Consider the following 112,899-nt stretch of genomic DNA (forward strand, 5'->3'; position numbering starts at 1 on the left):
CCTGGGGCTACGACGGCGCGTACGCGCTCGCCGGAGGCATCTCCATGCTGGCGGCCGCGGTGGCCCTGCTGCTGCGGCAGCCGGGCCGGCCGCGGGTCCGGGGCATCGCCCCGAACCCACAGCCGATCAGCCGCGAGGCGGTCTGACGCACGCGGGGCCGTCCGGCCCGGTCGCGAAGGCCCCTCGCTCAGCCCCGTCCGCCGCACCGCAACGACCGCAGATAGCGGGCGGAGCGGCGGGCGGTGGTGAGCGAATCGGCGGGCTGGTCGTGCTCCACCATCCAGTGGTGGTCACGCCGCCCGCCATGGGTCTTGCCCACCGCGCTCAGGAAGCGGCGGTAGTCGATGTCACCGTCCCCGACGTCCACCATCCGGTAGCCGTCGGGGACGGTCTCGTCGTGCTCCCCGTCCTTGACGTGGAAGAGCGGATAGCGGTGCGGGGCCCGCAGGACGTAGTTCAGCGGCTCGAACGGCGCCGGGGAGCCGTCGGCCTTCTTTCCGAAGCGGTACTGGGCCACATACGCCCAGTAGATGTCCATCTCCAGATGGACCAGCTCGGGGTCGGTCTCGGCGAGCAGCACATCGTAGAGGCGGACGTCCGGCCGGTCGGTCGCGAAGGAGAACTCCTCGGCGTGGTTGTGCTGGTAGAACTTCAACCCGCGCGCCTTGGCGGCCGCGCCGTAGGTGTTGAACTCCTCCGCACAGCGCTTCCAGCCGTCCACCGTGGAGCCGTAGCGCCAGGGCCCGGAGGCGGTGCCCACATGCGGCAGACCGAGGGCCTCGGCGTCGTCGAGCACCTGGGTGAGATTGGTGGCGAAGGTGTACGCCTTCGGGTCGTCGGAGTAGTAGCCGACGTGGCTGCCGATACCGCGCAGCCCGTTGTCCCGCATCAGCCGCCCCAGCTGCTTGAGCGTGATGTCGCCGGTGCCCTGGGTGTAGCCGGCGAACTCCACCTGGTCGTAGCCGTACCGGGCCAGTTCCTCGAAGACACCGGCGAAGCCGATGGACTGCACCTGGTCGCGGAGGGTGTAGAGCTGGATGCCGAGGTGGCCGCGGGGCACCAGCGGGCCGCCCCGGCCGTTCTGGGCCGACGCGGCGGTGGTGGTGGCGGTAGTGGTGCCCGTCTGGGCGGCCGCGGCGGTACCGGTGCCGAGCAGACCGGCGGCCGTGGCGCCTGCGGCGACGCCGAGGAATCTGCGGCGGCGGAGGGTCTCGGCGAGTTCGGGGTTGTCCTGGGCCCTCTTCACGGGGTGTCTCCTTCGGTTGCGTTCGTCAGGCCGGCGAGGCGGAGGAGCAGGTTCTTGACGTCGGTGGCGGCCACTTCGCCGCGCACCGCGCCGGGCTGGGAGCAGAGGAGGACGGGTCCGTCCTCCTCGCGGTCCGGGAGGCGGCCGTGGCTGCCGCGCACCGGGGCCGGATCGAGCGGGACGACGGCCATGCGGTAGCGCATCCCCGTCTTCTTGCGGGCCAGCGCGGTGGCGGCCCGCACCCGCACATAGGGGTCCTTGGGGTCCATGAACAGCTCGGCCGGGTCATAGCCGGGCTTGCGGTGGATCTCCACCAGCTGGGCGAAGTCGGGGGCGCGGGCGTCGTCGAGCCAGTAGTAGTACGTGAACCACGCGTCCGGCGCGGCCACCGCGACCAGCTCGCCGGAGCGGGGGTGGTCCAGGCCGTGGGCCTTCTTGCCCTCGTCGTCGAGGAGTTCGGCGATGCCGGGCAGTCCGGCCAGGGCGGCGCGGGTGGCGTCCAGGTCTTCCGCGCGGCGCACATACACATGGGCGAGCTGGTGGTCGGCGACCGCGAAGGCGCGGGAGGCGCCGGGGTCCAGGTACTCCATGCCGTCCTGGGTGTGCACCTCCAGCAGCCCGGCGCGGCGCAGCGCCCGGTTGATGTCCACCGGCCGGGAGACCCGGGTGATGCCGTACTCGGAGAGCGCCACGACGGTGCGGCCGCGGGCGGTGGCGTCGTCGAGCAGCGGGCCGAGGGCGGTGTCGAGTTCGGCGGCGGCGGAGTGGGCGCGGGGGTCGTCGGGGCCGTACCGCTGGAGGTCGTAGTCCAGATGCGGAAGGTAGGTCAGCACCAGATCGGTGGGGCTGGTGCGCAGGATGTGGCGGGTGGCGTCGATGATCCACTGCGAGGAGACCAGGTCCGCGCCCGGCCCCCAGAAGTGGAAGAGGGGGAAGGTGCCGAGCTTCGCGGTGAGTTCGTCGTGCAGCGCGGGCGGCCGGGTGTAGCAGTCCGGCTCCTTGCGGCCGTCGGCGTAGTAGACGGGGCGCGGGGTGACGGTGATGTCGGTGTCCGAGCCCATCGCGTACCACCAGCAGACGTTGGCCACGGTGTAGCCCGGGTGGGCGCGGCGGGCGGCGTCCCACAGCTTGTCGCCGCCTACCAGGCCGTTGTGCTGCCGCCACAGCAGCACCTCGCCCATCTCGCGGAAGTACCAGCCGTTGCCGACGATGCCGTGCTCGGCGGGCGTGGTGCCGGTGAGGAACGTCGACTGGGCGGCGCAGGTGACGGCGGGCAGTACGGTGCCCAGCGCGGCGCGCGAGCCGGAGCGGCCGAGCGCCTTGAGGCGTGGCATGTGGTCCAGCAGCCGTGGGGTGAGCCCGACGACGTCGAGGACGAGGAGAGGGGTGGGGCCGGGCCCGTGGCTCCTGTCGCTCCCGTGGCTCAGGTCACTCCCGTGGCTCAGGTCGCTCATGGCAGCTCCTTGAGGCCGAGGTCGGTCAGCAGGTCGCGGGCGAGGGCGAGTTCGGCGGCGATGCCGTCGGCGAGCCGGTCACGGGTGCGCGGGCGCAGCTCGGGCGGGAGCGCCTGCCAGGTGTAGGTCTCCACTTCGAGGTGGTGGGTCAGCGGGGCGGGCCCGCCGACGAGACGGGCCAGGGCGTCGGTGAGCACCGGGAGGGTGGAGGTGAGCGGGGGCTCGGGCGGTGCGTGCAGGGGCACGTGGAAGTGGGACCGCCAGGGCGCGGTGTCCGCGAGCCCGCCCGCGAGCGCCTGGTCGAGGTCGTCGGTGCCGGTGACGCCGCCCTCGGGGGCCCGGGTGCGGGTCTGGTGGAGGAAGCGGGGCTCGGCGAAGGCCGCGAGGGCCTCCCGTACGGCGGGCCGCCCCGGGTCCTCGGCGTGCAGCGCGGCGGACAGCTGCGCCTTGACGACCGGGACCCCGGCGGCGGTGAGCGCGTCTGTGGCCGTGTGCGGATCCTCGAACTGCGTCGCCAGGTGGCAGGTGTCCAGGCAGACGCCGACGCGGTCCGGGGGCGGGCCGCCGGGCGCGGTCAGCGCCTCGATGGCCTGCGCGGTGGTCTCCACCGTGCAGCCGGGCTCGGGCTCCAGGCCGATGCGGACGGACCGGCCGGTGAGCTCCTGGATGGCGTCGAGCCGCTGGGCGAGGGCGGTCAGGTGGCGCCGGGCGGCGCGGGCGGCGTCGGCGTCGAAGGGGGTGCGCCAGGCGAGCGGCAGGGTGGAGACGGAGCCGTCGGTGATGTCGTCGGGGAGCAGCGCGGCCAGCAGCCGGGCCAGATGGGTGGTGTGCTCCAGCCGCTCCGGATCGGTCCAGTCGGGCTTGTAGACGCGGTACTTGACCTCCTGGGCGCCGAACCCCTCGTACGGGAAGCCGTTGAGGGTGACCACCTCCAGGCCGCGGGTGTCCAGCGCGGTGCGCAGCCTGCGCAGTTCGGCGGGGTCGGAGCTCAGCGTGCGGGCGGCGTCGCGGGCCAGCCACAGGCCGATGCCGAGCCGGTCGCGGCCGAGGCGGCGGCGCACCGGTTCGCAGTGCAGCCGGAGCTGCTCCACGACGCCGTCGAGGTCTTCGGCGGGGTGGACATTGGTGCAGTAGGCGAGGTGGACGGTGGAGCCGTCGGGGTGGCGGAAGCGCATGGGGTCCTCCTCACCGTTCCGTCGGCGCGGCGGCCGGGGCGCCGCCGCCGCGCAGGATGGAGTTGCCCTCGTGGGTGGCGGTGGCCGCGGTCTCCTCGGCGTCGAGGTCCAGGTCCAGACGGCCACTGAGCCCGTAGAACGCGACCGGGTTGCGCCACAGCACCAGGTCGACGTCGTCCTCGGTGAAGCCCTCGGCACGCATCAGGTCGCCGACCTTGCGGGTCTTGAGCGGGTCGCTCCTCCCCCAGTCGGCGGCGGAGTTGACCAGGACCTTCTCGGGCCCGTACGCGCGCAGGATCGCGACCATCCGCTCCTCGTCCATCTTGGTGTCGGGGTAGACGGAGAAGCCCAGCCAGCAGCCGCTGTCCTTGGCCTCCTTGACGGTGGTCTCGTTGAGGTGGTCCACGAGGACGCGGTCCGGGGGCAGCGCGGACTCGCCGACGACGTCGAGGGTGCGGCGCAGCCCGGCCAGCTTGTCGCGGTGCGGGGTGTGGACGAGGGCGGGCAGCCCGTGGTCGGCGGCGAGCTGCAACTGGGTGGCCAGCGCGGTGTCCTCGGCGGGGGTCATCGAGTCGTAGCCGATCTCGCCCACGGCCACGACGCCGTCCTTGACGAGATAGCGCGGCAGCTCGTCCAGGACGGGGGCGCAGCGCGGGTCGTTGGCCTCCTTGGGGTTGAGCGCGAGGGTGCAGTGGTGGGCGATGCCGTGCTGGGCGGCCCGGAAGGGCTCCCAGCCGAGGAGGGAGTCGAAGTAGTCGTAGAAGCTGGCGGGCGAGGTGCGGGGCTGCCCGAGCCAGAAGGACGGCTCGACGAGGGCGCGCACCCCCGCGGCGTACATGGCCTCGTAGTCGTCGGTGGTGCGGGAGGTCATATGGATGTGGGGATCGAAGATGCGCATCAGGACTCCTCGCGGGTCAGGGCGCGGGGCGCGCCGGGCAGGGCGCGGGTCATGGCCAGGACGCGGTCGAGATCGCCGGGCACGGGGCGCCCGGCGGCGGTGCGCTCACGGGCGTAGTCGCCGAGCATGCGGCCCAGCTCGCCGTCCCCGCGCGCCCGCCGCTCCCAGTCGGCCACGGCGGTGAGCGGCACGCCCGTGAACAGGCACTTGAGCACGGCCTGCCGCCAGCTGTGCGGCGAGAGGTGCCGAGCGGCGTACGGCCCGACGGCGGCGGCCACGAGCCGGGTGTCGTTGGTCCGCAGGGCGTCCTCGACGAGCGGTACGGCATCGGGCCCGGCGAAGAGCCCGAGATGCGGAAGCGCCCGCAGCACGGCCCGGCGCTCAGCGCCCGTGCCGTGCGCGTACAGCCGCGCGACGGTGGGCGCGTCCGCGCGCGCGGCGTGGAGGATGAGGACGCGGGCGGCGTCGGGGAGGTCGTGGGGGGCGAGGTCGTCGGCGGTGGCGGGTTGGGGGGTGCGGTCGTCGGCGGCGGCGGGCCGGGAGGTGAGGCCGTCCGCGGCGCGTTGGGAGGTGCGGTCGTCCGCGGCACGTTGGGGGGCGAGGCCGTCGGCGGTGGGTTGGGGGGCGAGGCCGTCCGCGGCGGGTTGGGGGGCGAGGCCGTCCGCGGTGGGTTGGGGGGTGAGGCCGTCCGCGGCGGGCCGGGGGGTACGGCCGTCCGCGGCGGGTTGCGGGGTGCGGACGTCCGCGGTGGGTTGCGGGGTGAGGCCGTCCGCGGCGCGTTGGGGGGTACGGCCGTCCGCGGCGGGCCGGGGGGTGCGGTCGTCCGCGGTGGATTGCGGGGTGCGGCCGTCCGCGGTGGCGGGTTGGGAGGTGCGGACTTCCGCGGCGGGCCGCGGGGGGCGGACGTGGCGGGCCGCGGAGGCGAAGTCCAGCTCCCAGCGGGCGGGGCCGGGTGCGTCCGGGCGCGGTCCGGATGTCGCCGCGTCCGTCAGGGCGCCGTCCAGCCAGGCGCGGCCCGCCTCGTCCAGCCGCCGCTCCACCGCCGCGCGGAGCTCGGTCACGGTCAGCATCGGACGCCTCCCTCGCTCGCGGCCCGTTCGGCGTCCTTGAGGAACCGCAAGGACGCGCGGGCCAGTTCGGGACCGGCGTGGGAGTGGCGGGGCAGCTCGACGCCGACGAGACCCCGGTACCCCGCCGCGCGCAGCGCCTCCAGGACCGGCGGGAAGTCGATCTCCCCCTCGCCGAACGGCAGATGCTCATGCACCCCGCGCCGCATGTCCTCGATCTGCACATGCCGCACCCAGGGCGCCGCCCCGCGGACGCACTCGGCGGGCGGGTCGGGTTCCAGGCACTGGCAGTGGCCGATGTCGAGGGTGAGCCCGAGGGCGGCCGGATCGCCGAGCGCCGTGCGCAGCCGGTGGAACCCGGCGAGGTCGGCGAGGAGATGCCCCGGCTCCGGCTCGATCGCGAGGGAGACGCCCACCGCCGCGGCGGCCACGACCACCGGCCCGAGGGCGTCCGCCAGCCGCCGCCACGCCGTCTCCGCGGACTCACCGGGCGGCAGCGCCCCGCTGAAGCAGTGCACGGCCAGGGCCCCGAGGTCGGCAGCCACCCGCACGGCCCGCAGCAGCAGATCGACCCGGGCGCCACGGGCCTCGGGGTCCGGGTCGAGCAGGGTGGGGTGGTGCTTGCGCCGGGCGTCGAGCACATACCGGGCACCGGTCTCGATCGCGACGCCGAGGCCGAGCCGCTCGAGGTCACGGGCGACGCGGCGGGTGCGGGCGGCGAGGTCCGGGGCGAGCGGGTCGAGGTGCATATGGTCGAGGGTCAGCGAGACGCCGTCGTAGCCGAGGTCGGCGAGGAGGGCGAGGGCGTCGCTCAGCCGGAGGTCGGTCAGACCGTTGGTGCCGTAGGCGAAGCGCAGGGATTCCGGGGTGGGGCGGCCGGGGTCGCCGGTGCGGCTCATGTCGCGCTGACCTTTCTCGACAGCCGTCGGGCGACGGGCATGAGCGCGAGCAGCCCCGCGGCCGTACGGTGCGCCCCGGCGCGGGAGGCGAGCACGGCCTGAAGCGGGATCATCGCGCGGATGCCGCTGCCGACGGCACGCTGGAGGAGGTACGGGGACGGATTGAGCGCGGCATGCGCCAACGGCCGGGCGACCGTGGCCACGTACCCGCCCGCGAGGGCGACCCCGGCCACGGCCGCGACGAGCCGCCTCGCCGGACCGCCACGGCGTAGCCCCGTGCGCGAGAGCCCCCTGGCGAGTGCGGCGATGGCACCACCGGCGGCCGCGCCACCCGCCAGAGCACCACCGGCAGCCGCGCCACCCACCGGAGCGCCGCTGGTGGCTCCGTTCACCACCGCGACCGGCGCGCCGTGGCCCATCCCAGGGCCGCGCCCCGCGGCGGGGGTCGGGTGTCTGGTCGTGGCCCAGGCGATCGCCGCTCCCGTCGCGAGGGCGCCGAGGGGGGCCGTCGAGGAGCCGCCGGTCGCCTCGCGGCGGGAGACCGTGGTCACCGCGAGGGTGTGGGCGCCCAGGAGGGCGGCCGGGCGGAGGGCCGGGCGGAGGTGCCCGGCGGAGGCCGTGGCGCCGAGGAGGAGGTCAAGCGCGCGGGCGGCGGCCATGGTCGGCGGGCCCGCGGGCGTGTTCTTCAGCCCCAGGTCGTACGCCCACACCGTGCCGGCCAGGGCCGTCGCCGTGGCCAGGGCCGGGCGGCCCGCGGCGGCGGCGCAGAGCAGCCCGGCGGCGGTCAGCCCGGTCGCGGCGGTCAGCGCCGCTCCCGGGGCGATACGGCCCGACGGCAGCGGGCGGCCGGGGCGTTCCACGGCGTCGATGTCCCGGTCCGCCCAGTCGTTGAGCGCCATGCCCGCCTCGTACAGGCACAGCGACGCGCAGACCGCGAGCGCCGTGCCCCGGTTGGGGCCGCGCCGGGCCGCGGCCGCGCCCGCCAGGGCGTCACCTGGCACGGTGAACAGGGCGGAGATTCTTAGGAGTTCGGCCCAGTCGCCCCACGTCCCCCACGTGCTCGTGGCCCCCGTCACGACCGGCCCCGCAGCCGCCCGGCGAAGCCGATGAGCGCCGCGTACTGGTCGGCGAGGGCGGCCGGGCCGCCGTCCGGGTCCTTGAAGTAGAAGCCGAGTTCGGGGAGCGGTCCGGTGAGGCCGGCCTCATGGGCGCGGGCGGTCAGCCGGGCCAGATCGAGGACGAGCGGCGCGGCAAGGGCCGAGTCGCAGCCCTGCCAGATGGTCTGGAGGATCATCCGCGAGCCGAGGAAGCCCTCGAAGGAGACGTGGTCCCAGGCGGTCTTCCAGTCGCCGAGCGCGGGCACGTTGTCGATGTGCAGCTCGCCGTCGGGGAGTTCGCCGAGGGTGTCGGAGAGTACCCGTGCCTTGCCCGCGTTCTTGGCCGCCGCGGCGCCCGGGTCGGCGAGCGCGGCGCCGTCGCCGCCGCCGAGGAGGTTCGTACCGGACCAGCTCCGCACGGCCAGCGCCCGCTGGGCGAACATCGGCGCGAGGACCGACCGCAGCAGCGTCTGCCCGGTCTTGCCGTCGCGCCCCGCGTACGGCAGCCCGGAGCGCTCGGCCCGCTCGCGCAGACGGGGGTGGTGGAGCCCGGTGGAGGGCGTGAAGTTGACGTACGGGCATCCGGCGCGCAGCGCGGCGGCCGCGTAGAGCGAGCTGGGCGGCAGCGTCCCGGCGTCCTCCGGGGCCGCCTCGGTGGAGGCGACGTTGACGACGACGGCGCGGGCGAGGTCGTGCGTGCGGATGAACTCGGTGAGGTCGGCCGCGAACGCCGCGATCAGCTCCTCCTCGCCACGGCCGTCGCCGGGCTGTGGCCCGCCCGGGCGTACGGCCCCGTCGGCGGCGGCGAGTTCGCCGCGTACGGCAGCGGGCAGCCCGTGCGGCAGCACCCCGTCGGCGGCCAGCGCCTCGGCCCGCTTGGGCAGCGGGGTGGCGGCGGTGTCATGGCCGCCGAAGACGAGGTCGGCGAGCGCGGGCAGGCCGCTGTCCGCGAACGCCTCGGTCTCGGTGACCATTCCGGTCGGCGGCTGAAGCCCCCCGGCGACGGCGGCGCAGCCCGCCACGGCGGTGGTGGCGACGGAACCGCGAGCGCCGATGAGCCAGACCCCCGTACGGGGTGCGCCGCGGAGTGGGGTGATGTCGTCGGGACGGGTGGTCACTGGCTGCCTCCCGGGGGATGGGCGTGGGTTGCGCAGGTGGTTCGGGGTGGCGCGGATCCGCGTCGGTGGCACCGGTTCGGTCGTGGCGCGGGGGTGGTGGCGCCGGTTCGGTCGTGGCGCGGGGGGTGGAGTTGGCCGGGCGGACGTGGCGCGGGGGTGGTGCGGTCGGGCTGTCGCGACGCGGGGGTGGTGGCGCCGGTTCGGGCGTGGCGCGGGGTGGAGTTGGCCGGGCGGGCATGGCGCAAGGGTGATGTGGTCGGGCGGACGTGGCCGAGGCCGCCCCGCGCCCGGGAGTCGGGGCCGGGGCGGGGCGGCCGGAGCCGCCGGGCGGGTGGCCCGGGGCCGTCAGGGTTACGGCGCTGGACAGGTGGTGGGGGTGGCGGCGGGAGGAGGCGGCGTACTCCTGCCCGCCGCCACGCCGTCCCCACGGCTCCCCTCGGGCCGTCGGGACGGCGGACCGGGGGTCCTAGCCGCCGTGGTGGTGCTGGTGGTGGCCGCTGCCCTTCGCCGGCAGGTCCTTGACGCGGATGTTGCGGAAGGAGACCTCGTCCCCCTCCCCGTGGTTCTGGATGCCGACGTAGCCCTGGAGCAGGCTGCGCGCCGGGTCCCGGTTGGTGAAGTCGTTGATCTTCACGCCGTTGAGCCAGATCCGCAGCCGCTCGCCCTGCACCCGGATCTCGTACGTGTTCCACTCTCCCGGCGGGTTCAGCGCCGCGTCCCGCTTGGCGAGGTCCGCGGACTGGAAGCCGTAGACCGAACCGGTGGTGTGATCGGGGGTGTCGGTGGCGTCGATCTGCACCTCATAGCCGTTGTTGACCGCCGACCAGGGGTCGTCGGAGGCCGGGAAGCCGACGAAGACACCGGAGTTGTCGTCGCCCGCCATCTTCCAGTCCAGCTTGAGCGAGTACGAGCGCAGTTCGCGCGCCTCGTACCAGAGCATCCCCATGCCGCCCGTCGAGCTGAGGGTCCCGGACGCGGTGTCGAGGGTGAAGCTCCCCGGGCCCGCCTGCTTCCAGCCGTCCGTCGAGGTGCCGTCGAAGAGCGGGCGGTAGCCCTGCTCGGGGCGGCAGTCGGCGTGTGCGGCGCCGGTGGCGTAGCGGATGCCGCCGAGCAGGTGCTGCCGGAAGGCGGGGTCGGCGTAGGACTCCTTGGTGTGGCCGAAGCCGGTGTAGAAGGCGCGGCCGCCCCGGTACTCCTGGCACCACGAGATGGGGTGGTCCTCGCCCATCGCGCCGCCCTGGTACGAGGATTCGTCGAGCGTGGCGAGGACCCGCACCCGCTCCCTGGGGTTGGTGCGGTAGTTGTACCACTCATCCGTCCGCTCCCACGTCGGCGCCAGATGCGCGGTCGCGGGGTTGGCCCGGTCCTCGACGTTCACGGTGGCCCGCTGGATCGCGGGGTGGGACTGGAAGTACGCCCCGGCCAGGCCCCCGTAGAAGGGCCAGTCGTACTCGGTGTCGGCGGCCGCGTGGACGCCGACGTAGCCGCCGCCCGCCCGCACATAGCCCTCGAACGCGGACTGCTGGGCGGTGTCGAGGACGTCGCCGGTCGTGGAGAGGAAGACGACGGCGTCGTAGCGGGCGAGGTTGTCGGGGGTGAAGGCCGCGCCGTCCTCGGTGGCGTCCACGGCGAAGCCGCTCTGGGCGCCGAGTTCCTTGATGGCGGCGATGCCGTCGGGGATCGAGTCGTGGCGGAAGCCGGCCGTCTTGGAGAAGACCAGGACTCGGTCGTCGTCGGCGGCGCCGGAGGCGGCGGCCCCGGACGCGGCGGCGGGCAGGGCCGTCAGGGCGAGCAGCAGCGTGGCCCCGACGGCGGCGAGCCGCGCCCCACGCCGGGAGCGGTTTCCGGAGCGGTTTCCGGAGCGGCTTCCGGAGCGGGTTCCGGAACCGAGTCCGGAGCCGGATCCGAAGCCGGGCCCGGAGCCGGGTCTGGGGGGCGGAGAGGTGTGCGGAGAGGTGTGCGGGTGCATATCCGTCGTGCTCCTTCCTCCCGGGCCGGGGGCGGCGGCCGCGTACGGCCGCCGCCCCGGGCCCCGGGCGTCAGCCGGTGCCGATCGTGAAGTCGTCCACGTCGAAGAGCGCTCCCGCACCGCCCTTGAAGACGAGCGACAGCGTGGTGGTACCGGTCGGGGGCTTCGTCAGCGTCGTCTTGACGTCCTGGAAGGTCTCCCAGTCGCCGGTCACCGGCACGGTGACGGTGCCGAGCAGCCGTCCGGTCGAGGAGCCGCTGCGGATCTCCAGCGTGCCGCCGGCGCCCGCCGATGAGACCCGTGCGGTGAAGTCCTTGGCGTTGCCCAGCGCATACGGGGTGAAGGAGATCCAGTCCCCGTTCTCGATGTTGCCGACCGTCTTGCCGCCGTTGGCCGGGGTGTGGTTGATCACCGAGACGCCCTGGCTCTTCCCGTAGTGCTCGGCCTGGCGGTGCTTGGGCTGGACGATGGACTGGTCGTGGGTGGTCAGCGGCGGCTGGCCGCCCCCGCCGCCGTCGGTGTACTCGGCGTCGAAGACCCCGAAGATGTTGGCGTTGGGGTCGTGCTCACCGTCGGCGTTGGTCTTGATGGTGCCGGAGCAGCCGTTCGCCGTGGTCACGGGGTGGCCGTGGCTGTCGTGGCCGAGGATGTAGGTGACCTTGACCTTGGCGCAGTCGACGGTGCCGTCCTCGGGGTCGGTCACCTTCACCTTGAACGGGACCTCGTCACCGAAGGCGAACAGCTGGCCGTCGGCGGGCAGTTGCAGCGTCACCTTGGGCGCGGTGTTGCCCACCGTGAGGTGCACATTGGCGCTGGCGGTGCGGCCGGTGGGGTCCTTGACGGTGAGGGTCGCGGTGAAGGTGCCGTTCTTCCGGTACGTGTGGGTGGGGTTGGCGGCGGCGGAGGTCGTGCCGTCGCCGAAGTCCCAGTTGTAGGCGAGGGTGTCGCCGTCGGCGTCCGAGGTGCCCGCCGAGGAGAAGGCGACCTTCATGGGCGCCTTGCCGGAGGTGCGGTCGGCGCTCGCCTCGGCGATGGGCGAGTGGCCGTCGGTGGCGTTCTCGATCCGGTAGAGCGCGGAGTGCTCGTCGCCGTTGAAGTAGCCGAGGCCGTAGTCGAGGACGTACAGCGCGCCGTCCGGGCCGAAGGCCGTGTCCATGACCTGGGTGCCGGACCACGGGAAGTCGTTGATCTTCTGCACGGCCCCGTCGGCGCCCTGCTCGATCCGCTTGATCCACTGGCGGCCGAACTCCCCCGCGAAGAAGTTCCCGTTGTAGGACTCGGGGAACTTCACCGGGGAGTCGAGCGAGGCGTCATAGCGGTAGACGGGCCCGGCCATCGGGGACTCGGAGCCGGAGCCGAACTCGGGCACGGAGTCGTTGTCGTACGGGATCCAGGCGGGCTGCGCGGGCGGCAGATCGGTGAGCCCGGTGTTGTACCGCGAGGTGTTCTTGGGCGCGGCGCAGTCGAACGCCGGGCCGGAGGTGCCGGTGGCGAAGTCGTAGTCGCGGTACGGCTTGTTGTCGGCGATGCAGTACGGCCAGCCGTAGTTGCCGGGCTTGGTCACCCGGGCGAACTCGACGGCGCCGCCCGGTCCGCGCTCGGGGTTGGCGGCTCCGGCGTCCGGTCCGTAGTCGCCGACGTAGACCGTGCCGGTCGGCTTGTCCACGCTGATCCGGAAGGGGTTGCGGAAGCCCATCGCGTAGATCTCGGGCCGGGTCTTCTCGGTGCCGGGCGCGAAGAGGTTGCCGTCCGGGATGGTGTACGAGCCGTCGTCGGCCACCTTGATGCGGAGGACCTTGCCGCGCAGGTCGTTGCTGTTGCCCGCGGAGCGCCGGGCGTCATAGGCGGGGTTGCGGTTCTCCCGCTCGTCGATGGGGGTGAAGCCGTCGGAGGCGAACGGGTTGCTGTCGTCGCCGGTGGACAGATACAGGTTGCCGTCCGCGTCGAAGTCGATGTCCCCGCCGACGTGGCAGCAGATGCCGCGGGACGCCGGGACGTCCAGGACCTTCTTCTCGCTGCCGGTGTTCAGGGTGCCGTCGGCGTTGAGGGTGAACCGGGAGAGGCGGTTGACGCCGTCGAACTTGGCGAAGTCGGCGGCCGTGCCCTCGTTGGGAGCGTCACCGGCGGGGGTGTCGAGCGGGGGTGCGTAGTAGAGGTAGATGGCGCGGTTGTCGGCGAAGCCGGGGTCGATGCCGACGCCCTGGAGCCCTTCTTCGTCGTGCGAGTAGACGGGCAGCCTGCCGGACACCTTGGTCTCGCCCGTGGCGTCGGTCAGCCACAGGGTGCCGTCGCGCGAGGTGTGCAGCACGGAGCGGTCGGGGAGCACGGCGAGCGTCATGGGCTCACCGGTCTCCTCCACGCCCTTGGCGAGGGTGACCTGCTGGAACTGCTCGGCTGCCGGGGCCGGTTGGTCCGCTTGTTCCGCGCCCGCCTGGGGTGCGGTGAACGCGAGCCCCGCGCCGACGAGCAGTGCGCTCGTGACGAGCGCGAGGGGTCCGCGCAGTCGAAGCCTTTTCCTGTGCACGCTGATCCTCCGTGGAAAGAGGGGGGGTACGGGCGGGCCGTCAGGCCGCCGTGACTGGCACAGGCGCGCGCCGTCGCGCCGGGATGACCGGTCCGGGGCGAGGGGCCCCTGGGTGACCGGTACATCTCAAGGACCGTAGCGGGGTTTGTCCGGTCCGGAAACCCCTTTGACACAAAACAGGTACCGCTTCATCCACGGGCAGGACAAAGCTGGGTGGGGGCGCGGTGCGCGGTCCCCCACCCAGGGGCCCTTGGGCGGGTCCTCGATGCCCGGACGGGCCGGGCTACTTGTCCCCGCCGCCGAAGGCCGCGTCGAACGACGCCGTCGGCGGGTCGAAGTCGAAGTGCTTCAGGCGGGCCAGCGCCTCCGGGGCGCCGGTGAGCCGGTCCATCCCGGCGTCCTCCCACTCGACCGACACCGGACCGTCGTAGCCGATCGAGCGCAGCATCCGGAACACGTCCTCCCACGGCACATCGCCATGGCCCGCGGAGACGAAGTCCCAGCCGCGGCGGGGATCGCCCCAGGGCAGATGGGAGCCGAGGCGGCCGTTGCGGCCGTCCAGCCGCTTCCGGGCCTCCTTGCAGTCCACGTGGTAGATCCGGTCCCGGAAGTCCCACAGGAAGCCGACCGGGTCCAGGTCCTGCCAGACGAAGTGGCTGGGGTCGAAGTTGAGCCCGAAGGCGGGGCGGTGGCCGACGGCCTCCAGCGCCTGGTGGGTGGTCCAGTAGTCGTAGGCGATCTCGCTGGGGTGCACCTCGTGGGCGAAGCGCACGCCCTCGGCGTCGAAGACGTCCAGGACCGGGTTCCAGCGCTCGGCGAAGTCCTCGTAGCCCCGCTCGATCATCCCCGGCACCACCGGCGGGAACATCGCCACCAGATGCCAGATGGAGGAGCCGGTGAAGCCGATGACGGTGCGCACCCCGAAGGCGGCAGCGGCGCGCGCGGTGTCGGCCATCTCGGCGGCGGCCCGCCGCCTTACGCCCTCCGCCTCGCCGTCGCCCCAGATCCGGGCGGGCAGGATGGCCTTGTGGCGCTCGTCGATGGGCGAGTCGCACACGGCCTGGCCGACCAGGTGGTTGGAGATGGCCCAGCACTTGAGGCCGTACTTCTCCAGCAGCTCGCGCCGCCCGTCCAGATAGCCGGACTCGCCGAGCGCCCGGTCCACCTCGAAGTGATCGCCCCAGCAGGCGAGTTCCAGTCCGTCGTAGCCGAAGTCACGGGCCAGCCGGCAGACCTCCTCCAGGGGAAGGTCGGCCCACTGGCCGGTGAAGAGCGTGAAGGGTCTGGGCATTCCGGGCCTCCTCCTCAGACGGGTACGGGGGTGTAGACGCAGTTCTTCTCCGCGCTCTCCTCCACGGCTGCCAGCACCCGCTGCACCTGGAGCCCGTCCTCGAAGGACGGCTCGGGGCCGGTGCCGTCGGCGATCGCGAGCACCATGTCCCGCGCCTGGTGGACGAAGGTGTGCTCATAGCCGAGGGCGTGGCCCGGCGGCCACCACCCCTCGAGGTAGGGGTGCTCGGGTTCGGTCACCAGGATCCGGCGGAAGCCGGAGTCGACCGCGGGCTCGGTGTGGTCGTGGAAGGACAGCTCATTGAGGCGTTCCAGATCGAAGGCGAGCGAACCGCGATCGCCGTTGAGCTCGATCCTGAGCGAGTTCTTACGGCCCGCGGCGAACCGGCTGGCCTCGAACGACGCCACCGCACCGGAGCCGAACCGCCCGGTGAACAGCGCCGCGTCATCGACCGTCACCGGCCCGCGCGCCGCCCCGCCCGCCCCGGAGCCGCCGAGCCCGGCCACCGCGCCGGCCGGCAGCGGCCGCTCCCGGATGAACGTCTCGGTGAGCGCCGAGACGCCGACCAGCCGCTCCCCGGCCAGATGCTGCGCCAGGTCGACGATGTGCGAGCCCAGGTCGCCCAGGGCGCCGGAGCCCGCGTACTCCCGCCGCAGCCGCCACACCAGGGGGAACTCCGGATCCACGATCCAGTCCTGGAGATAGGTGACCCGCACATGCCGCAGCATGCCGATCCGCCCGTCCGCCACCATCCGGCGGGCGTACGCGATCGCGGGCGCGCGGCGGTAGTTGAAGCCCACCATCGCCACCTGGCCGCGCTCCCGCGCCCGCCGCGCCGCCTCCACCATGGCCTCCGCCTCGGCCACGGAGTTGGCGAGCGGCTTCTCGCACAGCACGTGCTTGCCCGCCTCCAGGGCCGCGATGGCGATCTCGGCATGGCTGTCGCCGGGGGTGCAGACGTCGACCACCTGCACATCGTCCCGGGCGATCAGCGCCCGCCAGTCGGTTTCGGCGGCGGCCCAGCCGTGCCGGTCCGCGGCGGCCCGTACGGCGTCCGCGTCGCGCCCGCAGACGGCGGACATCGCGGGGCGGGCGGGGAGGTCGAAGACACGGCCGACGGTGCGCCAGCCCTGGGAGTGGGCGGCGCCCATGAAGGCGTAGCCGACCATGCCGACGCCGAGTGTCTTCGCTTCAGGATTTTCCATGGGACTCCTTCTGACGATCGCAAACCGACGCGAGGTGGGGGGTCTGGCCCTCAACAGGGCTCAGCTGAATCCCGTGGGGAGGTATTCGTCCACGTTGTCCTTGGTGACGACGGCGGAGTAGAGGGTGAGAGAAGCCGGGATCTCCAGCTCCGCGAGGCCGCCGACGCCCTTGCCCTGGCCCAGCGCGCGGGCCAGGTCGATGGCGGAGGCGGCCATGGTGGGCGGGTAGAGCACGGTGGCCTTCAGCACGCTGTTGTCGGCCTTGATGGCGTCCATGGCGTGCTTGGCGCCCGCGCCGCCGACCATGAGGAAGTCATCGCGCCCGGCCTGCTTGATGGCGCGCTCGGCGCCCACGCCCTGGTCGTCGTCGTGGTTCCACAGGGCGTCGAAGTCGGAGTGGGCCTGGAGCAGCTGGGCCATCTTCGCCTGGCCCGACTCGACCGTGAACTCCGCGGCCTGGCGGCCGACCTTCTTGATGTTGGGGTAGTTCTTCAGGGCGTCGTTGAAGCCCTCGGTGCGCTGCCGGGTCAGCTCCAGGTTGTCGATCCCCGCCAACTCGATCACCTTGGCGTTCTTCTTGCCCTTGAGCTGCTCGCCGATATAGCGCCCGGCGTTGAGACCCATGCCGTAGTTGTCGCCGCCGATCCAGCAGCGGTACGCCTGCGGCGAGGCGAAGATCCGGTCGAGGTTGACCACCGGGATGCCCGCCCGCATGGCCTTGAGCCCGACCTGGGTGAGCGCCTTGCCGTCGGCGGGCAGGATGACCAGGACGTCGACCTTCTTGTTGATGAGGGTCTCGATCTGGCCGATCTGCTGGGCGGTGTCGTTGGAGCCCTCGGTGGCCTCCAGGGTGACGTCCTTGTACTCCTTGGCGCGCCGCTTGGCCTGCTCGTTGATGGCGTTGAGCCAGCCGTGGTCGGCCTGCGGCCCGGCGAAGCCGATGGTGACCGCCTTACCGGGCTTGTCATTGGCCGTGTTCGCGGCCTGCTTGGCGTTGTCGCCGTCGTCGTTGTTCTCGTTGCTGGTGCACCCGGCGGCGAACAGCGCGCCCGCCGCGGCGGTGCCCAGGAGGAGGTTTCTGCGACTGGTGGCGGAGGAGGAGCTCTTGGCATACCTCATGGCGTCGAACGACCCTTCTGTACCAGGACGGCGGCGACGATGATCGCGCCCTTGGCGATCTGCTGGACATCGCTCTGAAGGTTGTTCAGGGCGAACAGATTGGTGATGGTGGTGAAGACGAGGACGCCGAGGACGGAGCCGGTGATGGTGCCGCGGCCGCCGCTGAGCAGCGTGCCGCCGATGATCGCGGCGGCGATGGCGTCGAGTTCGTAGAGGTTGCCGTTGGTGTTCTGGCCCGAGCCGGTGAGGACGACCAGCATGAAGGCGGCGACACCACAGCACAGCCCGGAGAGCAGATACAGCAGCAGCCGCTGCCGTTTGACGTCGATGCCCGCGAGCCGGGCCGCCTCCGCGTTGCCGCCGATGGCGACCGTGCGCCGACCGAAGGTGGTGCGGTTGAGCACCAGCCAGCCCACCACGGTGACGGCGGCGAAGATCATCACCAGCGGTGGTGTGCCGAGGACGTAGGCGTCCGGGAGCCCGAGGTCCAGGACCTGGTCGACGGTGACGACCTGGGTCTTGCCGTCGCTGATGTGGAGGGCGAGGCCGCGGGCGGAGGCGAGCATCGCGAGGGTGGCGATGAACGGGACCATCCCGCCGTACGCGATGAGCACCCCGTTGACCAGTCCGCAGCCGAGCCCCACCAGGACCGCGCACAGCAGGATGCCGCCGAGCCCGTAGTCCTGGGTGGCGAGCGTGGTGGCCCACACCGAGGCGAGCGCGACGATCGCGCCGACCGACAGATCGATGCCGCCGCTGGTGATGACGAAGGTCACGCCGACGGTGACGACACCGATGACGGACGCCTGGGTGAGCACGAGCTGGAGGTTGTCGGTGCTGAGGAACTCATCGGGCTTGGTGATGCCGCCGACGGCGACCAGCACCGCCAGCACCCCGAGGAGCGAGAGGTTGCGCAGGTCGGCCAGGCGCCGCAGCCTGCTCAGCGGATCGGTGTCGGTACGGCCGGCCGGCGGTTTGCCGACCGGACCGGCCGTCAGCGTGGCGCCCGCGCCCGGTACCGGGGCGGGGTCGGCCGGAGGCGGCGACGCCGGCCTGCTCCCGGGTGAATTCACGACGGGCTCCCTTCCATGACGAGATCGAGGACGCGGTGCTCGTCCAGCTCCCGCGCGGGCGCCGTATGGACGACGCGGCCCTCGCGGAGCACCAGCACCCGGTCGGCGAGGCCCAGGACTTCGGGCAGTTCGCTGGAGACGAGAAGGACGGCCATGCCGTCGTCGGCGAGTCGGCGGATCACCGCGTACAGCTCGGCGCGGGCGCCGACGTCCACCCCGCGCGTCGGCTCGTCCAGCAGCAGCACCCGGCAGCCGCGCAGCAGCCAGCGGGCCAGTACGGCCTTCTGCTGATTGCCGCCGGATAGGGTGCGCACCGGCCGCTCCGGGTCGTCGGGGTGCAGCGACAGATCGCGGACGCAGCGGCGGGCCGCCGCCCGCTCCGCGCCGCGGTCCACCCATCCGGCGCGGGAGAAGCGGGTCAGCGAGGAGACCGAGACATTGCGGGTGACGGACTCCAGCATCAGCAGCGCCTGCGCCTTGCGCTCCTCGGGGGCGAGACCGAGCCCGGCGCGCACGGCGGCGGTCACGCTGCCGGGGCGCAGCGGGCGGCCGTCCACCACGACCCGGCCCGAGGTGGGGCGGCGGGCGCCGTAGACGGTCTCCAGGATCTCGGACCGCCCGGAGCCCACGAGTCCGGCCAGCCCGACGATCTCGCCGGGCGCCACCTCGAGGTCGATCGGCTCGAACTCCCCCGCCCGGCCCAGGTTCTCCAGCCGCAGCACGGGCGTGGCGGTGGCGACCGGAGGCGCCGTGGTGCGGCGCGGGAACGCGTACTCCACGTCCCGGCCCGTCATCAGCGCCACGACCTCGCGGGTCGGGGTGGTGCGCGCGGGCAGCCCGCGGGCCGCGGCGCGGCCGTCCTTGAGCACGGTGACGCGGTCGCCGATCCGGCGGATCTCCTCCAGCCGGTGCGAGATGTAGACGACGGCGACCCCGGCGGCGGTGAGATCGCCGACGATGCGGAAGAGGTTGTCGACCTCGTCGGGGTCGAGGGCCGCGGACGGCTCGTCCATCACGATCAACTGAACGTCGTGGGAGAGCGCGCGGGCCATCGAAACGATCTGCTGCCCGGCCGCGGACAGGTCCCCCACCAGCCGCCCCGGGTCGATCTCGGGGTGCCCGAGCCGGGTGAGGAGGGCGGCGGTGGCGGTGCGGGCCGCGCGGGAGCGGACGAAACCGCCGGTGGCCATCTCATGGCCGAGGAAGACGTTCTCGGCCACGGACAGCCCCTCCACCAGGTCGAGTTCCTGGTAGATGGTGGCGATGCCGAGGCGCATGGCGGCGATGGGCGATTTGAGGGTGACCGGTTCGCCACGCCAGAGGATCTCGCCGCTGTCGGGCTGATGCGCCCCGGCGACCACCTTGATGAGGGTGGACTTGCCCGCGCCGTTCTGGCCGAGCAGACAGTGCACCTCGCCCGCTTCGACATCGAGGTCGACGCCGTCCAGGGCCCGTACGCCGGGGAAGGACTTGGTGATCGCGGACATGGTGAGGAGTGGGCGCGGGTCGGGTGGTGCCGGTGCCATGGCGGGCCTCCTCGGCGGGGTCGCTCGATGCGGTGCTGTCGCTCGTATGCGGTGCTGTCGCTCGTATGCGGTGCGGGTCGCTTGGGCGTGCGGGTGCGCGGGGGCGTGGCGGTGCCGTGATGGGGTGGCGGGGCGCGACGGGGTAGCGGCGCGGCCCGGTGGGGTCTGGTGCCGGGTGGTGTACGGCTCGGTGGTGCGGCTCGTGCCTCGACGTGGCGTACGCCGAGGGGCGGTGCGAAGCGTTGCGGTGCGGTGCGGTGCGGTGCGGTGCGGATGCCGTGCTGCTGCTGCGCTGTGCCGAGGTGCGGCCCGGCCGGGACCGGACGGGGTCAGGCGGTCAGGCGGTCATGCGGTGGTGGCCATCAGGCGGTCAGGCCGGTGAGAAGAGGTGGTCGCTGATCAGGCGGGCGGCGCCGGTGACCCCGGCGGCCGGGCCGAGTTCGCCCAGCACGATGGGGAGGTTGCCGGTGGCCAGGGGCAGGGACTGGCGGTAGACCTGGGTCCGTATGGCGGCGAGCAGCGTATGACCGAGCCCGGTGACACCGCCGCCGATGACCACCAGACCGGGGTTGAAGAAGCTGACGAGCCCGGCGATGACCTGGCCCGTACGGGTGCCGCCGTCCCTGATGAGGTCGAGCGCGGTCGCGTCGCCCGCCGAGGCCGCCGCGGCGACGTCGGTGGCGGCGAGGCTGCCCACTTCCTCCAGCCGGGCGGCGAGTTCGGCGGACCGGCCGTCGCGGGCGGCCTCCTCGGCGTCGCGGGCCAGCGCCGCGCCGCCGAAGTACGCCTCCAGACAGCCGTGGTTGCCGCAGGCGCAGGGGCGGCCGTCGGGTTCGGCCTGGATGTGGCCGATGTCGCCCGCGCTGCCCGTCGTACCGCGGTAGACCTCACCGCCGACGACGATCCCGCAGCCGATACCCGTGCCGATCTTCACGCAGAGGAAGTCCTTGACGGAACGGGCGACTCCCGCGTGCTGCTCCCCCATCGCCATGAGGTTCACATCGTTGTCGACCATGACCGGGCAGCCGAGTTCCTGGCTGAGCGCCTCCCGTACGGGGAAGCCGTCCCACCCCGGCATGATCGGCGGCGCCACGGGCACGCCCTCGGGGAACCGCACGGGGCCTGGCACTCCGATGCCCGCCCCGTCGAACCCCTCGGCCACCCCGGACGCCCGGAGCTTCGCGGCCATGTCCAGCACCTGCTCGAAGACCGCGACGGGCCCCTCGCGCACATCCATGGGCTGGTTGAGGTGGCCGAGAATCTCCAGTTCGGCATTGGTCACGGCGACGTCCACCGAGGTGGCGCCAATGTCCACGCCGAGCAGCCGCAGCCCGGGCGCGAGCCGGATGTTGTGCGAGCGCCGGCCGCCCCGCGAGGCCGCCAGCCCGTCCGCGACCACCAGCCCGGTCTCCAGCAGCCGGTCGATCTCCACGGCCAGCTTCGAACGCGACAGGTCGATCTCATCGCCCAGCTGAGCTCGGGAGTTGGGGCCGCCGTCGCGCAGCAGGCGAAGCAATCGCGCCTGATGCGCGTTGGCCGGTCGTGCCGTCATGCGCCTCACGCTGCCCCTCCCGCCGTCATCGGCATCCACGTGGCCGGGCTTTCACGGGGAACGTAGCAGCGGTTGTCGGGAGTGGGAAGAACTTGCGCCGCAATTGGCTCCGACTTTCTCCTGTCTCAGGACAAAGCCACGTCGCTTTCGCGACAGCGCGCCAGGGCGCCCGCCCAGGAGTCCATGCTCGGCGAAAGACTTCGGCCACTACGATCATCGCTCATGGAGATAGCGGCGTACATCGTGATCATGGCCCTCATCCTGCTGTATTCGCTGCTGGAGTCGAGGATTCAGAAGATCCAGCGCAGGGCGGACCGCATCGAGCGCAAGCTGGATCTGGTCCTCGACCATCTGGGCATCCAGGTGGCGGAGCCCGGCATGGAGCGGGTGATGGCCCTGGTGCGGCAGGGCAAGAAGATCGAGGCCATCAAGGTCTACCGGGAGCTCACCGACGCCGGTCTGAAGGAGGCCAAGGACGCGGTCGAGCGCATGGAGGTGGCTTGAAGGCCGCGGTGCCGGGCGGACCGGCGGACCGGCGAACCGGCGAACCGGGTCAGGGGCGCTCGCGGTCGTGGTAGGTGCGGCGGGTGTGTTCGGTGTGGGCGCGCATGACGGCCGTGGCGCCGTGTTCGTCGCCGGCGGCGATGGCCGCGATCAGCTCGCGGTGCTCGATCCAGGACTGCTTGCCGCGCTGGCGGGCGACCGGGGTGTAGTACCAGCGGACCCGGCGGTCCACCTGGGCGGCCAGTTCGGACAGGACCACGTTTCCGGCGAGCTCCATCACCTTGGCGTGGAATTCGGCGTTGGCCGCGACCGCGCCGTCCACATCGTCGTCCAGGACCGCGCGCTCGCCCTTCGCGCACAGGTCCTCCAGGGCGGCCACGCCGGTCTCGTCGGCCCCGGCTGCGGCCAACCGGGCGGCCTCGGCCTCGAGGAGCGTGCGCACCGTAAGGAGCTGATCGGCCTCCTCCTCGGTGGGCTCGTGGACGAACGCGCCCTGGGCGGGCCGCAGATCGACCCAGCCCTCGGTGTTGAGCCGCTGGAGGGCCTCGCGCACGGGCTGGCGGGAGACGCCGAGATGACCGGCGAGCTCGCTCTCCACGAGGTGCTGGCCGGGGCGGAGGGCGCGGGTGGTGATGAGTTCGAGCAGCGCCTCGTAGACGCGCTCGCGGAGTGGCCCGGGCCGCTCCAGCTTCGGCACCGCGCCCTGCGGTAGTCCCCTGGACAGCATCGCGCCCCCTCTGGTTCATTGTTCACCGGATGTCCGGATTCACCGGATGCGTGAATTGGTTATTGTCTACAGTTTACCCAGCCTGTCCACGCCGCCGACACATCCCAGGTGCCTTGACGTCTAGTCATCGACTCGTTGAATCCTTAAAGTCCGGGCACATGCTCACCAATGATCGTCTCGGCCCGCTCAGCCGCTCGCGCACCCTGGCCCCACCGGGCTGGAGCCGCTGGCTGGTGCCGCCCGCCGCCCTGTCCGTCCATCTCTCGATCGGCCAGGCCTACGCGTGGAGCGTGTTCAAGCCGCCCCTGGAGTCCTCGATGGACCTCTCGGGCACGGCCAGCGCGCTCCCCTTCCAGCTGGGCATCGTGATGCTCGGCCTGTCCGCCGCCTTCGGCGGCACGCTCGTGGAGCGCAACGGCCCGCGCTGGGCGATGTTCGTCTCCCTCGTCTGCTTCTCCTCCGGCTTCCTCGTCGCCGCCCTCGGCGCCGCCACCAGCCAGTACTGGCTGGTGGTCCTCGGCTACGGCTTCATCGGCGGGATCGGTCTCGGCATCGGCTACATCTCCCCCGTCTCCACGCTGATGAAGTGGTTCCCCGACCGGCCAGGCATGGCCACCGGCATCGCCATCATGGGCTTCGGCGGCGGAGCGTTGATCGCGTCTCCCTGGTCCAGCAAGCTGCTGGAGCACTTCGGCACCGACAACGGCGGCATCGCCGCCACCTTCCTGGTCCACGGCGTGACCTACGCGGTCTTCATGGCCCTCGGCGTACTGCTGGTGCGGGTACCGCCCGAGGGCTGGCGGCCGGCCGGCTGGGAACCGCCGCAGGAACAGGGGCACATGATCAGCACGGCCGACGTCTCCGCGCGCAACGCCATCCGCACCCCGCAGTTCTGGTTCCTGTGGGTGGTGCTGTGCATGAACGTGACGGCGGGCATCGGCATCCTGGAGAAGGCCGCGCCCATGATCGGCGACTATTTCAAGGACACCGACACCCCCGTGTCCGCCACCGCGGCGGCCGGTTTCGTCGCCCTGCTGTCGGCGGCCAACATGGCCGGGCGGCTGCTGTGGTCGTCCACCTCCGACCTCATCGGGCGCAAGAACATGTACCGGGTCTATCTGGGCGTGGGCGCGCTGATGTATCTGGCCATCTCGCAGCTCGGAGACTCCTCCAAGCCGCTGTTCGTGGTGTGCGCCCTGGTGATCCTCTCCTTCTACGGCGGCGGCTTCTCGACCGTTCCGGCGTATCTGAAGGACCTGTTCGGCACCTATCAGGTGGGCGCGATCCACGGCCGGCTGCTCACCGCGTGGTCGGTGGCCGGGGTGCTCGGCCCGTACATCGTCAACAAGGTGGCCGACCACCAGGAGGAGGCGGGGAAGACCGGCCCCGGGCTGTACTCGCTCTCGCTCACCATCATGATCGTGCTGCTGGTCGTCGGCTTCGTCGCCAACGAGCTGATACGGCCGGTCCATCCGCGCTTCCATGAACCGGCCCCCGCGGCGGCCGAGTCCGAGGCGGCCGAGTCCGAGGCGGCCCCCGCCGAGAAGGGAGGGGACCGATGACCGAGCCCACCAAAGACCGCACGGCGCTGACCGTGGCCGTCTGGGCCTGGGTGGTGCTGCCCTTCGGGTACGGGGTCTACGAGCTCGTCCAGAAGGCCACCCAGCTCTTCACCGGCTGAGCCCGCTCCACCAAACGAGCTCTCCTACACGGTCCGGAGTCCCATCACCGGGAGACCGAAGGGGGGTTGAGGTGTCGTCCGACTCCTTGACCCCCTTCTCGGGCATACTGTATTCAATATTCAGTCGACGATTCCCGGACGCTCGGTCCCCTCACGTCGCACCGCGCGGCGTGACCGCCGTAAGGAGCCCGTCGTGGCCCGTAACCGCCAGCGCAACCGACAGCAGAAGCAGTACCCGCGGCTCACCCATCCCCTGGTGCGGGACTCGGTGAGCGGAGAGCTCCGCCGCGCCTCCTGGGACGAGGCGCTGAGCCGGGCCGCCGCCGGGTTCCGGGCCGTGACGGCGGCCCACGGGCCCGACGCGTTCGGCATGTTCTCCTGCGCCCGCGCCACCAACGAGATGAACTACGTGGCCCAGAAGTTCACCCGGGTGGTGATCGGCACCAACAACGTCGACTCCTGCAACCGCACCTGCCACGCGCCCAGCGTCGCGGGGCTGTCCGCCGTCTTCGGCTCCGGCGGCGGCACGTCGTCGTACGCGGAGGTCGAGGACACGGACCTCATCGTGATGTGGGGCTCCAACGCCCGCTTCGCGCACCCGATCTTCTTCCATCACGTCCTCAAGGGCATCCGCAACGGCGCCCGGATGTACGCCGTCGATCCGCGCCGCACCTCGACCGCCGAATGGGCGGAGAGCTGGCTGGGGCTCAATGTGGGCACCGACATCCCGCTCGCCCACGCCGTGGGCCGCGAGATCATCCACGCGGGGCTCGCCAACCGGGCCTTCATCGAGCGCGCGACCACCGGCTTCGAGGAGTACGCGGCCCATGTGGAGCCCTGGACCCTGAGCGTCGCGGAGAAGGTCACCGGCGTCCCTGCGGACGCCATCCGCGACCTCGCGCACGCCTATGCCACCGCCGAGCGCGCCCAGCTGTGCTGGACGCTCGGCATCACCGAGCACCACAACGGCACCGACAACGTCCGGGCGCTGATCAATCTCTCCCTGCTGACCGGCCATGTCGGCCGGTACGGCTGCGGGCTCCAGCCGCTGCGCGGCCAGAACAACGTGCAGGGCGGTGGCGACATGGGCGCCATCCCCAACCGGCTGCCCGGCTTCCAGGACATCCTGGACCCGCCCGTCCGGTCCAAGTTCGAGCGCGCCTGGGACGTGGTCATCCAGCCGCGCTACGGACTGAACCTCACCGAGATGTTCGAGGCCATGGAGGCGGGCGAACTGCGCGCCGTCTATTGCATCGGCGAGAACCCGGCCCAGTCCGAGGCCGACACCGAGCAGGCCGTCCGGCGGATGGAGTCGCTGGAGCACCTGGTGGTGCAGGACATCTTCCTCACCAGGACCGCCGAACTGGCCGATGTGGTGCTCCCGGCGACCGCCGGCTGGTGCGAGACGGAGGGCACCACCACCAACAGCGAGCGGCGCGTCCAGCGGGTGCGCAAGGCCGTGGAGCCGCCGGGCGAGGCGCGCGAGGACATCGACATCATCTGCGAGCTGGCGCGGCGGCTCGGCCACGACTGGAAGTTCGAGGGCGCGGAGGAGGTCTGGAACGAGCTGCGCGCCGTCTCCCCGGACCACTTCGGCATGACCTACGAGCGGCTGGAGGAGCACCAGGGCATCCAGTGGCCCTGCCCCAGCACCGACCGTCTCGAGCCCACCTATCTGCACGGCCGCCTGTGGGAGAACGATCCGGCGCTGCGCGGCCCGCTCGCCCCCTTCGGCCCGGTGAAGCACGATCCGCCGGTCGATCTGACCGATGACACCTTCCCGATCCGGCTCACCACGGGACGGCGCCTGGACTCGTACAACACCGGGGTGCAGAGCGGGGGGTTCGCCTCTCCGCTGCGGCGCGGCGAGTACATCGAGCTGTGCCCGGAGGACGCGGCCCGCTACCGGGTGGAGGCCGAGGAGCGGGTGCGGGTCACCTCGCGGCGCGGTTCGGTGGTGGCTCCGGTGTGGATCGATCCCGGGCTGCGGCCGGGGCTCGCCTTCATGACCATGCACTTCCCCGACGAGGTGGACACCAACTCCCTGACGATCGAGGCGAACTGCCCCATCGCGGGGACGGCGGAGTTCAAGGCGTCGGCCATAAGGATCGAGAAGATTCCCGTGACCGCCGTAAGGAGCTGATCGTGGATCTGCGGTTCGGTGACAGCAAGCCCACGGACGAGGAGCGGGCGGCGGTCGACGCGCTGCTCGGCCCGCCCGAGTCCACCTGGGAGGGCGCGGACGACCGTACGGACACGGATCTGCGCTGGGCGCGCGGCGGCCGCGAGGCACGGGAGCGGCGCGATCTGCTGCTGCCCGGACTGCACGCCCTCAACGACCGGGTGGGCTGGATCAGCGAGGGCGGCCTGGACTATCTGTGCCGCCGGCTGACGGTCCCTCCGGCCGAGGGCTACGGGGTGGCGACCTTCTACGCGATGTTCGCGGTGAAACCCCGTCCGGCGACCGTCGTCCACGTCTGTACGGATCTGGCGTGCGCGGCCCGGGGCTCCGCCCGGGTGTGCGCGGAGCTCGAACGGGACGTGGGCCCGGCGGGCTCGGCGGGGTCCGGGGCGGTCTGGCAGCCCAGTCCGTGTCTGGGCCTGTGCGAGCGCGCCCCGGCGGCCCTGGCCATCCGCGCGGGCGAGACCCCGCGGACCGCGGTCGTCGCCCCCGCCACCGCCGAGGCGGTCGCGGACGCGGCGTCCGCGCCGCACGAGGCGGCGGCAGAGCCGCCCGCGGTGGCGGCGGTCCCCCAGGCCGACGCGACCCCTCAGGCCGTCCCCCAGGCCGATGACGACGCGGCCGCTCCCGACCCGGGCCCCGGCGCCGTGCAGCGGTCGGAGAACTCCGCATCCACGGAGCCGCACGCAAACCCTGATGCGCGGCCGGAGAATTCCGCGCGGCGGGCCACATCCGTACCCCAGGCCGGAGGCGACGGCCTGGTGCTGCTGCGCCGGATCGGAGTCGTGGACCCGGGGTCGCTGGACGACTACCGCGCCCACGGCGGCTACGCCGCCTTGCGGCGCGCGTTCGCGCTCGGGCCCGCCGGGGTGATCCGGGAGGTCACCGAGGCGGGTCTGGTCGGGCGGGGCGGGGCCGCGTTCCCGACCGGGCGGAAGTGGTCGGCCACCGCCCAGCAGCCCGACCATCCGCACTATCTGGTCTGCAACGCCGACGAGAGCGAACCGGGCACCTTCAAGGACCGGGTCCTGATGGAGGGCGATCCCTACGCCCTCGTCGAGGCCATGACCGTCGCGGGCTACGCCACCGGGGCCCACCGCGGCTATCTGTATCTGCGCGGCGAGTACCCCCGCGCGCTGCGCCGGCTGCGCACCGCCATCGACCGGGCCCGGGCCCGTGGCTTCCTCGGTAAGGACGTCATGGGCCAGGGGTTCGCGTTCGACATCGAGATCCGGCGCGGCGCGGGCGCGTACATCTGCGGCGAGGAGACCGCGATCTTCAACTCGATCGAGGGGCGGCGCGGTGAACCGCGCAGCAAACCGCCGTTCCCGGTCGAGAAGGGGCTGTTCGGCAAGCCGACCGCGGTCAACAACGTGGAGACCCTGGTCAATGTGTTGCCGATTCTGATCGAGGGCGCACAGGCGTATGCGCGTACAGGCACCGAGACCTCGACCGGCACCAAGCTGTTCTGCGTCTCCGGCACGGTCGCCAGGCCCGGCGTCTACGAGCTGCCGTTCGGGGCGACGCTGCGGGAGCTGCTGGAGCTCGCGGGGCCGCCCGAGACCCTGCGCGCGGTGCTGCTCGGCGGCGCCGCGGGCGGCTTCGTACGCCCCGACGAGCTGGACGTGCCGCTGACCTTCGAGGGCACGCGCGCGGCGGGCACCACGCTCGGCTCGGGGGTGGTGCTGGTGCTGGACGAGGGCGTCGAGCTGCCCCGCATCCTGCTGCGCATCGCGGAGTTCTTCCGCGACGAGTCCTGCGGGCAGTGCGTCCCCTGCCGGGTGGGCACCGTACGGCAGGAGGAGGCGCTGCACCGGCTCAAGGACCGTACGGGCGTCGCCGCGGCCGGGGACATCGCGCTGCTGCGCGAGGTCGGCCAGGCCATGCGGGACGCCTCGATCTGCGGTCTGGGCCAGACCGCCTGGAACGCCGTGGAGTCCGCCATCGACCGCCTGGGAGCCTTCAAGTGACCGCGATACCGCTGCGACCCCCGCGCCGACTGGTCGACCTCACCCTGGACGGCGAGCCGGTGCGCGCCCCGGAGGGCAGCACCCTGCTGGACGCGTGCCGCGCCGCGGGCAAGGACATCCCGACCCTGTGCCAGGGCGACACGCTCACCCCGAAGAACGCCTGCCGGGTGTGCGTGGTGGAGGTGGAGGGCGCCCGCACCCTCGCCCCCGCCTGCTCCCGCCGGGTGGAGCAGGGCATGGAGGTGCGCACGGACACCGAGCGGGCCCGGCACAGCCGTAAGGTCGTCATGGAACTGCTGGCCTCCTCAACCGATCTGTCCACGACCCCGCGCGCCGCCGAGTGGATCGAGGAGTACGGGGCGGAGCCGGACCGCTTCGGCGCGGACGCGGCCCGGGTGGACGAGGAGCCGAAGGTCGACAACGACCTGTACGTCCGCGACTACGACAAATGCATCCTCTGCTACAAGTGCGTGGACGCCTGCGGTGAGCAGTGGCAGAACACCTTCGCGATCGCGGTCGCGGGCCGCGGCTTCGACGCCCGGATCTCCACCGAGCACGACGCGCCCCTCACCGACTCCGCGTGTGTCTACTGCGGCAACTGCATCGAGGTGTGCCCGACCGGCGCGCTGAGCTTCAAGTCCGAGTTCGACATGCGGGCGGCCGGGACGTGGGACGAGGCGGCCCAGACGGAGACGACCACGGTGTGCGCCTACTGTGGTGTGGGCTGCAATCTCACCCTCCATGTGCAGGACAATGAGATCGTGAAGGTCACCTCGCCGCACGACAACCCCGTCACGCACGGGAACCTGTGCATCAAGGGCCGATTCGGGTACCAGCACGTACAGAACCACGCACAGAACCGGGACTGATCGACATGGGACGGGTCACCGAGCGACGCCGCGTCATCCGCATCCGGGACGGGGCGGTCAGCACCCGGCCGGACACCCTCGTGGCGGAGGAGCCGCTGGAGATCCGGCTGAACGGCAAACCGCTGGCCATCACGATGCGCACGCCGGGCGACGACTTCGCCCTCGCCGCCGGGTTCCTCGTGAGCGAGGGCGTCCTCGGGCGCGCGGACGAGCTGGCGAACATCGTCTACTGCGCGGGCGCGACCCAGGACGGTTCCAACACCTACAACGTGGTGGATGTGACGCTGGCGCCGGGCGTGCCGGTCCCGGACATCACGCTCGAGCGCAATGTCTACACGACGTCGTCCTGCGGTCTGTGCGGCAAGGCCAGCCTGGACGCGGTGCGGACGACCGCGCGCTGGCCGCTGGCGGACGGCCTCGAGGACGCCGGGGGCTCCGCCGTCCGGATCGAGCCGGAGACGCTCTCGGTGCTCCCTGACCGGCTCCGCGCGGCGCAGCGCGTCTTCGACCGGACCGGCGGTCTGCACGCGGCGGCGCTGTTCAGCCCGGACGGTGAGCTGCTGGACCTGCGGGAGGACGTGGGGCGGCACAACGCGGTGGACAAACTGGTGGGGCGGGCGCTCCAGCAGGGCCTGCTGCCGCTGTCGGGGTCGGTGCTGATGGTCTCGGGGCGCGCCTCCTTCGAGCTGGCGCAGAAGGCCGTGATGGCGGGGATCCCGGTGCTGGCGGCGGTGTCGGCGCCCTCCTCGCTGGCGGTGGATCTGGCGGCGGAGACGGGGCTGACCCTGGTCGGCTTCCTCCGCGGCACCTCGATGAACGTGTACGCGGGCGAGCAGCGGCTCGCCCTGCGGACAGCGGTTGGCGGGGCCTGAGAAGCGGTCCGCCCGCTGCACGGGTTGGCGGGCCGGCCGACGGGGAGCGCCCCCTGCGTCGGCCGGCCCCTACCGGGCCAGGTGGCCCCGCCGCCCGACAGTCCCGTAGCTACGTTCCGCGTCCGGGGCTACGTTCCGCGTCCGGCCCACGTTCCGTGCCCGGGGTTTCACTCGAAAGTGTTCTTGACCGCTCGTTCTGGTTAGGTGCTACGGTTGGGTCATGGCCAGAACGAAGGAATTCGATCCAGAGGCCGCCCTCCAGTCGGCTCTCGAGCTGTTCTGGCAGCGCGGCTATGAAGCGACCTCGATGGCGGACCTCGTCGACTACCTCGGCATCGGCCGCGCCAGTATCTACGCGACCTTCGGCAGCAAGCACGAGTTGTATCTGAAGGCCATGGACCGCTATGCGGAGACGCGCGACCCGTCCCTGCTGGCCGAGCTGTCCCAGCCCGGCCCCGCGCTGCCCGCGGTGCGGGCGGTGGTGCGCCGTTTCGCCGAGGAGGCCGCCTCCCCGGAGCTGCGGCGGGCCGGCTGCCTGGTGACCAACACGGCGGCCGAGTTGGCGCCGCACGACCCGGCGGCGGCCCGCCGGGTGGAGCTCAGCTGGGACCGCGTGGAGACCCCGCTGTGTTCCGCGCTGATACGGGCGCAGGCCCAGGGGGAGCTCCCCGAGGACCGCGACCCCCGCGCGCTGGCGCGGATGCTGTTCGTGCTGTTGCAGGGTTTGCGGGTGGTCGGCAAGGCGTCGGACGACCCGGCCCGGGTGCGGGACGCGGCGGAGCAGGCGCTGGCACTGCTGGACTGATTTCTCACGATCACGGGAGTCACACAGAGCCCATTCGCATGCCCTTATATTAAAACGATCGGTCAAATATTGGGGGAAAGATGACCGTCACCGACACCCCGTGCGACCCCGACACCGATACCAACGCGGACAGAGACCGCGACCCCACCACCCTCACGACCCACCGTCGCCGGGCCTTCGCCCTGCTCGGCTCCGTCCAGATCACCCTGATCTTCACGCTCGCGGCGATCGCCGTGCCGCTGCCCGAGATCGGCCGGGCCTTCGGCCTGGAGCGGGCCGATCTGATCCTGCTCAGCGCCGCCTATGGGCTGACCTTCGCCGGGCTGCTGCTCTTCGGCGGGCGCCTCTCCGACCGCTACGGCGGGCGGAGGGCCCTCACCGCTGGGCTCATCCTCTTCGCCGCAGCCTCGGCCGCCGCCCCGTTCGCCCCCGGAATCGGGACCCTGCTCGCGGCCCGGTTCGCCCAGGGCGCGGGTGCGGCTCTGATAGCGCCCGCCGCCATGACGGTACTGCGCGCCGTCTTCCCCGCGCCCACCGCCTACGGCAAGGCGATGGCGACCTGGGGCGGGCTCTCCGTGCTCGGCGCGACCGCGGGCAATCTGCTCTCCGGTGTGATAGCCGAGCTGCTGTCCTGGCGGTGGAGCTTCGCCGTACCGCTGGCGGTGGCCGTGGCCGCCCTCGTCCTCGCGCCCCGGCTGCTGCCGGACACCCCGCCGAGCCGGGGCCGGGCGCTCGATCTGCCGGGCGCGCTGCTGGCCACGGCCGGGATCACGCTCGCAAGTTATGGGCTCGTGGTCACCGACGCCCTGCCCTGGTCGTCGGCCGGGGTGCTGGTGCCCCTGCTCATCGGGGCCGCGCTGCTCATCGTGTTCTGGTACGCGGAGCGCCGGGCGGGCGACCCGCTGCTGCCGCCCCGCTTCCTGCTGGACCGGCGGCGGGCGCTCGCGCTCGCGGCCATCGCCTTCAGCGCCTGCGCGACCGCGATGACCTTTGTGACCCTCTCGCTCCATCTCCAACAGGACCGTGACTGGTCGCCGCTGCGGACGTCGGCCGCCTTTGTGCCGTTCGCCATCGCCCTGCTCACCTCGGGCCGGGCGGCCGGGCCACTGATAGCCCGCTTCGGCCCCCGCGTCGTCACCGCCGCCGGGCTGGCCACGGCCGGGGCCGGGCTGGTGCTGCTCGCCCTCACCGGGCTCGACCCGCACGCCGCGTATGCCTCGGCGCTGCTGCCGGGGCTGGTGCTGCTGCCGGCCGGTGCCGCCGCCTCCTTCGCCGGGGCCGCCGTGCTCACCACCCATGGGGTGCCGCATGAGCGGACCGGACTCGCGGGCGGGGTGCTGAACACCGCGATGGAGCTCGGCCCGACCGTGGTCTTCGCCATCGTGCTCACCTTCGGCAGCGATGCCGTCTCCCTCGCCGCGACGGGGGCCGCGCTCGCTCTCGTCGCCGCCCTGAACCTCCGCGTCCAGCGGAGCCGTCCGTCCCGTCCGTCCCGTCCATCTCGCCCCTCCTCTCTCCCTCAAGGAGCCACGCAGTGAACCGCTTCACCGGAAAGACCGCCCTCGTCACCGGAGCGGGCACCGGTCTCGGCCGCGCCATCGCGCTAGCCTTCGCCGCCGAAGGCGCCTCCGTGGTGGCCGCGGGCCGCACCGAATCCACCCTGGCCGAGACGGTCCGCCTCATCGAGGCCGCCGATGGCCGGGCCGCCGCCGTGACCGCCGATGTCACCGACTCCGGCCAGCTGCGGGAACTGGTGCAGGCCGCCGTCGCCCGCTTCGGCGGACTGGACATCGCCGTCAACAACGCCGGGATACTGCGCGGCAAGGGGCCCGTCGGCGAGGTCAGCGAGGAGGACTGGGAGGCGGTGCTGCGCACCAATGTCACCGGTGTCTGGCTGGCCATGAAGCACCAGATCGCGCATATGAAGGAGCACGGCGGCGGGGCGATCGTCAATGTCTCCTCCAACCTGGGCGCCCATCTGCGGGTATCGGGCCTCGGCGCCTACAGCACCTCCAAGGCGGCGGTCGCCACGCTGACCCGGATCGCCGCGCTCGACCACATCCACCAGGGCGTCCGGATCAACGCGGTCAGCCCCGGCGCCTCCGACGGCCCCATGTCGCTGTTGCCGGGTGAGACCGAGGCCGACCGCGCCGAGCGGGCGAAGAGCGAGACTCCGCTGGGCCGGGTGGCGGAGGCGGACGAAATCGCGGCCGCCGTGCTCTACCTCGCCTCACCGGCGGCGGGCGCCGTGGTCGGCACGGATCTCGTGGTGGACAGCGGCTCGTCGGCCTGACCGGCCCCGAGCGACCGGCCGGAGCCCAGTCGAAGTCCAGTCGGAGCCCGACCGAAAGCCGACCCGAAGCCCGGCCGGAACCCGGCCATGGGGCTGTCCCTACCCGAACCCCGGGGGCCTGCCGCATGGCCGGGGCACCGCCACCCCCGGAAGCTGGTGAGACATGAACGCACCCACGAAGCGCCCTCGCTTACGCCTCGTCACCGCCGCCGCCGTCACCGCCGCCCTCCTCGGCGGTGCGGCCGCGGTCCCGGCCGCCGCCACAGCACCGAAATCCGGCCCCGCGCCGTCCGCCACCTCGTCCACCGACTCCGCCGGCTCCTCCGCCCCCACCAGCGGGCGGCTCACCGAGGCCGAGTTGCGGCGTGCGGTGGCCCGGACGCTGGAGGACGCCGGATTCATCGGCATCACCGTGGAGGTGCGCGACGGTAACCGCCGGATCCACGCCCGTGCGGGCGAGGCGGAGCGCAACACCGGCCGCCCCATGCCGTACGGGGCGCACTACCGGGCCGCGAGCGTCACCAAGTCCTTCGTGGCCACGGTCGTGCTCCAACTGGTCGCCGAGGGGCGGCTCTCGCTGAGCGACCCGGTGGACAAGTGGCTGCCGGGCGTGGTGAGCGGCAATGGCAACGACGGCCGCCGGATCACCGTCAGGAATCTGCTCCAGCACACCAGCGGCATCCACAACTACGCCTACAGCGACGACACCGGCGACTCGGCGGCGGACTTCGAGCGGACCCGGTTCGACCATGTCTCCCCCGAGCGGGTGGTCGCCGGGGCGATCAAGCACCGGCCCGACTTCCCGCCCGCCCCGGCCGATGACCCGAAGCCCGACTGGAACTACTCCAACCCCGGCTATGTCCTGGCCGGAATGATCATCCAGAAGGTCACCGGACGCGCGTGGCCGGAGGAGGTCCGCGACCGCGTCATCCGCCCGCTGGGCCTGACCGGCACCTCCGAGCCCGGGGACGATCCGCGGATCAAGGCCCCGTACGCCCATACGTATCAGCGCTTCCCCGGCTCCGACAGCTGGACGGACACCACGCTGCGGAACGTCTCCTGGGGCGGTGCGGCCGGTTCCCTCATCACCACCGACCGCGATCTGGACCGGTTCTACACCGCCCTGTTGAGCGGCCGTCTGCTGCCCCCGGCGCAGCTGGCCGAGATGCGCCGGACGGTCCCCGTCGGACCGGACTTCGAGGTGGCCTTCCCGCACGCCCAGTACGGGCTCGGGATGATCCGCCAGCCGCTCAGCTGCGGCGGCTACCGCTGGGGCCACGGCGGCGACCTCGAAGGGGCCACGGTGCGTACCGGCTTCACCGAGGGCGGGCGGCGCTCGGTGACCATCAGCTCCAGCGGGAAGACCGCCGATGACGAGCAGCTGCTCCGGGCCGAGAAGGTCATGCAGGGCCTTATCGACCGAGTTCTGTGCGAGGGGATCGGAGGCCGTAAACTCTGACACGCATTGGAGGGTTCGGAGGCTTACGGCCGCGAGGAGGAGGCCCATGCGGATCGGCGAGCTGTCCCGCCGTACCGGGGTGAACGAACGGCTGCTGCGCTACTACGAAGAACAGGGCCTCCTCCGGCCCGAGCGGCTGCCCAGCGGCTATCGCGCGTATCGCGCGTCCGATGTGGCGGTGGTGCGGCGCATCCGCGCGCTGCTGGCGGCCGGGCTGTCGACGGCGACCATCTCCCAGGTCCTGCCGTGTCTCCGCGACGACGGTGAGCACCTCGTGCCCACCTGCCCGGATCTGCTGGGCGAACTGCGCGCCGAGCGGGACCGGATGACCTCGGCCATCGAGGAGCTCGAGCTGTCCCGGTCGCTGCTGGACCGGGTCATCACGGCGGGTCAGACGGCCATGGGCTGACCGAGACGGGGCGCCGTCCGGGGGCGGGCACCGTCCGGGGGCGGGCACCGTCCCCCTCGCGCCCCGTCCTCACCTCAACTGGCGTAGCGTCACGAGGATATGACGCACGGTCCTTGTCCCGGGCGACCGCAGGACGAGACACTTTCAGCCGCAGTCATGTGTGAGACATGGGATGTCTTGATGTCCTGACGGCATGATGCCTCATGGCGTGATGCCCGATGGCCTCGACGTCCAGATGCCGATGCCTCAACGAGGCAGTCTGAAGGGCAGGCCGTGACCATGGCGTCAGTTCTCCGCACACGTCCCCGCAGCAGACCTCCCCGCTCCCGTACCAGACCGTGGCGGCGCCGCGCCTCCGTGCTCCTCACCGCCGCGGCGCTGGCCCTGATCCCGCTTCCGGTACGGGCCGCGGACACGGATTCCTCCGCGTCCGCGGCCCGCGCCGACTCCGGCTTCGAGCAACAGGTGCTCTTCAAGTCTGCCCAGGAACAGGGATACTCCTGCTTCCGGATCCCGGCGGTCGTCAAGGCCAAGGACGGCACCCTGCTGGCCTTCGCCGAGGGCCGGGTCGACAACTGCGGTGACGCCGGGGACATCGATCTGGTCCTCAAGCGCTCCACCGACGGCGGCCGCACCTGGGGCCCGCTCCAGGTGGTCAACGACGGCAACGGTGACACCCACGGCAACCCCGCGCCCATCGTGGACCAGCGCACCGGCCGCGTCGTGCTCGCCAGCACCTACAACACCGGCCGCGACGACTCCCAGAGCTGCGACGTCCCCTGTGACCGCTCCCCGCACCTCCAGTACAGCGACGACAACGGCGCCACATGGTCGGCCCCGCGCGATCTGAGCTCCTCGCTGATGCCGGCCCAGTGGAACTCCTGGTACGCCACCGGCCCCGTCCACGGCATCCAGCTCCAGCGCGGACGCCACAAGGGCCGAATGGTCTTCACCCTCAACACCGAGAGCTTCAGCGATGGCCGCATCACCGACAACCACGCCGCGCTCGCCTACAGCGACGACGGCGGCGACCGCTGGCGCATCGGCGCGGTGGACAGCTATCCGCTCGCGGAGGACGGCACCTTCCGTCAGAAGCCGTCCGAGATGACGCTGGTGGAGCGGGCCGACGGCTCCATCTACGTCAACGGCCGGGAGCAGGACGGCACCGATCTCGGCCACCGCGACTACGCCATCAGCCGGGACGGCGGCCAGAGCTTCACCGCGCCCTTCCGCACCATCCCCGATCTGCCCACCCCTCAGGTGCAGGGCTCGATCCTGCGGCTGCGCGACCCGGCCCGCGACGGCTACAGCCGGCTGCTCTTCTCCGCCCCCGCCGACCCCGACCGCCGCCGCACCATGATGGTCCGCTCCTCCTGGGACGAGGCCCGCACCTGGGACACTGTCGACCGGGGCAAGGTCGTCACCACCGACTGGTCCGGCTACTCGGACATGGTCGCGATCTCCCGCGACACGGTGGGGCTGCTGTACGAGGGCGGTGCGGTGGACGCCCGTGACGAGATCCGCTTCGCCCGCTTCACCGAGGACTGGCTGGGCTCCCGCCGGCCGCCCTCCCCCACCACCGACGACCGCGCGCCCGGCGCCCGGTCCGCGACCGTGCTCGGCGGCGCGGCGGGGCGTGACGACGGCCGCTTCGGCGACGCGCTGTCGTTCGACGGCACGGACGACGCCGTACGGGTCCCGTACCGGAACGCCCTGCCGCTCGGCACCCGCGACTTCACCGTGAGCCTGTGGTTCCGCTACTCGGCCGCCTCCGGGCAGCATCCGTTCCTGTGGATGGGCGGCATCGGCAACAAACAGCCGCAGGTCTGGCTGCGGGGTGAGCCCGGGAGCAACCGGATCCGGGCGCTGATGACCACGGTCAACGGCTTCGCCACCTTCACCAGTGCCTCCGTGTCCACCGACGCCGCGTACAACGACGGGCAGTGGCACCACATCGCCCTCGTCCGCAGCGGCGGACGGCTCTCCCTCACCGTGGACGGCGGCACCGCGGTCACCGCCCCCGACGCCCCGGGCACCGTGAGCCGCACCGCGCCCTTCGGTCTCCATCTCGGCCAGGCCGTGGACAGCCGGTCCGCTATGACGGGCGATCTCGATGAGTTCCGCCTGTACGCCCGCGCCCTGTCCGACACCGAACTGCGCCGCGTCCGCGAGTTCAACGCCCCGCTCGACGACCCTCACTCCGGCGTCCTCGTCCACCTCCCGCTCGACCGCGTGCGGTCATCCCACGACTAGACGACGCAGAACTCATTGCCCTCCGGGTCCTGGAGCACCACCGCGTAGTACTCCATCTCGGGCTCGTCCATGATCCGCTGGACCGTGGCTCCGGCCTTCTTGAGCCGGTCCACGGTCGCGGTGACGCGCTCGGTGCGGACCGCGAGGGGCGTATCCCGCCCACCGCCCACCTTCAGATCGAGATGCAGCCGGTTCTTGGTGACCTTGGACTCCGGAACCTGCTGGAACCACACCCGCGGGCCCTGCCCCTCCGGATCCACGATGGACTCCGGGGTCTCCCCGGCCCCCGGGGGCAGCTCCTCCTCGGGCACCCCCATGTCCGCCCAGTACTCCCGCCAGGTGGCGTGGCCGCCCGGCGGGGGCTCGGGCACATAGCCCAGGGCCTCGGACCAGAAGGCCACCATCCGGTGTGGCTCGGCACAGTCGATGGTCAGTTGCAGCGTGAGCGTCGTCATGTCCGAAGCGTCCCAGAGGGGTCTGACAACGGGGCCCGGCGTGGTGCTTTCCCCTCCCCGCCCCTCCCCGAAACTGGGGCTCCGCCCCAGCCCCCGGAGTCCAGGGCCCCCTCCCACACGGCCGAGCCGCAGATCGACGCCGCCGGAAGGAGCCACCCACACCCAGCGACACCCGACGGACCCCAACGCCCGGCAGCGGACTGCTCCGGCCCCAACCCCAGACCCCGGAACCCAGGCGCAAACCCCCTCCCACACGGCCGAGCCGCACATCGACGCCGCCGGACGGAGCCACCCGCACCCAGCGGCATCCGACGGACCCCAACGCCCGGCAGTGGGCTGCTCCGCTCCACCCCGGGGTCCAGGGGCGGAGCCCTTGGTAGTGGGAAGGGGCGGGGAGGGGAAAGCATCGATATGCGGCTCCGCCGCGTGGTCCGCCGGGGCCCCCGCTAGGGTGTTCGGCCGTGACCGAAGCCGACTTTCTCCACTCCACCCGGGCGTCCTACGACGCCATGGCCCTCGACTACGACGAGCGTTTCCGCGATGAACTGGCGGCCCAGACACTGGAACGGGCGGTGTTCGCCGGTTTCGCCGAGTTGGTGCGGAACGCCGGCGGCGGACCGGTGGCCGATGTGGGTTGCGGGCCGGGCCGGGTGACCGCGCATCTCCACGGTCTGGGGCTGTCCGTGTACGGGATCGACCTGTCGCCGCGGATGGTGGAGCTGGCCCGGCGGGAGCACCCCGGGCTGCGGTTCGAGGAGGGGTCGATGCTGGCCCTGGACATCCCGGACGGCACCCTCGCCGCCGTAGTGGCGTGGTACTCCACGATCCACATTCCGCAGGAGCGGCTGCCGGATGTGTTCGCCGAGTTCCACCGGGTGCTGGCGCCCGGTGGATACGTGCTCGTGGGCTTCCAGGTGGGGGACGAACAGCGGGACTATACGGAGGCGTTCGGCCATGAGGTGTCGCTGACCTTCCGCCGGTGGCAGCCGGACCGGATCGCCGAGTTGCTGGCCGGGGCCGGACTGCCGGTCCACGCCCGGACCTTCCGGGAACCGGAGCGCTGGGAACCCACCCCGCAGGCGTCCCTCATCGCCCGCAAGCCGCTGCCCCCTGCCGAAGACCAAGACCCGGGCGCCACAGGCTGACGTCAGACGCGGGTCAGCGCGGCGTCGTCCGCGCTGTCCGCGCTGTCCGCATCAGCCCGAGCCACCGACGACCGGTTCCCGGCTCCCGTCCCCGCCGTCCCCGCCGCCCCCGCCCCCTCCGGCGCCCGCGCCGCGAAGCGGCGGGCCAGCACCGCGCAGACCATCAGCTGCATCTGGTGGAAGAGCATCAGCGGCAGCACCGCCAGGCTCGCCTGGGCGCCGAAGAGCACGCTCGCCATCGGCAGCCCGGCGGCCAGGCTCTTCTTCGACCCCGCGAACACGATCGTGATCCGGTCCTCGCGGACGAAGCCCAGCTTCCGCGAGCCGTACGAGGTGAGCGTGAGCATCACCGTGAGCAGGACCGCCTCGACGCCGAGCAGGATCGCCAGCCGCGCCGGGGTCACCTGGTGCCAGATGCCCCGGACCATGCCCTCGCTGAACGCCGCGTAGACCACGAGCAGCACCGAGCCCCGGTCCACCAGACGCAGCACCGCCCGGTGCCGCGAGATGAAGCCGCCGATCCAGCGGCGCAGCAGCTGACCGGCGAGGAAGGGGGCCAGCAGCTGAAGCCCGATCTTGATCATTGAGTCGGCCGAGAAACCGCCTCCGCTGCCGCCCAGCAACAGCGCGACCAGCACCGGGGTGACCACCACGCCGAGCAGGCTGGAGAAGGAGCCCGCGCAGATCGCGGCGGCCACATTGCCCCGGGCGATCGAGGTGAAGGCGATGGAGGACTGGACCGTGGAGGGCACCAGGCACAGGAAGAGCAGCCCGGTGTAGAGGGGGTGGGTCAGCACGTACGGCACCAGGCCGCGCGCGGCCAGGCCGAGGGCCGGGAAGATGACGAAGGTGCACACCAGCACGGTCAGATGGAGCCGCCAGTGGCGCACCCCGTCCAGCGCCTCCCGGGTGGAGAGCCGGGCGCCGTAGAGGAAGAAGAGGAAGGCGACCGCGACCGTGGTGGCCCCGTCGGTGATGGTGGCGGCCCGGCCGCTGACCGGGAGCAGCACGGCGAGCGCCACGGTGCCGATGAGGCCGAGGATGAAACCGTCCAGGGGGAGCCAGGAGGGAAGGGCGGGGCGGGCGGGAAGGGCGATCTTGCGCAGACGCGGGCGGCGCGGGCGGCGCGGGGGATGCGGAGGGTGCGGGCGGTGCGGGCTGGGCATTCGTTCTCTTTCTCGCTCTTCTCGGCCGGCATTCCCGGACACGGACGGGGCCCCGTTCATCATGCTCCCGATCAAGGCCATCGGGAATCCCGTATACCGCTCTGACTGTCATCGCGTCCCGTGATGGCCCGGCGTACAGTGGCCGCCATGTACGACCCCGCCCAGCTCCGTACGTTTCTCGCGGTGTCCCAGACCCTCAGCTTCACCCAGGCCGCCGACCGCCTCGGGGTGCGCCAGTCCACCGTGAGCCAGCAGGTGCGCAAGCTGGAGGCGGCCGTGGGGCGGCAGCTCTTCGCCCGCGACACCCATGGGGTGGAGCTGACCGAGGACGGCGAGGCGATGCTGGGGTTCGCCCGCTCCATCCTGGAGGCGAACGAGCGGGCGGCGAGCTGGTTCCGGGGCACCCGTCTGCGCGGCCGACTGCGCTTCGGCGCCTCGGAGGACTTCGTGGTCACCCGGCTGCCGGAGATCCTGGAGGGGTTCCGCCGTGACCATCCCGAGGTGGACCTGGAGCTCACCGTCGAGCTGTCTGGCACCCTGCACGAGCGGCTCGAGGCGGGCAAGCTGGATCTGGTGCTGGCCAAGCGGTCCGAGGACCGGCCGGGCGGGCAGTTGGTGTGGCGGGACCGGCTGGTGTGGATCGGCGCCGAGCGGCTGCGGCTGGATCCGGACCGTCCGCTCCCCCTGATCGTCTTCCCGCCGCCCGGGCTGACCCGGGCCCGCGCGCTGGATGTGCTGGAGCGACACGGCAGGTCATGGCGGATCGTATGCACCAGCGGCAGTCTCAACGGACTGGTCGCGGCGGCCCGCGCCGGGCTCGGGGTGATGGCCCACACCCATGGCCTGATCCCGCCCGGCCTGGCGCCGGTCCCCGAACGGGCCGGGCTGCCCGACCTCGGCCCGGTGGATTTCGTACTGTTGTACGGAAAGCGTCGGCGGGAGGGCGCCTCGCACGCCGCCGCGGAGCGACTCGCCGCCACGATCCTGGCCGGGCCTGTGCCACGATCGGAGAGATTTCGTGCAGAAGACCGTTACATATGAGCCACACACGCGGCGCATAGGACCAGACTCCACGCAATACGCCCTCGCCAACGCCTGATTGTTACCCTTTCACCTCACTGTCCGCCCGGCATTCCGTACGTTCCGGGCACAAAACACCTCTCCCGCATCGGGGGCCGGATCGGGTACGGTCGCGGCGCTGTGCCCAGCGGCTTCAAGGAGCAGGTATTGCGCGAGTTCACCGTCCCCCCGTTGGCGACGCCGCCTCAGGCCGGAGGACTGGCGGACGCCGTCTTCGACCATGCGGACTCCGACCCCCACCGGGTTGCACTGGCGCGCAAAACGGCGGACGGCGGCTGGCAGAACGTGACCGCGGGCCAGTTCCGGGACGAGGTGACGGCGCTCGCCAAGGGCCTGCTGGCCCGTGGCGTCCGGTTCGGCGACCGCGTCGCCATCATGTCTCCCACCCGCTATGAGTGGACGCTCTTCGACTTCGCCCTGTGGGCCATCGGCGCCCAGAGCGTCCCGCTGTACCCCACCTCCTCCGCCGAGCAGGTCTGCTGGATGCTGCATGACGCGGGGGTCTCCGCCTGTGTCGTGGAGCACGAGGACCACGCGATGACGGTCGGCTCGGTGGTCGGCCGGCTGCCGCATCTGCGGCAGCTGTGGCAGCTGGACGCGGGAGCGCTGGAGGAGCTGCTGGCGGCCGGGGAATCCGTCGAGGACGACCTGGTGGAACGGCACCGGCTGGCCGTGACCCCCGACCAGCCCGCGACCATCATCTACACCTCCGGCACCACCGGCCGCCCCAAGGGCTGTGTGATCACCCACGCCAATCTGATGGCGGAATGCGACAACATCGTCGAGCGGTACGAGGAGGCCTTCCACTCCAAGCGGGGCGACGAGGCCGCCACCCTCCTCTTCCTCCCGCTCGCCCATGTCTTCGGCCGGATGGTCGAGGTCGCCGCCATCCGCGGCAAGGTCAAGCTCGGGCACCAGCCCAGGCTCTCGGCCGCCGCGCTGCTGCCCGATCTGAAGACGTTCCGGCCGACCTTCATCCTCGCGGTGCCGTACATCTTCGAGAAGGTGTTCGCGGCGGCGCGCCGCAAGGCCGAGGCGGAGGGCAAGCTGGGGGTGTTCGAGAAGGCCGTGGACGTGGCGGTGCGGTACGCGGAGGCGCAGGAGGCCAAGGCGTTCGGCACCGGGCCGGGTCCGGGCGCCGGGCTGCGGATGCAGCACCAGTTCTTCGAGAAGGCCGTCTACGGCAAGGTGCGCGCCGCGATGGGCGGCCGGGTGCGGCACGCGATGTCGGGCGGTTCGGGCATGGAGCGGCGGCTCGGCCTGTTCTTCGCGGGCGCGGGCGTGATCATCTACGAGGGCTACGGCCTCACCGAGTCCACCGCCGCCGCCACCGCCAACCCGCCCGAGCAGACCCGCTTCGGCACGGTCGGCGTGCCGATCCCCGGCACCACGGTCCACCTCGCCGACGACGGCGAGGTGTGGGTGCGCGGCGGCCAGGTCTTCGAGGGCTACCTGGGCGACCCCAAGGCGACCGACGCGGTGCTGCGCGACGGCTGGCTCGCCACCGGCGACCTGGGCACGCTGGACGACGACGGCTATCTCACCATCACCGGGCGGAAGAAGGAGATCCTGGTGACCTCCAGCGGCAAGTCGGTCTCCCCGGCGGGCCTGGAGGAGCGGGTGCGGGCGCATCCGCTGGTGGCCCAGTGCATCGTGGTGGGCAATGACCGCCCGTATGTCGCGGCGCTGGTCACCCTGGACTCGGAGGCGGTCGCGCACTGGCTGACGATGCGCGGCAAGCCGGAGCTGCCGCCGGGCGAGCTGGTCCGGGACCCCGATCTGGAGACCGAGATCCGGCGGGCGGTGGTCGCGGCGAACACCACCGTTTCCCAGGCGGAGTCGATTCGTACCTTCCGGATACTTGCCGCGCAGTTCTCCGAGGAGCATGGTCTGCTGACGCCGTCGCTGAAATTGAAGCGAAAGGCCATCGAACAGGCGTACGCCGTCGAGGTCGAGGCGCTGTACAACACCTGAGCCGCGAAGGGGGCACGAAATGATCGATGTCATTCTCCCCGAACTTCCCGAACGCGAACTGGCACTGCTGTCCGAGGAGACACCCCAGCCCAGCGGCCCGAGGCTGGCCGGACGGGTGGTCCTGGGCGGGCCGGTGGCCTTACCGGTCACGGCCGACCTCGTCGGGACGGATCCGGAGCTGCTGGACTTCCTGCGCACCGAGGCGGACAACGCCGTCTATCACCTGGTGCATATGTCGGTGACCTGCGCCCGGGACGCGCCGGACCCCGCCCTGCACTCGGTCAATCTCGACCTCAGCCTCACGGCGGAACCGGTGCGACGCGGCACCGCGGTCTTCCAGCCGGTGGCCTGGTCCATGACCCCGCGCCAGCTCACCGCGGAGGTGACGGCGTCGGCGCCCGCGGCCCACCTCGGCCCGCGGCTCGGATTCCAGGACGGTGGCGACACCGTCTTCGGCGAGCGGGTCTGTCTGGAGGCGCGGCGGGAGCTGCGCTCCGACCCGGGCTGGGAGATCCGGCACACCTCCGCGGTGCGCATCGGGGGCACATACCGGCTGGCCATGGTGGTACGGGCGCCGCGCGGGGCGGTGACCCGGGCGGCGGTCGCGGTGGGCGCCACGGTGCGCGAGGGGCACACCCTGCACCGCTTCCGGGAGGAGCTCGAGGAACCGCTGCGCCTGGCCGCGCTTCAGTAGGGACGGAGAGCGGGGGCCACGGAACGGCACGAGCACAGGCGAGGAGCGGCGGAACACGGTGGACGGCCAGGACGGGGACGGGCATCCGGCGCTGACGACCGAGGAGATCGAGGAGTTGGCGCGGGTCTTCCCGCCCGGCCCGTCCGCCGTGGCGCTGCTGCGCAGGGCGGGCTTCGCCGCCGAGCACATACCGGCGGCCGCCACGGCCGCCGGGGAGTTCTGGTCCGCGGTGGCCGGGGCGGTCGCCGCGGACCGGGTCGCGGACGGCAGACTGCGCGTCCTGGCCGCCGCGTGCGTCTCCTATCCGCACAACGAGGTGTTCCGCGCCGCCTTACGGGAGCGGCCGGGCGGGGGCGGGATCCGGCGGGTGCTGGTGACCGGCGCCGCCCCGGGCGGCCAGGAGTTAGCCGCGGTCCAGCGGGCGGCCCGTGGCGTCCTGACGGTGGACCGGTGCCCCGCCGCGGCCGCCACCGATCTGCGGCGGATCCTCACCGTACGCCCGGATGTGCTGCATCTGGTCTGCCGCCGGGAGGGGCGCACGCTGGTCTTCGAGGACGGCGACGGGCGGGCGCATCACACACCGGCCGCGCGCCTGGCCGAACTACTGGCCGTCTACCGCCGGCTGACCGGCGCCCCGCTGCCCGGTGTGGTACTCGGCTGCCCCGAGGGCGCGCCGCTGGCCGCGCTCTTCGCCGGGGCGGCCGAGGTGGTGGTCGCCCACCGGGGACCGCTGGACGGCGCGGCGTCGGCGGCCTTCGCGGGCGGGCTCTACGGTCTGCTGGGCGAGGCGTCCACGCTGGAGCGGGCGGCGCGGCGGGCGGCGGAGCGCGTCGGGCGGGACGGGGACGGCGTGCTGATCCTGCGCGGAAGTCCCTGGTAACGGAAGTCCCTCGTAACGGAATCCCCGGTAGCGGAAGTCCCTGGTGAACGGGAATCACGGCAGGCAGTTGATCGTTGTAACAGTTGGAAGGACGCAATCCACATCCGACGTAAGGATCGACTGCTCGTGAGCAAGGTCCCCTTCATCACGCTCAACAACGGCGTACGGATGCCGCAGCTCGGCTTCGGTGTCTGGCAGATCCCGGACGACGAGGCGCAGATCGCGGTGCGCAACGCACTGGACGCCGGGTACCGCAGCATCGACACCGCCGCGATATACGGGAACGAGGAGGGCACGGGGAAGGGGCTCGCCGCGTCGGGCATCGCGCGCGACGAGCTGTTCGTCACCACCAAGCTCCAGAACTCCGACCAGGGGTACGACTCGACCCTGCGCGCCTTCGACGCCTCGCTGACCAGGCTGGGCCTGGAGTATGTGGACCTCTACCTGATCCACTGGCCGCTGCCCGGGGTCGACAAGTACGTGGACACCTGGAAGGCGTTCGAGAAGATCTACGCCGAGGGCCGCGCCAAGGCCATCGGCCTGTCCAACTTCCACCCCGCCCACACCCAGCGGCTGCTCTCCGAGACCTCGGTCGTCCCGGTGATCGACCAGATCGAGCTGCACCCGCAGCTGCCGCAGGCGGAGCTGCGCGCCTTCAACGCCCGCCATGACATCGCCACCGAGGCGTGGTCCCCGCTCGGCCAGGGCAAGGGCCTGCTGGAGGACCCGAAGCTGGCGGCGATCGCCGAGAAGCACGGGAAGTCCCCGGCCCAGGTGGTGCTGCGCTGGCACCTGGACCTCGGCAATGTGGTGATTCCCAAGTCCGTGACCCCGTCGCGGATCAAGGAGAACATCGACGTCTTCGACTTCCAGCTGGACTCCGAGGACCTGGCGGCGATCGACTCCCTCGAGACCGGCGTCCGCCTGGGCTTCGACCCCGAGACCTTCAACGGCTGAGTCCGAGACCGTCAAGGGCCGAGCCCTTCCGCCCCGTCGCGTCCCCGCGGCGGGGCGGACCCGTAACCACCGCCACCGCCACCGCCACCGACCCCGCCACCGCCACCGCCACTCACCGTCCTGGCATATCCCGGGCGCATGACCCCCGTACGGGGCCGACGCGGTGGCCGACGCGGCCCACCGAGCGAGGCACGTCTTCGGCAATTACGCTTGGCGCCCAGATGGGCACACAGCGTGACCACTTTCCTAATCGAGGAGACCGAAGATGTCCCGCAGACGCCGTCACGGCCTTGAGCTGGCCGCCGGTTGCACCGTCGCGATAGCCGCCCTCTTCCTGGGGAGCGGCATACCCGCGGTGGCCGACCCCGGTGAACCCTCCCCCCGCCCCCGGAGGGAGGTGCCCCCCGAGATGCTGGCCTCGATGCAGCGCGATCTGGGCCTGACGGCCGATGAGGCGCGGATGCGGATATCCAACGAGTACCGGGCCGGAGAGGCCGAACCGGGGCTGCGCAAGAGCCTGGGCAGCTCCTACGGCGGCGCGTGGGTGTCCGGCAACACCGCCGAACTCACCGTGGCCACCACCGACGAGGAGCAGAGCGCCACCATCACGGCCGGCGGCGCCAAGCCCGCCGTCGTCAAGCACAGCCTCAAGGACCTCGTCGACGCCAAGCAGGCCCTGGACCGCACCGCCTCCGAGCGTCCCCCGGCCACCGATGTCGCCTCCGCCTGGTACGTGGACGTCAAGACCAACAGCGTCGTGGTGCAGTCGGCCGAGCCCACCGAGGCGGCCGCCTTCGTCGCCGCGAGCGGCGCGGACCGCGAGGTGGTACGGGTCGTGGAGTCGGCCGAGCGGCCGAGCCCGCTGTACGACCTGCGCGGCGGCGAGGCGTTCTACATCAACGACGCCGCCCGCTGCTCGATCGGCTTCTCGGTGACCAAGGCCGAGCAGAACGGCTTCGTGACCGCCGGCCACTGCGGCAGCCAGGGCGACACCACCGCCGGCTTCAACCGGGTGGCGCAGGGCACCTTCCAGGGCTCCAGCTTCCCCGGCAACGACTACGCGTGGGTGGCCACCAACGCCGACTGGACCCCGCAGCCGTGGGTGATCGGCCCCGAGGGCACCAACGTCACCGTCACCGGCTCCCAGGAAGCGCCGGTGGGCTCGTCCGTCTGCCGCTCCGGCTCGACGACCGGCTGGCACTGCGGCACCATCCAGCAGCACGACACCAGCGTGCAGTACCCCCAGGGCACGATCCGGGGGGTCACCCGCACCAATGTCTGCGCCGAGCCGGGCGACTCCGGCGGCCCGTTCATCTCGGGCAGCGAGGCGCAGGGCGTCACCTCCGGCGGCTCCGGCGACTGCACCGTCGGCGGCACGACGTACTACCAGCCGGTGAACCCGATCCTGACGACCTACGGGCTCACCCTCACCACCGGCTGACGCCGGGCGCCGGGGCCGCCGCGGTCGAGCGGACCGCGGCGGCCTCACGCGTGCGAACGGCACGCCTTGACGTGGCCGGCGCTGCTCGACGCTCACCAGCACACCTCGACGTTCACCGGCACACCTTGACGTGTTCGGAGCACCTTGACCAATCCGCACCCGTCCGGGCGACGAATGAGGTACGACACCTCCGTGTGCGCCGCATCGTTCCCGGAAGGACGGCCCGTGAGAGAACCCGTGTACATCGGCGGACCCGCCGCGCGCGGACCGGACCTCGAAGAGTTGCTCCAGATGGTGGCCCGGGGGGACCAGAACGCGTTCGCGGCCCTCTACGACGCCGTCAGCGGGCCGGTCCTGGGGCTGACGCGCAGTCTGCTGCGCGACCCGGCCCAGGCCGAGGAGGTCACCCAGGAGGTCCTGGTCGAGGTGTGGCGGTCCGCGGCGCGGTTCGAACCGGGCCGGGGCAGCGCCATGTCCTGGATCATGACGGTGGCGCACCGGCGCGCCGTGGACCGGGTGCGCTCGGCGCAGGCCGCCTCCGACCGCGAGGAGCGCGCCGCGCTGCTGTCCCGTACCCCGGCGTTCGACGAGGTGACCGAGCAGGTGGAGGCCAGGCTGGAGCGCGAGCAGGTGCGCCGGTGCATGCGGACGCTGACCGAGCTCCAGCGGCAGTCGGTGACGCTCGCCTACTACCGGGGCCGCTCCTACCGTGAGGTGGCGGAGCTGCTGTCGCTGCCGCTCGGGACCGTGAAGACCAGACTCCGGGACGGGCTCATCCGGCTCCGGGACTGCATGGGGGTCGGCGCATGACCAGAGCGGATCTGCACACCTTGACCGGGGCGTACGCGGTGAACGCCCTGTCGGGGCGGGAGTTGAGCGAGTTCGAGCGGCATCTGGCGGTCTGTGACGCCTGCCGTCAGGAGGTACGGGAGCTGCGGGAGACCGCCACCAAGCTGGCGGTGGCCACGGCCCTGACCCCGCCGCCGACGATGAAGGACGATGTGCTGCGGCGGATCGCCACGGTCCGCCAGGAGCCGCCCCGGGTCGCGGCGCGGGAGGCCCGGGAGTCCCACGCGGGCCCCCGGCGGCGCACCGGGCGGCGGGCGATGAACTTCGCGCTGGCCGCCTGTGTGGCCGCTGCCGCCGTGTGCGGCGGGGCCGCGGTGTGGCAGTACCGGCAGGCGTCCGACGCCCGGGACACCGCCCGCCGCTCCGAGCAGCGAGTGGCCCAGGCCGAGGAGCTGACCCAGGTGCTGGCCGCGCCCGACGCGCACAGCCGCAGCGGCCGGATGACGGACGGCTCGACCGGCACGGTGGTGGTCTCGCGCGGGCTGAACAAGGCGGTGTTCCTCGCCTCCGGGCTGCCCGAGCCGCCCGCCGGGCGGATCTACCAGCTGTGGTTCAGCGACGGCGGCACGATGCGCCCGGCCGGTCTGATGGACTCCTCGGGCCGGAGCGCGGCGGCGGTCATGAGCGGCGCGGTCGGAAAGGCGTCGGCCATGGGGGTGACGGTCGAGCCCGCCGGAGGGTCGAAGGCCCCGACGAGCGATCCGCTGGTCCTGTTGACGTTCCCCTCGGCGTGAGCGGGCCGTATCAGCCGATATCAGGTGACACGGGGCACGAAGCCGCCGCTTCCGGGGGCCGGGTGGGGTAAGGGAGAGGGATGAGCACGTCCCTCTCCGTCTTCACCTCCGATCTGCGGCTGTCCGACAACCCCGTGCTGTGCGGCGCGCTGCGCTCCGCCGAGCGGGTCGTGCCGCTGTTCGTCGTGGACCGCGGCCTGGCCGGGACGGGGTTCGCGGTCCCCAACCGGGTGGCGTTCCTCGCGGACGCCCTGGCCGACCTCGACGCGGGGCTGCGCAAGCGCGACGGCCGGCTGGTGGTCCGCCGGGGGGACGCGGTGGCGGAGATCCTGCGGGCGGCGCGGCAGGCGGACGCGGCCGAGGTGCATATCGCGGGCGGGGTGAGCGGCTACGCCGCCCGCCGCGAGCGGCGGCTGCGCGAGGCGCTGGTGGCGGACGGACGGCGGCTGCGGGTGCACGGCGCGGTGGTGACGGCGGTGGAGCCGGGCGAGGTGACCCCGGCGGGCAAGGACCACTTCGCGGTCTTCACCCCGTACTTCCGCGCCTGGCGGCGGGCGGGGCTGCGGAAGCCGCTGAGCGCGCCGCGCACGCTGACGGTGCCGTCCGGGCTGCGCTCGGAGCCGGTCGCGGCGGTCACCTCGCTCGCATCCGGCAGCCCCTCCCCCGGGCTGCCCGCGGGCGGCGAGACGGCGGGCCGCCGCCGCATGCGCTCCTGGTGGCGGTCGGGCTTGCGGAGTTACGCCGACCGGCAGGACGATCTGGCGGGCGACGCCACCTCCCGGCTCTCCCCGTATCTGCACCTCGGCTGTCTCTCCCCGGTGGAGCTGGTGCACCGGGCGCGGGCGGCGGGCGGCGCGGGCGCCGACGCCTTCGTACGGCAGCTGGCCTGGCGGGACTTCCACCACCAGGTGCTGGCCGCCCGGCCGGACGCCTCGTACGCCGACTACCGCTCGCGGGGCGACCGGTGGCGCGAGGACGCGGCGGAGGTCGCGGCCTGGACGGCGGGCCGCACCGGCTATCCGCTGGTGGACGCGGGGATGCGGCAGCTGCGCCACGAGGGCTGGATGCACAACCGGGCGCGGCTGCTGGTGGCGAGCTTCCTCACCAAGACGCTCTACCAGGACTGGCGGATCGGCGCCCGGCACTTCCTGGAGCTGCTGGTGGACGGTGATGTGGCCAACAACCAGCTGAACTGGCAGTGGGCGGCGGGCACCGGGACCGACACCCGCCCGAACCGGGTCCTCAACCCGCTGGCGCAGGCCCGGCGGTTCGACCCGGACGGCGCGTATGTGCGGCGCTGGGTGCCGGAGCTGGCCGGGGTGACCGGTCCCGGCGTCCATACGCCCTGGCGGCTGCCGGAGGCCGAGCGGGACCGGCTCGACTACCCGGACCCGATCGTGGACCTCCAGCAGGGGCTGGCCCGCTTCCGGCACGCCCGGGGGTGACCTCGGGACCGTCGGCCGGTCTACGGGGTGTCCGACGGACCACGCGGCGGAGCCGCATATCGAAATGGTGCGGGAAGGGGCGGGGAGGGGGCAGCATCGATATGCGGCTCCGCCGCGCGGCCCGCCGCAGGCGCCAAGATCCGCCGGACACCCCCTAGTCGGCGCGGGCGCCGTGCTGCGGGGCGATCTCCTCGATCCGGCCGGCCAGCTCGAAGTCGAGCGCGGTCACCTTGCCGCCGGCGCTGTGGGTGTTCACCGTGACGCCCACCTTGTTGTAGCCGAGGGTGAGGTCCGAGTGGTGGCCGAGCTCCTCCTGGATGGTGGCGATCTCCGCCACCATCCCGGCCGCCTGTGGATGGCCCTTGAAGACATACGTCCGGGAGAGCCGGTCGTCCGCGAACGACCAGCCGGGAAGCTGCTCCAGACGTCGCTGGATCTCCTGGTCGGTGAGCGGCTCGACTGCCATGACACATCCCTTCGTCGCGGGTGACCGGTGGCCCCTCCACCCTGCCATGGCCCCCGCCCGGCGTCGGCTACCTTCGGGTCATGACGACTGCCGCGCCGCCCCGGGTGGGCACACTGCTGCGCGAGTGGCGGGACCGCCGCCGGATCAGCCAGCTGGAGCTCGCGCTGCGCGCCGACTCCTCGGCCCGCCACATCAGCTTCATCGAGACCGGCCGGTCGCGGCCCAGCCAGGAGATGGTGCTCCGGCTCGCCGACCACCTCGACGTCCCCGTACGCGAGCGCAACGCCCTGCTGATCGCCGCCGGTTACGCCCCGCACTATCCGGAGCGGTCGGTGGACGACCCGTCGATGAGCGCCCTGCGCGACTCCCTGGAGCGGCTGCTGACCGGCTATGAGCCGTATCCGGCGCTCGTGGTGGACGGCACCTATGAGGTGCTGGCGGCCAACCGTGGCATCGCCGCGCTCCTGGAGGGGGTGGCGGAGCAGCTGCTGCGGCCCCCGCTGAACGCGATGCGCCTCACCCTCCACCCCGAGGGGCTCGCCCCGCGCATCCGCAACCTCCGCGAGTGGCGTGGCCATCTGCTGGACCAGATGGACCGGCAGCTGGCGCTGCTGCGCTCCTCGCCGCTGCGCGCGCTGTACGACGAGGTGGCGGCCTATCCGCTGCCCGAGACCGGCGGCCGGGAGACGGCGACCGCCGGGGACACCCCGCCCTTCGCGCTGCCGATGATGATCGAGCACGGCGGGCGGGTGCTGTCGTTCATCTCGACGATCGCGACCTTCAACACCCCCATGGACGTCACGGTCTCCGAGCTGGCCATCGAGACCTTCCTCCCGGCCGACCCGGAGACCGCCGCCGCCCTGGCCCGCTTCAGCCGGTCGTAGGGACGCGGTTTGAGCCACTCTCGCGGACGCGGATTCAGCCGCTCGCGGGGACGCGGTCTCAGCCGGCCGTGGGGACCCGGTCCAGGAAGCCGAGGACGGAGCGGATCCGGCCGTCCTCGGCCAGGGTGATCACATCGGTCGCGGCGACCGGGGCGGAGCCGTCGGCCGTGGAGACCAGCTCCCAGGTGAAGCGGGCCATGTCGTGGTGGCCGTCCACGGCGCCGGTGAGCCGGAACTCATGGCCGGGGAACTGCTCCTGCGCCCCGGCGATGACGGCGGCCAGCTGCTCATGGCCGCGCGCCTGCGCCAGCGGGTCGGTGTAGCCGCCGTCCTCGGTCCAGGCGGCGGCCACGGCCTTGGCGAGGGCCTCGGGGCCGGTGGCGTTCCATGCCTCGAAGTAGCGGGCGACGGCGGTGTCGTACTGCGTCATCTGGTCACTCCTCCATGAAATCCCCTGGTGGGAACGGATCCCGGACCGGAGGGCGCCGGCCCGGAACCCGATGCCTCAACCCTGCCGCCGCCGTGCGCGGGGGTCGATTACCGCCGAGGTAATGGAGGCCGGGGGTGACTCAGGACCGCTGGGACTCCACGAGCGCGATGGCCTCCTCCTTGGTGGCCACGGCGGGCGGCGAGCCCTCCAGCGGCTTGCGGGCCGTCTCCTTCATCACGGCGGCGGCGATGATGCCGACGACCGCCGCGAGCATCGTGTAGTAGGCGGGCATCAGATCGTCCCCGGTGCTGCTGATCAACCCCTCGGTCACCAGCGGCGTGGTGCCGCCGAAGAGCGAGACGGAGATGTTGAAGGCGATGGAGAGCGAGCCGTAGCGCACATTCGTCGGGAAGAGCGCGGGCAGCGACGCGGACATCACGCTCACATACGGCAGCAGACACAGCCCCAGGAGCAGCAGCCCGGCGAAGACCGGGACGATCCCGCCCTGCTTGATGAGCAGGAAGGAGGGCACGGCGACCACCAGGAAGCCGACCGAGCCGGCCATCAGCACGGGCTTGCGGCCGATGCGGTCGGAGAACCGGCCGACGAAGGTGATGGCCGCCATCAGCACCAGCATCACGATGATGATCGAGACCAGGGCGCTGGTGCTGCTGTAGTGGAGGGTGTCCGACAGATACGTCGGCATGTAGGACAGCAGCATGTAGTCGGTGATGTTGTACGCGGCGACCAGCGCGATGCACAGCACCATGGCACGCCACTGGGTGCGGAACACCTGCCAGAACGGCAGGCTTTCGCGCTCGGCCGCGTTGGTGGAGCCCTCGTCCTCCAGCTTCTGGAACGCGGGGGTGTCGTCCAGCTTCAGCCGCAGATACAGGCCGACCAGCCCGATCGGCGCGGCGACCAGGAACGGAATGCGCCAGCCCCAGGAGTCCATCGAGGAGTCGGCGAGCGTCACGGTCAGGATGGTCACCAGTCCGGCCGCCGAGGTGTAGCCGATCAGCGTGCCGAACTCCAGAAAGCTGCCGAAGTAGCCACGGCGCTTGTCGGGCGCGTATTCGGCGATGAAGGTCGAGGCGCCGCCGTATTCCCCGCCGGTGGAGAAACCCTGGAGCATACGGAACAGGATGAGCAGCGCGGGCGACCAGAAGCCGATGGTGGCATAGCCGGGGATGAGTCCGATGGCGAGGGTGCTGGACGCCATCATGATCATGGTGAAGGACAGGACCTTCTTACGGCCGATCCGGTCGCCCAGCGGCCCGAAGAACAAACCTCCCAGCGGACGGACCAGAAAGGCCACCGCGAAAGTCGCGAGCGAGGAGAGAACCTGGGCCGTGCCATTGCCGGACGGGAAGAACACTTTGCCGATGGTGACCGCGAGATAGCTGTAGATCCCGAAGTCGAACCATTCCATGGCGTTTCCCAGCGCGGCGGCCTTCACCGCTTTCCGGACGGTGCTCTCCTCGGTGACCGTGATGTCGCTCCGACGCAGTGGAGGGTTCTTGCGTCGCTGGACGGCACGCCAGAGCAGGCGGTGCCGGGAGGGCGCGGACGCGGAGGCTTCAGCATCGGTTTGGACAGGCACAAGCAACTCTTTTCAGTGGACAGGCTTGTTGCGCATACCCGGCGACCGCCGCGGCATGCCCGGCGTGTCGCGGACCACCCATGACGAGGGCCACGACGAGGACCACGACGAGGGCCACGGCGCTCAAGGAACGTTCGACCCCGGCCCGAGCCGGGCCGGGCATCTTCAGGAGCCCGGCGGTTGCTTTACCGATTCTTGGCCTTCGCCAGACCTATCCAGGCAATCGCACAACCCGTCACGCAGCGCCGAGAGGCGCCGAACTCAAGGGGACATCATGCTCTACGGCAATGCCCTCCGAAAGGCCGTCAGCTCCTCTCCCACCACTCCTCTCATCGGCATCTACGACATGTACTCGGCGTCCATCGCCGCACAGCACTACAACGGCTTCTTCGTATCCGGATTCGGGTTCGCCGCATCGCATTACGGGCTTCCCGATATCGGCTTCATCGCCTGGCCCGACATGCTCGCCTTCGTGGAGCGGCTGCGGCTGGCCTTCCCCGGACACCATCTGCTCGTGGACATCGACGACGGCTATGTGGACCCCGAGGTCGCCTGCCATGTGGTGCAGCGGCTGGAGCGCACCGGGGCCTCCGGGGTAATCCTGGAGGACCAGCGGCGCCCGCGCCGCTGCGGCCACGCCGACGGCAAGCTGATCCTGCCGCTCGAGGAGTACCTCGAGAAGCTCCAGCTGGTGCTGAGCAGCAGGACGGACTTGGTGGTGGTGGCGCGTACGGACGCCACCGAGGAGTCCGAGATCCTGCGGCGGGCGGCCGCGCTGGCGGAGACCGACGCGGATGTCGTCCTCGTCGACGGGGTGCGCAGCGTGGAGTGGATCCGCAAGGTCCGTAAGGTCATCGGCGACAAGCCGCTGCTGTTCAATCAGATCGCGGGCGGGAAGTCGCCGCGGCTCTCGCTGTCCGAGCTGTCCGAACTCGGGGTGGACGTCGCCATCTACAGCACTCCGTGCCTGTTCGCCGCCCATGGCGCGATCGACGGGGCGCTGAGCGATCTCAAGATGGCGGACGGGCGGCTGCCGGACACCCATAAGACCGGGGCCATCGGGGTCAAGGGCGCCACGGAGCTGCTGGAGCGGAACATCAGCAGGCACCACGGGGACCGTCAGCCCGCCCGGGTCGGATGACGAGGGTCGCGCGCATGACCTCGACCCTCCTCGGGCCCGGCCCCGGCCGGCGCCGTAAGCCCCGCAAGGACATCCTTCCGATCCGTCCGTCCACGGTGGGGCTCTTCCTCGCGGCCACCGCGGGCGTGCTGTGCGCGGGCCCCGCGGCCCCCGCCGCCAAGGCGTCGCCGCCGCCCGCGGGCGCCCCGCACGACGAGGACGGCGAACTGGAGGAGGAGGCCGCACCGGCCTCCTCCGACCAGCACAACGGCCTCGTGGTCGTCGACAACTCCGGCGCCGACTCCTGGCTGGAAGTCGACCGCACCCTCAACACCCTGCTGCTCAGCCGTGGCACGGCGGGCAGCGACCACGACGGGGGCGGCGGCGCCATCGATGTCGTGGCGGGCGACATCGCCGGTGCGGACCGGATGCTGCCGCGGATCGGCCACCCGCCGTGGCAGGCCGGAGGCGGTGATTGATGTGAGACGGAGGTCCTGGCCGCCGTCGTGGCCGGGCCGGCTCGGGAGGGCGGTGGACCCCTATGTCGCCGCCCTCCTCGGGACGGTCGCGCTGGCGGCGCTGCTGCCCGCGAGCGGGGCGGCGGCCACGGCCGTCGGCGACGCCGCGGACATCGCGATCGGGCTGCTCTTCTTCCTCTACGGTTCGCGGCTGTCCACCCGCGAGGCGCTGAACGGGCTGCGGCAGTGGCGGCTGCACCTGGTGGTGGGCGCGAGCACCTTCGTGCTCTTCCCGCTGCTGGGGCTGGCCGCGCGCGGCCTCGCCCCGTTCCTCCTCACCGACCAGCTCTACACCGGTCTGCTCTTCCTGTGTGTAGTCCCCTCGACCGTCCAGTCGTCGGTCGCCCTCACCTCCACCGCCCGGGGCAATGTCCCGGCCGCGATCTGCGCGGGGACGTACTCCAGCCTGCTCGGCATGATCGTCACCCCGCTGCTAGCGGCCTGGCTGATCGGCTCGGACGTCCGCTTCTCGGCGAACGGGCTGCTGGCCATCGCCACCCAGTTGCTGCTCCCCTTCCTCGCCGGGCAGGTGCTGCGCCGCTGGACCGCGCCGTTCATCGGCCGCCACAAGAAGGTGCTGGCCCTGCTGGACCGGGGCTCGATCCTGCTCGTGGTCTACACGGCGTTCAGCCGGGGCATGACGGAGGGCATCTGGAACCAGATCACCCCGGTCCGGCTGGTGGCGCTGCTGGGTATGGCCGCGGCCGTGCTGGGGCTGGCCCTCGCCACGACGTCGTTCACCGCGCGGCGGCTGGGCTTCCGCCGGGCGGACCGCGTCACCATCGTCTTCTGCGGCTCCAACAAGTCCCTGGCCACGGGGCTGCCCATGGCCGCGGTGCTGTTCGGGGACGCGGCCGGGCCGGTGATCCTGCCGCTGATGCTCTTCCACCAGTTGCAGCTGATGGTGTGCGCGATCATCGCGGGCCGGTGGTCCCGGCGGGCGCCGGAGCCCGCCTCCGCGCAGGGGGAACGCGTCCAGATCACGGAGGCGAGGGGGTAGACCCGGGAGGGCGGCGGCCTCAGCCGTGGCGGCTCAGGCACGCGGCTCGGGGCCGCCGCTCAGGCGCGCGGCTCAGGCGCAGCGGGCGATCACCACGATGGCGGCGTCGTCGTTGACGACCCCGCCGGTGTGCCGGAGCAGATCGGCGTGGAGATAGTCCACCAGCGACTGCGGGCTGCCGCCCTTCCAGACCGCGAGCCGCTCCGGGAGCGGATAGAAGGCGCCGCTCTCGTTCCGGGCGTCGACGACGCCGTCGGTGTGCAGCACCAGAAGGTCGCCGTACTCGAAGCGGAACATCTCGACCTGGTAGTCCCGCTCCTTCGGCTCCTCGAGGCCCAGCGGCACCGCGGGCTCGTCCACCTCCAGCGTCGCGATCTCGCCCTTGTGGAGCAGCAGTGGTGGGGGGTGGCCGCAGTTCACCATCCCCGTCACCGGGCCGTCGTCGTAGACGTCCAGCACGACGGCGGTCACGAAGGACTCCAGGAAGTGCCGCTCCTCACCTCCGACGTGGCGCCAGTTCCAGCACATGGCGCTGCCCAGGTGGGAGACGATGCCCGGCAGCGAGAGATTGCGGTACGCGGACCCCTGAAAGGCCCCGATCAGCACGGCGGCGTCACCGATCGCGGCCAGCCCCTTTCCCCGTACGTCCCCGATGACCAGCCGGGTCGCGCCCTCGGTGCGGACGGCCGCGTACAGATCGCCGCCGATCTGCGCCTCCTCATCGGCCGCGAGATACAGCGAGGCGATCCTCAGCTCCCCGATCCGTTCGGGCAGCGGCCGCAGCAGGACCTCCTGCGCGGCCACGGCCACCGAGCGCACCTGGCTCAGCCGCCGCCGGTGCCGGTCGGTGGCGTAGCGGAAGCTGGCCACCAGCCCCGAGATCACGATCAGCGCGACGATCTGCGCCTGGTGGTTGGCGGTCATCAGACCGCCGTGGAACACACCGATGATGATCTGAGCCCCCACGGCGAGGGCTCCGATCACGGCCGTACCACCCGCGCCCGCGAAGGACGCGGTGATCGCTGGCGCCGCGATCAGAAAGGGGCCGAGGTGGACGGTCGGCGGCGCGTTGAGGTCGATCACCGTGACCGCCAGGATGAGCATGAGCGGGACGGCGAACAGCGCCCTGCTCGACCGCGTTTCCCCTCCGATGCGGGTGAGGTCGGGCGAAACGCGCATAACTCATGCTTACACCCGATACGGGCAAGGTGCTTCAGACGGTGCTGTCGGCAGTGAGCGCGGGGCCCGCCGCCGTGACCTCGGGGCCGACCGCCGTGACCTCGGCGGTCTCCGTGACGTCGCTGACTCCCGCCCGGCTCGTCCGCCGCGCCGCCATCCACACGTACACCAGCACACCGGCGAACAGGAACAGCACACCCTGGTACACCGCCGCGTATCCGGCGCCCGCGACCAGCCAGAACGCGAAGCCGAAGCCCGCCAGCGCGAGCACCACGTCCCGGGCGAAGCGCCCCGTCCGCACCTCTTCGCGGCGCCCGGACAGCAGGAAGTACAGCTGCGCGCCCGACGCCAGCAGATACGGGACCGTCGCGGAGAAGGTGGTGATCAGCACGAGGATCTCGAAGAGCCCGCTCGCACCGGAGGTGTAGTTGACCACGGTGAGCAGGGACGCCAGAAGCACGCCGACGATGACGCCGAACGTCGGCACCCCGCGCCGCTTGGTGGCGAACGCGGCCGGGAAGAGCCCGTCCCGCGCGGCCGCGTACGGGGCCTGCGCGCTCATCAGCGTCCAGCCGTTGAGCGCGCCGACGATCGAGACCACGGCGGCCAGCGCGATCAGCGTGCCGCCCCAGCCACCGCCGAACATCGCGTCGACCGCGTCCGAGAAGGGGGCGGTGGAGCCCACCAGGTCCCGGTGGGCCACGGTGCCGAAGACCGCCACCGTGCCGAGCAGATAGACCACGGCCGCGCCGACCGTGCCCAGCACGCTCGCCCGTCCCACATTGCGCTCCGGGTCCCGCACCTCGCCCGCGCTCATCGAGGCCGACTCCACGCCCACATAGCTGTAGAGCAGGATCGCGGCCGCCGCCGACAGACCGCCGAGCGCGCTGCCGCCGCCCTCGTTGAACGAGCCGAGGTTGTGCGGGTCGAAGAAGAAGAGGCCGACGACGGCAACGAAGAGCAGCGGGATGAACTTCAGCACCGTGGAGACCAGCTGCACCGCGCCCACCCAGCGGGTCCCGGCGAGGTTGGCGAGCGCGGGGAGCCAGAGCGCCAGCAGCGCCACGGCCAGGTTCACGCCCTTCGAGTCATGGCCGGGGACCAGGACGTGCACATAGCCGACCGCCGCCACCGCGAGCGCCGCGTTGCTGACCCAGGTCATCGTCCAGTACGACCAGGCCGACAGGAACCCGGCGAAGTCGCCGAACGCCGCGCGGGCGTGTACGTACGGCCCGCCCGTGCTCGGGTCCCGCTCGGCGAGCCGCCCGAAGACCAGCGCGAGCGCGATGGCGCCGAGCGTCAGGATGCCGAAGGCGAGCAGGCTGAGGGTGCCGAACGGGGCGACGGACGCGGGCAGCAGAAAGATGCCGCCGCCGATGATGTTTCCCATGACGAGCGCGGTCGCCGTGGGCAGGCCGAAGCGGCGGGGGTGGGGCTGGTCGTGCATAGGAATATGGTCACAGAAGGTGTAGAGAGCACCCAAATCACCGGGTTTTGTTCGGCACGACCCGGCTGACCACGGTAAATGGTGCGGCGGGGGCGCCGTCCCACCGGGAATCCTGCACGGTGCGCGCCGCGTCGGACGCCGTGGCCGGCCGTGGCTCGGCGGGCACCTCGGCCGCCGCCGGGGTCTGCGCCGCCGACGCCTCCGGGGCGGCCGGGGCCTCTGTCGCCGCGACCTCCACGGGGGCGGCCGCCGCCTCCTTCTCCGGCACCTGGGGCCCGTCCGCCTCCTCCAGCCAGCGCCGCAGCACCTGGTGCACCCGCTCGGCCCCGACCAGCTCATCCCCCGCCGCCACCGGCGGGGTCAGCTCGGCCGGCCACAGCAGAAAGGGGTGCCCCTGCTCGCCGCCGAGCCCGCCGTGCGAGCCGATCTGCTCCTCGAAGGCGTGCACCGTGCCGCGCGCCGGGTGGTAGGCGGAGTTGACCATGATGTCGGGGGTGTTCCGGAAGTGCGCGGTGCGCCGTACGGCACTCTCGGCGCCCGGCCCGAAGACCGTGAGCGGGCTCGTCCCCAAGACCTCCCCGGTGTCCAGCCGGTGCTCGGCCCCGTCCGCGCCCAGCACCACCGCGCCGTGCGCCTCGGACCGTACGAGCACGAAGCCCACGCCGGGGTGGTCGGCGAGTGTGCGCAGCAGCGCGGGGTGGCGGGCGTCGATCTGTTCGCGGCTCATCCGCCCCGGTACATCGGGGAAGGAGATCAGGCCGAGGTTCCCGGAGGCGAGCACGATGGGATCGGAGACGGCGGTGTCATCGGCGCCACCGGCACCGGCGGGGGCCTCCCGCCCCCCGCACCACCCGTCCCCGTCCACCCCGGGCTTCTCCGGCCGGTGCAGCGCCGCCCGCCCCGCCTCGCGCGCCTCCGCCCCGCTCGGGGTCCGCCCGGCCCGCCGCGAGACGGGCAGACCGCAACCGGCCCGCACCAGGTCCTCCAGCCTCAGCCCGTACGCCCCCGCGAAGGTCTCGCCGGGGCTCTGCCCGTGGTCGGACAGCAGCACGATGCGGTAGTCGCGCGGGGCGTGCTCGGCGACCTTGGCGATCAGCGCGATGGAGCGGTCGAGCCGGGCGAGCACCTGCCGGGCGTCCCGGCTGCGCGGCCCCGAGTGGTGCGCCACCTCGTCGTACGCCACGAGGTCGGCGTAGATCGCGGTACGGCCGGAGAGGATGTCCCCCATCACCGCCGTCACCACGACGTCCCGCTCCACCACGGTGGCGAACGCCCGGATGAACGGATACAGCCCGCCCCGCTTCACCCGGGGCGTCTCGCGGCGCAGCTTGGCGCGGGTGGACTGGCAGATCTCCCGGACCACCTCGGCGAGGAACGACACGGCGGTGCGGGTGGCGTTGGCGGGGTCGGCGAAGTACGCGAAGTAGCCGGAGCGGGAGCGGTTGTGCTTACCGCGCCGCGCCGCGACCGAGAGGACCAGCGCCAGCTGATCGGCGCCGCCGGTGAAGAGGTTGCCCCGGCTGGCCCCGTCCACCGTGAGGAGTCCGTCGTGTCCCGCCCGGGCGGCGGCGCGGCGCTGGAGCACCGCCGCGCTGGTCGGCCGGTTGCTCACCATCACCTCCCCGCTCTTCTTCTCGTACCAGCGGAAGGCGGGCACGTCCTCGTTGGAGCCGTGCAGGATGCCGAGTTGGCTGGCGCCGGTCTGGCTGGACCAGTCGGTGCGCCAGGGTGTGACCTTGTGGGTGCTCTGGAGCCAGCCCGCGACGGTGGGCATCACCGGTGGCCGGTTCTCGCGCTCCCGCAGCGCCTCCCGGAGCACCGCGTGCCCCACCCCGTCGAGCTGGAGGAACACCGTCCCCGGGGGCTCGTCGCTCCCCCCGTCCTCGCCGAGCCGCCGCCTGCGCCGCACGGCCAGCCGCGCCAGCCGCCGCCGGTAGGCGTCGTCGTCCCGCACGGTCAGGAAGGTGCTCGTGGCCGACGACGCGGCGGACATCACGGCCGCCACCACGACGGCGGTCTCCGGCTCGGCGGCGCCGCGCCCGTCCGGGTTCACGCTGAGGGCGATCAGCAGCATCGAGCCGTTGAGCACGAACACCAGGAGCCCCAGCACCAACGCGGGCATCAGCAGCAACGCCCGTACGAGCAGCGGCCACACCAGCGCGCTGAGCACCCCGAAGGCCCCCGCGCCGCTGGCCGCCGTGATGGCGATCTGCGTCGCGGTGTCACCGTCACCTGACTTCAAGCGGAAGTCGGGGAGGATCCCGGCGAGCGCCAGCATCGTGAGCGTGGACACCGCCCACACCGCCGCCACCCGCAGCAGGGTTCCCCCCACGGTCTTCCATCGGGGCTTCTGCACGCCGCGCCCTCACTTCGCGTCACCGGTCCGCGCCATGCGCACGAACCGGCCTCAAGCGTGGCACAGCGCCCCCGCGACCCGGCGGCCAGCGGGTTACCGGGACGGATCGATTCCGCTTACGGCAGCCCATCAGTTCGCCAGGAGCGCGACGCGTAGCGCTCGGCGCTACGGGGCCCGGGGCTTGGCCGGGCTACGGCGCCCAGGAACGACCGGGCTACGACTCCCAGCAATCGGCCGGATCGTCCAGCCACACCCGCTGACCGGCGGGGCCCGGCCCGACCGTGAGGCCGAAACGACTGTGGTCCGGCCTCCCCCGACCGACCCACCACCCGTACGCGCCCTCCACCTCGTCCCACAACCGCCGCTCCCCCGCCTGCCACACCCGCGCCTCCGCCTCCCCCGCACGGAACACGACGCACGCCCAGGAACGGTCGGTCAGCCCGTAGAACCACACGGCTCGCGCGCCCTCGTGCGGGGCGGCCACGACCTGGACGCAATGCCGTACCCGGAGCCCCAGCGCGAAGGGGAGGGCGGAGTACGGCGGGACGAGGAACTGCTCCTCGGCGATGCCGGTGGTGGACGCAACGGCACCACCGCTGCCCGCGCCCTCGTCCGGGACGTAGGCGCCGTGCGGCGGCAGCGACAGCCGCTGGCCGCGCAGCTTCATGAACTCGACGGGCCCGGTGAACCGCCCCGACGCCGTCCCGTCCCGGCGCACCACCAGCCGGGCCACGGCGTCCGCGTGGGTGTAATGCGTGCCCCACGGGGCGACGATCAGGCCCCCGGGCCGCGTCTGCTCGATCCACGCCCTGGGGATCTCCCGGAGGCCGACGGTGGCCAGGACCCGGTCATACGGCGCGTTGCCCGCACAGCCCTTCGCACCGTCTCCGAGCACGACGTGCGGATGCAGCCCGGCCGTGTCCAGCCGCCCGCGCGCATGACGCGACACGTCGGGGTCCACCTCGACCGTGGTGACCTTACGGCCGCCACAACGATGCGCCAGCGCCCCGGCGGTCTCGCCCGTGCCGGTGCCCACGTCGAGCACGGCCATGCCCTCGTCCACGGTCAGGTCCCGCAACAACGCATAGACGACGGAGGGCATGGAGGACGAACTGGTCGAAACCCGCCCCGGCGCGGGGCCGGTGTGCCCGCCGTCGTCCCACTGCGTCACGATGGGCGCATCGCTGTCGGCGGCGGCGAACCAGGCGTCCGGCTCCTGCGCCTTGTCGACGGCGACGGCCCCCTGTGTCCCCGTGTCGAACGGCCACATCAGCTCCGGCAGAAACGCGGCCCGGTCAACAGCGGCGAAGGTCGGCGCCCAGTCCTCCCCCATCACCCCCGCACCGAGCAGCACCCTCCCCAACGCGGCCCGCCCAGGCCGGGCGATGCCCTCGAACGTCATGCGACCTTGGGCGGGTTCGGCACGCCGGGCCCACCGTCGGGCGTCGGCGACGGATGCGGCCCGGGGTAGGGCTGACCAGGCAGCTTGTCACTGTCTCCGCCATCGTTTCGGCCCCGGACGATCCGCGACATCAACGCTCTCCCCACCAGTCAGACGGCCCACCCCGTCGAAGCCGCGCCCCTCATCACCATAGGGTGCGCCACTAGGAACGCGCTCGAGCTCAGTCACTCGTCAGAGGTGGATCGTTCCTCGCGGGCCAGCTCGGTGATCCGCAGTGCGGTAATCGTGGCGCCGAGTCCGCAAGCCGCTGCCGCGAGGACGAGGGTCGGCCAGGCGCCCGCCTGCTGGGCCAAGGCTCCGGTGGCCATGGTCCCGGCGGCGATGCCGAGTTCCTCGCCCGCGACCATCCACATCATGGACGCAACGGCCGTGCCACGGGGCGCGTGTGCGTCCAGCAGCTCGAACAGGCAGACGGTCATGGGTGCGAACGCCGCCCCGGCGAGGGTGAGGAGTATCGCCATGAGCGGGGGTGCCGATATGGCAGCCAGGAGGGCCAGGAGCAGTGCGAGCCAGGTGAGGGCGGTGAGATAGCCGGTGGCGGGCGGGGCCGCGCGGTCGCGGGTGCCGAAGCGTGCGCCGGCGAGTGCGCTGCCCAGGCCCAGGCAGGCGAACATCCAGCCCGCGCCCGCCGCCGAACCGCTCTCGGCGGCCCGGGCGGGAAGGCCGACCGTCAGTGCCCCGAGGCAGATTCCGGCGCAGACGTTGGTGAGAAGCAGCAGCCGCAGCGCGGGCGAGCCGAGTACGCCACGGCTGCCGGTGTCCGGAGCGGAGGCTGCGCGGGCGGAGAGGGCCGGAGGGTGGGACATCACCAGGCACGAGCCCGCTACCAGGAGCGCCCCGGCGACGATCACCCCGAGCCGAGGAGACCGCAGGGCCGCCGCTGCCGCGACGAGCGGGCCGCAGATCTTGGTCACCTCGGTGAGGACGGCTTCGAGCGCGTAAGCGCCGCGCAGCAGGTCGTGGGGGACGGCCCGCGCCCACAGGGAGCGTGTGCTCGCCACGATGGGCGGTGCGCTCGCCCCGGCGAGCGCGCCGGAGAGCACCAGCTGTGTGGTCGCCGTAGCCGTCACCAGACCGGCCACGGCGAGCGCGGTGAGCACGGCCATGGCCCCCATCGGCCACCGTTGCCCATGACGGTCCACCAGCCTGCCCCGGAACGGCGCCGTCACCGTGCCTCCCACGCTCCAGGCCCCGGCCACGATCCCCGCGTCCAGGAACGAGCCCGAAGAGCCATGTCCGAGCAGGACGGTGGCCAGGGGGAAGACGGCGAAGCCCAGCTTTCCGGTGGTGGAGGCGAGCATCAGCCGCCGGGCCGACCCATGACGCATCAGTTCCGCATAGGCGCGCATCGCCGTATGCGATCACGGGATGCTGACCCGGGAGAAGCCTCGCGCCTCATGATCGGCACACTGGGCCAGTGGGTTGTTCTGGCAGGTAGAGCGACCTTTCACTTGCGGTGAAGGACCTATGGACGGCTCGGCAGACCTTTCTGATGGAGGAGGCCGGGTCGGGGAGAGACACATCCCACAGCCGGACTGTCTTGTCGTCGCTGCCGCTGGCCAGCGTACGGCCGTCCGGGCTGAACGCCAGCGACGTCACCGTCGCGGTGTGCCCGGTCAACGTGGCGCGGGGCTTACCGGTCGCCAGGTCCCACAACCGGATCTTTCCATCGTCGTCACCGCTGGCCAGGATGCGACCGCTCGGGCTGAACGCCACCGGCGTCACAGAGGCGGTATCCCCGATCAGGATGGTGCGGGGCCTGCCGGACGCCGCGCTCCACAACCGAATCTTCCCGTCACTCCCACCACTGGCCAGGATGCGACTGTCCGGACTGAACGCCACCGGCCCACTGGAATCGATGTCCGTGAGGGTGCTGCGGAGTCTGCCGGTCGCCGCGTCCCACAGCCCCACGGTCGTGTCCTCGCTGCCGCCCGCCACGGTGCGGCCGTCCGGGCTGAACGCCGCCGACGTCACCGTCGCGGTGTGCCCGGTCAGGGTGGCGCGGGGCCTGCCGGTCGCCACATCCCACAGCCGAATCGCCTGGTCGGCGCCGCCGCCGGCCAAGGTACTGCCGTCCGGACTGAACGCCACCGACTCCACTTCGGCCCTTCCGGGCAGGCTGGTGCGGGGTCTGCCGGACGCCACGTCCCACAGCCGGATCTTCCCGCTCTCCTCGCCACTTGCGAGGGTGCGGCCGTTGGGGCTGAACGCCACCGAGTGGACGGCACCGGTGTGGTTGGTGAGAGTGGCCCGGGTCCTGCCCGTCGCCGCGTCCCACAAGTGAATCTTTGCATCGCCACCGGCGCCGGCCAGGGCGCGGCCGTTCGGATGGAACGCCAGCGACTCCACTTCGGCTCCTTCGTGCACGGTGGTGCGCAGCCTCTTGCTGGTCGTCAGGCGCCATAGGCGCACCGTCTTGTCGTAGCTGCCGCTGACCAAGGTGTGACCGTCCGGGCTGAACGCCACCGACGTCACCGTCGCGGTGTGCCCGATGAAGGTGGTGCGGAGCCTGCCCGTCGCCACGTCCCACACCCGCACGGTCCTGTCGTCGCCGCCGACTCCGGCCATAGTGCGGCCATCCGGACTGAACGCCACCGGCGTCCCGTAGTCAGTGTCCCGGAGGGTGGTGCGGAGCCTGCCGGTCGCCACATCCCGCAACTGAACGTTTCCGTCCAATTCGCTGGCCAGGGTGCGGCGGTCCGGGCTGAACACCACCGGACCCTCGGAGTTGTTCGCGAGGGTGGTGCGGAGCCTGCCCGTCGCCACATCCCACGACCCCACGGTCGTGCCGTCGCCGGCGGCCACAGTGCGACCGTCCTGGCTGAACGCCACCGGCGTCGCGAGTCGGCATTCCGGAGGGTGGTGCGGGGCCTACCGGTCGCCACATCCCACAGCTGGACCTTCCCGTCCGTCCCCACCGCGTCGTTTCCCACGCCGTCGGCCAGAGTGCGGCTGTCCGGGCTGAACACCACGAACGACACGTAGTCGGTATTCCTGAGCGTGGCGCGGAGCTTGCCCGTCGCCGCATCCCACACCCGGACCGTCTTGTCGTCGCTGCCGCTGGCCACAGTCCGGCCATCAGGACTGAACGCCACCGAGTTCACGGTATCGGTGTGCCCGATGAGGGTCGTGCGGGGCCTGCCCGTCGCCACATCCCACAGCCGTACGGTCATGTCGTCGCTGCCGCTGGCCACAGTCCGGCCATCAGGACTGAACGCCACCGACGACACATAGTCGGTGTGACCGGTGAACCGTCGTTCGAGGGGAAGAGCCGCGGCGGCGAACAGGTCAGCTCTGGCTTCCTTTGTGGGGCTGATCCGGTACGCCTGGACCGCCAAGAGCGAAGCCAGGTCAGGGTTGGATGACAGGAGGCCGGCCGACTGTGCGGCCAGTTGTCGGGAGAGCGCGTTGTGCTGGGCGGTGAGCGCCTGGTGCCGTTGTTGCTCGCTGGTCCGGTACTGCTGCCAAGCGATCAGTCCGGCGGTCAGGGCGAGGGCGAGCAGGATCGACAAGGTGGTGGTGAACTGGCGCAGGCGTCGGGTGGTGCGGGCGGCTGCCTGCTCTTCTTGGTGGCGGGCGGTGGAGCTGCTGGTGAGGAAGTCACGTTCCAGTGGGGTGAGGTCACCGCTCGCGTCGGTGGTGGGAAAGGCTTCCTCGGCGGCGGCGAGTCGGGTGCCGCGGTAGAGCGCGCCGGGATCACGGCCGAGGGTCTGCCAGCTGTAGGCGGCTTCGGTGAGCTGGCGGTGCAGGCGCAGGCGTTCGCGGGCGTCGTCGATCCATTTCCGTAGCCGGGGCCAGGCGGCGATGAGGGCTTCGTGGGCGAGGTGCACCGTGCCGCCGTCGGGAATGACCAGTCGCGCCTTCACCAGCCGCTCCAGTACGGCGGCGGTAGCGGCGGAGGTGGCGGAGGTGGCTGTCTCCAGTTCTTCCCGGGGTGCGGGCCGCCTGGTGTCCTGCGCGCCCTCTCCCGGGGTGACCAGGCGCAGCAGGATCCGACGGGCGCAGGCGGCCTGGTCGGAAGACAGGTCGGTATAGAGGTCTTCGGCGGTCTGGGCGACGGCGCCGTGGATGCCCCCGACCGCTTCGTAGGCGGTCAGGCTGAGGGCGCGGCCTTTGCGGCGGTACCAGGTTTCCAGCAGGGCGTGGGACATCAGGGGCAGGGCGCCGGGTTCGCCGTCGACCTCGTCGATGATGCGGGCCGTCAGGGCGCGTTCGACGATGAGACCTGCGGCTTGGGCGGGCTTGACGATGGCCTCGCGGAGTTCGTCGCGGTTCATGGGCGGCACCAGGAGGGTGGCGTCGCGCAGGGCATCGGCGAGGGGGCGGTGGCCGACCAGGTGTCCGAAGAAGTCGGCTCGTACGGCGATCAGTACCCGTAGTCGGCTGTCGGGGGCCTGGGCGCTCAGGATGCGGTCGATGAACCGGGTGCGTTCTGCCGGATCGGCGCAGAGCGTGTAGAGCTCTTCCATCTGGTCCACGACCAGCCAGGTATCCGCCTCTTCACCCTCTTTCGGAACGAGCCGCCGCCCGTGGTCGGGCAGGGGGCGGGCGCCGGGGGTGATGACCCGCAGGGCGGCCGGGCGTAAGTCCGCGTCGTCGGTGGTGCGCAGTCGGGGGATGAGGCCGGCGCGCAGCAGGGAGGATTTGCCGCTGCCGGAGGCGCCGACCACCGCGGTGATCCGGTGCTGGGCGGTCAGGTGCAGCAGGTCGTCGATGAGCTGGTCGCGGCCGAAGAACAGGGCCGCGTCGTCCGGTTCGAACCGGGCCAGTCCCCGGTACGGAGGCTTTGCGGCGTCGTCGGAGCGTGGCTCGGCGGCTTCTTCCGCGGTCGCCTGCCGCCAGCGCTCTTCCCAGTCCTCGGGGTCGCCACCGCAAGCCTCCACGTAGGCCAGCATCACCGGGAGGGTCGGCAGTCGCTCCCCTGACGCCGCTTCGGACAGCGTGCTCGCCCCGTGGCCGGTGCGCGCGGCCATGGCTCGATAGGTGGGGCTTCCGGCCTCCGTCCGCAGCTTCCGTAACTCGGACGCCAACCGCTGCACCGGACCCGCGCTCGGGTCCAGCGGACTCTCAGGACGCCCCGCCATCGGTCACTCCCCCCTCTCGCCTCCCCCCGGAGACGGATTGACCGCCGCCAAGCTACGCACCGGCCGAAGCGGCGGCAAGCACATCACCTGCCACGGCCCTGACCTCATTGATCGGGGTGGTGGAACAGGGGTGCCGAACAATTCCGGCCCCGGTGAACTCGAAAGCGCAACGCCCCACGGCGGCGCCGTACGCATCACGGACGCAGCTCCACGGGGGTGGGCAACGCCCGCATCCGTACGGCAGCGGCCATCGGGGCCTGGCTCATGAAGAGAGGACAAGATCGTGAACGCACACAAGAGCATTGCCCTGGCGGCGGTGACTACGGCCCTGGCCGGTGGACTCGCACTGGCTGCTCCGGCCCATGCCGTGAGCACGGACCGGCCGGTGACCGTCGCGTCGGCACGGCACGGCGTCCACATCGACGGATACGAGCCCGACTCGGTGGTCACCCGGGGCGCCTGCAAGGGCTGGATGAACACCAAGAAGACCGACGGTCACTGGTTCGCCCAGGGGCTCGTCCAGTCCTGGAACGGCACCCGCTGCGCCATGATCCTGGAGCGCGAGCACAACGGCGGGGCCTACAACATGATTTCCGATCAGCACATCGTCCCGGACAACGGTAGCGACAAGGACTCGACCGGCTACTACTGGGACCACACGGGCTACAAGTCCCGCGTGTGCATCGCCAACCTCAGCTGGGGCGACGCCTCCTGGCACTGCGGCAAGGGCATCTGACCGCGGCCGACGTGCACCAATCCTGGAGCAGCACGGGCGCCCGGCACAGCCGGGCGCCCGTGCGCGGCGGAAAGGAGCCCCCTGTGAACGTGCGCGAGCACCTTGGCGAGGCGCTGGAATTCGAGGAATACGTACGAAGTCGGCACGACGCTCTGCTGCGCACTGCCCGGCGCCTGATCGCCGACCCGTTCGACGCGCAGGACCTTCTACAGACAGCGCTCGCACGAACGTACGACCGCTGGGATGGCATAGCGGACAAGCAGCTCGCCGACGCCTATCTGCGCCGGACCATGATCAATACTCGGACCGAATGGTGGCGGGCCCGAAAGCTGCGGGAGGTCCCCACTGAGCAGTTGCCGGACACGAGCATCGAGGACGACACCGAGCGGCACGCCGACCGGGCTCTGCTGATGGACGTCATGAGGACGCTCTCCCCGAAGCAGCGCAGTGTCGTCCTGCTGCGGTACTGGGAGCAGATGTCCACGGAGGAGACGGCCGCCGCCCTCGGCGTGTCGGCCGGAACGGTCAAGAGCACGCTGCATCGCACACTCGCCCGGCTCCGCGAGGAGCTGGAGCGTCACGTGAGAGACTCGGGCGATGATTATCGAACGTGCGTACGCACACATTGACCCGGGGTCGCGCGAGGAGGAGGAGTGGCCCTGGTCCGTGCCGTGTGTGCGGGGGTTGCTGGCGGACGGGCTGCGGTTCACCGCGCCCGTGACGTTTCTCGTCGGGGAGAACGGATCGGGCAAGTCGACGCTGGTGGAGGCGCTCGCGGAGGGGTTCGGGCTGGACCCGTACGGCGGCTCGCACGACTGGCAATACGCCAGCCACCGCCCCAAGTCGGCGCTGGGTGAGCGGATCCGCTTCGACGCGGCGCCGCGCGGGCGGCGGATGCTGGGCAGTTGGTCGGCACGCAAGGGGTTCTTCCTGCGCGCCGAGACCGCGTTGGACGCGCTGCACCGGGAGGGTTTCCGCCCACATTCGGTCAGCCACGGCGAGGGGTTTCTCGCGGCGTTCCGGGGCAAGTTCCTCCAGCCCGGGCTGTACGTCATGGACGAGCCGGAGGCGGCGCTCTCCTTCGCCTCCTGCCTTGAACTCATCGGCCATTTGGATGAGTTGGTGAAGAACGGCGGGCAGGTCATCTGCGCTACGCATTCGCCGCTGCTGACGGCGCTGCCCGGTGCGGACATCGTCGAGGTCGGCGAGCACGGGATGCGGCGGGTGGCCTGGAGCGAGCTGGCCCTGGTCGATCACTGGCGCCGGTATCTCGCGGATCCGCAGAGCTATCTGCGGCATGTGCTGGGATGAGCGTCGGGGTCGTCTGCCGTCGGTTGTCTGCGGCGCCGTTTCGCGCCTTCGGCGCAGTTTGAGCATGGGGGCGGCAGGTGGGGGGCGCGGGCCGCGTCGCCGGCCGCCGGGCCGGTGGGAGGTCGGGCTCGGTGGCGGCTTCCGCAGTCGGGGGCTCGGGCCGACGCCGGACAACTCCGCCGGGGGTGGGGTACCCCTCTGGAGATTGCTTGACTTATTAGTTGCGCCAGATCAAGTGTTTTTGAGAGGGGTACCCGGAGGGGCCAGGCCCGCAGTCCGGATCGGCCCCGGCCCGCGAGCCCGGATGCCGCCACTCGCCCCGCCCCCACCGGCCCGGCGGCCGGCGACGCGGCCCCGGCCCCGGCACCCCCGACCCATGCTCAAACTGCGCCGAAGGCGCGAGACGGCGCCGCGCCCAACCGAGCACCGCTAGAGGCGGATTCGGGCCCAGACCGTTTTGCCGACGATACGCTCCCGGACACCCCATGCCTCGGCCAGCGCGTCCACGATCGCCAGGCCGCGTCCGGATTCGTCGTCCGGCGTCGGGTCCGCCAGGGCAGGGTGCCCCTCGCGGGGGTCGGACACCTCGATCCCGACCATTTTTTCTGCGTCGTATGCGATACGCACCTCGAAGTACCGCCCCGGTACGCGTCCATGGCGCACGGCGTTGGTCGCCAGCTCGGAGACGACCAGGAGGACCAGGCCCGCCGAGCTCCGGTCCATGCCCCAGGCGCGGAGAGCGGCATCGGCGGCGCGGCGGGCGTGGGGGATGGACAGGGGGACGGGCGTAAACCTCTGCTTCCAGCCATGGAGCGGGTTTACGTCGTGACTTTCCGCGTTCATCCTCCCACTGTCAGTGCAGGCGGCTACCTTCACCAGTAACAGAGCGTCGACTGCGGTGACCGACAACTCCGGTCGAACGCAGGTTGATTGGCGTTGACCGATGTTGAGGGGGTGGCCCGCGTGGCCCAGTCGAAGAAGAAGGACTCCGCTCCGCCGACCGTGCAGTACTTCGCCGCTGTCCTGCGGCTTCTGCGGGAACGGGCGGGGCTGACCCAGGATGAACTCGGTGCGCTCATGAACTACACCGGGTCGGCGGTCAGTGCCGTCGAGACGTGTGCGAAGCCGCCGACCGACGAGTTCATCGACGCGGCCGAGAAGGCACTGGACGCGGGCGGGCTACTGCGTTCTGCGATCAAGTACCTGAAGCTTGAGCGGTATCCGGCTCACTTCCAGGGTTTCGTACAGCTGGAGCAGGAAGCGCTGAGTGTGTCGTCGTACTGCACGCACCTGATCGACGGCTTGCTCCAGACCAAGGAGTACGCCCGCGCGCTGTTCGACTACGCATTTCCGCCGGTCGACGAGGAGGAGGTGGAACGTCTGGTTGCGGCTCGTATGGACCGCAAGGCGCTCCTCGATCGCAAGCCGGTAGCAGTGGTGAGCGTCGTCCTCGAAGAGGCGGCGTTGCGCCGTTTAGTTGGCGGGCCAGAGATCGTGCGCCCGCAGTACGAGCACCTCATCGAATGTGCTGCTCGCCCCAATGTCGTCGTCCAGGTCATGCCGATGAGCCGTGCCGGACACGCCGGACTCCCCGGCCCGATGAAGCTGATCGAGACCCCGGAGGAGACGCCACTTGTCTATCTGGAGGGTCAGGGCAAGAGCATCCTGGTATCGAAGGCAGACGAAGTTGGGGTCCTCGCTCGCCGCTATGCCATGATCAGGTCCCAGGCTCTCGGGCCAGAGGAATCCGTCGTGTTCATCGAGCAGTTGATGGGTGAGTTATGAGCAGACTCGTGTGGTTCAAGAGCAGCTACAGCGACAACACCGGCGGCGACTGCATCGAGGTCGCCTACGACTGGCACAAGTCAAGCTACAGCGATTCCAGCGGCGGCGATTGCGTCGAGGTCGCCACCACCCCCACCCCCACCACCGTCCACATACGGGACTCCAAGAACCCCGACGGCCCCCACCTCCGCATAGCCGCTACCGCTTGGGCCGACTTCCTGACCTTCGCGACGGCCTGAGCAGAGCCGTCGGCAGGAACACCGCGTCGCAGACGACCATCGCGGCCGACAGGAAGGGCAGGCCGAGCAGGACGGCGATTCCGGCGTGTTCGAGGATCATCACCGCCAGCAGCGCGGTCTTGAGGCGTCGGTAGCCGAGCAGGAAGGGGAACGCGACCTGCATCACGACGGTCCCATAGCTCAGCAGGACGATCAGGAGCATATGGCTCGCGAGCAGGCTGCCGAGGCCGGGCCAGGGGCTGAAGTAGTCGAGGTGCAGGGCGTAGTGGAGCCCGCTGCCGTCCTGCCAGCGGGTGCCTTGGATCTTGTACCAGCCCGCCGTGGCGTAGATGAGACAGATCTGGGCCGCGATCACGAGCATCGCGCAGTTGTGCAGCATCGTGGCGGCCGCGTCGAGCAGTTCGCGCGACCACGCTCCCCGTGACCATCGGCGGGCCGCGTACCAGAGTCCCTGGCAGACCCAGCCCGCCCACAGGACCGCCGCCCAGGCGGTTCCCTGGAAGCCGTCCGACACCCACAGCAGGGCCACTCCGAGGATCTGCCACATCACGAACCCGGCCCGGTCGACGCGCCCGGCCCGGCGGTTGCGGCGGGCGCGGCGGGCGTCGAGGGACCAGACGGTTCCGCATTGGGTGAAGGCGAGGTAGATGGCCATCACGCCGATCACGTTGTCCCCGCCGTCCCCGATGAGCGGGTTGCGGTTCTGGAGCGAGAGAACGGCGATCAGGAAGAGGACCGAGGTGGCGCGGGTCCGCCAGCCGAGCATCAGCAGGGCCGCCACCAGGATCGCGCCGTGGTAGACGCATTCGAACCACCAGCGTCCGGCGCTCCAGGTGAGCACGGTGAAGGCGTGGTTCTCCGCGACCAGGCGGGCCGCCAGGTCCAGCGCCCAGGGGCTGCGGTCCCCGTAGAGCACCCGGCGGTGCGGCCATTCCCGCAGCAGATAGGCCAGGACGAGTCCGCTCAGGCCGATGCGGAACAGGGCGCACTGATACCGCGCATGCGCATCGCAGGCGAAGGCGATCAGCCTCGCCGCCGCCTCCCGGCATCGCCATCGCCCATGGGCGGCGCCCGCCGAAGGAGCGGTGGCGGGCCGCGTCGTGGGGTGGCCGAGGTGGCCGAGGTGGTCGATGCTCATGTCACAGTCCCCTGCGGTCCCGGTCCTTCACCGGCCACCACGGCAAGGTGCGGTGGTGGGCACTCTGCGCGGACGACGCCCGGTCACTCCAACGGGGCGGGGCCACCGGCCTGGTGGTGACGCGCACCTGCACGGCGACGACCCGCTTACCGCTCAGTCGCCCCTCGAGGCGCTGAAGTGCGATCCGCTTGACGTATTCGCCGAAGAGAATTCCCCGCACACCGATCGGAGCGTCCCGCCGGCTGTGGGAATTCCGATAGAAGCTCCAGGCCAGGCGCAGCATGTTCTGATGCGCATGGCTTGGGGCGGGGTTGTGCCGGACGGCCGCGATGTCCTGAGCCGTCAGGTTGGACCATTGCCCCGTGCGGGGATTTCCGGAAGCACCGGCGGTCCGCACCCTGGCCGCGATGGCGACGTTCTCATGGAGTGGCTCGGGCGCGAACAACTGCCAGCCCTGCGGAAATTCCGGATAGACATGCCCGTTGATCATATGTGCGTACCGATTCTTCACCGGATTATCCGGCGTAACGGCCAGAAAGAGTGTGGCGAGGTGCCAGCACACCGCACCGAGCAACACGACGGCGGTCACCGTCAGAACCACGAGGGACGGGAGGGACCGGCCAGTGCCGGTCCCTCCCGTGTCGGCCACGGACACGGTCCCCTAGCCGCGAGTGTTCTGGCAATTGGATCCGTATCCACCGGGCGGGCCCGGTTGGGCGGCGCTGCTGCTGCCTCCGCCGGTCCCGGTCTCTCCGGGGACTCCGAGCGACGATTTGGTCGAGCACTCATTGCTCTGATTCGTCCCCGCGCCGGGAACACCGCCGAAGAGCTCCTTGGGAAGAATGGGCCACTTCTGGGCCTGTGCCGCGTTGACCCCACCGAAAACCAGGGCACAGGCAACGGACGTGCCCAGCACCAATAGGCGAATAACTCTCTTCACCAGACCACCTCTCTCGAAAGGCTCGATAAATCCGCAGCCTGCCCAACGGCCGCGATCAGCGGCAAGAACGACACGACGGCTTAGTGCGAATGGACCCGCGCCGGAAATCAGGCCCGGCCGTGAGCCCGCTGCGCTCGACGCGACAAGGTGTCGATCACGACCGCCAGCAGCAGCACACCGCCGGTGATCATGAATTGGACGGCGGTCTGGATGTCCATGAGGGCCACGCCCGAGGCGATCGACTGGATGACGAGCACCCCCAGCAGCGCGGACCACGTGCTGCCGCGGCCACCGAAGAGGCTCGTGCCGCCGATGACGGCCGCGGCGATGGCGTTCATCAGCAGGTCGGTGGAGACCGAGGTCTGGCTGACCGAGTTGATCCGGGAGGCCAGGAAGAGGCCGCCGATGGCGGCCATCGTGCTCGACATCATGAACGCGGAGGTGCGCACCCAGGCCACGTTGACCCCGGCGCGGCGGGCCGCCTCGACGCCGCCGCCCAGGGCGAAGATCATCCGGCCGTAGGCCGTGCGGCGCAGGACGTAGTCGAGGATGACGAGGACGATCACGAAGATCAGGACGGCGAGCGGCAGGCCCTGGAACTGGTTGAGCACATACGCGGCGGCGAAGGCGAGCACCGCGAGCACGCCCGTGCGGGCGCCGATCCAGACCGGGGCGCGGGTGGGCACTCCGGCGGCGCGACGGCGCTTGACGTCGCGCCAGGCGGTGAGGAAGTACCCGGCGGTGCCGACCGCCGCCAGGGCGTAGGCGGCGGCGACGTCGGAGAAGTAGTAGTTGGTCAGCTGGGCGACCAGGCCCTGATCGTCGAGGTTGATGGTGCCGTACGCGCCCATGATGGAGAGCATCAGGCCGTACCACCCCAGCAGTCCGGCGAGGGTGACCACGAACGCGGGGACGCCCACCACCGCCGTGAAGAAGCCGTGGACGAAGCCGACCGCCGTACCGCAGAGGACGCCCAGGATGATGGCGGGTGGTTCGGGCATGCCGAAGTTGACGTTCAACACGGCGAACAGGGCGGAGGCCAGGCCGCTCACCGAGCCCACCGACAGATCGATCTCGCCGATCAGCAGCACGAAGATCACGCCGACCGCGATCATGCCGGTGCCGACGATGTCCACGCTGAGGTTGGAGAGGTTGCGCGGGGAGAGGAAGTACGGGTTGAGGACCTGAAAGGTGATCCAGATCGCGAGCAGCCCGAGCAGGACCGGGACGGCGCTGAACGTACCGCCGCCCATTCGGCGCCCGAACACGTCGGTGAAGCGCTCCGCGCCGTGGGCGCCGGATCCGCCGGGGATGCTCACAGCTCCCCCTCCCGCGCCACGCGCCGCGTGACCGCGTTGTCGGACGCGCCGGTGATGGAGGAGACGATCTGCTCCTGGGAGGTGGTGTTGACGTCGAAGAACCCGTTGTTACGGCCCAGGCGCAGCACCGCGACCCAGTCCGCCACGGCCTTGACGTCGCCCAGGTTGTGGCTGATCAGCAGCACCCCGAGCCCGCGCTCACGCAGCCGCTCCACCAGGTCCAGGACCTGGGCGGTCTGCTCGATGCCGAGGGCGGCGGTGGGCTCGTCCAGCATCACCAGGTTCGGTGCGCCGAGCAGCGCCCGGGAGATGGCGACGGTCTGCCGCTGGCCGCCGGAGAGGGACGCGACGGGCCTGCGGACGTCGGGGATGCGGATGGAGAGGGTGGCCAGCAGATCGCGGGTGCGGCGCTCCATCTCCACCTCGTCCAGGACACCGATCCGGGTGATCTCGCGGCCGAGGAAGAGATTGCCGACGACGTCGAGGTTGTCGCAGAGCGCGAGGTCCTGGTAGACGGTGGCGATCCCCAGGTGCTGGGCGTCGTGCGGGCGGCCGATGTGGATGGGACGGCCCTGCCATTCGAGGGTGCCCGTGTCGGCCGGTTCGACGCCCGCGATCACCTTGACCAGGGTGGACTTCCCCGCGCCGTTGTCGCCCACCAGGGCGATGACCTCACCGGCGTGGATCTCCAGCTCGACGTCCGTGAGCGCCTGGACCGCGCCGAAGCGCTTGAAGACGCCACTCAGCGCCAGCAGGGGCGGGGCCGACGGTCGGGCCATCCGCGCCTCCCTTCATTCCGCGTCGTGCGGTGAGCCGTCCCGGTCGATGAGCCCGGCCTTGCGGCAGTCATCCGCGTACTTCTTGGTGCATATCTGATCGACGCGATACAGACCGTCCTTGATGACGGTGCTCTTGATGTTGTGCACGGTCACGGCCACCGGCTCGAGCAGCACCGCGGGGATGTCACGGGCGCTCGCGCTGTTGACCCGCTGCTTGGTGATCTTGCTGAGCGACTGGCCGTGTCCCACCGCGATGGCCATCTCCGCGGCGGTGTAGGCCTCGGGCTTGAACGGCTTGTAGACGGTCATGTACTGCTCGCCCGCGAGGATCCGCTGAATGCCCGCGACCTCGGCGTCCTGGCCGGTGACCGGGGGGATCGGATGGATCCGGGCCGCCTTGAGGGCGGTGATGACGCCCGAGGCCAGGCCGTCGTTGGCGGCGAGGACGCCGTCGATGCCGTAGGGGCCAAGGACGGCGATGGCGGCGGACATGTTGCGGTTGGCGTTCTCCGGGCGCCAGCCGACGGTCTCGTAGGACTTGGCGATCTTGACCTTGCCCTGGAGGACGGATCGCGCGCCCCGTTCGAACCAGCCCGCGTTGGGGTCGGTCGACGAGCCGTTCATCATGACGATCTGGCTGCTCCTGGCCTTCGGGCCGAGCGCCCTCAGCAGCGCCTCGCCCTGGAGCCTGCCGACGCTTCCGCCGTCGAAGGAGACATAGCCGGCGATGGGCCCCTCCGCGACGCGGTCGTAGGCGATGACCGGGACATGGGCGCGGTGGGCCTGGACCACGGAGTGACGGACGGCCTTGGTGTCCACGGCGTCCAGGATGAGCACATCGATCCCGTTGGTGATCATGGCCTCGATCTGGAAGCGCTGGGCGGCCGGATCGTGCTGGGCGCTGGAGTAGCTCACCGTGCAGCGCGGGCACAGCTCCTTGACCCGCCGCTGGATCAGGGGTCGGTCGAAGCGCTCGAAACGGACGATCTCGTTCTCCGGGAGCAGCAGGCCGATGTGCAGGGGCCCGTGGCGGTGGGTCCCGGCCACGCTCATCGTCTCGCCGAGCTGGGCCGCCTTGCCGCAGGCGGCGAGGGACACGGTCAGGACGAGGCCCACCGTGACGGCGACGGCCGCGCGGAGGCGATCGCGGGTAGGGAAACGGGTGCGGGAACGCGTGCGGGAACGGGCCGCGGGGTGCGCCCGGGAACGCGTGCGGGAGCGGCTCATCGCCCAGCGCGCACGGGAACGGCTCATCGCCTCGCCCTCCTCCTTCTCGACCCCTTCCTCCCCATAGCCCCCTCGTCCCCCTCCGGCCGTTCCCCGGGTCCCGCGTCGGCCGGGCCTTCCGGAAGCTCCGCCGAGGGCCGGTCCGCGGGCCCTTCCGCGGGCACGTCCGGAGGCACTTCAGGGGCCGCGCCCGGGGGCTCCTCCCGCGGGGACGACAAGTTGATCTCGCCCCAGACCTGCTTGCCCCCGCTCAGCGGCACCGAGCCCCAGGTCTGCGACATCGCCTCGATCAGCAGCAGCCCCCGACCGCCGGTGGCCTCCCAGTCCACGGTCGTCGGTTTGACGGGGGTACGCGGCGAGGGGTCGTTCACCGCGATCCGCAGCCGGTCCGCGGTCAGCGTCAGATTCAGCCGCACCTCGCCGCGGGTGTGCACCAGGGCGTTGGTGACCAGCTCGGAGGTGACCAGCAGGGCCACGTCCATCTCCGCCTCCACCCCCCAGTTGCGCAGGGTGCGCGCGGTGAAGCGGCGGGCGTGCATCACGGCGTCGGGCAGCCGCCACACCGTCCAGCTCGCCCGGGTGGGCCGTACCCGCATCCCGTCGTAGCGCAGCAACAGCAGCGCCACGTCGTCGTCCCGGCGGCTGTCCCCGCCGAGCAGGGCGTCCGCCACCCCGCCGGGGTCGGACGGGTCGGCGCGGCCGAGCGCCTGGCGGGCCCGGCGCACCCCGTCGTCCAGGTCGAGCCGGGCGGACTCGACCAGGCCGTCGGTGAGCAGGGCGATCAGGGTGCCGGAGGAGAGCCCGGCCGCGGTCATCGGGAACTCGGCGTCGGCGACCACGCCCAGCGGCGGGCCGCCCTCGACGTCGAGCTCCGCGGTGGTGCCGTCCGGGTGGCGCAGCAGCGGCTGGATGTGTCCGGCCCGGACGAACCACGCCTCGCCCTCCTCCATGTCGAGGTCGGCGTAGCAGCAGGTCGCGAAGAGATCGGTCTCCATGCCGACGAGGAGGCGGTTGGCGTGCGCCACGACCACATCGGGCGGGTGGCCCTCCACCGCGTAGGCCCGGATGGCGGTGCGCATCTGGCCCATGATCGTGGCGGCCGCGGCGCTGTGGCCCTGCACATCGCCGATGACCAGCGCCACATGGCCGTCCGGCAGTGGGATGACGTCGTACCAGTCGCCGCCCACCTCCAGCCCCATCGTCGCGGGCAGATAGCGGGTGACGGCCACCCCGCCGGGCAGCTCCGGCAGCTTCCGGGGCAGCAGGCTGCGCTGGAGCATGGTGGCCAGCTCGTGCTCGGCGTCCAGGGCGTGGGCGCGCACCAGGGCCTGTCCCACCAGACCGGCGGTCGCGGTCAGCAGCGAGCGCTCCTCCGGGCCGAACTCATGCCGCTCCTCCCAGCCGATCAGGCATACGCCGACGATCCGGCCGTCCGCCGGGAGCGGGAGGACGGCGAGGCCGCCGGGGCCCATACCGGCGAGCCCGGGTTCGAGATCGGCGCCCTCGGGCCAGATGCTGACCTGCCCCTCCCGCAGCGCCTCCGCCAGCGTGGGCAGGGCATGGCTGGGCGGCTCGGGCCATTCGGAGCGCCAGGCGGCGCGCCACACCTCGGGCCAGGCGGCCGGTTCGGCGGGGGCGAGGACGCCGACCACCAGCTGATCGGCCTGGAGCTCGGCGACCGCGAGCCGGCCCGCCCCGAGCGGATCGCGCAGCGCGCCGACCACGGCCCGCCCCACGTCGCGGACGGTGGTGGCCCCGGCCAGGGCGGCGGACAGCCGCTGCACCAGGGACACCTCGTCGGCGGTGGGCCGCAGATACGAGGTCTCCGCGATCACGCCGAGCATGCGCCGGGGCGTGCCGTCCGCCCCCGTCTCGACCCGGGCGCGCAGGCCCAGCCAGCGCAGCTCCCCGTTGGGCCGGCGGATCCGGAACTCCTGCTGTGCGGTGCCGGAGGTGAGCAGGTCGGGCTCCAGGACCGACATCAGGGCGGGAATGTCGTCCGGGACCGCGGCCGCCAGCAGGGTCTCCACCCGTCCGTCGAAGTCCTCCCCGGGAATGCCGAAGAGATGGAGCACCTGGGTGTCGGCGGTCAGCCGCCCGCTGTCGAGGTGCAGGACGAACGAGCCGACCCGCAGCCGGTCCAGGGTGAGGCCGGGTAGTTCGGGTCGCCGCTGGGTGAGCGCCTGCGGCCCGGCCGCCTCGACCCCGGCGGCCACATGGTGGGCGTAGAGCTCGATGAAGCCGCGGCGGTCGGCGTCGATCCCGCCGGGTGCCTCGTCCACCACCACCAGACACCCCAGCCCCTTGCCGTCCCCGCCGAGCGGCAGCGCCCCCAGCGAGACGCCGGGCGTGGTGGGGGTCTCGGGCGTGGTGGGCCCGATGGGGCCGTAGGCGGCGAGTTCGGTGGGGGTCAGCCACAGGGGGCGCCCGGCGCGGAAGGCGTCGGCGACAGGCGAGCGCCCGGAGAGGGGATAGCGGGCCGGCAGCGCGTACGACCGTCCGGCGCCGCGCACCGTCTCGGCCAACCGCAGCTCGACACCCTCCGCGTCCAGCACGTAGACAGCCACCAACGCGGTCCCCGTGAACGTCAGCACATGCCCGGTCACAGCACGCCTGCACCGCCTCCGTGCGTGGACCGCCGGTCTCGTGGGCGTACCCGGGCCCATGATCGGCCTCCGCGCGGCGACCGGTCACGACCACCGGCGGGGCCTTCGCTGCCGCGCCCCCTCGAAAGGGATGGCGCCTTCTCCTCAAAGCATGGCACAGCGGGGTGAACCAGGCCATCTCCCCTCGGGGTGACGGCGCTCGGCCGCGACCCGGCGGTGCGGGAGACTGGGCGGCATGGTGCGGCTGCGGGTGGTCACGACGGACGACTGGCCGCTGTGGCGGGACGTCCGGCGGACCGCGCTGGCCGAGGCGCCGCACGCCTTCAAGTCCCGGCTCGCCGACTGGCACCGCGGCGGCGAGGAGCGGTGGCGCGCCCGGCTGGAGCTGCCGGACGCCTACCACGTCGTGGCCCTGCTGGACGGCCGGGCGGTCGGGATGGCGAGCGGCATGCCCGGGGACGGGGTCGGGGACGGGGATGGAGACGGGGACGGGCGGCCGCCGGAGCTGAGGTCGGTCTGGGTCAGCCCCGAGGCGCGCGGCCACGGTGTCGGCGGCCGGCTGATCGCGACGGTCGAGGCCTGGGCCCTGCGGAGGGGCGCCACGGCGCTGCGGCTGGCGGTGCTCCCGGGCAACGCACCGGCGATCGCCCTCTACGAGCGGCACGGTTTCACCGCCACCCGGGAGCCGGGGGAGCTGCTGGCCGACGGCGTGACCAGGGAGCTGGTCATGGTGAAGGCGCTGCGGCGGAGTTGACCCGGCCCACCGCGCCCACCACCACAGTCGTGAATTCTGTTCATTGATATGGACACGCCATCGACTCTGCCCTACCTTGACTCTTGGTCTAGACCATGATCCAACACGGGAACGGAACAGACCGGAGGTGGGTCGATATGCCCGCATTACGCACCAGACGCACCAGACGCTCCCCCCGCTTCAGGGCGGCCCTGGCGTTCGCCGCGCTCGCCGGGGTCCTGTCGGCGGGAGTCGCGTCCGGAGGGACGGCCGCGGCGAAGGAGTCCGCGGCGTCACCGACCGATGGATGGACGCAGACGTCGTTCACATACTCGATGCACAAGCCGTGGAACCTCGACCTGAGCGAGCGCTACGGCTACAACTCGAGCACGAAGACCCACACCATGTGGGTGAACTCCACGGACGAGCCGCTCGAAGAGGGCAGCGACACCGATCCGCGCACCGAAATGCGGTGGAAGCAGGAGTACTCCTCGGGGAAGCACATGTGGGACGCCGATGTGTATGTGCCGTCCGGGACGAACGGCGCGGACATCATGCAGATCCTGCGGGGCAAGCACCCCAGCGGAACACCGGCCACCGACATCATGCTGCGCGCGTCCAGCGCGAACGGCGGGACGCTCAAGCGCTATACGGACGCCGTCATCAAGACCGGTATCTACAACACCTGGTGGAACCTGAAGGTGGCCCATGACGCGGACGCCGGAAAGATCCAGGTCTACGCCGACGACAAGCTGGTGCTGACGGTCGACGACCGGGGACCGGCCACGCGCTACTTCAAGAACGGCGTCTACCACCACGGCAGTGGCCGGGCCGAGGCCCGGTTCCGCAACATCCGCCATTGGGTCAAGTAGAGGGGTGGGACCGTGTCCAGGAAACACCGTGTGATCGCCGGGGTGTCCGCCGCCTGCGGACTGCTGCTCGCGGCGCCGGGCGCCGCGCACGCCGAGGTCGAACCGGGCGGCTGGTCGTCGGAGTCCCCGGGGTTCAAGGTGCAGGAGCGCGGGTGCGGAGAGGTCGACAACCTCACCTTCGAGCTCACCTGCTCCACCGCGAGCGGGGACCAGCGGGCCGAGCGGCGCTATGACACCTACACCGGCGGGACCCATCAGTTCGAGGGCTACTTCCGGGTCACCAGCATGGGCGGCACCCGGATCAGCCTGAAGCAGACGTTCAACGACACCGACGGCGACGCCGGTCCGTACTTCATGCTCGCGGTCGAGCGCGGCGGGCGGCTGTACGCCGTGCACGGCGGGGACACCCTGTCCAACGCGGGCACGGTCGGGGCCACGGTGCGCGTCAACACGGTGCACCAGGTGGGCAAGGAGCACCGTACGTACATCAACGGCTCGCTGAAGCACACCGTGGACAGCCCCGGCGGCAGCTTCTACGACAAGTTCGGGGCGTACCGCACCAGCAGCGGCAACGGCCCGGCCACGGTGGTGTGGAGCAACGTGAAGTTCTGGCGCAAGTGAGCGGCTCGGTACGCGCCCTGGCGGCGGCGGTTCTCGTCGCCGCCGGGCTTTCCGGAATCGGCGGATGTGCGGCGTCCACGGACGCGCCGGAGGCCTCGAACGCCGCGAAGGCCTCCCGCGGGACCCGGACGGCCGGGACCGTGCTCAGCGTCGCCCGGGTCTCCCCCGTCGACGCCGAGCTGAGCTGGCACGGGAAGGCGCCGGGGGCCGCGGGGCGGATCGTGGAGTTCGCGACCGAGCCCGGGGGGCCCTGGACGATCCTCACCTACGCCCCGCTTACCCAGACCACCTACCGGCACCCGGATCTGATCCCGAAGACCCACTTCTACTACCGGGTGCGGCCGTACTACGGACCCGCGTCCCGGGCGGTCGACGTCACCCTGCCCAAGGGGTCGTTCACCAAGGCGGAGCAGCGCCAGGAGCACAGGTGGGCGCCGCCGCGCACGATCCGGCGGGCGGGGGTGCGCACCAGCCCGGTCCGGCGGCCGTCGGCCACCCCGACCGATCTGCGCGCGACCGTCATGCACGCCAACGGCATCCGGTTCACCTGGACCGACCACGCCGAGGGCGAGCGGGGCTATCTGCTGGAGGACCGGCCCCGGGGCGGCAGCTCCTTCCACCCCGTCGCCGTGCTCGACCCGGACATCAACTCCTTCGGGCTGATCACCCTGCCGAACGAGAAGCGGGCCTCCTACCGGGTCCGTCCCTTCACGTACGGCGAGCGCTCCAACATCGCCGGGATGACTACGGGCGAGCGGCCGGCCGGGCGCGGGTGAGCGCGGCTGAACGCGAGTGAGCGCGGCTGAGCGCGGTGGCCTCAACCGCCGGTGCTCCCGGTGTCCCCGGTGCTCCCGTTGGCCTCGGCGGCCTCGGTGTCCACCGGGGACGGGGCGAGCACCTCAGGCAGCGGAGCGTGCCGCGCCCCGGCGATGAGGACGTCGAAGCCCCAGGCCAGCCGGTCCTGGGGGGACCCGGAGAGCAGCCGCGGGCCGAGGGCGGCGATATGCGGATGGGTCCGGGGTGAGACGTCCCGCACCACCGTGGCGAGCGCCTGCCAGTCCGCCTCGCTCTGGGCGGTGTCGCCGGGGGCCCGGTGGGCGTGCTCGGCCGCGGTCGCGGTGGCGAACTGGAGCAGCAGATCGACCAGCCACGCGGCCCGGTCGGGCTCGAGGCCGCCCTCGTCCAGCAGCGCCAGCAGCGCCTCCAGCAGCTTCAGATAGTGCTTGCCGAAGGGGCGGGCCACCAGGGCGGACTGGGCGAGACCGGGGTACTCGAACAGCACCGAGGTGTACGAGGTGAGGATCCGCACCAGCCGGTCGCGCCACTCTCCGTCCGCCTTCGCCGGGCTCAGATCGACGGCGCCGAGGAGCTCGTCCAGGACGGCCGCGTGCAGCTCCGCCATGTTGCGTACGTAGACGTAGAGCGACGCCGGCCCGGTGTCCAGCTCCTTGGCCAGGCGGCGCATCGTCACCCGCTCCAGGCCCTCGGTACGCATGAGGTCGACCGTGGTGGCGATGATGCCTTCCCGGGTCAGGGCCGGTTTCGCCGGACGTTCCCGGCGGCTCCGCGGGGCGGTGGGGTGCGCTGTCATGGCGCCATCGTACCGGTCGGCGAACATGTTCGTCACGAACGCGTTTGCCACGAACATGTTCGTCGCCCTACGCTCCCTCCATCCACGGCGCATTCGCGCCGAGCCAGGGAGGCCCAGGCCCAGGGAGGCATCCATCGCCATGTCCACACAACGCCGTGAGCGCCGTGAGCGCCGTACCCGCCGTGAGCGCCGTGACCGCCGTATCGCCATCGTCGGAGCGGGGCCGGGAGGGCTGACGCTGGCGCGCGTCCTGCACGTCCACGGCATCCCCTCGACCGTCTACGAGCTGGACGCGTCGGCGACCGCACGCGACCAGGGCGGCACGCTGGACCTGGACGAGGAGTCCGGCCAGCGGGCGCTGCTGCACGCCGGGCTGCTCGAGGAGTTCCGGCCGCTGAGCCGCCCCGAGGGCGGGGAGCTGCGGCTGCTCGGCAAGCACGCCGACGTCGGCTTCCACATCCCCCCGCCGCGGGACGGTGACGGCAACGACCGTCCCGAGATCGACCGCAGGGTGCTGAAGGAGCTGCTGCTGGGCTCGCTGCCGGAGGGGACGGTCCGCTGGGGCCAGAAGGTCAAGGCGGCCGCCCTCGGCGCGGCGGGGCGACCCGCGCTCACCCTGGCTGATGGCACGACCGTCGAGGCGGATGTGCTGGTCGGCGCGGACGGGGCGTGGTCCAGGGTCCGGCCCCTGCTGTCCGACGCCGATCCGGTCTACACCGGGGTGTCATTCGTCGACGGTCTCCTGAACGACGTGGACACCCGGCACCCGGCCGTGGCCGAACTCGTGGGCCGGGGCTCGATGTTCGCCCTCGCGGACGAGAAGGGGCTGTTCGCCCAGCGCAACGGCGGCGGCCGGATTCGCGTCTACGCCGCGGTCAAGGCGCCGGAGGAGTGGAGCCGTTCGGGCCTCGTCGACCCGGCGGACCCTGCGCACCCGGCGGAACCGGCGGCGACCAGGAAGCAGCTGTTGGACCTCTTCCCCGACTGGGACGAGGGGCTGCGCGCGCTGATCGCCGACAGCGACGGCCCGCTCGTCCCCCGGCCCATCCACGCCCTGCCCATCGGCCACCGCTGGGACCGGCTGCCCGGCGTCACGCTCCTGGGCGACGCCGCCCATCTGATGTCCCCCTTCGCCGGGGCGGGCGCCAACCTCGCCATGCTCGACGGCGCGGAACTCGCCCTCGCCCTGGCCGCCCACGACGACCTGGAGACGGCACTGCACGCCTACGAGACAGCCATGTTCCCGCGCGCGGAGGTGGCGGCCACGCAATCGGCCGTCCACCTCGTCGACTTCTTCCAACCGGACGCCCTGCGGATCCTGCGGGACGCCTTCACCACGATGACCGCCGGAGGTGCGGACCGATGAGCACGCCCACGGAATTGATTGTTGAGCCCTACCCCGGTCTGCCCCTGACGGTGCGGGACGTGGGCGCGGGCCGCCCGGTGCTCGTCCTGCACGGCGGCGCGGGACCCGCCAGTGTGAACGGCGTGGTGGACCACTTCGCCGCCACCTCCCGGGTGCTGGCGCCGACCCACCCGGGCTGGGAGGACACCCCGCGCCCCGAGTGGTTCGCGAGCGTGGGCGACCTCGTCGAGACGTATCTGGATCTGCTGGACGACCGCGATCTGCGCGATGTTCTGGTCCTCGGCAGCTCGTTCGGCGGCTGGATCGCCGCGGAGATGGCCGTACGCGACCGGGGCCGCCGCATCGGCGGGTTGGTCGTCATGGGCGCGTTCGGTCCGCGGCTCGAGGGGCACGAGGTGCGATTCCCCACGCCCCCGCCCGGCCCGCCGCCGGGTGAGGGTTCCGGGCCCGGGGAAGGCTCCGGGCCCGCCCAGGGCTCCGGGCCGGGGCAGGGCTCCGGCGCAGCGGCCCCGCGCCGGGGGCCCTCGCCTGCGGCGCTCCAGGCGTTGGCGGCCTACGCCGGGGCGACGAAGTCCGATCCGAAGCTGCTGCACCGGCTCGCCCGGGTGACGGTGCCCGCTCTCGCGGTGTGGGGCGAGAACGACACCGTCGTCCCGCCCGACTACGGCCGCGCGTACGCCGCCGCCATCCCCGGGGCGCGCTTCGAGCTGATCCCGGGCGCGGGGCACCTGCCCACCCGGGAGGCCCCGGAGGCCACGTTCGCCGCGATCGACGCGTTCCTGGGCGCCGCCGGGCGGTAGGCGCCACATCTCAGCTGGGGCGTCTCAGCTGGGGCGGCCCAGCTCCTTGCGGAAGAGCTCCAGCACATTGCCGCCGAGGATCTTCTCGATGTCCGCCTCCGGAAGGCCCCTTCGGAGCAGCGCCTCGGTCACCAGAGGCAGTCCGCGGGGGCCTTCGAGGCCGGGGACCACCAGCCGGGCGTACTCGACGTCCTCGCAGCAGGGCGGGGTGGTGTCCGCGCTGACCTCTTTGATGAAGTCCGGCCCCAGACCCACATGGCCTACGCCGATCACCTCGGCGATGTGGACGATGTGATCGGCCAGCCGGTCGACCGTGCGGTCGGCCGGGTCGGTGGCCAGGAACTCGCCGAGGAAGTTGACGCACACCGTGCCGCCGGTGGCCGCGATCCCGCGCAACTGCTCGTCGGTGAGGTTGCGATGGTGGTCCAGCAGGGCGCGGGCGGAGGAGTGGGTGGCCAGCACGGGGCGGGTGGCCAGCTCCAGCACATGGGCCACCCCGGAGGCGCCGAGATGGGAGACGTCGAAGAGGATGCCCAGGCGCTCCATCTCCTTCAGCGCCTGGACCCCGGCCTCGGTGAGCCGGCTGCCGGTGGCGTCCTCACCGCTGCCGTCGGCCAGGGCGGTGCGCCCCCAGTGGGCGAGCGAGGCGATACGCACCCCGAGACGGTGGAGGGTCGGGAGGAGCTCGACGTTGGCGTCCAGCCCGGGGGCGCTCTCCAGGGCCAGCACCAGGGCGATCCGGCCGTCGGCGAGCGCGGCGTCGATGTCGTCCCCGTCCAGGCACAGCCGTACCTCGTCGGCGTTGCCCTCGGCGAGGGTGTGGGCGCACTCGATCATGCGCAGCGTCTCGCGCAGTGCGCCCTCGGGGCGGAACTGGTCGTCGATGAAGACCGGCAGCACCTGGAGATCCACCCCGCCGTCGCGCAACTGCGGCAGCCAGCGCTCCCGGAAGTACCCCGCCCAGCGGTGCGGCGGGCGGGCGGTGACGGCGATCAGCAGGTCGTTGTGGGCGTCGGCGACGACGGCGCGGTGGTGGAGTGCACTGCTCATACGGACGACGGTGGCCTTTCGTGTGAGCGGACCCCCCGGGGGGCGGGCGGGGGTGGCGGCGGTCATCGTGGCGTATGGGCGGTGCGTTGGTCCACGGGTTTTCGCGGGGCGGGGGTGTCCGGCGGGTCTTTCCCCTCCCCGCCCCTTCCCGATACCAGGGGCTCCGCCCCTGGACCCCGAAGTTAGGGCCGGTGCCCCTGCCACGCGGCGGAGCCGCATATCGATGCCGCGGAAGGGGCAGAGCCCCGGCCCGGGGGCTGGCGCGGAGCCCCGACCCGGGGTCCGGGGCGAAGCCCCGATCTCCGGGCCTGGCGCGAAGCTCCGGTCCCGGGCCTTGGGCAGAGCCGCGGTCTCGGGGTCCGGCGCGGAGCCCCGACCCGGGGCCTGGCGCGGAGCCCCGACCCGGGGTCCGGCGCGAAGCCCTGATCTCGGGGTCCGGGACAAAGCCCCGGTCCCGGGGTCCGGGACAGAGCCCCGGTCCCAGGGGCTGGGGCGGAGCCCCGGTCTCAGGAGCCGGGGGGGGCAGAGCCCGGTTTCGGGGACTGGGTCGGAGTCCCGGGCCGGGGTCTGGCGCGAAGCCCCGATCTCGAGGTCCGGGGCAGAGCCCCGGTCTCCGGGTCTGGCGCGGAGCCCTGGTCCGAGATCTGGGGCAAAGTCCCGGTCCCGGGGTCCGGGACGAGCCCCCATTTCGGGGCCTGGGGCGGAGCCCCGGTCTCCGAGTCTGGCGCGGAGCCCCGGTTTCGGGGGCTGGGGCGGAGCCCCCCGCGCGGCGGAGCCGCAAATCGTCAGGTGTCGGGAAGGGGCGGGGAGGGGAGCAGCGCAGCCGTCGTTGGCGGACCGGCGGTACGCCGTCAGTTGAGGGCGATCAGCCCGATCGCCAGCCCCGCGCCGAGCAGGCCGACGGCCTGGGGCCGGGTGATTCGCTCCCGTAGGAACGTCAGCGCGAGCAGCACCGGCACCGCCGGATAGAGCGCGGACAGCACCACCGCGACGGACAGCAACTCCTGCCGGGTGGCGAGCAGATAGAGGATCGTCGCCAGGGTGCCGAGCCCGCCCGCCACCGCCGCCACGGCGGCCGCGCGGCGAGGCAGCCGCAAGGAGGCGCCGGTCGCGGGGAACAGCGCCAGGATGACGGCCACCGACACGGCCCGGCTGACCACCACCGGCCACCATCCGGCCGAGGTCGGTATCCGGGCGAGGGCGAAGAAGTGCAGCGCCAGGCCCACACCGGCGACCAGCGCCAGGACGACGGCCGCGCGCGACCGGTCGGTGCCCCGGCCGTGCCCCGGCCGTGGCTCGTGCGGCCCGCGTGGCCCGCGTGGCCCGTGCGGCCCGTGCGGCCCGTGCAGCCCGTGCGGCCCGTGCGGCTCACCCAGCTGGCCCAGCTCGCTCGGCTCACCCCGCTCGCCCAGCTCGCCCCGCTCACCCAACTCACCCGGCCCACCCCGCTCGCCCCGCGAGACCAGCCACAGCGCCGGCAGGCCCAGTGCGATTCCGGTGAGCGCCGGGGGCGAGGGGCGGTCGCCTAGGAGGGTGATTCCGGCCAGTACCGGCAGGCCTACCGCCGTGACGTCGCTGACCGGCACCACGACGCTCATCGGCCCCTGGTTCATCGACCAGTAGAGGCACGCCACGCCCACCCCGGTGCCGAGCCCCGAGAGCGCGCCCCAGCCCAGGGCCGACGGCGGGGCGTTGGCGCCATGGGTGGTGAGCAGTACCGGGACCAGGCTGACCACCGTGCCGCCCGCCTGGGCGCAGGCCGCGACCGTCACCCCGTGCCGGTCGCGCGAGACCAGCCCGCTCAGGAAGTGGGTGGTGCCGAAGCAGAGCGCCGAGGCGACGGCCAGCAGCTCACCCATGGTCCGTGCGGTCCGTATGGTCCGTACGGGCCCCGTCCTCGGCCGCCGTCCGGGCGGCCGCCCGGTCCGCGGCCCCGACCGGGCACTCCACGCCGTCCGGGGTGCAGGCGGTCCGGTCGCACAGCCGGCAGATCCGGTCGGCCGAGCCGCTGCCCTGGTAGAGCCCGTCGAGCAGCGTGGCCAGCAGTGCGCCGAGGTCACGGACCTCCGCCTCGCCGAGGCCGTCCAGCACCCCGGTGAGCCGGGAGGTCCGCGAGGTGAGCAGCCGGCCCGCGGTCCGCCGGCCCTTGGCGGTGGGGTGGACCCCGGTCCAGTTGCCGATCGTACGGCGCCGCTCGACCAGGGCGTCCCGCTCCAGCCCGTCGACCATCCGCACCGCCGCGGACTGGGTCAGCCCGACCCGGCGGCCGAGTTCGGTCACGCTCACCCCGGGGTCGGCGCGGAGCACGATCAGCGCGGCGGCCGCGCTCATGCTCAGGCGGGACGCGGCGGCCGGGGCGCTGAGCAGATCGTCGGTGATCGCCAGCGCCGTGGCCCCCAGCAGATTCGCTACGCGCTCCCTCTCATCATGCATGAGTCATGCATACCCAGACACAGCTGATTCCATGCACCACCCGGCGGGGTGAGAGGATCGGGGCGGGACGGCCCGAGGGAGGAGGCGGGAGATGTCGGTGGAGATCACCTGGTGGGGGCATGCCACCGCGACCGTGCGGGACTCCGGTGTGCGGGTGCTGACCGACCCCCTCTTCGTACGGCGGCTGGCCCATCTGCGGCGCCGCCGGGGAGCCGTGCCACCGGCCGCCGCCGCGGTGGCTGACGTGGCGCTGGTCTCGCATCTGCACGCCGACCATCTGCACCTCGGCTCGCTGGCCAAGCTGCCGCCCGGCACCCGGCTGCTGGTGCCGCGCGGGGCCGGGCGGGCGGTGCCCGGGCTGCGGCGGGTGGTCGCGGCGCGGGGGCTGCGGGTGACGGAGATGGCGCCGGGGGACGTGTGCGCGGTCGGCGAGGTGCGGATCCGGGCGGTACCGGCCGCGCACGACGGGCGGCGGCTGCCGTACGGGCCGAGCCGGGTGCCCGCGCTGGGGTACGTGCTGAGCGGCGAGTCGACCACGTACTTCGCGGGCGACACCGGGCTGTTCGACGGGATGGCGGAGGCGGTGGGCGCCTGCGATGTGGCGCTGCTTCCGGTGGGCGGCTGGGGCCCGTACCTCGGCCCCGGCCATCTCGACGCGGGCCGCGCGGCGCAGGCGCTGGCGCGGCTGGGGGCGCGCTGCGCGGTCCCGGTGCACTACGGGACGTACTGGCCGATCGGGATGGACGCGATCCGTCCGCATGAATTCCACGCCCCGGGCGACGACTTCGTACGCCACGCCGGGCAGCTCGCCCCCGACGCGGTGGTGCACCGGCTGGTGCACGGGGAGAGCGTGCGGCTGGAGCCCGCCAGGTGATGGGGGATCTGGCGGACCTGGCGGATCTGGCGGATCTGGCGGATCTGGCGCGGAGCGTGCCGTCCGAGTCGACGCAGCAGGCGGTGGGGTACCCCTCGCTGTTCCTGCTGGTGGTGTTCGGGTCGCTGGTGCCGGTGGTGCCCACCGGGGCGGTGGTCTCATCGGCGGCGGTGGTGGCCATCCACCAGACCGCTCCCCCGCTGTCGCTGCTGGTGGTCTTCGGGGTGGCCTCGCTGGCGGCCTTCTCCGGCGATGTGATGCTGTACTGGCTCGGGCGGCGCGGGGTGCGCTCGAAGAACGGCTCGCGGTGGCTGGAGCGGATCCACGACCACGCGGCGCCGGAGCGGCTGGACCAGGCGCAGGCGCGGCTGGACGAGCACGGGGTGGCGGTTCTGGTGCTGTCCCGGCTGGTCCCGGCGGGGCGGATACCGGTGATGCTGGCCTGCCTGCTGGCGCGCTGGCCGCTGCGGAGGTTCGCCCGGGGCGCCGGGCCCGCGGCGCTGGCCTGGGCGGTGACGTATCAGCTGATCGGGATCCTGGGCGGCTCGCTCTTCCCCGAGCCGTGGGAGGGCGTGGCGGCGGCCGTCGTTTTGACGGTCGTGATCAGCACGACGCCCGCGGTGTGGCGCCGCGTACGCCGCCGTACGGCGGAGGACGCCCGGAGCGAGGCTGCGGGCTGACGCCCCGCCACCCCGGACCGGGCCCGAACGGCCCGGCCCGCTCCGGCAGCGTCCCTGCCGTACCGGCCCGCCCGGGAGAGCTTTCCCCTCCCCGCCCCTTCCCGATACCAGGGGCTCCGCCCCTGGACCCCGGACCGGGGCTTCGCCCCAGACCCCGAGGTCCGGGACGGAGCCCCGCCACGCGGCGGAGCCGCATACCCATGCCGCGGGGAGGGGCGGACCCCCGCTCCGGGGCCCCGGCCCGGGACCGGGGCCGGACCTCCGGCCCGAGGTCTGAGGCAGCGCCCCGGTTCGGGGCCGGGGGCAGCGCCCCAGTTTCGGGGTCTGGGGCGGAGCCCCTGGTATCGGGAAGGGGCGGGGAGGGGAAAGGCCCGCCGTAGGCAGCACGGTCCGCTGGAGGTCCGGGGGCGGCCGGGGAAGTGGCGCCCGGCGTGGGGCGTCAGGGGGCCAGCCGCAGAACCTCTCGCAGCGCACGCGTCATCGCGGCCTCCGGGTCGGGGACCGAGCGCTCCGCCCGCCAGGCGACGAAGCCGTCGGGGCGGACCAGGACCGCGCCGTCGGGGGCGGTGCCGTGGAGTTCGGCCCAGTCCGTGCCCGGTTCGGGGGCGAGTTCGTGGTCCGGTCCTTCGCCCACCCGGTAGCAGTCCAGCGGTACGCCGAGGGCGTCGGCGACGCGGCGGCCCGCCTCGTGCCAGGCGGCGCCGCCCGGCCCGGTGAGCAGCACACAGGTGCGCTCGTACAGATCGAGGGTGGACAGCCGCACCCCGCAGCGGTGCACCCACATATGGGGTGCGCGGCTGCCGGGCTCGGCCGAGACCGTGAAGTGGTCGGGCACCGCGGGCGCGGAGGGGTCGGCGCCCGCGACCGCGCCCCGTACGTAGCGGTAGCCCATGGCGACGGCCATGACATTGGACTGCGGGCCCCGGTCCTCGGTGGCCGGTGCCGAGTAGCCGGGGTGGCTGTGCTCGGCCGAACGGGCGGCCGCGCGGGCGCTGGTGGCCTGGGCGACCGGCCGCCGCTCCATGCCGTAGGTCTCCAGCAGCGCGGGGCCCGCCCAGCCGCCCATGACGGCGGCGAGCTTCCACGCCAGGTTGTGGGCGTCCTGGATACCGGTGTTGGAGCCGAAGGCGCCGGTGGGCGACATCTCGTGGGCGGAGTCCCCGGCGAGGAAGACCCGGCCGTCGGAGTAGTGGTCCGCCACCCGCTCGGCCGCGTGCCAGGGCGCCTTTCCGGTGATCTCGACCTCCAGGTCGGGCATGCCGACGGCGGTACGGATGTGCTGGGCGCAGCGCTCGTCGTCGAACGCCTCCAGCGGTTCGCCGCGCTCGGGGTGCCAGGGGGCGTGGAAGACCCAGCTCTCCTGGTTGTCCACGGGCAGCAGCGCCCCGTCGGCCTCGGGGTTGGTGAGGTAGCAGGCGATGAAGTGGCGGTCCCCGACCGCGTCCGCGAGCCGCTTGGCGCGGAAGGTGATGGACACGTTGTGGAACAGCTCACCGCGTCCGCTCTGCCCGATGCCAAGGGCCTCGCGGACCGGGCTGCGGGGTCCGTCGGCGGCGATGAGGTAGTCGGCGCGGACCGTGGAGCGCCGCTCGGACCTGCGGTCCAGGAGGGTGGCGGTGACCCCGTCCGCGTCCTGCTCGAAGGAGATCAGCTCGGTGGAGAACCGCAGATCGCCACCGAGCTCCTGGGCCGCGTTCAGCAGTACCGGCTCCAGGTCGTTCTGGCTGCACAGACACCATCCGGCAGGGCTGATCCGGGCGGCCTTGCCACCCGGGTCCATCTCCCGGAAGAGCCAGTGGCCCTCCGTACCGGTGAGGGACGGGGTCTGGAGGATTCCGTGGTTGTCGGCCAGGACGGACGCGGCCTCGCGGATCGCGGACTCCACCCCGGCGGTGCGGAACAGTTCCATCGTCCGGATGTTGTTCCCCCGTCCGCGCGGGTGGTGCGAGGTGCGCGGGTGTTTCTCGACCAGTAGATGACCGATCCCCAGTCGGCCCAGGAACAGTGAGGCGGACAGGCCCACCAGGGAGCCGCCCGCGATGAGGACGGGCACACGCTCAGCATTGTCGGCAAGACGGTTCATTGTGCTGCTATGCCCGGTGTTTCCGGGCCGCTCCGGGGCGCTGACCAGGCGTTCGCTCGGATGGCTCACATATCTCGCGCCATTGGTGGGAGCACTCCACGATCGTCTAACGGGCGGGTGTCCTCGATGCCCGGAAGGACGCGTCCGCGAAACAAGGAGTGGAATATGAGCACCCTGTCCGACGTCCCGGAGACCACGGTGAACCAGTCGCCGACGACCGTGGAATCCGCTCTCACCGACACCAGATTGCGCGTCGTGTTGCTGGTGCAGGTCAACAGCGGTGCCGAGCAGCGCTTTCTGCGTGCCTACGATCAGCTGTCCCAGCAGGTGGCCGCGGTGCCCGGGCACATCAGCGACCAGCTGTGCCAGTCGATCGAGAACCCCTCGCAGTGGCTGATCACCAGCGAATGGGAAAGCGCCCCTCCGTTCCTCGCCTGGGTGGACTCCCCCGCGCACCGGGAGATGGTCAAGCCCTTCCACGGCTGTGTCGAGGACACCCGCTCGCTGCGGTTCAGCATCCTGCGGGAGACCCTGACCGCCGGGTCCGCGCCGGTCGACGTCACCACCCGGGGCGTCGACGCCGCGCTGCGGGTCGGCGACGGGCTGGTCCGGCAGGCGCTCACCTTCACCGTGCAGCCCGGCAGCGAGGACGCCGTCGCCAAGATCCTCGCCGATTACGCCTCGCCCCAGGCCCGGGTCGACGAGACCACCCGGCTCTCCCGCACCTCGGTGTTCATGAGCGGCAACCGGGTGGTGCGGGCCGTGGAGGTCAAGGGCGATCTGACCGCGGCGCTGCGCTTCGTGGCCCGGCAGCCGGAGATCAGGGCCGCCGAGGAGGCCCTCAATCCGTATCTGGAGGAGGACCGCAACCTCGACGACCCCAGCTCGGCACGGGAGTTCTTCGCCCGCGCCTCGCTGCCGGTGGTCCACCACATGACGGCCGGCGGGCCGCGCCCCACCCAGGGCGTCCACCGGCACGCCCTGCTCTACCCGGTCAAGACCGGCTGCGGCCCGGCGGTGGCCAGTCTGCTGGCCCGGCAGGACGAGCTCGCGGTGAACAAGGAGATGGCCGCCGAGCAGACCGCCAAGACCCTGCTGAGCAGCACGATCTTCCAGCGTGACGACATCGTGGTGCGGCTGGTGGACCTGGCCGTGCCGCTGGACCGGAACCCCGCCATGGCGGCCGGTGTGAGCGGCCGGCGGGCCGCCGCCGTGCTGGGCCGCCTGCTGGACCTCGGGGCGGACGGTGCGGTGATCGACCTGTCCATGGACGACGGGCAGCGCCGCTTCCTCGCCGACTGCGACATGACCCCGGTCACCGACCGCAAGTCGGCCGACCACTGACGACGTCTCTCCCCCTTCGCACCTTCCCACCCCCCGTGGCGCGGACCGCGCAACGCTACCTGGAGGAACTCATCATGACCACGCAGTCCCCTCTCGTCGTCGACCTCGCCGCGGTCGCCCCCAACCGCCGGCGCGGTGGCGATGTGCGCGCCATGCTCACACCGCCTCTGGTGGGCGCCACGAGCGGCTTCATGGGGATGGCCATCGTGGGGCCCGGTGAACGGGTCGCCGAGCACTACCACCCGTACTCCGAGGAGTTCGTGTACGTCGTCAGCGGCGACATGGAGGTCGACCTGGACGGCGAGCCGCATCCGCTCCACCCCGACCAGGCGATCCTGATCCCCATCAACATGCGGCACCGGTTCCGCAACGTGGGGAGCACCGAGGCCCGGATGGTCTTCCACCTCGGGCCCCTGGCTCCGCGCCCCGAGCTCGGTCATGTGGACACGGAGGCCGCCGAACCCGCCGAGGCGACGTCGTGACCCGACGGGTGGTGGTCACCGGGCTCGGTGTCGTCGCCCCCGGGGGTGTGGGCGTCCCGGCGTTCTGGGACATGCTCACCGCGGGCCGTACGGCCACCCGGAACATCACGCTCTTCGACGCGGAGCGGTTCCGCTCCCGGATCGCCGCCGAATGCGACTTCGACCCGCTGGCCCACGGTCTGAGCTTCGAGCAGATCGAACGCTCCGACCGCTATGTGCAGTTCGCGCTGGTGGCGGCCCAGGAGGCGGTACGGGACTCCGGTCTCGACCTCCAGGCGCTCAACCCCTGGCGGATAGGGGTTTCGCTGGGCAGCGCCGTCGCCGCGTCCACCCGGCTGGAGCAGGACTACGTCAAGGTGAGCGACGCCGGTGAGCACTGGGCCGTGGACCACCGCAAGGCGGGTCCGCACCTTCAGCACGCGTTCTCGCCGAGCGCGCTGTCCTCCGGGGTGGCGGAGCTGACCGGGGCGCAGGGCCCGGTGCAGTCCGTCTCCACCGGCTGCACCTCCGGTCTGGACGCGATCGGCTACGCCTTCCAGGCGATCGAGGAGCGACGGGCCGATGTGTGCATCGCCGGGGCCGCGGACTCGCCGATCACCCCGCTGACCGTGTCCTGCTTCGACTCGATCAAGGCCACCTCGGCGAACAACGACAACGCGGCCACCGCGTCCCGGCCGTTCGACGCCCACCGGGACGGCTTCGTCCTCGGCGAGGGCGCCGCCGTGCTGGTCCTGGAGGAGCTGGAGCACGCCCGGGCCCGGGGGGCGCGGGTCTACTGCGAGTTCCGGGGGTTCGCCACCTATGGCAACGCCTACCACATGACCGGTCTGACCCGTGAGGGTCTGGAGATGTCCGAGGCGATCGACCACGCACTCGGCCACGCCCGCGTCAACAGCTCCGAGGTCGACTACGTCAACGCGCACGGCTCGGGCACCAAGCAGAACGACCGGCATGAGACGGCGGCCGTGAAGCGGTCCCTCGGCGAGCACGCGTACAAGACCCCGATGAGCTCGATCAAGTCCATGGTGGGCCATTCCCTGGGGGCGATCGGCGCCATCGAGGTGGTCGCCTGCGCCATGGCCCTCGCCCATGGCGTGGTGCCGCCGACGGCCAACTACGAGACCCCCGACCCCGAATGCGACCTCGACTATGTCCCGCGCACCGCCCGCGCCCTCCCGCTGCGCCATGTGCTGTCGGTCGGCAGCGGGTTCGGCGGCTTCCAGTCCGCGGTGGTGCTGAGCCGGGCGGACGGGAGTGCGGCATGACATCGGCGAAGAACACCCGGAACCGGGGCGCGGCCGTCACCGGCCTCGGTGTGATCGCCCCGGGCGGAGTGGGCACCGACGCCTTCTGGAAGGCCACCCGGGAGGGGATCACCTCCCTGGACCGGATCTCCCGCGAGGGCAGTGAGCACTTCCCGGTGCGGATCGGCGGCCAGGTCCGCGGCTTCGATCCGGGCTCGATGATCGAGGAGCGGTTCCTCGTCCAGACCGACCGCTTCACCCACTTCGCGATGGCCTCGGCCGACCTCGCGCTGGACGACGCCAAGCTCCCGGTGGACGACATGTCGCCGTTCGCCGTGGGCGTGGTGACCGCCGCCGGTTCCGGGGGCGGTGAGTTCGGCCAGCGCGAGCTCCAGCAGCTGTACGGCAAAGGGCCGCGCTATGTGGGCCCGTACCAGTCCATCGCCTGGTTCTACGCGGCCAGCACCGGCCAGATCTCCATCCGCGGCGGGTTCAAGGGCCCCTGCGGGGTGGTGGCGAACGACGAGGCCGGCGGTCTGGACGCGCTGGCGCACGCCCGCCGGTCCATCCGGCGGGGGGCGGACGCGGTGGTGGCGGGCGCCTCCGACGCGTCGCTGGCGCCGTACTCCATCGTCTGCATGCTCGGGTGGGACGAGCTCAGCCGGGCCCGCGACGCCGGCCGGGCCTATCTGCCGTTCACCGAGGACGCCTGCGGATTCGCGCCCGGGGAGGGCGGGGCGATGCTGGTCGTGGAGGAGGAGGGGGCCGCACGGCGCCGCGGGGTGCGGATCCGGGGCTTCATCGCCGGCTACGGCTCGACCTTCACCGGGCCGTCCCGGTGGGAGCGGTCCCGGGAGGGGCTCGCCCAGGCCATCCGCGTGGCCCTGGAGGACGCGGAGTGCGCGCCGGAGGAGATCGACGTGGTCTTCGCCGACGCGCTCGGGGTGCCCGAGGCGGACCGCGCCGAGGCGCTGGCGATCGCCGACGCCCTCGGGCCGCATGGCACCCGGGTCCCGGTGACCGCGCCGAAGACCGGCTTCGGCCGGGTGCACTGCGCGGCTCCCACGCTGGACGTGGCGGCCGCGCTGCTCGCCATGGAGCACCGCGTGGTGCCCCCGACCCCGTACGTCACCGACGTCTGCCATGACCTCGACCTCGTCACCCGCAGCTCCCGCCCCGCCGAGCCGCGGACGGCGCTGGTGCTCAGCCGAGGACTCATGGGTTGCAACGCGGCGCTCGTGCTCCGCGGACCAGAAGGAGATTACTGATGTCCAGTCAACTGTCCTATGGCGAACTGGCCACGCTGATGAAGCGGTGCGCCGGACTCACCGTCGACCCGGACATGATGCGGACCCGGCCGGACTCCACCTTCGAGGAGTACGGCCTGGACTCGCTCGGTCTGCTCGCCATCGTCGGCGAGCTGGAGAACCGGTACGGCACCCCGATCGAACCGGGGGCCGAGAGCTGCAAGACCCCCGGTGACTTCCTCGACGTCATCAACACCTCACTTACCTCAGGAGCATGAAGATGGCAGGCCACACCGACAACGAGGTCATGATCAAGGCGCCGTTCGACCTCGTCTGGAACATGACCAACGACCTGGAGAACTGGCCGCAGCTGTTCAGCGAGTACGCCTCGGTCGAGGTGCTCCAGCGGACCGGGGACACCACCACCTTCCGTCTGACCATGCACCCCGACGAGGACGGCAAGGTCTGGTCCTGGGTCTCCGAGCGGGAGACGGCCCGCGATGTGCGCACGGTCTGGGCGCGCCGCGTGGAGCCCGGCCCCTTCGCCTACATGAACATCCGCTGGGAGTACGAGGAGGAGTCCGAGGGCACCCGCATGCGCTGGACCCAGGACTTCGAGATGCGGCCCGACGCGCCGGTCGACGACCCCACGATGACGGACCACATCAACCGCAACTCCCGTATCCAGATGGATCTGATCCGGGACAAGATCGAGCAGCGGGCCAGGGAGACGGTGGGCGCATGACCATGTACCGCACCATGATCGTCGCCAAGATGCAGCGCGACGCGGCACCGCAGGTCGCCAAGATCTTCGCGGACTCCGACCGCGGCGAACTGCCCAAGTTGATCGGCGTCACCGGCCGCAGCCTCTTCCAGTTCGGCGATGTGTATCTGCATTTGATCGAGGCGGAGCGGCCGCCGGCCACGGAGGTCACCAAGTACTCCAAGCACCCGGAGTTCCGTGACGTCAGCGCGCGCCTCCAGCCGTATATGCAGGCGTACGACCCGGAGACCTGGCGCGAGCCCAAGGACGCCATGGCCCATGAGTTCTACCGCTGGGACCGGGACCAGGGCTAGCGCACGCATCGCGCCGCACGGGGCCGCCGACGGAGTTCGTCTCCCGGCGGCCCTTTTCGTATGCCGTCATTCGGAGAAAATCTCACACTACTGGGCTCATCGGAATGATGTCTGCCGAAAAGGTGAAAGGGCATCAGCTCATTCGCGCGGCAAATGAGTGATCATTGCGCTTATCTCCACCCAGAGGGCTTACAACCAAGCAGATCGCAGGCCGTGCCGAGTGGCAGGGGAAGCCCTCTTCGCTGACGGTGGACAAGACGCCGCTGCGATCCCTTTATCTGGCAAATAGTCAGTATCGCGACGGCGCCGGAAGGAATGGCTCATGCGATCTACTCGCGCACTCTTCACCGGGGCGGCGATTGCCGCCACCCTGACCCTTGGCGCCCCCGCCGCCGCGTTCGCCGCCGACGTCTCGGACCCGGGCGGTCACGGCGGGTACTCGAGCAGCCAGGAGTCCTCCGAGGACGGCTACGGCCAGGGCGGCAGCTCCTGGAAGGACAAGGACAAGGAAGAAGACCCCAGCAAGGAAGAGGAGCACGGCAAGGAGGACCCGGGCAAGGACGAGCACGACTGGTCCGGCCGCGGCAAGGAGGAGCACGACTGGTCCCACGGCAAGGAAGACCCCAGCAAGGACGAGCACGAGTGGTCCGGTAAGAAGGACGACCACGAGTGGTCCGGCAAGAAGGACGACCACGACTGGTCCGGTGGCTCCTGGAAGGACCACGAGAAGGGCGAGAAGCCGCGCGGTGGCGTCCACACCGGTGGTGGCGGCATGGCCACCACGGGCAGTGGCATGGCCGCCGGCTCGGTCCTGCTCCTCGGTGGCCTCGGCGCCGGCGCCTACGCCCTGCGTCGCCGCAAGCCGACCGGCACCGCGATCTGAGCCTGACTCTTCGCATTCAGTGCTGCCGTGGCACCTCCGCCGAGCGGTGGTGCCACGGCAGTTCCACGAGCGCTGTGAGAAAAGCGGCCGTGAGAAAGGCGCCTCGAGTTGAGGCGCCATGAGACAAGGCGCTGTAAGAAAGGCGAACACCCCTATGGGAAAGCCGGCCAAGCAGGGCGCTGCCGATGGCAACACCCGCATTCTCCGCTGGGCCGCCGCGTCGGCCATCATCGGCGTATTCCTCATCTACAACTCCGTGGACGCCGCCTCCCAGAACACCCCGTCGGCCCGGCCCGCGGCGAGCGCCCCCGCGTCCATCTCCGAACCGGAGAGCGACACCTCCAACGAGGACGCGTACGCGGATTCCCCGGAGTCGACGACCGCCCCCGAGTCCCGTCCAGGACCGGCACTGCCGCGCTCCCCCGCCTCCCATCTGGACATCCCCTCGATCGGCGTGAGCGCGCCCTTCACCCCGCTGTCGCTGGACGCCGCGGGCGTGCTGGTCCCGCCCCCGGACACCGACCAGAACTTGGTGGGCTGGTACGAGGGCGGCCCCTCGCCCGGTGAGCGCGGCAACGCCATCGTGGCCGGGCATGTGGACACCAAGATCGGCCCGGCGGTGTTCTACACCCTCGGCCAGCTCAAGCCGAAGAGCAAGGTGGCCATCACCCGCGAGGACGGGATCGTGGCGACCTTCGTGGTCGACAAGGTCAAGACGTTCAAGAAGAACGCCTTCCCGGACAAGCAGGTCTACGGGGACACCCCCAACGCCCAGCTGCGGCTGATCACCTGCGGCGGGGCCTATGACCACACGGCCAAGGACTACACGGCCAATGTGGTGGTGTTCGCGCACCTCTCCTCGTACCGGTACAGCTGACGCACCCACAAGGCTCCGCCCCTGGACCTGGGGTCCAGGGGCGGAGCCCTGCCATGCGGCGGAGCCGCATATCGGTGCTAGCGGCGGGCCTTGGTGGGCACCGTGGAGTCGAAGGCGTGGAGGGCGCCGTTGACGGGCCGGATGTCGGTCACGTTCAGACCGGCCTCGGTCATCCGCGCCACCATGCTCTCCTCGGTGTGCTTCCGGCCGCCCACATTGAGCAGCAGGAACAGGTCCATCGCCGTGGTGAAGGAGGACAGGCTGTTGTCGACGAGGTTCTCGATCACGACCACCCTGGCGCCGGGCCGCGCCGCCGCGACCACGTTGGCGAGCGTCCGGCGGGTGCTCTCGTCGTTCCATTCGAGGATGTTCTTGATGATGTAGAGGTCGGCCTCGACGGGGACCTCGCGGCGGCAGTCGCCGGGCACGAGCGTGGCCCGCGAGGCCAGCGCCCCGCCGTCCCGCAGCCGCGGATCGGCGTGCGCCACCACCTGCGGCAGGTCCAGCAGCGCGCCGTGCAGCGCCGGGTGCCTCTCCAGCAGGCTGGCCAGCACATGCCCCTGGCCGCCGCCGATGTCCACCACTTCCTTGACCCCGTCGAGGTCGAGGAAGGCGGCCACGTCGGTGGCGGACTGCCGGCTGGAGGTGGTCATCGCGGCGTCGAACACCCGGGCCGACTCGGGCGCGTCCTCATGGAGATAGGCGAAGAAGTCCTTGCCGTAGATCTCGTTGACGACACAGCCGCCGGTGCGCACCGCCCGGTCCAGCAGCGGCCACGCCTCCCAGGTCCAGGGCTCGGTGCACCACAGGGCGATGTTGCGCAGGCTGCCCGGGGTGTCCTCGCGCAGCAGCCGGGACATCTCGGTGTGCCGGAAGCGGCCGTCCTCGGTCTCGGCGAAGATCTGACAGCAGGCCAGGGAGCGCAGCAGTCGGCGCAGCGGGTCGGGTTCGACGTCCACGGCGGAGGCCAGCTCGCCGATGGAGGCGGGCCGGTCGCCCAGCGCGTCGGCGATCCGCAGCCGGACCGCGGCGCGCACCGAGGCCGCCCGGGCGGCGCCGAAGACGATTTCGCGCAGCCGCATGGGCGGCGGGAGCGCGGCCGGCGGGGGCTGTGCCCCGTCGGCTCTGGTGGTGTCCACAGTGGTCATCTCGCCGCCTCTCAGCACCGGCCCGTGGGCGCGGACAGCTCACAGACGTTGTCGGTGAAGGTGTTGTCGGGGCCCTTGTCCCGGTCGGCGAGGTCGGCGGGCTTGTTGCCGCTCATCACGTTCCGGCTGATGGCGTTCTTGGCGTTGGGGGCGCCGACGACGCTGGTGTAGAGCACGATTCCGCCGGACATGGGCGAGGTGCCGACGTTGTCGTTCACCTGGTTGCCCGTCACCCGGGCGCCCTCGGCGCCGGTGAGCACGATGCCGGCGCCCTGGATGAAGGGGAGCCGGTCGGTGGCCGCACAGTAGGCGTTGTTCTCGTAGACGGAGTTGTGGCGGACGTTCAGGTCCCCGGCGCGCGGGGTCGACTCGTCGCCGACGATGAACACCCCGGCGCAGTTGGCGGTGATGGTGTTCCCCTCGACCGAGAGGTCGCGCAGCCGGCGGACCACGACACCGGTCCGGTTGCCGCTGAGCCGGTTCCCGGCCACCAGGGTGCCCAGGGCGTCGGTGGCGCCGCCCTCGGCGTCGATGGTGTTGGCCAGGAAGACGCCGGACTGCTTGTTGTCGCGGGAGACGTTGTCGACGAAGGTGCCGCGGGTGGACATCTCCTGGCCCATGCCCTGCTGGCCGTTGGCCTCGGTGGTGGTGTTCCGTACGGTCATCCGGTCGGTGCCGGAGCCCCAGATGCCGTTCTTGGCGAAGCCGGTGACCTTCAGTGAGGCGATGCGGACATCCGAGACGGGGTCTTCGGCCGTCCCGGTGACGCAGATGCCGTGACCGGCCTCGCCGCAGGCGTTGGCCGACGGCTTCTCGGCCGGGGAGAGCACGGTGGACTCGCCCGCGCCGACCAGGGTCAGCCGGTCGGTGGTGATCTGGATGTTCTCCCGGTAGGTGCCGGGCCGGATCTCGATGGTGTCGCCGGGCTCGGCGGCGTCCACGGCGGCCTGGATGGACTGGCCGGGCTGGACCACATGGCGGGTCGCGGCCTGGTCGACGGGGGCGGCGTGGGCTCCGGGGAGCTGGGCGAGTTCGATGACGAGGACGGCCGTGAGGCCGGCCAGGTGGCGAAGTTTAGGTGTGCGCATGAAAAGGAAGTTAGGTGCGCTCCGCACCACTCGCCACTTATGTTCCACTCGTCACTTATGCCCCGGATTAGCCCACTTGGCTGCCTTGCGGTCCGGCCTATTCGAGCACGCGGGATGCCCCGACCGGCAGATCCCACAGCTCCTCGCGCGGCCGCCCGGTGGCCTCCCAGGCCGCGCGGATCCGGCGCAGCGGCTCCAGGGGCGGCTCGGCCGCGAGCAGGAAGGTGGACCAGTGCATGGGCGCCAGCACCCGTGCCCCCAGGTCCAGATGCGCCTGTACGGCCTCCTCCGGATCGGTGTGCACCCCGGCCAGCATCCAGCGCGGCTCGTACGCGCCGATGGGCAGCAGCGCGATATCGATGCCCGGGTAGCGGCGGCCGATCTGCCGGAACCAGTGGCCGTAGCCGGTGTCCCCGGCGAAGTACACCCGCTGTCCGTCGGGCGCGGTGATGACCCAGCCGCCCCACAGTGAGCGGCAGGTGTCGGTGAGGGTGCGCTTGCTCCAGTGGTGGGACGGGACGAAGTCGAAGCGGACCGGGCCGTCCTCGCCGGGCAGTTCGGCCGCCTCCCACCAGTCCAGCTCGGTCACCCGGGTGAATCCGCGCACCCGGAACCAGCGGGCGAGCCCCGCGGGCACGAAGACCGGCGTCGCCTTCGGCAGCCGTTTGACCGTGGGCGCGTCCAGGTGGTCGTAGTGGTTGTGGCTGATGACGACCGCGTCCACGGGCGGCAGGTCCTCCCAGCGGACCCCGACCGGAGTGACCCGGGCCGGAGTGCCCAGGATCCTGCGGGCCCACACCGGGTCGGTGAGCACGGTGAGCCCTCCGGTCCGCACCACCCAACTGGCGTGCCCGGCCCAGGTGAGCGCGGTCCGGCCGGGGCCGGTGAGCGGCAGCGGCCCCGGTTCGAAGGGCAGCTCGGGGATCTGGCGGAGCGACTCCACGGGCGGTCTGAGCCGTCCCTCCCGGGCCAGCCGGGCCAGCGCCCGCACCCCCGGCAGCGGGGAGGTGAGCCGGTCGGCGAACGACGGCGGCCACCTGCGGATCTCACCCGGCGGACGCGGGGCGCCGGGCTCGGGGGCGGCCGGTTCGGCGCCGGGCGGTTCGGGGACGCCCGGCTGGGCACCGCCCGGCTCGGGGCCGGTCGGCTCGAGGGCGGCTCGCTCGGGGGCGCCCGGTTCGAGGGCACCCGGCTCGGGAGCGCCCGGCTCGGGGCCGGCCGGGGCCAGCCGGGGCCGGGCGGCGGCGCCGGGCCGGGCGCGGCGCCGCCCGGCCGGTTCCGTCGGCTCCGCCGGTTCCGCCTGCTCGGCGTGGTCGGTCATGGCCTGGCTCCCTTCCGTATCTGGGCCGTTCCCGGGCCGGCCCCTCGGTGCCGACGGGCCATGGAGGTCCATGGCCGGGGTCCGGGGCGGCTCAGGTCACTGGACTGCTTTCGATCAGGTCGCGGAAGGCCGCCTCGAAGGCGCCCAACGCCGTGGCCACATGGGGCAGTTCCAGCGGATCCGACGTCCGGAGCGCCCGGAGCCGCGACTCCTCCGCCGCGCCGAGCAGCGGCAGAGTCGCCAGCCGCAGCCGCAGGGTGTGCGGGGGGTCGCCGAAGCGGTGGCCCCCGGCCACGCTCCGGCCGATCCGCCGCACCAGCGCACGCTCCAGCTCCACCGAGTCGGTGATGCCACGGGCGGCGAGCACCCCGCGCAGCTCGTCCAGATCGGCGTAGAGGTGCCGGCCGACCTGCGGCGGGCGGGCCAGCGCCCCGAGGGCGGTCAGCGCGCGGTAGGCGGCCGCGGCCACGGCCCCGTGCGCCCGGGCGGCGGCGGCCATCCGGTCCCGTACCGGCTCGGGCTCGTCCAGGGCGTACGCGGCGGCCGCCGCGATGGGCGCGGGCAGCCCGGAGCGTACGGCGGTGAGCAGGGACAGCACCCGGCCGCGCAGCTCCGCCCCGCGCTCGGTGGCCGGGAACCGGGCGATCGCGGCGGGCCAGCCCCCCGGGGTGAAGGCGCCCGCCAGATCGGAGAGCACGATCACGTTCTCGGGGGACATCTCGGCGGGGCTGAGCAGCACCGTGCCCTGCGGATGGTGGACGGTGTCCCGCCAGGTCTCGTCGCTGACGATCAGCAGCCCCTCGGCCACGGCCGCCTCGCACACCTCGTGCAGCAGCTCGGGCGGGGCCACGGTGCCGGTCGGGTCGTCGGCCGCCGACAGCAGCAGGACCCGGGGCACCCCGCCCTCGGCCCGGATCCTGCGGACGATCTCCAGCAGCGCGAACGGATCGGGCAGCCCACCGCATTCGGCCGGGACGGGCGCGTGGTGGGCGCGCCGGTCCACCAGCCGCACCAGCGGCGCGTACCAGGCGGCGCAGGGGCGCGGCAGCAGCACATCGCCGCCGGGGGCCGAGGCGAGCAGCGCCAGCAGCAGCGGCTCGGCGCCGGGGGCGACCACGACATGCTCCGGGTCGGTCCACAGCCCGCGCCGCGACCAGTAGCCGCAGGCCGCCGAGCGCAGCCCGGCCGAGCCGCCGACCGGCTCCGGCGCGGTGTGGCCGGCCGCCGCGACGAAGCTGTCGAGCAGCTCCGGGAGGACCGGCAGTCCGCCGTCGTCCCGGTCCGCCGGTGCCGGGGCGGTCCACTGCCGCTGCATTCCGTCCACACCTCCGCCCGTGTCCGGCGGGTCACCGCCCACGTATGTCCACCTTCGCAGATCTCCGGCCCCGTTTCGCGGAAGGGGCCCGGGGGACCCGGGCGCCATGACAGCGACGCCGGAACAACACGATGTGGTGACCCTGCTCACCGCGGACCACCACGCGGTACGCGACCTCTTCGAGGGGTACCGCACCACCACCGACCCGGAGCTGCGGCGGCAGCTGGTCGACCGGATCACGGTGGCGGTGGTGCGGCACTCCGTGACCGAGGAGGCCCATCTGTACCCCACGGTCCGCAAGGCGCTGCCGAACGGCGACCGGATCGCCGACGAGGAGATCGAGGAGCTGACCGAGGCCGAGCGGATCCTGTCCGACCTGGACGCCGTGGACCCCCGGGACCGGCGGTTCGACCCGCTGGTCCGGGAGCTGATGGAGGTGGTGTCCATGCATATCCGCGGCGAGGAGGACCTGGTCTTCCCCGAGCTGCGGGAGCGGCTCACCCCCGAGGAGCGGATGGCGCTGGGTCTGCGGGTCGGCGAGGCGGCGGCCGCGGTGCAAGGGGTGCCCCCGGTCAGCCCGGAAGGTCCCGGTCCTGGCCGGACGCTGGCCGACCGGGTCCGGGAGCAGCTGACCGGCCGAACTCGATGAGGTTCCGCTCCAGGCCGCGGCCGCGGGTGCGCACCACGGTCCCGGCGAGCTCGGCCAGCTTGCGGTTGGTCTGCTGGGAGAACCTGCGCAGCAGGTCGAACGCCTGGTCCGGGTCGCAGCCCAGGACGTACATGACGATGCCGCACGCCTGGTCCACCACCGGCCGGCTGCGCAGCGCCGTGTCCAGCTGGTCGACCTGGACCAGGGCGGCGCGGTAGAGCCGGTCGCGGGCCAGGCTCTCGGTGGCCAGGTCGCCGAGCAGCCCGGTGGTGCCCTGGGCGGCCTTCCGCAGCGGCCCCGGGCGCAGCCCGTAGACCGAGACGGTCACGGTGAGCCCGTCGTAGACGAAGGGCAGGGCGGCGGAGGACCGGATGCCCGCGTCCAGCGCCCGGGCTCGGTAGCGCGGCCAGCGGTCGTCGTGGAGCAGATCGTCGGCGCCCGCCGGGCGGCCGGTGTCGAGCGCCGAGATGATCGGGCCCTCCCACGCACTCAGCTGAACCGACACCAGCGGAGGGAGATCGGGGTGGGTTGCCACCGTGGTCCGGTCGGCGTCCGCGGCACCGGAGGGCTCCTCGGCGAGCACGGCGGTGGCGGTGGCCCCGCAGCTCTGCGGCGTTCCCGCGGCGGCCTGCTCCGCCAGTTCGACCAAGCCGCGTCCGAGGGACGGTGCGTCGGTCTGGCGGGCCGCGCGGATGTGCGTACGGTCGGGCATCGCTGAATCCGGTCCTTTCGCTCCGGTGCGATGTGCTGTCCGGCCCCGTTTCCTTCGGGGGCCTGATTTTTCGGGTCTCCAGATCATTGAGTTGAAAACAACGCCCATGCGGTACTCCGCGGTCGGTCAGGCTACGGTGTGGCCATGCCAGGCGCAGAGCAGTTTGGTGCGGAGCTCTCAGACTTCCGCAAAAGGGTTGAGGAGTTGCGGACCGCGCGAGCGCTGCCCCCGCAGGAGCGGCCGTCCCTGCTGGACGCCGCTCTCTTCGAACTCCAGCATGTGGTGGACGTGCTGTGGCCACGGTACGAGGAGCTGACGGCCGCCTCGTCCCGGGGCTCCGGCGGGGGCCGGGGCGACCCGCAGGAGCAGCAGCTGCTGCGGGCGCTGTTCCAGCGGCTGCCGATCGCCACGGTGCTGCTGGACCGAGACGCCGTGGTGCGGCGTATGAACTTCACCGCCACCCAGCTGTTCCACACCCGGGCCGGATACGCCACCGGTCGCCCGCTCACCGCCGCGCTGCGACGCGACGGGCAGGCGGCGCTGCGTTCGCAGGTCGCCGCCGTCGCGCGCGGCGAGGGCGACCGCAGTCTGACGGTGTGGCTTTCGCAGCCGCCCGTCCACGGTGAGGTGCGGGTGACCCTGGCCGCGCTGCGGCCACCGGGCGAGCCGCATCCGGCGGTGCTTGCGGCGTTCCAGCCCGGGGTGGCCGGCCCGTCGGCGGGCGAGGGGGCGGCCGGGGCGTGGCCGCAGGAGTCCCGGCCGGATCTGGGCGAGGTGTCCCGCCATGCCGAGCTGCTGGACCTGGTGGACGACATGACGGCGGCGCTGCTGAGGGTGGCGCCCGCCGGGGGTGGTCCGGAGGCGGTGCTGGCGGCGGCCTCGGAGGTGCTGCACGGCCGGTTCGCCGACTGGGTGATCGCCGATCTGGCCCCGGAGGCCGGTCCCCGCTCGCCGCGCCGGGTGATGGCGCTCGGCCCGCGGGAGGCGGTGGGCGACCGTACGGCGTCCCTGGCCGAGCAGGATCCGGCCGACTGCCCCCTGGTGGTGGACGCGCTGTACGAGGGGGCCTCCGCGCTGCGGGTGAGCCCGGTCGAGGCCGACGCCTTCGGCCGGGACGCGACGGGCGCTCCGGTGCTGGTGCGGGAGGAGGTCACCTCGCTGCTGTGCATACCGCTGCGCGCCGGTGCGGGCCCGGTCCTGGGGGCGCTCACGCTCTTCCGCACGGGCGGGCGCGGTGCCTTCGAGATGGCGGAGGCGGGCGTGGCGGACCGGATCGCCCGCCATGTCGCCCTGGCCATGTCGCGCACGGCCGAGCGCGCCCCGTCCCCCGGGGCGTGAGACACCCGCGGCCCCGGCTCGGGCGGCGCCGGAGTCTGCCTGCGCTCAGGCCGCACCGGGGTCTGCCCGCGCTCAGGCCGCACCGGGGTCTGCCCGCCTGCCCAGCCGGGCGCAGGTGGCGCTGAGGGCTCGGTCGAGCCGAGGGTGTCCATCAGGCCGAAGCCGCCGTCCGCGCCGCGGGATGTGCTCGTACGGACGTCATACGCCGTACCTCCCTTGAGCTGTCGTCGGTCTCACCACGGAGGCAAAACCGGACGAAAAGGGTGATCCGGTGGTCACGCCTCTGGCGGCCGGGCCGCTTCCGTGGCGTGCCTCCGGTCCGAAGCACTTAAGGCGCGTGCCCGTCCCCAAGCCGGATCAAACGAGGTTTTCTTCCCCGGGCCCCGGTTACCCGTCGCATCCGCAGGAATCCGCGCTCGAGGAGGGCCCCATGACCGAGTACGGCTACTTCCTGGCCGCCGAAGAACACGGGCCCGCGGACCTTGTCGAGCAGGCACGGATGGCGGAGCAGGCCGGTTTCAGCCATTTGTGGATCTCGGACCACTACCACCCCTGGAACGACGCCCAGGGCCAGAGCTCGTTCGTCTGGTCGGTGATCGGCGCCCTCGCGCAGGCCACCAGCCTGCCCGTGCAGACCGCGGTGACCTGCCCCACCATCCGTATCCACCCCGCCATCGTGGCCCAGGCCGCCGCGACCAGCGCGGTGCTGCTGGAGGGCCGCTTCCGGCTGGGCGTGGGCAGCGGCGAGGCGCTGAACGAGCATGTGCTGGGCGACCGCTGGCCGCCCGCGCCGATCCGGCTGGAGATGCTGGAGGAGGCCGTGATGGTGATGCGCCAGCTGTTCGAGGGGCGCCGCGTCACCCATCACGGCAAGCACTACACGGTGGAGAACGCCCGGCTGTACACCGTGCCCGAGGAGCCGGTGCCCATCGACATCGCGGCCTTCGGATCGGCCGCCGCCGCGCTGGCCGGACGGGTCGGCGACGGCTTCATCACCATGACCCCGGACGCGGAGCTGGTGGCGCGGTTCCGGCGCGGCAGCGGCGCCGGGGGCAACAGCAAACCGGCCCGCGGCGGCCTGAAGGTGGCTTACGGCCCGGATCCCGACGAGGCCCTGCGCACCGCCCACCGGCTGTGGCCGACCGAGGGGCTGCCCGGCGAGGTGCTGTCGACGCTGACCACCCCGGGCCAGTTCGAGCAGGCCGCCCAGCTCGTCACCCCCGAGCGCATCGCCGACGTGGTGGTCTGCGGGGATGACGTGGAGGCGCATGTGGCCGCGCTGAACGCCTACGCGGAGGCCGGGTTCGACACCGTCTACGTCAATCAGATCGGCCCCGACCAGCGCGGCTTCTTCGACTTCTACCGCACCAAGGTGCTGCCGCAGGTGGCCGGTCGAGAGTGATCGCCGGGAAGGGCGATCGCCGAGAGGAGCGATGACCCACATGACCAGGAAAGTGGCCGACTACATCCTCGCCCGACTGTCGGAGTGGGGTGTCGAGCATGTGTTCGGCTACCCGGGGGACGGAATCAACGGCCTGCTCGCCGCATGGGGGCGGGCCGAGAACGAGCCCCGGTTCATCCAGGCCCGGCACGAGGAGATGGCCGCGTTCCAGGCGGTCGGCTACGCCAAGTTCAGCGGCCGCCTCGGCGTCTGCGCGGCGACCTCGGGACCCGGCGCGATCCACCTGCTGAACGGGTTGTACGACGCCAAGCTGGACCACGTCCCGGTGGTGGCGCTGGTCGGCCAGACCCACCGCAGCGCGATGGGCGGCTCGTACCAGCAGGAGGTGGATCTGCACAGCCTCTTCAAGGACGTGGCCTCCGACTTCCTGGAGACGGTCACCGTCCCCGAGCAGCTGCCCAACGTCCTGGACCGGGCCATCCGCACCGCCTACGCCCGCCGCGCCCCCACCGCCGTGATCATCCCGGCGGATGTGCAGGACCTCGACTACTCCGCGCCCACCCACGAGTTCAAGATGGTGCCCTCCAGCCTGGACCGCAGCGGCTGGTCCGCGGTGCCCTCCAACAGCGCGGTGGAGCGGGCCGCGGAGGTGCTCAACGCGGGCGAGCGGGTGGCGATCCTGATCGGCCAGGGCGCGGCCGGGGCCCGCAAGGAGGTCCAGCGGGCGGCCGAGACCCTCGGCGCCGGGGTGGCCAAGGCGCTGCTCGGCCTGGATGCGCTCAGCGATGAACTGCCCTATGTCACCGGGTCCACCGGGCTGCTGGGCACCCGGCCCTCGTACGAGCTGATGCGGGACTGCGACACCCTGCTGACCATCGGCTCCAGCTTTCCGTACAGCCAGTTCCTGCCGGAGTTCGGCAAGGCACGCGGGGTCCAGATCGATCTCGATCCGCACATGATCGGGATGCGCTATCCGTACGAGGTCAACCTGGTCGGTGACGCGCGCGAGACCCTGCTGCGGCTGCTGCCGCTGCTGGAGCGCAAGGAGGCGCGGGACTGGCAGGAGGAGATCGTGGCGGGCGTACGGCGCTGGCGCGAAGTGATGACCTCCCGCGCGGAGGTGTCCGCCGACCCGATCAACCCCGAGTACGTGGCCCACTGCCTGGACCCGCTGCTGCCCTCCGACACCATCGTCACCTGCGACTCCGGCTCCGTCGCCAACTGGTACGCGCGCCATCTGCGGATGCGCGGCGAGATGCGCGGCTCGCTTTCGGGCACGCTGGCCACGATGGGCTGCGGGGTGCCGTACGCGATCGGCGCCAAGTTCGCCCGTCCGGACCGGCCGGCGGTGGCGCTGGTCGGGGACGGCGCGATGCAGATGAACGGCCTGGCGGAGCTGATCACGGTGGCCAAGTACCGCCAGTTGTGGGAGGACCCCCGGCTGGTGATCGCCATCTGGAACAACCAGGACCTCAACCAGGTCACCTGGGAGATGCGGGCCATGGGCGGGGCGCCGCAGTTCCCGCCGTCGCAGGCGATCCCCGATGTCTCCTACGCGCGGTTCGCCGAGTCGCTCGGCATGACCGGCATCCGGGTGGAGAAGCCCGAGCAGGTCGAGGGGGCGTGGCGCGAGGCGCTGAGCGCGGACGGCCCGGCGGTCGTGGAGTTCCTCACCGACCCGGACGTCCCCCCGATCCCGCCGCACGCCACCTGGGAGCAGATGGAGGCCACGGCCGAGTCGATCATCAAGGGCGACCCGGACCGCGCGGGCATGGTCCGCCAGGGCCTGAAGGCGAAGGTGCAGGAGTTCCTGCCGCACCGGAAGAAGACGTCGGACGACGCCTGACGTCACCCGATGTTCCCGTTTCGACCCCGTCCGCGCTGGCTACCCGCCGCACCGGACGGATGCGGAACCCGGACCTGAAGAGACCGGAAGGACGTGAGCAGCAATGAAGGTCGCCTTTCTCGTGGCCCCGGAAGGTGTGGAACAGGTCGAGCTGACCGACCCCTGGCAGGCGGTCCGGGATGCCGGGGGCACCCCTCGTCTGGTGTCCACCAAGCCCGGCCGCATCCAGGCGTTCAACCATCTCGACAAGGCGGACACCTTCGAGGTCGACCAGGTCGTGAAGGACGCGACGGCCGAGGAGTACGACGCCCTGGTGCTGCCCGGCGGGGTGGCCAACCCCGACTTCCTGCGCCTGGACGAGGCGGCCGTCGCCTTCGCCAGGGGCTTCTTCGACGCGGGCAAGCCGGTGGCCGCGATCTGCCACGCCCCCTGGACGCTGGTGGAGGCCGATGTCGTACGCGGCCGCACCCTGACCTCCTGGCCGAGTCTGCGCACCGACATCACCAACGCCGGCGGAACCTGGGTGGACGAGCAGGTCAAGGTCTGCACCGGCGGGCCCAACACCCTGATCACCAGCCGTAAGCCGGATGATCTCAAGGCGTTCCGCGAGGCGTTCCTGGAGGAGTTCGCGAAGACGACGAAGGGATCGGCACGATGACGGAGGACCGCAAGGAGCGGCAGCGCGACATGTACCGCGCGCCCGACCCCGCCGAAGGGCCGCTGACCACCGACCAGGGCGTGGCCGTCGACCACACCGACGACTCCCTCACCGTGGGCGAACGCGGCCCGACCCTGATGGAGGACTTCCACTTCCGCGAGAAGCTGACCCATTTCGACCATGAGCGCATCCCGGAACGGGTGGTGCACGCGCGGGGCGCGGGCGCGTACGGCTACTTCGAGCCGTACGAGTCCTGCGCGGAGTTCACCCGTGCCGCCTTCCTCCAGGATCCGTCCGTGCGCACCCCGGTCTTCGTACGGTTCTCCACCGTGCAGGGGCCCCGGGGCTCGGCGGACACGGTGCGGGACGTGCGGGGCTTCGCGACGAAGTTCTACACCTCGGAGGGCAACTACGACCTGGTCGGCAACAACATGCCGGTCTTCTTCATCCAGGACGGGATCAAGTTCCCCGACTTCGTGCACGCGCTCAAGCCGGAGCCGCAGAACGAGATCCCGACCGGCGCCTCCGCCCATGACACCCTGTGGGACTTCGTCTCGCTCCAGCCCGAGACCATGCACATGATGATGTGGCTGATGTCGGACCGGGCGATTCCGCGCAGCTACCGGATGATGCAGGGCTTCGGGGTGCACACCTTCCGCTTCGTGGACGCCCAGGGCCGCGGCACCTTTGTGAAGTTCCACTGGAAGCCGAAGCTGGGCGTCCACTCGCTGGTGTGGGACGAGGCGCAGGAGTGCCAGGGCCGCGACCCGGACTTCAACCGGCGCGATCTGTGGGAGGCGATCGAGGCGGGTCAGTACCCCGAGTACGAGCTGGGGGTGCAGCTGATCCCGGAGGAGGACGAGTTCAACTTCGATGTCGATCTGCTCGACGCCACGAAGATCATTCCGGAGGAGCAGGTGCCGGTGCGGCCGATCGGCCACATGGTCCTGAACCGCAACCCGGACAACTTCTTCGCGGAGACCGAGCAGGTGGCCTTCCACACCGCGAACGTGGTCCCCGGCATCGACTTCACCAATGACCCGCTGCTCCAGGCCCGCAACTTCTCGTATCTGGACACCCAGCTGATCCGGCTGGGCGGGCCCAACTTCTCGCAACTGCCGGTCAACCAGCCGGTCGCCCCGGCCCGGACCAACCAGCGGGACGGCTACCACCAGAGCATGATCCACAAGGGGACGAACTACTCCCCCAACTCGCTCGGCGGCGGCTGCCCGGCCCTCGCGGGAGCGGACGGCTATGCCTTCTCCCACTACGCGGAGCGGGTGGAGGGCCATAAGATCCGCAAGCGGAGCGAGTCCTTCAAGGACTTCTACAGCCAGGCCGCGCTGTTCTGGAACAGCATGAGCGACTGGGAGCGGCGCCATATCGTGGACGCCTTCCGCTTCGAGCTGGGCAAGGTCGGCGCGGTGCATGTGCGGGAGCGCACGGTCGAGCAGCTGGCCCGGGTCGACTACGACCTGG

101 protein-coding genes and 1 pseudogene (2 of these 102 only partly in view) are annotated in these 112,899 nt (G+C 72.0%); 56 read left to right on the top strand and 46 right to left on the bottom strand.

The window, feature by feature from the left end; all coding sequences use genetic code 11:
• Positions 1–146 carry the 3' portion of an OFA family MFS transporter gene (locus ACT2CW_RS38380; RefSeq protein ID WP_445519942.1) on the top strand. It extends 1,246 nt beyond the left edge of the window, so the window shows 146 of its 1,392 coding nt (coding positions 1,247–1,392); the start codon falls outside the window, past its left edge; it ends in the stop codon at positions 144–146.
• A gap of 41 nt (positions 147–187) precedes the next feature.
• On the opposite strand, the gene ACT2CW_RS38385 is transcribed toward ACT2CW_RS38380, so the two are convergent.
• The 16 genes and pseudogenes from ACT2CW_RS38385 to ACT2CW_RS38460 form a co-directional block, all read right to left on the bottom strand.
• Positions 188–1,246: a sugar phosphate isomerase/epimerase family protein gene (locus tag ACT2CW_RS38385; protein ID WP_414080910.1), complete on the bottom strand. Its 1,059-nt coding sequence runs from the start codon at positions 1,244–1,246 to the stop codon at positions 188–190.
• Complete coding sequence (locus ACT2CW_RS38390) at positions 1,243–2,700, bottom strand: nucleotide pyrophosphatase/phosphodiesterase family protein (protein WP_445519943.1); 1,458 nt, start codon at positions 2,698–2,700, stop codon at positions 1,243–1,245. The genes ACT2CW_RS38385 and ACT2CW_RS38390 overlap by 4 nt, the downstream gene beginning before the upstream one ends.
• Complete coding sequence (gene eboE, locus ACT2CW_RS38395) at positions 2,697–3,875, bottom strand: metabolite traffic protein EboE (protein WP_445519944.1); 1,179 nt, start codon at positions 3,873–3,875, stop codon at positions 2,697–2,699. Before eboE ends, ACT2CW_RS38390 begins: the two co-directional genes overlap by 4 nt.
• Before the next feature lie 10 nt (positions 3,876–3,885).
• The gene (locus ACT2CW_RS38400) at positions 3,886–4,773 is read right to left on the bottom strand and encodes a TatD family hydrolase (protein WP_445519945.1); all 888 of its coding nucleotides are present in this window, start codon (positions 4,771–4,773) and stop codon (positions 3,886–3,888) included.
• Positions 4,773–5,240 (bottom strand): annotated as a pseudogene (locus ACT2CW_RS38405) (EboA domain-containing protein); the annotation flags it as partial. The pseudogene ACT2CW_RS38405 and the gene ACT2CW_RS38400, both read right to left, overlap by 1 nt.
• Before the next feature lie 596 nt (positions 5,241–5,836).
• Positions 5,837–6,739: a sugar phosphate isomerase/epimerase family protein gene (locus tag ACT2CW_RS38410; protein ID WP_445519946.1), complete on the bottom strand. Its 903-nt coding sequence runs from the start codon at positions 6,737–6,739 to the stop codon at positions 5,837–5,839.
• Entirely contained in the window at positions 6,736–7,815 is a 1,080-nt protein-coding gene (locus tag ACT2CW_RS38415) for an SCO3242 family prenyltransferase (RefSeq protein WP_445519947.1), read from the bottom strand. Before ACT2CW_RS38415 ends, ACT2CW_RS38410 begins: the two co-directional genes overlap by 4 nt.
• Positions 7,812–8,954, bottom strand: a complete 1,143-nt coding sequence (locus tag ACT2CW_RS38420) for an inositol-3-phosphate synthase (RefSeq protein ID WP_445519948.1) — start codon at positions 8,952–8,954, stop codon at positions 7,812–7,814. The genes ACT2CW_RS38415 and ACT2CW_RS38420 overlap by 4 nt, the downstream gene beginning before the upstream one ends.
• Positions 8,955–9,420: 466 nt before the next feature.
• A complete protein-coding gene (locus tag ACT2CW_RS38425) occupies positions 9,421–10,923 on the bottom strand; it encodes a ThuA domain-containing protein (RefSeq protein ID WP_445519949.1) in 1,503 nt (500 codons plus the stop codon).
• 70 nt (positions 10,924–10,993) lie between these two features.
• Positions 10,994–13,447, bottom strand: a complete 2,454-nt coding sequence (locus ACT2CW_RS38430; protein ID WP_445519950.1) for a carbohydrate-binding protein — start codon at positions 13,445–13,447, stop codon at positions 10,994–10,996.
• A 283-nt stretch (positions 13,448–13,730) separates the two neighbouring features.
• A complete protein-coding gene (locus ACT2CW_RS38435) occupies positions 13,731–14,738 on the bottom strand; it encodes a sugar phosphate isomerase/epimerase family protein (protein ID WP_020867529.1) in 1,008 nt (335 codons plus the stop codon).
• Positions 14,739–14,752: 14 nt separating this feature from the next.
• The gene (locus ACT2CW_RS38440) at positions 14,753–15,943 is read right to left on the bottom strand and encodes a Gfo/Idh/MocA family protein (RefSeq protein ID WP_164432256.1); all 1,191 of its coding nucleotides are present in this window, start codon (positions 15,941–15,943) and stop codon (positions 14,753–14,755) included.
• A 60-nt stretch (positions 15,944–16,003) separates the two neighbouring features.
• On the bottom strand, positions 16,004–17,062 hold the full coding sequence (locus ACT2CW_RS38445) for a substrate-binding domain-containing protein (RefSeq protein WP_086885567.1): 1,059 nt from the start codon (positions 17,060–17,062) through the stop codon (positions 16,004–16,006).
• A complete protein-coding gene (locus tag ACT2CW_RS38450) occupies positions 17,059–18,006 on the bottom strand; it encodes an ABC transporter permease (protein WP_445520046.1) in 948 nt (315 codons plus the stop codon). The genes ACT2CW_RS38445 and ACT2CW_RS38450 overlap by 4 nt, the downstream gene beginning before the upstream one ends.
• Positions 18,007–18,131: 125 nt before the next feature.
• Complete coding sequence (locus tag ACT2CW_RS38455) at positions 18,132–19,661, bottom strand: sugar ABC transporter ATP-binding protein (protein WP_164432254.1); 1,530 nt, start codon at positions 19,659–19,661, stop codon at positions 18,132–18,134.
• Positions 19,662–20,031: 370 nt separating this feature from the next.
• On the bottom strand, positions 20,032–21,213 hold the full coding sequence (locus tag ACT2CW_RS38460; protein WP_037957794.1) for an ROK family transcriptional regulator: 1,182 nt from the start codon (positions 21,211–21,213) through the stop codon (positions 20,032–20,034).
• Positions 21,214–21,435: 222 nt separating this feature from the next.
• On the opposite strand from ACT2CW_RS38460, the gene ACT2CW_RS38465 reads away from it, so the two are divergent.
• On the top strand, positions 21,436–21,717 hold the full coding sequence (locus ACT2CW_RS38465; RefSeq protein ID WP_164432248.1) for a ribosomal protein L7/L12: 282 nt from the start codon (positions 21,436–21,438) through the stop codon (positions 21,715–21,717).
• 49 nt (positions 21,718–21,766) lie between these two features.
• On the opposite strand, the gene ACT2CW_RS38470 is transcribed toward ACT2CW_RS38465, so the two are convergent.
• Positions 21,767–22,444: a GntR family transcriptional regulator gene (locus ACT2CW_RS38470; RefSeq protein WP_138916813.1), complete on the bottom strand. Its 678-nt coding sequence runs from the start codon at positions 22,442–22,444 to the stop codon at positions 21,767–21,769.
• A gap of 158 nt (positions 22,445–22,602) precedes the next feature.
• Here ACT2CW_RS38470 and ACT2CW_RS38475 point away from each other — a divergent pair, with 158 nt between their 5' ends.
• The 12 genes from ACT2CW_RS38475 to ACT2CW_RS38530 all read left to right on the top strand — a co-directional run bounded on the left by ACT2CW_RS38475 (position 22,603) and on the right by ACT2CW_RS38530 (position 37,237).
• Positions 22,603–24,006: an L-lactate MFS transporter gene (locus ACT2CW_RS38475; protein ID WP_445519951.1), complete on the top strand. Its 1,404-nt coding sequence runs from the start codon at positions 22,603–22,605 to the stop codon at positions 24,004–24,006.
• On the top strand, positions 24,003–24,125 hold the full coding sequence (locus ACT2CW_RS38480) for an MFS transporter small subunit (RefSeq protein ID WP_256653775.1): 123 nt from the start codon (positions 24,003–24,005) through the stop codon (positions 24,123–24,125). Before ACT2CW_RS38475 ends, ACT2CW_RS38480 begins: the two co-directional genes overlap by 4 nt.
• Positions 24,126–24,318: 193 nt before the next feature.
• Positions 24,319–26,268, top strand: a complete 1,950-nt coding sequence (locus ACT2CW_RS38485; protein WP_445519952.1) for a molybdopterin oxidoreductase family protein — start codon at positions 24,319–24,321, stop codon at positions 26,266–26,268.
• A 2-nt stretch (positions 26,269–26,270) separates the two neighbouring features.
• Positions 26,271–28,277 carry an NAD(P)H-dependent oxidoreductase subunit E gene (locus ACT2CW_RS38490; RefSeq protein WP_445519953.1) on the top strand — a complete coding sequence of 669 codons (2,007 nt, stop codon included), beginning with the start codon at positions 26,271–26,273 and terminating at the stop codon, positions 28,275–28,277.
• Positions 28,274–29,146 carry a 2Fe-2S iron-sulfur cluster-binding protein gene (locus ACT2CW_RS38495; protein ID WP_182468692.1) on the top strand — a complete coding sequence of 291 codons (873 nt, stop codon included), beginning with the start codon at positions 28,274–28,276 and terminating at the stop codon, positions 29,144–29,146. Before ACT2CW_RS38490 ends, ACT2CW_RS38495 begins: the two co-directional genes overlap by 4 nt.
• Before the next feature lie 5 nt (positions 29,147–29,151).
• On the top strand, positions 29,152–30,018 hold the full coding sequence (fdhD, locus tag ACT2CW_RS38500; protein ID WP_445519954.1) for a formate dehydrogenase accessory sulfurtransferase FdhD: 867 nt from the start codon (positions 29,152–29,154) through the stop codon (positions 30,016–30,018).
• Positions 30,019–30,238: 220 nt separating this feature from the next.
• Positions 30,239–30,823: a TetR/AcrR family transcriptional regulator gene (locus ACT2CW_RS38505; protein ID WP_086885351.1), complete on the top strand. Its 585-nt coding sequence runs from the start codon at positions 30,239–30,241 to the stop codon at positions 30,821–30,823.
• 80 nt (positions 30,824–30,903) lie between these two features.
• On the top strand, positions 30,904–32,361 hold the full coding sequence (locus ACT2CW_RS38510; RefSeq protein WP_445519955.1) for an MFS transporter: 1,458 nt from the start codon (positions 30,904–30,906) through the stop codon (positions 32,359–32,361).
• On the top strand, positions 32,358–33,116 hold the full coding sequence (locus tag ACT2CW_RS38515; RefSeq protein WP_445519956.1) for an SDR family NAD(P)-dependent oxidoreductase: 759 nt from the start codon (positions 32,358–32,360) through the stop codon (positions 33,114–33,116). Before ACT2CW_RS38510 ends, ACT2CW_RS38515 begins: the two co-directional genes overlap by 4 nt.
• A gap of 163 nt (positions 33,117–33,279) precedes the next feature.
• Positions 33,280–34,575 carry a serine hydrolase domain-containing protein gene (locus ACT2CW_RS38520; RefSeq protein ID WP_445519957.1) on the top strand — a complete coding sequence of 432 codons (1,296 nt, stop codon included), beginning with the start codon at positions 33,280–33,282 and terminating at the stop codon, positions 34,573–34,575.
• A 46-nt stretch (positions 34,576–34,621) separates the two neighbouring features.
• Positions 34,622–34,984 (top strand): MerR family transcriptional regulator, encoded by a 363-nt coding sequence (locus tag ACT2CW_RS38525; protein WP_445519958.1) that lies wholly within the window; start codon positions 34,622–34,624, stop codon positions 34,982–34,984.
• A gap of 279 nt (positions 34,985–35,263) precedes the next feature.
• Complete coding sequence (locus ACT2CW_RS38530; RefSeq protein WP_445519959.1) at positions 35,264–37,237, top strand: exo-alpha-sialidase; 1,974 nt, start codon at positions 35,264–35,266, stop codon at positions 37,235–37,237.
• Here the strand turns inward: ACT2CW_RS38530 and ACT2CW_RS38535 are convergent.
• Positions 37,234–37,692, bottom strand: coding sequence for a VOC family protein (locus ACT2CW_RS38535; protein WP_445519960.1), 459 nt, complete (start codon positions 37,690–37,692; stop codon positions 37,234–37,236). The genes ACT2CW_RS38530 and ACT2CW_RS38535 overlap by 4 nt on opposite strands.
• 461 nt (positions 37,693–38,153) lie before the next feature.
• Here ACT2CW_RS38535 and ACT2CW_RS38540 point away from each other — a divergent pair, with 461 nt between their 5' ends.
• Positions 38,154–38,837 carry a class I SAM-dependent DNA methyltransferase gene (locus tag ACT2CW_RS38540; protein WP_445519961.1) on the top strand — a complete coding sequence of 228 codons (684 nt, stop codon included), beginning with the start codon at positions 38,154–38,156 and terminating at the stop codon, positions 38,835–38,837.
• Between the two features lie 2 nt (positions 38,838–38,839).
• Here ACT2CW_RS38540 and ACT2CW_RS38545 read toward each other — a convergent pair whose 3' ends face one another.
• Positions 38,840–40,003 (bottom strand): bile acid:sodium symporter family protein, encoded by a 1,164-nt coding sequence (locus ACT2CW_RS38545; RefSeq protein ID WP_445519962.1) that lies wholly within the window; start codon positions 40,001–40,003, stop codon positions 38,840–38,842.
• Positions 40,004–40,150: 147 nt separating this feature from the next.
• Here ACT2CW_RS38545 and ACT2CW_RS38550 point away from each other — a divergent pair, with 147 nt between their 5' ends.
• The 9 genes from ACT2CW_RS38550 to ACT2CW_RS38590 all read left to right on the top strand — a co-directional run bounded on the left by ACT2CW_RS38550 (position 40,151) and on the right by ACT2CW_RS38590 (position 50,057).
• Complete coding sequence (locus ACT2CW_RS38550; protein WP_445519963.1) at positions 40,151–41,044, top strand: LysR substrate-binding domain-containing protein; 894 nt, start codon at positions 40,151–40,153, stop codon at positions 41,042–41,044.
• A gap of 186 nt (positions 41,045–41,230) precedes the next feature.
• On the top strand, positions 41,231–43,057 hold the full coding sequence (locus tag ACT2CW_RS38555; RefSeq protein ID WP_164432277.1) for an AMP-dependent synthetase/ligase: 1,827 nt from the start codon (positions 41,231–41,233) through the stop codon (positions 43,055–43,057).
• A gap of 19 nt (positions 43,058–43,076) precedes the next feature.
• On the top strand, positions 43,077–43,751 hold the full coding sequence (locus ACT2CW_RS38560; protein WP_164432224.1) for a hypothetical protein: 675 nt from the start codon (positions 43,077–43,079) through the stop codon (positions 43,749–43,751).
• 58 nt (positions 43,752–43,809) lie between these two features.
• Positions 43,810–44,631: an effector-associated domain EAD1-containing protein gene (locus ACT2CW_RS38565; RefSeq protein WP_445519964.1), complete on the top strand. Its 822-nt coding sequence runs from the start codon at positions 43,810–43,812 to the stop codon at positions 44,629–44,631.
• Positions 44,632–44,757: 126 nt separating this feature from the next.
• The gene (locus ACT2CW_RS38570) at positions 44,758–45,588 is read left to right on the top strand and encodes an aldo/keto reductase (protein ID WP_432048060.1); all 831 of its coding nucleotides are present in this window, start codon (positions 44,758–44,760) and stop codon (positions 45,586–45,588) included.
• Positions 45,589–45,853: 265 nt separating this feature from the next.
• On the top strand, positions 45,854–47,029 hold the full coding sequence (locus ACT2CW_RS38575) for a S1 family peptidase (RefSeq protein ID WP_445519965.1): 1,176 nt from the start codon (positions 45,854–45,856) through the stop codon (positions 47,027–47,029).
• A 225-nt stretch (positions 47,030–47,254) separates the two neighbouring features.
• Positions 47,255–47,839, top strand: a complete 585-nt coding sequence (locus ACT2CW_RS38580; protein ID WP_164432216.1) for a sigma-70 family RNA polymerase sigma factor — start codon at positions 47,255–47,257, stop codon at positions 47,837–47,839.
• Entirely contained in the window at positions 47,836–48,612 is a 777-nt protein-coding gene (locus tag ACT2CW_RS38585) for an anti-sigma factor (protein WP_138916831.1), read from the top strand. Before ACT2CW_RS38580 ends, ACT2CW_RS38585 begins: the two co-directional genes overlap by 4 nt.
• A gap of 80 nt (positions 48,613–48,692) precedes the next feature.
• Positions 48,693–50,057 (top strand): cryptochrome/photolyase family protein, encoded by a 1,365-nt coding sequence (locus ACT2CW_RS38590; protein ID WP_445519966.1) that lies wholly within the window; start codon positions 48,693–48,695, stop codon positions 50,055–50,057.
• Positions 50,058–50,211: 154 nt separating this feature from the next.
• On the opposite strand, the gene ACT2CW_RS38595 is transcribed toward ACT2CW_RS38590, so the two are convergent.
• Complete coding sequence (locus ACT2CW_RS38595; protein ID WP_445519967.1) at positions 50,212–50,523, bottom strand: 4a-hydroxytetrahydrobiopterin dehydratase; 312 nt, start codon at positions 50,521–50,523, stop codon at positions 50,212–50,214.
• Positions 50,524–50,603: 80 nt separating this feature from the next.
• Here ACT2CW_RS38595 and ACT2CW_RS38600 point away from each other — a divergent pair, with 80 nt between their 5' ends.
• Positions 50,604–51,407 carry a helix-turn-helix domain-containing protein gene (locus tag ACT2CW_RS38600; protein WP_445519968.1) on the top strand — a complete coding sequence of 268 codons (804 nt, stop codon included), beginning with the start codon at positions 50,604–50,606 and terminating at the stop codon, positions 51,405–51,407.
• A gap of 58 nt (positions 51,408–51,465) precedes the next feature.
• Here ACT2CW_RS38600 and ACT2CW_RS38605 read toward each other — a convergent pair whose 3' ends face one another.
• Together ACT2CW_RS38605 and proP are read right to left on the bottom strand one after the other, a co-directional pair.
• Positions 51,466–51,837, bottom strand: a complete 372-nt coding sequence (locus ACT2CW_RS38605) for a nuclear transport factor 2 family protein (protein WP_164432208.1) — start codon at positions 51,835–51,837, stop codon at positions 51,466–51,468.
• A gap of 139 nt (positions 51,838–51,976) precedes the next feature.
• The gene (gene proP / locus ACT2CW_RS38610) at positions 51,977–53,440 is read right to left on the bottom strand and encodes a glycine betaine/L-proline transporter ProP (protein ID WP_445519969.1); all 1,464 of its coding nucleotides are present in this window, start codon (positions 53,438–53,440) and stop codon (positions 51,977–51,979) included.
• 274 nt (positions 53,441–53,714) lie between these two features.
• On the opposite strand from proP, the gene ACT2CW_RS38615 reads away from it, so the two are divergent.
• The 3 genes from ACT2CW_RS38615 to ACT2CW_RS38625 are packed head-to-tail and all read left to right on the top strand — an operon-like array spanning position 53,715 to position 56,078.
• A complete protein-coding gene (locus ACT2CW_RS38615) occupies positions 53,715–54,581 on the top strand; it encodes an isocitrate lyase/PEP mutase family protein (RefSeq protein WP_164432204.1) in 867 nt (288 codons plus the stop codon).
• A gap of 14 nt (positions 54,582–54,595) precedes the next feature.
• Entirely contained in the window at positions 54,596–55,039 is a 444-nt protein-coding gene (locus tag ACT2CW_RS38620; protein WP_182473679.1) for a hypothetical protein, read from the top strand.
• Positions 55,032–56,078 (top strand): bile acid:sodium symporter family protein, encoded by a 1,047-nt coding sequence (locus ACT2CW_RS38625; protein WP_445519970.1) that lies wholly within the window; start codon positions 55,032–55,034, stop codon positions 56,076–56,078. Before ACT2CW_RS38620 ends, ACT2CW_RS38625 begins: the two co-directional genes overlap by 8 nt.
• A 72-nt stretch (positions 56,079–56,150) precedes the next feature.
• Here ACT2CW_RS38625 and ACT2CW_RS38630 read toward each other — a convergent pair whose 3' ends face one another.
• The 7 genes from ACT2CW_RS38630 to ACT2CW_RS38660 form a co-directional block, all read right to left on the bottom strand.
• A complete protein-coding gene (locus ACT2CW_RS38630; protein ID WP_445519971.1) occupies positions 56,151–57,257 on the bottom strand; it encodes a PP2C family protein-serine/threonine phosphatase in 1,107 nt (368 codons plus the stop codon).
• Positions 57,258–57,291: 34 nt separating this feature from the next.
• Entirely contained in the window at positions 57,292–58,704 is a 1,413-nt protein-coding gene (locus ACT2CW_RS38635) for an amino acid permease (protein ID WP_445519972.1), read from the bottom strand.
• A 37-nt stretch (positions 58,705–58,741) separates the two neighbouring features.
• The gene (locus ACT2CW_RS38640) at positions 58,742–61,060 is read right to left on the bottom strand and encodes a phage holin family protein (protein WP_445519973.1); all 2,319 of its coding nucleotides are present in this window, start codon (positions 61,058–61,060) and stop codon (positions 58,742–58,744) included.
• 214 nt (positions 61,061–61,274) lie between these two features.
• The gene (locus ACT2CW_RS38645) at positions 61,275–62,462 is read right to left on the bottom strand and encodes a methyltransferase domain-containing protein (RefSeq protein ID WP_445519974.1); all 1,188 of its coding nucleotides are present in this window, start codon (positions 62,460–62,462) and stop codon (positions 61,275–61,277) included.
• Positions 62,463–62,686: 224 nt separating this feature from the next.
• Complete coding sequence (locus ACT2CW_RS38650; protein ID WP_445519975.1) at positions 62,687–63,871, bottom strand: MFS transporter; 1,185 nt, start codon at positions 63,869–63,871, stop codon at positions 62,687–62,689.
• A 46-nt stretch (positions 63,872–63,917) separates the two neighbouring features.
• A complete protein-coding gene (locus ACT2CW_RS38655) occupies positions 63,918–65,090 on the bottom strand; it encodes a WD40 repeat domain-containing protein (RefSeq protein ID WP_445519976.1) in 1,173 nt (390 codons plus the stop codon).
• Positions 64,994–67,606, bottom strand: coding sequence for an nSTAND1 domain-containing NTPase (locus tag ACT2CW_RS38660; RefSeq protein ID WP_445519977.1), 2,613 nt, complete (start codon positions 67,604–67,606; stop codon positions 64,994–64,996). Before ACT2CW_RS38660 ends, ACT2CW_RS38655 begins: the two co-directional genes overlap by 97 nt.
• Positions 67,607–67,889: 283 nt before the next feature.
• On the opposite strand from ACT2CW_RS38660, the gene ACT2CW_RS38665 reads away from it, so the two are divergent.
• The 3 genes from ACT2CW_RS38665 to ACT2CW_RS38675 all read left to right on the top strand — a co-directional run bounded on the left by ACT2CW_RS38665 (position 67,890) and on the right by ACT2CW_RS38675 (position 69,653).
• Positions 67,890–68,342: a hypothetical protein gene (locus ACT2CW_RS38665; protein WP_182473672.1), complete on the top strand. Its 453-nt coding sequence runs from the start codon at positions 67,890–67,892 to the stop codon at positions 68,340–68,342.
• Positions 68,343–68,425: 83 nt separating this feature from the next.
• Positions 68,426–68,971: a SigE family RNA polymerase sigma factor gene (locus ACT2CW_RS38670; protein ID WP_201854239.1), complete on the top strand. Its 546-nt coding sequence runs from the start codon at positions 68,426–68,428 to the stop codon at positions 68,969–68,971.
• Positions 68,940–69,653, top strand: a complete 714-nt coding sequence (locus ACT2CW_RS38675) for an AAA family ATPase (protein WP_445519978.1) — start codon at positions 68,940–68,942, stop codon at positions 69,651–69,653. The genes ACT2CW_RS38670 and ACT2CW_RS38675 overlap by 32 nt, the downstream gene beginning before the upstream one ends.
• 429 nt (positions 69,654–70,082) lie before the next feature.
• On the opposite strand, the gene ACT2CW_RS38680 is transcribed toward ACT2CW_RS38675, so the two are convergent.
• A complete protein-coding gene (locus ACT2CW_RS38680) occupies positions 70,083–70,496 on the bottom strand; it encodes an ATP-binding protein (protein WP_445519979.1) in 414 nt (137 codons plus the stop codon).
• 93 nt (positions 70,497–70,589) lie between these two features.
• Between ACT2CW_RS38680 and ACT2CW_RS38685 the strand changes: the two genes are divergently transcribed.
• Both ACT2CW_RS38685 and ACT2CW_RS38690 read left to right on the top strand, forming a co-directional pair.
• Positions 70,590–71,438 carry a helix-turn-helix domain-containing protein gene (locus ACT2CW_RS38685; protein ID WP_199336063.1) on the top strand — a complete coding sequence of 283 codons (849 nt, stop codon included), beginning with the start codon at positions 70,590–70,592 and terminating at the stop codon, positions 71,436–71,438.
• The gene (locus ACT2CW_RS38690; RefSeq protein ID WP_445519980.1) at positions 71,435–71,677 is read left to right on the top strand and encodes a DUF397 domain-containing protein; all 243 of its coding nucleotides are present in this window, start codon (positions 71,435–71,437) and stop codon (positions 71,675–71,677) included. Before ACT2CW_RS38685 ends, ACT2CW_RS38690 begins: the two co-directional genes overlap by 4 nt.
• Here the strand turns inward: ACT2CW_RS38690 and ACT2CW_RS38695 are convergent.
• From ACT2CW_RS38695 to ACT2CW_RS38720, 6 genes are all read right to left on the bottom strand, one after another.
• The gene (locus ACT2CW_RS38695) at positions 71,637–72,815 is read right to left on the bottom strand and encodes an HTTM domain-containing protein (protein WP_445519981.1); all 1,179 of its coding nucleotides are present in this window, start codon (positions 72,813–72,815) and stop codon (positions 71,637–71,639) included. The genes ACT2CW_RS38690 and ACT2CW_RS38695 overlap by 41 nt on opposite strands.
• A 1-nt stretch (position 72,816) precedes the next feature.
• Positions 72,817–73,404: a DUF5819 family protein gene (locus ACT2CW_RS38700; protein WP_445519982.1), complete on the bottom strand. Its 588-nt coding sequence runs from the start codon at positions 73,402–73,404 to the stop codon at positions 72,817–72,819.
• A 458-nt stretch (positions 73,405–73,862) separates the two neighbouring features.
• Complete coding sequence (locus ACT2CW_RS38705; protein ID WP_445519983.1) at positions 73,863–75,074, bottom strand: sugar ABC transporter permease; 1,212 nt, start codon at positions 75,072–75,074, stop codon at positions 73,863–73,865.
• The gene (locus tag ACT2CW_RS38710; protein WP_164432180.1) at positions 75,071–75,853 is read right to left on the bottom strand and encodes an ATP-binding cassette domain-containing protein; all 783 of its coding nucleotides are present in this window, start codon (positions 75,851–75,853) and stop codon (positions 75,071–75,073) included. Before ACT2CW_RS38710 ends, ACT2CW_RS38705 begins: the two co-directional genes overlap by 4 nt.
• A gap of 12 nt (positions 75,854–75,865) precedes the next feature.
• Positions 75,866–77,107, bottom strand: a complete 1,242-nt coding sequence (locus ACT2CW_RS38715) for a sugar ABC transporter substrate-binding protein (RefSeq protein ID WP_445519984.1) — start codon at positions 77,105–77,107, stop codon at positions 75,866–75,868.
• Positions 77,104–79,686, bottom strand: coding sequence for a SpoIIE family protein phosphatase (locus tag ACT2CW_RS38720; protein ID WP_445519985.1), 2,583 nt, complete (start codon positions 79,684–79,686; stop codon positions 77,104–77,106). The genes ACT2CW_RS38715 and ACT2CW_RS38720 overlap by 4 nt, the downstream gene beginning before the upstream one ends.
• 235 nt (positions 79,687–79,921) lie before the next feature.
• Between ACT2CW_RS38720 and ACT2CW_RS38725 the strand changes: the two genes are divergently transcribed.
• The 4 genes from ACT2CW_RS38725 (at position 79,922) to ACT2CW_RS38740 (ending at position 82,688) form a co-directional block, all read left to right on the top strand.
• The gene (locus tag ACT2CW_RS38725; protein WP_445519986.1) at positions 79,922–80,440 is read left to right on the top strand and encodes a GNAT family N-acetyltransferase; all 519 of its coding nucleotides are present in this window, start codon (positions 79,922–79,924) and stop codon (positions 80,438–80,440) included.
• Between the two features lie 137 nt (positions 80,441–80,577).
• Entirely contained in the window at positions 80,578–81,291 is a 714-nt protein-coding gene (locus tag ACT2CW_RS38730) for a polysaccharide lyase family 7 protein (protein ID WP_250853304.1), read from the top strand.
• A gap of 12 nt (positions 81,292–81,303) precedes the next feature.
• Positions 81,304–81,912, top strand: coding sequence for a hypothetical protein (locus ACT2CW_RS38735; protein ID WP_445519987.1), 609 nt, complete (start codon positions 81,304–81,306; stop codon positions 81,910–81,912).
• Positions 81,909–82,688: a fibronectin type III domain-containing protein gene (locus tag ACT2CW_RS38740; RefSeq protein WP_445519988.1), complete on the top strand. Its 780-nt coding sequence runs from the start codon at positions 81,909–81,911 to the stop codon at positions 82,686–82,688. The genes ACT2CW_RS38735 and ACT2CW_RS38740 overlap by 4 nt, the downstream gene beginning before the upstream one ends.
• A 41-nt stretch (positions 82,689–82,729) precedes the next feature.
• Here ACT2CW_RS38740 and ACT2CW_RS38745 read toward each other — a convergent pair whose 3' ends face one another.
• Positions 82,730–83,503 carry a TetR/AcrR family transcriptional regulator gene (locus tag ACT2CW_RS38745; protein WP_445519989.1) on the bottom strand — a complete coding sequence of 258 codons (774 nt, stop codon included), beginning with the start codon at positions 83,501–83,503 and terminating at the stop codon, positions 82,730–82,732.
• Positions 83,504–83,642: 139 nt separating this feature from the next.
• Between ACT2CW_RS38745 and ACT2CW_RS38750 the strand changes: the two genes are divergently transcribed.
• Together ACT2CW_RS38750 and ACT2CW_RS38755 are read left to right on the top strand one after the other, a co-directional pair.
• The gene (locus tag ACT2CW_RS38750; protein ID WP_445519990.1) at positions 83,643–84,869 is read left to right on the top strand and encodes an FAD-dependent oxidoreductase; all 1,227 of its coding nucleotides are present in this window, start codon (positions 83,643–83,645) and stop codon (positions 84,867–84,869) included.
• Complete coding sequence (locus tag ACT2CW_RS38755) at positions 84,866–85,669, top strand: alpha/beta fold hydrolase (RefSeq protein ID WP_445519991.1); 804 nt, start codon at positions 84,866–84,868, stop codon at positions 85,667–85,669. Before ACT2CW_RS38750 ends, ACT2CW_RS38755 begins: the two co-directional genes overlap by 4 nt.
• 24 nt (positions 85,670–85,693) lie before the next feature.
• On the opposite strand, the gene ACT2CW_RS38760 is transcribed toward ACT2CW_RS38755, so the two are convergent.
• The 3 genes from ACT2CW_RS38760 to ACT2CW_RS38770 form a co-directional block, all read right to left on the bottom strand.
• A complete protein-coding gene (locus tag ACT2CW_RS38760) occupies positions 85,694–86,719 on the bottom strand; it encodes a dipeptidase (RefSeq protein WP_414084843.1) in 1,026 nt (341 codons plus the stop codon).
• An 851-nt stretch (positions 86,720–87,570) separates the two neighbouring features.
• Entirely contained in the window at positions 87,571–88,578 is a 1,008-nt protein-coding gene (locus ACT2CW_RS38765; protein WP_445519992.1) for an EamA family transporter, read from the bottom strand.
• Positions 88,571–89,152 carry a MarR family winged helix-turn-helix transcriptional regulator gene (locus ACT2CW_RS38770; protein ID WP_445519993.1) on the bottom strand — a complete coding sequence of 194 codons (582 nt, stop codon included), beginning with the start codon at positions 89,150–89,152 and terminating at the stop codon, positions 88,571–88,573. The genes ACT2CW_RS38765 and ACT2CW_RS38770 overlap by 8 nt, the downstream gene beginning before the upstream one ends.
• A gap of 91 nt (positions 89,153–89,243) precedes the next feature.
• Between ACT2CW_RS38770 and ACT2CW_RS38775 the strand changes: the two genes are divergently transcribed.
• Together ACT2CW_RS38775 and ACT2CW_RS38780 are read left to right on the top strand one after the other, a co-directional pair.
• Entirely contained in the window at positions 89,244–90,026 is a 783-nt protein-coding gene (locus tag ACT2CW_RS38775) for an MBL fold metallo-hydrolase (RefSeq protein WP_445519994.1), read from the top strand.
• Complete coding sequence (locus tag ACT2CW_RS38780; RefSeq protein WP_445519995.1) at positions 90,026–90,706, top strand: DedA family protein; 681 nt, start codon at positions 90,026–90,028, stop codon at positions 90,704–90,706. The genes ACT2CW_RS38775 and ACT2CW_RS38780 overlap by 1 nt, the downstream gene beginning before the upstream one ends.
• Positions 90,707–91,145: 439 nt before the next feature.
• Here the strand turns inward: ACT2CW_RS38780 and ACT2CW_RS38785 are convergent, their stop codons facing one another.
• Positions 91,146–92,789 (bottom strand): FAD-dependent oxidoreductase, encoded by a 1,644-nt coding sequence (locus ACT2CW_RS38785; protein WP_445519996.1) that lies wholly within the window; start codon positions 92,787–92,789, stop codon positions 91,146–91,148.
• Positions 92,790–92,954: 165 nt separating this feature from the next.
• Between ACT2CW_RS38785 and ACT2CW_RS38790 the strand changes: the two genes are divergently transcribed.
• The 9 genes from ACT2CW_RS38790 (at position 92,955) to ACT2CW_RS38830 (ending at position 99,943) form a co-directional block, all read left to right on the top strand.
• Positions 92,955–94,133, top strand: coding sequence for a SchA/CurD-like domain-containing protein (locus tag ACT2CW_RS38790; RefSeq protein WP_164432156.1), 1,179 nt, complete (start codon positions 92,955–92,957; stop codon positions 94,131–94,133).
• A gap of 74 nt (positions 94,134–94,207) precedes the next feature.
• Complete coding sequence (locus tag ACT2CW_RS38795) at positions 94,208–94,615, top strand: cupin domain-containing protein (protein ID WP_138916867.1); 408 nt, start codon at positions 94,208–94,210, stop codon at positions 94,613–94,615.
• Positions 94,612–95,880 carry a beta-ketoacyl-[acyl-carrier-protein] synthase family protein gene (locus tag ACT2CW_RS38800; RefSeq protein ID WP_138916868.1) on the top strand — a complete coding sequence of 423 codons (1,269 nt, stop codon included), beginning with the start codon at positions 94,612–94,614 and terminating at the stop codon, positions 95,878–95,880. Before ACT2CW_RS38795 ends, ACT2CW_RS38800 begins: the two co-directional genes overlap by 4 nt.
• Positions 95,877–97,127 (top strand): ketosynthase chain-length factor, encoded by a 1,251-nt coding sequence (locus ACT2CW_RS38805; RefSeq protein ID WP_445519997.1) that lies wholly within the window; start codon positions 95,877–95,879, stop codon positions 97,125–97,127. The genes ACT2CW_RS38800 and ACT2CW_RS38805 overlap by 4 nt, the downstream gene beginning before the upstream one ends.
• Complete coding sequence (locus ACT2CW_RS38810) at positions 97,127–97,384, top strand: acyl carrier protein (RefSeq protein WP_138916870.1); 258 nt, start codon at positions 97,127–97,129, stop codon at positions 97,382–97,384. The genes ACT2CW_RS38805 and ACT2CW_RS38810 overlap by 1 nt, the downstream gene beginning before the upstream one ends.
• Before the next feature lie 2 nt (positions 97,385–97,386).
• Positions 97,387–97,851, top strand: a complete 465-nt coding sequence (locus tag ACT2CW_RS38815; RefSeq protein WP_037962524.1) for an SRPBCC family protein — start codon at positions 97,387–97,389, stop codon at positions 97,849–97,851.
• A gap of 2 nt (positions 97,852–97,853) precedes the next feature.
• Positions 97,854–98,183: a TcmI family type II polyketide cyclase gene (locus ACT2CW_RS38820; RefSeq protein WP_086881085.1), complete on the top strand. Its 330-nt coding sequence runs from the start codon at positions 97,854–97,856 to the stop codon at positions 98,181–98,183.
• 322 nt (positions 98,184–98,505) lie between these two features.
• Entirely contained in the window at positions 98,506–99,066 is a 561-nt protein-coding gene (locus ACT2CW_RS38825) for a hypothetical protein (RefSeq protein WP_445519998.1), read from the top strand.
• A gap of 154 nt (positions 99,067–99,220) precedes the next feature.
• The gene (locus tag ACT2CW_RS38830; RefSeq protein ID WP_182473649.1) at positions 99,221–99,943 is read left to right on the top strand and encodes a class F sortase; all 723 of its coding nucleotides are present in this window, start codon (positions 99,221–99,223) and stop codon (positions 99,941–99,943) included.
• Positions 99,944–100,020: 77 nt separating this feature from the next.
• Here ACT2CW_RS38830 and ACT2CW_RS38835 read toward each other — a convergent pair whose 3' ends face one another.
• The 4 genes from ACT2CW_RS38835 to ACT2CW_RS38850 form a co-directional block, all read right to left on the bottom strand.
• The gene (locus tag ACT2CW_RS38835; RefSeq protein ID WP_445519999.1) at positions 100,021–101,091 is read right to left on the bottom strand and encodes a methyltransferase; all 1,071 of its coding nucleotides are present in this window, start codon (positions 101,089–101,091) and stop codon (positions 100,021–100,023) included.
• An 11-nt stretch (positions 101,092–101,102) separates the two neighbouring features.
• Positions 101,103–102,179, bottom strand: coding sequence for a right-handed parallel beta-helix repeat-containing protein (locus ACT2CW_RS38840; RefSeq protein ID WP_164432144.1), 1,077 nt, complete (start codon positions 102,177–102,179; stop codon positions 101,103–101,105).
• 97 nt (positions 102,180–102,276) lie between these two features.
• On the bottom strand, positions 102,277–103,500 hold the full coding sequence (locus ACT2CW_RS38845; RefSeq protein ID WP_445520000.1) for an MBL fold metallo-hydrolase: 1,224 nt from the start codon (positions 103,498–103,500) through the stop codon (positions 102,277–102,279).
• Positions 103,501–103,591: 91 nt separating this feature from the next.
• Positions 103,592–104,815, bottom strand: coding sequence for an aminotransferase class I/II-fold pyridoxal phosphate-dependent enzyme (locus ACT2CW_RS38850; RefSeq protein ID WP_445520047.1), 1,224 nt, complete (start codon positions 104,813–104,815; stop codon positions 103,592–103,594).
• Between the two features lie 106 nt (positions 104,816–104,921).
• On the opposite strand from ACT2CW_RS38850, the gene ACT2CW_RS38855 reads away from it, so the two are divergent.
• Positions 104,922–105,464, top strand: coding sequence for a hemerythrin domain-containing protein (locus ACT2CW_RS38855; protein WP_445520001.1), 543 nt, complete (start codon positions 104,922–104,924; stop codon positions 105,462–105,464).
• On the opposite strand, the gene ACT2CW_RS38860 is transcribed toward ACT2CW_RS38855, so the two are convergent.
• Positions 105,388–106,176 (bottom strand): ANTAR domain-containing protein, encoded by a 789-nt coding sequence (locus ACT2CW_RS38860; RefSeq protein ID WP_445520002.1) that lies wholly within the window; start codon positions 106,174–106,176, stop codon positions 105,388–105,390. The two genes, ACT2CW_RS38855 and ACT2CW_RS38860, sit on opposite strands and share 77 nt — an antisense overlap.
• A gap of 144 nt (positions 106,177–106,320) precedes the next feature.
• Between ACT2CW_RS38860 and ACT2CW_RS38865 the strand changes: the two genes are divergently transcribed.
• From ACT2CW_RS38865 to ACT2CW_RS38885, 5 genes are all read left to right on the top strand, one after another.
• Positions 106,321–107,514, top strand: coding sequence for a PAS domain-containing protein (locus ACT2CW_RS38865; RefSeq protein WP_445520003.1), 1,194 nt, complete (start codon positions 106,321–106,323; stop codon positions 107,512–107,514).
• Between the two features lie 430 nt (positions 107,515–107,944).
• Positions 107,945–108,916, top strand: coding sequence for a TIGR03557 family F420-dependent LLM class oxidoreductase (locus ACT2CW_RS38870; RefSeq protein WP_445520004.1), 972 nt, complete (start codon positions 107,945–107,947; stop codon positions 108,914–108,916).
• 40 nt (positions 108,917–108,956) lie between these two features.
• Positions 108,957–110,762: a thiamine pyrophosphate-requiring protein gene (locus ACT2CW_RS38875; RefSeq protein WP_445520005.1), complete on the top strand. Its 1,806-nt coding sequence runs from the start codon at positions 108,957–108,959 to the stop codon at positions 110,760–110,762.
• Between the two features lie 103 nt (positions 110,763–110,865).
• On the top strand, positions 110,866–111,420 hold the full coding sequence (locus tag ACT2CW_RS38880; protein ID WP_445520006.1) for a type 1 glutamine amidotransferase domain-containing protein: 555 nt from the start codon (positions 110,866–110,868) through the stop codon (positions 111,418–111,420).
• On the top strand, positions 111,417–112,899 hold the 5' portion of the coding sequence (locus ACT2CW_RS38885) for a catalase (RefSeq protein ID WP_445520007.1). 617 nt of this gene lie beyond the right edge of the window; only the first 1,483 of its 2,100 coding nucleotides appear in the window; it begins with the start codon at positions 111,417–111,419; its stop codon lies beyond the right edge, outside the window. Before ACT2CW_RS38880 ends, ACT2CW_RS38885 begins: the two co-directional genes overlap by 4 nt.

The organism is Streptomyces sp. NEAU-174 (assembly GCF_052665095.1).

Coding starts and splice junctions, on each gene's coding strand:
- ACT2CW_RS38600 (WP_445519968.1), top strand. CDS start 50,604: ATGACGACTGCCGCGCCGCCCCGGGTGGGCACACTGCTGCGCGAGTGG.
- ACT2CW_RS38505 (WP_086885351.1), top strand. CDS start 30,239: ATGGCCAGAACGAAGGAATTCGATCCAGAGGCCGCCCTCCAGTCGGCT.
- ACT2CW_RS38595 (WP_445519967.1), bottom strand. CDS start 50,523: ATGGCAGTCGAGCCGCTCACCGACCAGGAGATCCAGCGACGTCTGGAG.
- ACT2CW_RS38780 (WP_445519995.1), top strand. CDS start 90,026: ATGGGGGATCTGGCGGACCTGGCGGATCTGGCGGATCTGGCGGATCTG.
- ACT2CW_RS38660 (WP_445519977.1), bottom strand. CDS start 67,606: ATGGCGGGGCGTCCTGAGAGTCCGCTGGACCCGAGCGCGGGTCCGGTG.
- ACT2CW_RS38605 (WP_164432208.1), bottom strand. CDS start 51,837: ATGACGCAGTACGACACCGCCGTCGCCCGCTACTTCGAGGCATGGAAC.
- ACT2CW_RS38645 (WP_445519974.1), bottom strand. CDS start 62,462: ATGACGTTCGAGGGCATCGCCCGGCCTGGGCGGGCCGCGTTGGGGAGG.
- ACT2CW_RS38835 (WP_445519999.1), bottom strand. CDS start 101,091: ATGACCACTGTGGACACCACCAGAGCCGACGGGGCACAGCCCCCGCCG.
- ACT2CW_RS38755 (WP_445519991.1), top strand. CDS start 84,866: ATGAGCACGCCCACGGAATTGATTGTTGAGCCCTACCCCGGTCTGCCC.
- ACT2CW_RS38410 (WP_445519946.1), bottom strand. CDS start 6,739: ATGAGCCGCACCGGCGACCCCGGCCGCCCCACCCCGGAATCCCTGCGC.
- ACT2CW_RS38690 (WP_445519980.1), top strand. CDS start 71,435: ATGAGCAGACTCGTGTGGTTCAAGAGCAGCTACAGCGACAACACCGGC.
- ACT2CW_RS38805 (WP_445519997.1), top strand. CDS start 95,877: ATGACATCGGCGAAGAACACCCGGAACCGGGGCGCGGCCGTCACCGGC.
- ACT2CW_RS38480 (WP_256653775.1), top strand. CDS start 24,003: ATGACCGAGCCCACCAAAGACCGCACGGCGCTGACCGTGGCCGTCTGG.
- ACT2CW_RS38845 (WP_445520000.1), bottom strand. CDS start 103,500: ATGACCGACCACGCCGAGCAGGCGGAACCGGCGGAGCCGACGGAACCG.
- ACT2CW_RS38435 (WP_020867529.1), bottom strand. CDS start 14,738: ATGCCCAGACCCTTCACGCTCTTCACCGGCCAGTGGGCCGACCTTCCC.
- ACT2CW_RS38535 (WP_445519960.1), bottom strand. CDS start 37,692: ATGACGACGCTCACGCTGCAACTGACCATCGACTGTGCCGAGCCACAC.
- ACT2CW_RS38870 (WP_445520004.1), top strand. CDS start 107,945: ATGACCGAGTACGGCTACTTCCTGGCCGCCGAAGAACACGGGCCCGCG.
- ACT2CW_RS38810 (WP_138916870.1), top strand. CDS start 97,127: ATGTCCAGTCAACTGTCCTATGGCGAACTGGCCACGCTGATGAAGCGG.
- ACT2CW_RS38790 (WP_164432156.1), top strand. CDS start 92,955: ATGAGCACCCTGTCCGACGTCCCGGAGACCACGGTGAACCAGTCGCCG.
- ACT2CW_RS38655 (WP_445519976.1), bottom strand. CDS start 65,090: ATGGCCGGAGTCGGCGGCGACGACAGGACCGTGCGGGTGTGGGACGTG.
- ACT2CW_RS38545 (WP_445519962.1), bottom strand. CDS start 40,003: ATGCCCAGCCCGCACCGCCCGCACCCTCCGCATCCCCCGCGCCGCCCG.
- ACT2CW_RS38785 (WP_445519996.1), bottom strand. CDS start 92,789: ATGAACCGTCTTGCCGACAATGCTGAGCGTGTGCCCGTCCTCATCGCG.
- ACT2CW_RS38695 (WP_445519981.1), bottom strand. CDS start 72,815: ATGAGCATCGACCACCTCGGCCACCTCGGCCACCCCACGACGCGGCCC.
- ACT2CW_RS38880 (WP_445520006.1), top strand. CDS start 110,866: ATGAAGGTCGCCTTTCTCGTGGCCCCGGAAGGTGTGGAACAGGTCGAG.
- ACT2CW_RS38575 (WP_445519965.1), top strand. CDS start 45,854: ATGTCCCGCAGACGCCGTCACGGCCTTGAGCTGGCCGCCGGTTGCACC.
- ACT2CW_RS38750 (WP_445519990.1), top strand. CDS start 83,643: ATGTCCACACAACGCCGTGAGCGCCGTGAGCGCCGTACCCGCCGTGAG.
- ACT2CW_RS38620 (WP_182473679.1), top strand. CDS start 54,596: ATGACCTCGACCCTCCTCGGGCCCGGCCCCGGCCGGCGCCGTAAGCCC.
- ACT2CW_RS38745 (WP_445519989.1), bottom strand. CDS start 83,503: ATGACAGCGCACCCCACCGCCCCGCGGAGCCGCCGGGAACGTCCGGCG.
- ACT2CW_RS38865 (WP_445520003.1), top strand. CDS start 106,321: ATGCCAGGCGCAGAGCAGTTTGGTGCGGAGCTCTCAGACTTCCGCAAA.
- ACT2CW_RS38585 (WP_138916831.1), top strand. CDS start 47,836: ATGACCAGAGCGGATCTGCACACCTTGACCGGGGCGTACGCGGTGAAC.
- ACT2CW_RS38725 (WP_445519986.1), top strand. CDS start 79,922: ATGGTGCGGCTGCGGGTGGTCACGACGGACGACTGGCCGCTGTGGCGG.
- ACT2CW_RS38530 (WP_445519959.1), top strand. CDS start 35,264: ATGGCGTCAGTTCTCCGCACACGTCCCCGCAGCAGACCTCCCCGCTCC.
- ACT2CW_RS38590 (WP_445519966.1), top strand. CDS start 48,693: ATGAGCACGTCCCTCTCCGTCTTCACCTCCGATCTGCGGCTGTCCGAC.
- eboE (WP_445519944.1), bottom strand. CDS start 3,875: ATGCGCTTCCGCCACCCCGACGGCTCCACCGTCCACCTCGCCTACTGC.
- ACT2CW_RS38730 (WP_250853304.1), top strand. CDS start 80,578: ATGCCCGCATTACGCACCAGACGCACCAGACGCTCCCCCCGCTTCAGG.
- ACT2CW_RS38510 (WP_445519955.1), top strand. CDS start 30,904: ATGACCGTCACCGACACCCCGTGCGACCCCGACACCGATACCAACGCG.
- ACT2CW_RS38775 (WP_445519994.1), top strand. CDS start 89,244: ATGTCGGTGGAGATCACCTGGTGGGGGCATGCCACCGCGACCGTGCGG.
- ACT2CW_RS38850 (WP_445520047.1), bottom strand. CDS start 104,815: ATGCAGCGGCAGTGGACCGCCCCGGCACCGGCGGACCGGGACGACGGC.
- ACT2CW_RS38440 (WP_164432256.1), bottom strand. CDS start 15,943: ATGGAAAATCCTGAAGCGAAGACACTCGGCGTCGGCATGGTCGGCTAC.
- ACT2CW_RS38635 (WP_445519972.1), bottom strand. CDS start 58,704: ATGCACGACCAGCCCCACCCCCGCCGCTTCGGCCTGCCCACGGCGACC.
- ACT2CW_RS38875 (WP_445520005.1), top strand. CDS start 108,957: ATGACCAGGAAAGTGGCCGACTACATCCTCGCCCGACTGTCGGAGTGG.
- ACT2CW_RS38855 (WP_445520001.1), top strand. CDS start 104,922: ATGACAGCGACGCCGGAACAACACGATGTGGTGACCCTGCTCACCGCG.
- ACT2CW_RS38525 (WP_445519958.1), top strand. CDS start 34,622: ATGCGGATCGGCGAGCTGTCCCGCCGTACCGGGGTGAACGAACGGCTG.
- ACT2CW_RS38680 (WP_445519979.1), bottom strand. CDS start 70,496: ATGAACGCGGAAAGTCACGACGTAAACCCGCTCCATGGCTGGAAGCAG.
- ACT2CW_RS38465 (WP_164432248.1), top strand. CDS start 21,436: ATGGAGATAGCGGCGTACATCGTGATCATGGCCCTCATCCTGCTGTAT.
- ACT2CW_RS38425 (WP_445519949.1), bottom strand. CDS start 10,923: ATGCACCCGCACACCTCTCCGCACACCTCTCCGCCCCCCAGACCCGGC.
- ACT2CW_RS38550 (WP_445519963.1), top strand. CDS start 40,151: ATGTACGACCCCGCCCAGCTCCGTACGTTTCTCGCGGTGTCCCAGACC.
- ACT2CW_RS38470 (WP_138916813.1), bottom strand. CDS start 22,444: ATGCTGTCCAGGGGACTACCGCAGGGCGCGGTGCCGAAGCTGGAGCGG.
- ACT2CW_RS38675 (WP_445519978.1), top strand. CDS start 68,940: ATGATTATCGAACGTGCGTACGCACACATTGACCCGGGGTCGCGCGAG.
- ACT2CW_RS38830 (WP_182473649.1), top strand. CDS start 99,221: ATGGGAAAGCCGGCCAAGCAGGGCGCTGCCGATGGCAACACCCGCATT.
- ACT2CW_RS38445 (WP_086885567.1), bottom strand. CDS start 17,062: ATGAGGTATGCCAAGAGCTCCTCCTCCGCCACCAGTCGCAGAAACCTC.
- ACT2CW_RS38710 (WP_164432180.1), bottom strand. CDS start 75,853: ATGGCCCGACCGTCGGCCCCGCCCCTGCTGGCGCTGAGTGGCGTCTTC.
- ACT2CW_RS38630 (WP_445519971.1), bottom strand. CDS start 57,257: ATGCGCGTTTCGCCCGACCTCACCCGCATCGGAGGGGAAACGCGGTCG.
- ACT2CW_RS38520 (WP_445519957.1), top strand. CDS start 33,280: ATGAACGCACCCACGAAGCGCCCTCGCTTACGCCTCGTCACCGCCGCC.
- ACT2CW_RS38820 (WP_086881085.1), top strand. CDS start 97,854: ATGTACCGCACCATGATCGTCGCCAAGATGCAGCGCGACGCGGCACCG.
- fdhD (WP_445519954.1), top strand. CDS start 29,152: ATGGGACGGGTCACCGAGCGACGCCGCGTCATCCGCATCCGGGACGGG.
- ACT2CW_RS38840 (WP_164432144.1), bottom strand. CDS start 102,179: ATGCGCACACCTAAACTTCGCCACCTGGCCGGCCTCACGGCCGTCCTC.
- ACT2CW_RS38765 (WP_445519992.1), bottom strand. CDS start 88,578: ATGGGTGAGCTGCTGGCCGTCGCCTCGGCGCTCTGCTTCGGCACCACC.
- ACT2CW_RS38815 (WP_037962524.1), top strand. CDS start 97,387: ATGGCAGGCCACACCGACAACGAGGTCATGATCAAGGCGCCGTTCGAC.
- ACT2CW_RS38860 (WP_445520002.1), bottom strand. CDS start 106,176: ATGCCCGACCGTACGCACATCCGCGCGGCCCGCCAGACCGACGCACCG.
- ACT2CW_RS38825 (WP_445519998.1), top strand. CDS start 98,506: ATGCGATCTACTCGCGCACTCTTCACCGGGGCGGCGATTGCCGCCACC.
- ACT2CW_RS38615 (WP_164432204.1), top strand. CDS start 53,715: ATGCTCTACGGCAATGCCCTCCGAAAGGCCGTCAGCTCCTCTCCCACC.
- ACT2CW_RS38390 (WP_445519943.1), bottom strand. CDS start 2,700: ATGAGCGACCTGAGCCACGGGAGTGACCTGAGCCACGGGAGCGACAGG.
- ACT2CW_RS38400 (WP_445519945.1), bottom strand. CDS start 4,773: ATGCGCATCTTCGATCCCCACATCCATATGACCTCCCGCACCACCGAC.
- ACT2CW_RS38455 (WP_164432254.1), bottom strand. CDS start 19,661: ATGGCACCGGCACCACCCGACCCGCGCCCACTCCTCACCATGTCCGCG.
- ACT2CW_RS38475 (WP_445519951.1), top strand. CDS start 22,603: ATGCTCACCAATGATCGTCTCGGCCCGCTCAGCCGCTCGCGCACCCTG.
- ACT2CW_RS38760 (WP_414084843.1), bottom strand. CDS start 86,719: ATGAGCAGTGCACTCCACCACCGCGCCGTCGTCGCCGACGCCCACAAC.
- ACT2CW_RS38560 (WP_164432224.1), top strand. CDS start 43,077: ATGATCGATGTCATTCTCCCCGAACTTCCCGAACGCGAACTGGCACTG.
- ACT2CW_RS38715 (WP_445519984.1), bottom strand. CDS start 77,107: ATGAGCCGTTCCCGTGCGCGCTGGGCGATGAGCCGCTCCCGCACGCGT.
- ACT2CW_RS38795 (WP_138916867.1), top strand. CDS start 94,208: ATGACCACGCAGTCCCCTCTCGTCGTCGACCTCGCCGCGGTCGCCCCC.
- ACT2CW_RS38460 (WP_037957794.1), bottom strand. CDS start 21,213: ATGACGGCACGACCGGCCAACGCGCATCAGGCGCGATTGCTTCGCCTG.
- ACT2CW_RS38650 (WP_445519975.1), bottom strand. CDS start 63,871: ATGCGCGCCTATGCGGAACTGATGCGTCATGGGTCGGCCCGGCGGCTG.
- ACT2CW_RS38770 (WP_445519993.1), bottom strand. CDS start 89,152: ATGCATGATGAGAGGGAGCGCGTAGCGAATCTGCTGGGGGCCACGGCG.